General features: G+C 68.5%; 92 protein-coding genes and 1 pseudogene (2 of these 93 only partly in view). 47 read left to right on the forward strand and 46 right to left on the reverse strand.

What is annotated here, in order from left to right; all coding sequences use genetic code 11:
* A protein-coding gene (locus ACZ48X_RS00535) for a hypothetical protein (RefSeq protein WP_336351527.1) crosses the window boundary here: on the forward strand, positions 1-570 show its 3' portion. 36 nt of this gene lie to the left of the window's left edge; 570 of the gene's 606 nt are visible here — the last part of the coding sequence; its start codon lies beyond the left edge, outside the window; the stop codon is at positions 568-570.
* A 138-nt stretch (positions 571-708) separates the two neighbouring features.
* On the opposite strand, the gene ACZ48X_RS00540 is transcribed toward ACZ48X_RS00535, so the two are convergent.
* From ACZ48X_RS00540 to ACZ48X_RS00550, 3 genes are all read right to left on the reverse strand, one after another.
* Positions 709-1,155 carry a universal stress protein gene (locus tag ACZ48X_RS00540; RefSeq protein ID WP_336351526.1) on the reverse strand — a complete coding sequence of 149 codons (447 nt, stop codon included), beginning with the start codon at positions 1,153-1,155 and terminating at the stop codon, positions 709-711.
* A 95-nt stretch (positions 1,156-1,250) separates the two neighbouring features.
* Complete coding sequence (locus tag ACZ48X_RS00545) at positions 1,251-1,682, reverse strand: universal stress protein (RefSeq protein WP_336351525.1); 432 nt, start codon at positions 1,680-1,682, stop codon at positions 1,251-1,253.
* Positions 1,683-1,935: 253 nt separating this feature from the next.
* Entirely contained in the window at positions 1,936-2,283 is a 348-nt protein-coding gene (locus ACZ48X_RS00550; RefSeq protein ID WP_336351524.1) for a DUF7344 domain-containing protein, read from the reverse strand.
* Positions 2,284-2,507: 224 nt separating this feature from the next.
* Between ACZ48X_RS00550 and ACZ48X_RS00555 the strand changes: the two genes are divergently transcribed.
* Positions 2,508-5,531, forward strand: a complete 3,024-nt coding sequence (locus ACZ48X_RS00555; RefSeq protein ID WP_336351523.1) for a bacterio-opsin activator domain-containing protein — start codon at positions 2,508-2,510, stop codon at positions 5,529-5,531.
* Between the two features lie 189 nt (positions 5,532-5,720).
* A complete protein-coding gene (locus ACZ48X_RS00560) occupies positions 5,721-5,912 on the forward strand; it encodes a hypothetical protein (RefSeq protein WP_336351522.1) in 192 nt (63 codons plus the stop codon).
* 386 nt (positions 5,913-6,298) lie between these two features.
* On the opposite strand, the gene ACZ48X_RS00565 is transcribed toward ACZ48X_RS00560, so the two are convergent.
* The gene (locus tag ACZ48X_RS00565; protein WP_227133077.1) at positions 6,299-6,577 is read right to left on the reverse strand and encodes a helix-turn-helix domain-containing protein; all 279 of its coding nucleotides are present in this window, start codon (positions 6,575-6,577) and stop codon (positions 6,299-6,301) included.
* Positions 6,578-6,638: 61 nt separating this feature from the next.
* Between ACZ48X_RS00565 and ACZ48X_RS00570 the strand changes: the two genes are divergently transcribed.
* The gene (locus tag ACZ48X_RS00570; RefSeq protein WP_227133076.1) at positions 6,639-6,818 is read left to right on the forward strand and encodes a DUF7563 family protein; all 180 of its coding nucleotides are present in this window, start codon (positions 6,639-6,641) and stop codon (positions 6,816-6,818) included.
* A 39-nt stretch (positions 6,819-6,857) separates the two neighbouring features.
* Here the strand turns inward: ACZ48X_RS00570 and ACZ48X_RS00575 are convergent, their stop codons facing one another.
* The 4 genes from ACZ48X_RS00575 to ACZ48X_RS00590 all read right to left on the reverse strand — a co-directional run bounded on the left by ACZ48X_RS00575 (position 6,858) and on the right by ACZ48X_RS00590 (position 10,960).
* Positions 6,858-7,334, reverse strand: a complete 477-nt coding sequence (locus tag ACZ48X_RS00575; protein ID WP_336351521.1) for a DUF7344 domain-containing protein — start codon at positions 7,332-7,334, stop codon at positions 6,858-6,860.
* Positions 7,335-8,151: 817 nt separating this feature from the next.
* On the reverse strand, positions 8,152-8,769 hold the full coding sequence (locus ACZ48X_RS00580) for a DUF7344 domain-containing protein (protein ID WP_336351520.1): 618 nt from the start codon (positions 8,767-8,769) through the stop codon (positions 8,152-8,154).
* Between the two features lie 240 nt (positions 8,770-9,009).
* Positions 9,010-9,324: a HalOD1 output domain-containing protein gene (locus tag ACZ48X_RS00585; RefSeq protein ID WP_336351519.1), complete on the reverse strand. Its 315-nt coding sequence runs from the start codon at positions 9,322-9,324 to the stop codon at positions 9,010-9,012.
* Positions 9,325-10,012: 688 nt separating this feature from the next.
* The gene (locus tag ACZ48X_RS00590) at positions 10,013-10,960 is read right to left on the reverse strand and encodes an NAD-dependent epimerase/dehydratase family protein (RefSeq protein ID WP_336351518.1); all 948 of its coding nucleotides are present in this window, start codon (positions 10,958-10,960) and stop codon (positions 10,013-10,015) included.
* Positions 10,961-11,437: 477 nt separating this feature from the next.
* On the opposite strand from ACZ48X_RS00590, the gene ACZ48X_RS00595 reads away from it, so the two are divergent.
* The 11 genes from ACZ48X_RS00595 to ACZ48X_RS00645 all read left to right on the forward strand — a co-directional run bounded on the left by ACZ48X_RS00595 (position 11,438) and on the right by ACZ48X_RS00645 (position 22,480).
* Positions 11,438-11,653: a hypothetical protein gene (locus tag ACZ48X_RS00595; RefSeq protein WP_336351517.1), complete on the forward strand. Its 216-nt coding sequence runs from the start codon at positions 11,438-11,440 to the stop codon at positions 11,651-11,653.
* A gap of 488 nt (positions 11,654-12,141) precedes the next feature.
* A complete protein-coding gene (locus ACZ48X_RS00600) occupies positions 12,142-12,804 on the forward strand; it encodes a DUF7344 domain-containing protein (protein WP_336351516.1) in 663 nt (220 codons plus the stop codon).
* A 366-nt stretch (positions 12,805-13,170) separates the two neighbouring features.
* Positions 13,171-13,755 (forward strand): acyltransferase, encoded by a 585-nt coding sequence (locus ACZ48X_RS00605; RefSeq protein WP_336351515.1) that lies wholly within the window; start codon positions 13,171-13,173, stop codon positions 13,753-13,755.
* Positions 13,752-14,843, forward strand: coding sequence for a DegT/DnrJ/EryC1/StrS family aminotransferase (locus ACZ48X_RS00610; RefSeq protein ID WP_336351514.1), 1,092 nt, complete (start codon positions 13,752-13,754; stop codon positions 14,841-14,843). Before ACZ48X_RS00605 ends, ACZ48X_RS00610 begins: the two co-directional genes overlap by 4 nt.
* Before the next feature lie 5 nt (positions 14,844-14,848).
* Positions 14,849-15,439, forward strand: coding sequence for a metal-dependent hydrolase (locus ACZ48X_RS00615; RefSeq protein ID WP_336351513.1), 591 nt, complete (start codon positions 14,849-14,851; stop codon positions 15,437-15,439).
* Positions 15,440-15,655: 216 nt separating this feature from the next.
* On the forward strand, positions 15,656-16,387 hold the full coding sequence (locus ACZ48X_RS00620) for a polysaccharide deacetylase family protein (RefSeq protein ID WP_336351512.1): 732 nt from the start codon (positions 15,656-15,658) through the stop codon (positions 16,385-16,387).
* Positions 16,387-17,514, forward strand: a complete 1,128-nt coding sequence (locus ACZ48X_RS00625) for a glycosyltransferase family 2 protein (RefSeq protein ID WP_336351511.1) — start codon at positions 16,387-16,389, stop codon at positions 17,512-17,514. Before ACZ48X_RS00620 ends, ACZ48X_RS00625 begins: the two co-directional genes overlap by 1 nt.
* Positions 17,511-18,635 carry an ATP-grasp domain-containing protein gene (locus tag ACZ48X_RS00630; protein ID WP_336351510.1) on the forward strand — a complete coding sequence of 375 codons (1,125 nt, stop codon included), beginning with the start codon at positions 17,511-17,513 and terminating at the stop codon, positions 18,633-18,635. Before ACZ48X_RS00625 ends, ACZ48X_RS00630 begins: the two co-directional genes overlap by 4 nt.
* 34 nt (positions 18,636-18,669) lie before the next feature.
* A complete protein-coding gene (locus ACZ48X_RS00635; protein WP_336351509.1) occupies positions 18,670-19,353 on the forward strand; it encodes an HAD family hydrolase in 684 nt (227 codons plus the stop codon).
* 637 nt (positions 19,354-19,990) lie between these two features.
* Positions 19,991-20,353 (forward strand): SHOCT domain-containing protein, encoded by a 363-nt coding sequence (locus ACZ48X_RS00640; RefSeq protein WP_336351508.1) that lies wholly within the window; start codon positions 19,991-19,993, stop codon positions 20,351-20,353.
* A 135-nt stretch (positions 20,354-20,488) separates the two neighbouring features.
* Entirely contained in the window at positions 20,489-22,480 is a 1,992-nt protein-coding gene (locus ACZ48X_RS00645) for a copper-translocating P-type ATPase (protein ID WP_336351507.1), read from the forward strand.
* 191 nt (positions 22,481-22,671) lie between these two features.
* Here ACZ48X_RS00645 and ACZ48X_RS00650 read toward each other — a convergent pair whose 3' ends face one another.
* On the reverse strand, positions 22,672-24,720 hold the full coding sequence (locus ACZ48X_RS00650; RefSeq protein WP_336351506.1) for a VWA domain-containing protein: 2,049 nt from the start codon (positions 24,718-24,720) through the stop codon (positions 22,672-22,674).
* Positions 24,721-25,150: 430 nt separating this feature from the next.
* Here ACZ48X_RS00650 and ACZ48X_RS00655 point away from each other — a divergent pair, with 430 nt between their 5' ends.
* Together ACZ48X_RS00655 and ACZ48X_RS00660 are read left to right on the forward strand one after the other, a co-directional pair.
* Positions 25,151-26,674: a lipopolysaccharide biosynthesis protein gene (locus ACZ48X_RS00655; RefSeq protein WP_336351505.1), complete on the forward strand. Its 1,524-nt coding sequence runs from the start codon at positions 25,151-25,153 to the stop codon at positions 26,672-26,674.
* A gap of 96 nt (positions 26,675-26,770) precedes the next feature.
* Positions 26,771-27,865, forward strand: coding sequence for a GNAT family N-acetyltransferase (locus ACZ48X_RS00660; RefSeq protein ID WP_336351504.1), 1,095 nt, complete (start codon positions 26,771-26,773; stop codon positions 27,863-27,865).
* 133 nt (positions 27,866-27,998) lie between these two features.
* Here ACZ48X_RS00660 and ACZ48X_RS00665 read toward each other — a convergent pair whose 3' ends face one another.
* The 3 genes from ACZ48X_RS00665 to ACZ48X_RS00675 form a co-directional block, all read right to left on the reverse strand.
* Positions 27,999-29,030: a glycosyltransferase family 2 protein gene (locus ACZ48X_RS00665; RefSeq protein ID WP_336351503.1), complete on the reverse strand. Its 1,032-nt coding sequence runs from the start codon at positions 29,028-29,030 to the stop codon at positions 27,999-28,001.
* Positions 29,027-30,406 carry a right-handed parallel beta-helix repeat-containing protein gene (locus tag ACZ48X_RS00670; RefSeq protein WP_336351502.1) on the reverse strand — a complete coding sequence of 460 codons (1,380 nt, stop codon included), beginning with the start codon at positions 30,404-30,406 and terminating at the stop codon, positions 29,027-29,029. Before ACZ48X_RS00670 ends, ACZ48X_RS00665 begins: the two co-directional genes overlap by 4 nt.
* Before the next feature lie 385 nt (positions 30,407-30,791).
* Positions 30,792-33,143 carry a hypothetical protein gene (locus ACZ48X_RS00675; RefSeq protein ID WP_336351501.1) on the reverse strand — a complete coding sequence of 784 codons (2,352 nt, stop codon included), beginning with the start codon at positions 33,141-33,143 and terminating at the stop codon, positions 30,792-30,794.
* A 490-nt stretch (positions 33,144-33,633) separates the two neighbouring features.
* On the opposite strand from ACZ48X_RS00675, the gene ACZ48X_RS00680 reads away from it, so the two are divergent.
* Together ACZ48X_RS00680 and ACZ48X_RS00685 are read left to right on the forward strand one after the other, a co-directional pair.
* A complete protein-coding gene (locus ACZ48X_RS00680; protein ID WP_336351500.1) occupies positions 33,634-34,923 on the forward strand; it encodes a DegT/DnrJ/EryC1/StrS family aminotransferase in 1,290 nt (429 codons plus the stop codon).
* Positions 34,924-35,011: 88 nt separating this feature from the next.
* Positions 35,012-36,439: a carboxylate--amine ligase gene (locus tag ACZ48X_RS00685; protein ID WP_336351499.1), complete on the forward strand. Its 1,428-nt coding sequence runs from the start codon at positions 35,012-35,014 to the stop codon at positions 36,437-36,439.
* 204 nt (positions 36,440-36,643) lie between these two features.
* Here ACZ48X_RS00685 and ACZ48X_RS00690 read toward each other — a convergent pair whose 3' ends face one another.
* Positions 36,644-37,270, reverse strand: a complete 627-nt coding sequence (locus ACZ48X_RS00690) for a hypothetical protein (RefSeq protein ID WP_336351498.1) — start codon at positions 37,268-37,270, stop codon at positions 36,644-36,646.
* A 191-nt stretch (positions 37,271-37,461) separates the two neighbouring features.
* Positions 37,462-38,382 carry a polysaccharide deacetylase family protein gene (locus tag ACZ48X_RS00695; RefSeq protein WP_336351497.1) on the reverse strand — a complete coding sequence of 307 codons (921 nt, stop codon included), beginning with the start codon at positions 38,380-38,382 and terminating at the stop codon, positions 37,462-37,464.
* A 385-nt stretch (positions 38,383-38,767) separates the two neighbouring features.
* Here ACZ48X_RS00695 and ACZ48X_RS00700 point away from each other — a divergent pair, with 385 nt between their 5' ends.
* Genes ACZ48X_RS00700 through ACZ48X_RS00715 form a run of 4 tightly spaced genes read left to right on the forward strand, consistent with a single transcriptional unit; the run spans position 38,768 to position 42,702 of the window.
* A complete protein-coding gene (locus tag ACZ48X_RS00700) occupies positions 38,768-39,745 on the forward strand; it encodes a Gfo/Idh/MocA family protein (RefSeq protein ID WP_336351496.1) in 978 nt (325 codons plus the stop codon).
* Complete coding sequence (locus ACZ48X_RS00705; RefSeq protein WP_336351495.1) at positions 39,742-41,127, forward strand: nucleotide sugar dehydrogenase; 1,386 nt, start codon at positions 39,742-39,744, stop codon at positions 41,125-41,127. Before ACZ48X_RS00700 ends, ACZ48X_RS00705 begins: the two co-directional genes overlap by 4 nt.
* The gene (locus ACZ48X_RS00710; protein WP_336351494.1) at positions 41,124-42,461 is read left to right on the forward strand and encodes a DUF354 domain-containing protein; all 1,338 of its coding nucleotides are present in this window, start codon (positions 41,124-41,126) and stop codon (positions 42,459-42,461) included. The genes ACZ48X_RS00705 and ACZ48X_RS00710 overlap by 4 nt, the downstream gene beginning before the upstream one ends.
* Positions 42,454-42,702 carry a hypothetical protein gene (locus ACZ48X_RS00715; RefSeq protein WP_336351493.1) on the forward strand — a complete coding sequence of 83 codons (249 nt, stop codon included), beginning with the start codon at positions 42,454-42,456 and terminating at the stop codon, positions 42,700-42,702. The genes ACZ48X_RS00710 and ACZ48X_RS00715 overlap by 8 nt, the downstream gene beginning before the upstream one ends.
* A gap of 480 nt (positions 42,703-43,182) precedes the next feature.
* Here the strand turns inward: ACZ48X_RS00715 and ACZ48X_RS00720 are convergent, their stop codons facing one another.
* Positions 43,183-43,389 carry a cold-shock protein gene (locus ACZ48X_RS00720; RefSeq protein WP_227133045.1) on the reverse strand — a complete coding sequence of 69 codons (207 nt, stop codon included), beginning with the start codon at positions 43,387-43,389 and terminating at the stop codon, positions 43,183-43,185.
* A 200-nt stretch (positions 43,390-43,589) separates the two neighbouring features.
* Positions 43,590-44,897 (reverse strand): sulfatase, encoded by a 1,308-nt coding sequence (locus tag ACZ48X_RS00725; protein ID WP_336351492.1) that lies wholly within the window; start codon positions 44,895-44,897, stop codon positions 43,590-43,592.
* A 251-nt stretch (positions 44,898-45,148) separates the two neighbouring features.
* Between ACZ48X_RS00725 and ACZ48X_RS00730 the strand changes: the two genes are divergently transcribed.
* The 3 genes from ACZ48X_RS00730 (at position 45,149) to ACZ48X_RS00740 (ending at position 49,435) form a co-directional block, all read left to right on the forward strand.
* Positions 45,149-46,201 (forward strand): glycosyltransferase, encoded by a 1,053-nt coding sequence (locus ACZ48X_RS00730; RefSeq protein WP_336351491.1) that lies wholly within the window; start codon positions 45,149-45,151, stop codon positions 46,199-46,201.
* Between the two features lie 238 nt (positions 46,202-46,439).
* Positions 46,440-48,419 carry a hypothetical protein gene (locus tag ACZ48X_RS00735; RefSeq protein WP_336351490.1) on the forward strand — a complete coding sequence of 660 codons (1,980 nt, stop codon included), beginning with the start codon at positions 46,440-46,442 and terminating at the stop codon, positions 48,417-48,419.
* The gene (locus tag ACZ48X_RS00740) at positions 48,416-49,435 is read left to right on the forward strand and encodes a DUF1616 domain-containing protein (protein ID WP_336351489.1); all 1,020 of its coding nucleotides are present in this window, start codon (positions 48,416-48,418) and stop codon (positions 49,433-49,435) included. Before ACZ48X_RS00735 ends, ACZ48X_RS00740 begins: the two co-directional genes overlap by 4 nt.
* 140 nt (positions 49,436-49,575) lie before the next feature.
* On the opposite strand, the gene ACZ48X_RS00745 is transcribed toward ACZ48X_RS00740, so the two are convergent.
* The 5 genes from ACZ48X_RS00745 to ACZ48X_RS00765 all read right to left on the reverse strand — a co-directional run bounded on the left by ACZ48X_RS00745 (position 49,576) and on the right by ACZ48X_RS00765 (position 54,843).
* The gene (locus tag ACZ48X_RS00745) at positions 49,576-49,971 is read right to left on the reverse strand and encodes a RidA family protein (RefSeq protein WP_336351488.1); all 396 of its coding nucleotides are present in this window, start codon (positions 49,969-49,971) and stop codon (positions 49,576-49,578) included.
* A 147-nt stretch (positions 49,972-50,118) separates the two neighbouring features.
* Positions 50,119-51,396 (reverse strand): outer membrane protein assembly factor BamB family protein, encoded by a 1,278-nt coding sequence (locus ACZ48X_RS00750; protein WP_336351487.1) that lies wholly within the window; start codon positions 51,394-51,396, stop codon positions 50,119-50,121.
* Between the two features lie 148 nt (positions 51,397-51,544).
* A complete protein-coding gene (gene glmS / locus ACZ48X_RS00755; protein WP_336351486.1) occupies positions 51,545-53,356 on the reverse strand; it encodes a glutamine--fructose-6-phosphate transaminase (isomerizing) in 1,812 nt (603 codons plus the stop codon).
* Between the two features lie 400 nt (positions 53,357-53,756).
* Entirely contained in the window at positions 53,757-53,966 is a 210-nt protein-coding gene (locus ACZ48X_RS00760; RefSeq protein WP_227133037.1) for a hypothetical protein, read from the reverse strand.
* A 466-nt stretch (positions 53,967-54,432) separates the two neighbouring features.
* A complete protein-coding gene (locus ACZ48X_RS00765; RefSeq protein WP_336351485.1) occupies positions 54,433-54,843 on the reverse strand; it encodes a DUF5658 family protein in 411 nt (136 codons plus the stop codon).
* Between the two features lie 143 nt (positions 54,844-54,986).
* On the opposite strand from ACZ48X_RS00765, the gene ACZ48X_RS00770 reads away from it, so the two are divergent.
* Together ACZ48X_RS00770 and ACZ48X_RS00775 are read left to right on the forward strand one after the other, a co-directional pair.
* Positions 54,987-56,579 carry a cobyric acid synthase gene (locus ACZ48X_RS00770; RefSeq protein ID WP_336351664.1) on the forward strand — a complete coding sequence of 531 codons (1,593 nt, stop codon included), beginning with the start codon at positions 54,987-54,989 and terminating at the stop codon, positions 56,577-56,579.
* A gap of 112 nt (positions 56,580-56,691) precedes the next feature.
* A complete protein-coding gene (locus tag ACZ48X_RS00775; RefSeq protein ID WP_336351484.1) occupies positions 56,692-57,486 on the forward strand; it encodes a cytochrome b in 795 nt (264 codons plus the stop codon).
* Positions 57,487-57,524: 38 nt separating this feature from the next.
* On the opposite strand, the gene ACZ48X_RS00780 is transcribed toward ACZ48X_RS00775, so the two are convergent.
* From ACZ48X_RS00780 to ACZ48X_RS00800, 5 genes are all read right to left on the reverse strand, one after another.
* Positions 57,525-58,052, reverse strand: coding sequence for a DUF7970 domain-containing protein (locus tag ACZ48X_RS00780; protein ID WP_336351483.1), 528 nt, complete (start codon positions 58,050-58,052; stop codon positions 57,525-57,527).
* Entirely contained in the window at positions 58,049-58,921 is an 873-nt protein-coding gene (locus ACZ48X_RS00785; RefSeq protein WP_336351482.1) for a ParA family protein, read from the reverse strand. The genes ACZ48X_RS00780 and ACZ48X_RS00785 overlap by 4 nt, the downstream gene beginning before the upstream one ends.
* 1,022 nt (positions 58,922-59,943) lie before the next feature.
* Positions 59,944-60,270 carry a HalOD1 output domain-containing protein gene (locus tag ACZ48X_RS00790; protein WP_336351481.1) on the reverse strand — a complete coding sequence of 109 codons (327 nt, stop codon included), beginning with the start codon at positions 60,268-60,270 and terminating at the stop codon, positions 59,944-59,946.
* Complete coding sequence (locus ACZ48X_RS00795; RefSeq protein ID WP_464379799.1) at positions 60,260-60,646, reverse strand: hypothetical protein; 387 nt, start codon at positions 60,644-60,646, stop codon at positions 60,260-60,262. Before ACZ48X_RS00795 ends, ACZ48X_RS00790 begins: the two co-directional genes overlap by 11 nt.
* Before the next feature lie 123 nt (positions 60,647-60,769).
* Positions 60,770-61,294: a phosphopantetheine adenylyltransferase gene (locus ACZ48X_RS00800; protein WP_336351479.1), complete on the reverse strand. Its 525-nt coding sequence runs from the start codon at positions 61,292-61,294 to the stop codon at positions 60,770-60,772.
* 179 nt (positions 61,295-61,473) lie between these two features.
* Here ACZ48X_RS00800 and ACZ48X_RS00805 point away from each other — a divergent pair, with 179 nt between their 5' ends.
* Positions 61,474-62,547, forward strand: coding sequence for a sodium:phosphate symporter (locus ACZ48X_RS00805; RefSeq protein WP_336351478.1), 1,074 nt, complete (start codon positions 61,474-61,476; stop codon positions 62,545-62,547).
* An 87-nt stretch (positions 62,548-62,634) separates the two neighbouring features.
* Here the strand turns inward: ACZ48X_RS00805 and ACZ48X_RS00810 are convergent, their stop codons facing one another.
* From ACZ48X_RS00810 to ACZ48X_RS00820, 3 genes are all read right to left on the reverse strand, one after another.
* Positions 62,635-65,424 carry a cation-translocating P-type ATPase gene (locus ACZ48X_RS00810; protein WP_336351477.1) on the reverse strand — a complete coding sequence of 930 codons (2,790 nt, stop codon included), beginning with the start codon at positions 65,422-65,424 and terminating at the stop codon, positions 62,635-62,637.
* Positions 65,425-65,572: 148 nt separating this feature from the next.
* Positions 65,573-66,790, reverse strand: coding sequence for a CBS domain-containing protein (locus ACZ48X_RS00815; protein ID WP_336351476.1), 1,218 nt, complete (start codon positions 66,788-66,790; stop codon positions 65,573-65,575).
* A gap of 210 nt (positions 66,791-67,000) precedes the next feature.
* Positions 67,001-67,645, reverse strand: coding sequence for a phosphoribosyltransferase (locus ACZ48X_RS00820; RefSeq protein WP_336351475.1), 645 nt, complete (start codon positions 67,643-67,645; stop codon positions 67,001-67,003).
* A 230-nt stretch (positions 67,646-67,875) separates the two neighbouring features.
* Here ACZ48X_RS00820 and budC point away from each other — a divergent pair, with 230 nt between their 5' ends.
* The 3 genes and pseudogenes from budC to ACZ48X_RS00835 all read left to right on the forward strand — a co-directional run bounded on the left by budC (position 67,876) and on the right by ACZ48X_RS00835 (position 69,763).
* Complete coding sequence (budC, locus tag ACZ48X_RS00825) at positions 67,876-68,607, forward strand: meso-2,3-butanediol dehydrogenase (protein ID WP_336351474.1); 732 nt, start codon at positions 67,876-67,878, stop codon at positions 68,605-68,607.
* A gap of 199 nt (positions 68,608-68,806) precedes the next feature.
* Positions 68,807-69,245: pseudogene (locus tag ACZ48X_RS00830) on the forward strand (DUF2267 domain-containing protein).
* Positions 69,246-69,337: 92 nt separating this feature from the next.
* The gene (locus tag ACZ48X_RS00835) at positions 69,338-69,763 is read left to right on the forward strand and encodes a universal stress protein (RefSeq protein WP_336351472.1); all 426 of its coding nucleotides are present in this window, start codon (positions 69,338-69,340) and stop codon (positions 69,761-69,763) included.
* Between the two features lie 57 nt (positions 69,764-69,820).
* On the opposite strand, the gene ACZ48X_RS00840 is transcribed toward ACZ48X_RS00835, so the two are convergent.
* The 5 genes from ACZ48X_RS00840 to ACZ48X_RS00860 all read right to left on the reverse strand — a co-directional run bounded on the left by ACZ48X_RS00840 (position 69,821) and on the right by ACZ48X_RS00860 (position 84,952).
* The gene (locus ACZ48X_RS00840) at positions 69,821-70,792 is read right to left on the reverse strand and encodes an AAA family ATPase (RefSeq protein ID WP_336351471.1); all 972 of its coding nucleotides are present in this window, start codon (positions 70,790-70,792) and stop codon (positions 69,821-69,823) included.
* Positions 70,793-70,901: 109 nt separating this feature from the next.
* Positions 70,902-76,832: a S8 family serine peptidase gene (locus ACZ48X_RS00845; protein WP_336351470.1), complete on the reverse strand. Its 5,931-nt coding sequence runs from the start codon at positions 76,830-76,832 to the stop codon at positions 70,902-70,904.
* Positions 76,833-77,026: 194 nt separating this feature from the next.
* A complete protein-coding gene (locus tag ACZ48X_RS00850) occupies positions 77,027-82,936 on the reverse strand; it encodes a S8 family serine peptidase (RefSeq protein ID WP_336351469.1) in 5,910 nt (1,969 codons plus the stop codon).
* Between the two features lie 199 nt (positions 82,937-83,135).
* Positions 83,136-84,005 (reverse strand): universal stress protein, encoded by an 870-nt coding sequence (locus ACZ48X_RS00855; protein WP_336351468.1) that lies wholly within the window; start codon positions 84,003-84,005, stop codon positions 83,136-83,138.
* A gap of 137 nt (positions 84,006-84,142) precedes the next feature.
* On the reverse strand, positions 84,143-84,952 hold the full coding sequence (locus ACZ48X_RS00860) for a cytochrome b family protein (protein WP_336351467.1): 810 nt from the start codon (positions 84,950-84,952) through the stop codon (positions 84,143-84,145).
* 205 nt (positions 84,953-85,157) lie between these two features.
* Between ACZ48X_RS00860 and ACZ48X_RS00865 the strand changes: the two genes are divergently transcribed.
* Positions 85,158-85,592, forward strand: coding sequence for a hypothetical protein (locus ACZ48X_RS00865; protein ID WP_336351466.1), 435 nt, complete (start codon positions 85,158-85,160; stop codon positions 85,590-85,592).
* Positions 85,593-85,654: 62 nt separating this feature from the next.
* A complete protein-coding gene (locus tag ACZ48X_RS00870; protein ID WP_336351465.1) occupies positions 85,655-86,863 on the forward strand; it encodes a hypothetical protein in 1,209 nt (402 codons plus the stop codon).
* Between the two features lie 86 nt (positions 86,864-86,949).
* Here ACZ48X_RS00870 and ACZ48X_RS00875 read toward each other — a convergent pair whose 3' ends face one another.
* From ACZ48X_RS00875 to ACZ48X_RS00900, 6 genes are all read right to left on the reverse strand, one after another.
* The gene (locus ACZ48X_RS00875; protein ID WP_336351464.1) at positions 86,950-88,659 is read right to left on the reverse strand and encodes a hypothetical protein; all 1,710 of its coding nucleotides are present in this window, start codon (positions 88,657-88,659) and stop codon (positions 86,950-86,952) included.
* Positions 88,656-89,459, reverse strand: coding sequence for an ABC transporter ATP-binding protein (locus tag ACZ48X_RS00880; protein WP_336351463.1), 804 nt, complete (start codon positions 89,457-89,459; stop codon positions 88,656-88,658). The genes ACZ48X_RS00875 and ACZ48X_RS00880 overlap by 4 nt, the downstream gene beginning before the upstream one ends.
* Before the next feature lie 90 nt (positions 89,460-89,549).
* The gene (locus tag ACZ48X_RS00885) at positions 89,550-90,392 is read right to left on the reverse strand and encodes a DUF726 domain-containing protein (protein WP_336351462.1); all 843 of its coding nucleotides are present in this window, start codon (positions 90,390-90,392) and stop codon (positions 89,550-89,552) included.
* Between the two features lie 300 nt (positions 90,393-90,692).
* The gene (locus ACZ48X_RS00890; protein ID WP_464379800.1) at positions 90,693-91,211 is read right to left on the reverse strand and encodes a P-loop nucleotide/nucleoside kinase family protein; all 519 of its coding nucleotides are present in this window, start codon (positions 91,209-91,211) and stop codon (positions 90,693-90,695) included.
* Between the two features lie 207 nt (positions 91,212-91,418).
* The gene (locus ACZ48X_RS00895; protein ID WP_336351461.1) at positions 91,419-92,066 is read right to left on the reverse strand and encodes a class I SAM-dependent methyltransferase; all 648 of its coding nucleotides are present in this window, start codon (positions 92,064-92,066) and stop codon (positions 91,419-91,421) included.
* Between the two features lie 122 nt (positions 92,067-92,188).
* Positions 92,189-92,482, reverse strand: coding sequence for a PadR family transcriptional regulator (locus ACZ48X_RS00900; protein WP_336351460.1), 294 nt, complete (start codon positions 92,480-92,482; stop codon positions 92,189-92,191).
* A gap of 317 nt (positions 92,483-92,799) precedes the next feature.
* Here ACZ48X_RS00900 and ACZ48X_RS00905 point away from each other — a divergent pair, with 317 nt between their 5' ends.
* From ACZ48X_RS00905 to ACZ48X_RS00940, 8 genes are all read left to right on the forward strand, one after another.
* A complete protein-coding gene (locus ACZ48X_RS00905) occupies positions 92,800-96,351 on the forward strand; it encodes a transglutaminase TgpA family protein (protein ID WP_336351459.1) in 3,552 nt (1,183 codons plus the stop codon).
* Entirely contained in the window at positions 96,348-97,157 is an 810-nt protein-coding gene (locus ACZ48X_RS00910; protein ID WP_336351458.1) for a DUF7269 family protein, read from the forward strand. Before ACZ48X_RS00905 ends, ACZ48X_RS00910 begins: the two co-directional genes overlap by 4 nt.
* Positions 97,154-98,563, forward strand: coding sequence for a DUF58 domain-containing protein (locus ACZ48X_RS00915; RefSeq protein ID WP_336351457.1), 1,410 nt, complete (start codon positions 97,154-97,156; stop codon positions 98,561-98,563). The genes ACZ48X_RS00910 and ACZ48X_RS00915 overlap by 4 nt, the downstream gene beginning before the upstream one ends.
* Positions 98,564-100,132: a hypothetical protein gene (locus tag ACZ48X_RS00920; RefSeq protein ID WP_336351456.1), complete on the forward strand. Its 1,569-nt coding sequence runs from the start codon at positions 98,564-98,566 to the stop codon at positions 100,130-100,132. It begins immediately after the preceding gene.
* A gap of 168 nt (positions 100,133-100,300) precedes the next feature.
* Positions 100,301-100,942, forward strand: a complete 642-nt coding sequence (locus ACZ48X_RS00925; RefSeq protein ID WP_336351455.1) for a DUF7344 domain-containing protein — start codon at positions 100,301-100,303, stop codon at positions 100,940-100,942.
* Positions 100,943-101,039: 97 nt separating this feature from the next.
* Positions 101,040-101,786 carry an ABC transporter ATP-binding protein gene (locus ACZ48X_RS00930; RefSeq protein WP_336351454.1) on the forward strand — a complete coding sequence of 249 codons (747 nt, stop codon included), beginning with the start codon at positions 101,040-101,042 and terminating at the stop codon, positions 101,784-101,786.
* A complete protein-coding gene (locus ACZ48X_RS00935; protein ID WP_336351453.1) occupies positions 101,783-103,216 on the forward strand; it encodes a hypothetical protein in 1,434 nt (477 codons plus the stop codon). The genes ACZ48X_RS00930 and ACZ48X_RS00935 overlap by 4 nt, the downstream gene beginning before the upstream one ends.
* A gap of 93 nt (positions 103,217-103,309) precedes the next feature.
* Entirely contained in the window at positions 103,310-104,548 is a 1,239-nt protein-coding gene (locus tag ACZ48X_RS00940) for an outer membrane protein assembly factor BamB family protein (RefSeq protein ID WP_336351452.1), read from the forward strand.
* A gap of 34 nt (positions 104,549-104,582) precedes the next feature.
* Here ACZ48X_RS00940 and ACZ48X_RS00945 read toward each other — a convergent pair whose 3' ends face one another.
* Positions 104,583-104,807, reverse strand: coding sequence for a hypothetical protein (locus tag ACZ48X_RS00945; RefSeq protein WP_336351451.1), 225 nt, complete (start codon positions 104,805-104,807; stop codon positions 104,583-104,585).
* A 172-nt stretch (positions 104,808-104,979) separates the two neighbouring features.
* Positions 104,980-106,527, reverse strand: a complete 1,548-nt coding sequence (locus tag ACZ48X_RS00950) for an MBL fold metallo-hydrolase (RefSeq protein WP_336351450.1) — start codon at positions 106,525-106,527, stop codon at positions 104,980-104,982.
* Positions 106,528-106,897: 370 nt separating this feature from the next.
* On the opposite strand from ACZ48X_RS00950, the gene ACZ48X_RS00955 reads away from it, so the two are divergent.
* A complete protein-coding gene (locus ACZ48X_RS00955; protein ID WP_336351449.1) occupies positions 106,898-107,350 on the forward strand; it encodes an Hsp20/alpha crystallin family protein in 453 nt (150 codons plus the stop codon).
* A 62-nt stretch (positions 107,351-107,412) separates the two neighbouring features.
* On the forward strand, positions 107,413-108,288 hold the full coding sequence (locus tag ACZ48X_RS00960; RefSeq protein ID WP_336351448.1) for a universal stress protein: 876 nt from the start codon (positions 107,413-107,415) through the stop codon (positions 108,286-108,288).
* Between the two features lie 80 nt (positions 108,289-108,368).
* Here ACZ48X_RS00960 and ACZ48X_RS00965 read toward each other — a convergent pair whose 3' ends face one another.
* Positions 108,369-108,545, reverse strand: coding sequence for a DUF7501 family protein (locus tag ACZ48X_RS00965; protein WP_227133000.1), 177 nt, complete (start codon positions 108,543-108,545; stop codon positions 108,369-108,371).
* Positions 108,546-108,794: 249 nt separating this feature from the next.
* Here ACZ48X_RS00965 and ACZ48X_RS00970 point away from each other — a divergent pair, with 249 nt between their 5' ends.
* Complete coding sequence (locus tag ACZ48X_RS00970) at positions 108,795-109,817, forward strand: BGTF surface domain-containing protein (RefSeq protein WP_336351447.1); 1,023 nt, start codon at positions 108,795-108,797, stop codon at positions 109,815-109,817.
* A 39-nt stretch (positions 109,818-109,856) separates the two neighbouring features.
* On the opposite strand, the gene ACZ48X_RS00975 is transcribed toward ACZ48X_RS00970, so the two are convergent.
* Positions 109,857-110,516 carry a DsbA family oxidoreductase gene (locus ACZ48X_RS00975; RefSeq protein ID WP_336351446.1) on the reverse strand — a complete coding sequence of 220 codons (660 nt, stop codon included), beginning with the start codon at positions 110,514-110,516 and terminating at the stop codon, positions 109,857-109,859.
* A 150-nt stretch (positions 110,517-110,666) separates the two neighbouring features.
* Between ACZ48X_RS00975 and ACZ48X_RS00980 the strand changes: the two genes are divergently transcribed.
* Entirely contained in the window at positions 110,667-112,898 is a 2,232-nt protein-coding gene (locus ACZ48X_RS00980) for a hybrid sensor histidine kinase/response regulator (RefSeq protein WP_336351445.1), read from the forward strand.
* 62 nt (positions 112,899-112,960) lie between these two features.
* Here ACZ48X_RS00980 and ACZ48X_RS00985 read toward each other — a convergent pair whose 3' ends face one another.
* The gene (locus tag ACZ48X_RS00985; protein ID WP_336351444.1) at positions 112,961-113,569 is read right to left on the reverse strand and encodes an ArsR/SmtB family transcription factor; all 609 of its coding nucleotides are present in this window, start codon (positions 113,567-113,569) and stop codon (positions 112,961-112,963) included.
* A 46-nt stretch (positions 113,570-113,615) separates the two neighbouring features.
* Positions 113,616-115,061 carry a S8 family serine peptidase gene (locus tag ACZ48X_RS00990; protein ID WP_336351443.1) on the reverse strand — a complete coding sequence of 482 codons (1,446 nt, stop codon included), beginning with the start codon at positions 115,059-115,061 and terminating at the stop codon, positions 113,616-113,618.
* A gap of 194 nt (positions 115,062-115,255) precedes the next feature.
* Here ACZ48X_RS00990 and ACZ48X_RS00995 point away from each other — a divergent pair, with 194 nt between their 5' ends.
* Positions 115,256-115,343, forward strand: partial view of a universal stress protein gene (locus tag ACZ48X_RS00995; RefSeq protein ID WP_336351442.1) — the beginning only. 311 nt of this gene lie beyond the right edge of the window; 88 of the gene's 399 nt are visible here — the first part of the coding sequence; it begins with the start codon at positions 115,256-115,258; its stop codon lies beyond the right edge, outside the window.

Raw genomic sequence — 115,343 nt, forward strand, 5'->3', positions numbered from 1 at the left:
GGCGACCGCCGCCGTGGAGAGCACGCTTCGCCGACCCGTGGAGGGTCAACGTCCGCGGACAGGGGCGTCTTCCGCCCGGCGTACGGCCCGGTAGATGCCGTACTCGGGTACGTGCTGTTCTACGTCGTTGTCGACCGCGTGACGCCGGCGTTCGTCGACGTCCTGACCGACGCGTCTCTCGGCATCAGTGCAGGGATGGTGACGTTCGGGTTGGCTGCGTTCCTCTGGTTCGTCCTCGCGTTGACCGTCGTCGACCAGGTCGGTCGACAGGTCGCAGCGTTCAGGGGGCGGACGGACGAGAGCGGGCTCTGGGCTCGCATCCCGTCGGAGACGGAAGCGACCGTGGCGTCGCTGGCGGTCGTGATAGGCGGGGCGCTCGCAGCGGCCACGTTCACGGTCGCGATGGCGACGCTCCCCGACGTGGTACGTTCGGTCGCGGCGTTCGACGTGACGGGAGTCGTCGCGCTGGACGTCGTGACGCTCGCGACGTTCTTCGCGTCGTACGCGGCCGCCACCTGGGGCGCCGACAGACTGCTCGTCGGGGGGGTCCGAGTCATCTGGACCGAGTGACGGTCGCGTCGCCTTGAACCGAAGACACGCAGAGAGCCGTCGCGGTGACTACTCGAGTGTGCGCGAGAGCTACGCGCGGTCGATAGAGCAAGTAAGAACGTGAGTGAGTGAGTGAGCGAGCTAGTGAGCGCCCGTCGGTCAGCGAACAACGGTGACCGGGCAGGACGCGCGCTCGACGAGGTTCTTCGCGACGCTCCCGAGGACGCGTTCTGCGCGCTCGCTCTTCCCGGTCGTGCCGACGAAGACGCCGTCAGCGTCCACGTCCGCAGCGTACGAGGCGACCTCGGACGCCGGGTTCCCGTAGAGGAGTTCCGTGTCGACCGAGAGCCCGAGCGCCTCGGCGTCCACCATGGACTCCTCGAGGATGCGCGCGCCGCGGTCCTCGGCGTCGCGGACGGTCGAGACGAGGAGGTCGTCGGCCTCGCTCACGTCCGCGAGTGGTTCGCTCGCAGTGCTCGCGTACACGTCGGGGTCCACGACGTGCACGAGCGTCACGTGGTCGCGGGTTGCGTCGACGAGCGACGCCGCGTATTCGATCGCTCTGTCACCGGCTGCCGACCCGTCGGTCGCGATGAGGAATCGCATACCTGATACAACGTCGGGAGAGGCCATAATGTTGCGCGTGCCTACCAGTCGGTGAGAACGGCCAGCAGTCCACGCGGAAGCCCCGTCGAGCCGGGTCAGGGAGCGCTGTCGACGCGTTCGGTCGCGACGACGACCTCGCAGTCCGCGGCGTCGGCGACGCGGCGGCCGACGCCACCGAGGTGGTTGTCGTGGTCGCCGTGTTCGCCGACGAAGACGAGGTCCGCGCTGACTTCGCGCGCGTACTCGAGGATGACGTCCACGGGAACGCCGTGCTTCACTGCGGTCTCGACGGCGACGCCGCGGTCCTGTGCGGTCTCCGCGACGTCGTCGACGAACCGGTGCCCGCGGTCCTCTGCTTCGATGGTCGACAGCTCGCCGGTACTCAGTCCGGGTTCGGCGTGCACTCGACGGTCGACGACGCAGAGACAGTGGAGGGTGGCGTTGCGCGCGTTCGCTTCTTCGAGTGCGCGGTCGGCGGCGTGCTGCCCGTGCTCGCTCCCGTCGACGGCTAGCAGAACTGTGGACATACCGCCACGTAGGACACTCGCGGACCTAACTGTAACCGACGGTTCGAGTGCACAACGTACCACTACCGCACCGTATTGTTGACCTATCACGATCGCACCGAGTTGTTGACCGATACGTCCGTTCGCTCCTGCGACCGCGTTCGCGACGCTCCGCGGAAGCGCGGAAGTTCGTCGATTTTGCTCCCAGTGGCCTCGTCGACGCGGTTGGTTCCCTCGACGAACCGGCTGGTCGCCGGATGTTCCGAGGCGGCGGTCAGGGCGACAGCGCAGTCGAGTTCCGTACTGGGTCGACGCGGTTCGTCGCCGCGTCGTACTCCACGACACCGGCGTCGTCGAGCCGCGGCAGGTGGTTGTGGTGGAGGACGATCTCGAACTCTCGTCGATGGGCGTCCACGTCGACGGTCGTCGGTGCGGTCGCCAGGACGACCTCGTCGGCGAGTTCCGACAGGTGTATCGGGGTCGTTCTGTCCGCGAGCACCCCGATGACTGCCCGTCGGTCCGAGTCAGAGAGCAGGTAGTGCCGTTCGTCGGGGCCGAGATGTCCGAGGAACGTACCGTTCAGGGCACGGTCACGCGACCATCTGTATGTGTTGTCGGTCATTGTCGTTCAGGCGGGTCGACTCCCCCCATAACCGAGTATTACTACCAGCGTTGCTAAGTCTCGCCTAGAACATTGTAGGGTGTTCGTCGGGCGGTGGTGGGAGAGTGTCGCAAGTTCGTGGTGAGCGTTGCGTACTGGTCGCTGACCAGGTGGTTTCCAGTTGTCCACGGACAGCGGCCTCCGCCGGCGGAGTGTTGAAGTGGGTTCGGGGCGTGACAGGGGGTATGGCGTCCATCACGCCGGCGCTCGCTGAGACGCTCTCGGTCCTCGAGGGGGCTGGGGAACCGCTTTCGACGACCGAGGTCAGTGACGAGCTCGGGGTGGGACGACGAAGCACGTACGACCGACTGGATAGGTTGAGCGATGCCGGGCACGTACGGACGAAGTCAGTCGGGGCAAGCGCCCGAATCTGGTGGACGTCGCGCGCAACGGGGGAGAAGTCGATAGCGACGGGTGTGGACGATACCGCTGCGAGTGCCTCCGCCGGCGATACCGCTGCGAGTGCCTCCGCCGGCGATACGGGGTCGGCGTCGGCCGAGTCGGGGTCGCCGGTTCCCGGTCCGTCGGTCGAAGCGGCGCTGGACGACGCGTCAGTGGGGGTGGTGACGTTCGACCGGGACGGACGCGTCGGGTTCGCGTCCGCGACGTTCCGAGCGCATCTCGGGTTCGAGGACGAGCCGACGCGCGAGCGCCTCGAACGTGTCGCGCTCGTTAGCGAGGGGAACGAACGCGTTCCGGACCCAGTCACAGACGTCTGGACGGAGGTCCGGGACGGACCGCGTCGCGTCCGCGTCGAGGACGAGGGCCGGTGGCTGGCGGTCAGCGTCCGCCCGACCGCGCCGGACAGCCTGGTCGTGACGACCCGGGACGTCACGCGACAGGCCGACTGGGAGTCCGAACTCGCGAACGCGTACGCGGCCGCCGAGGAAGAACTCGCCGCGTTCCGGTCGCGAGCCGTCGACGGGTTCGCGACCGTGGACGCGTCGGGGTACGTCGTGGACGTCGGCGACAGGTTCGCGCGAATCGTCTGCGACGTCGAGGACGAGGAGACCGTGCTCCTCGACCAGCACGTCGACACCGCGTTCGCCGCGACGCCCGACGCGAAGCGCGCTGTGATGGAGTGTCTCGACACCGGAACGGCGGTGAGCGTCGAGGACGCGACCGGGTTCGACGACAGACGGTTCGACCTCGAAGCCGTCCCCATCGACCACGGGGTCGCCGTCCACCTCCGCGACGTCACGGACCGCGTGGTTCGCGAGCGCGAGCTCCGTCGGTACGCGAGCCTCGTCGACGCCCTCGGCGAACCGGTCTACGAGCTCGACGAGTTCGGCGAGTTCACGTTCGTGAACGATGCGGCCGTGGAAGCGTCCGGGTACTCTCGGTCGGAACTCCTCGGGTCGCACGTCTCCATCGGGATGAGTGACGACGCGGTCGCGACCGTCGCCCAGCAGCTCGTCGACGTCCTGGACGCGGACGAACCCAGGCGATTACGCGCCGAGTACGAGGTCCAGCCGAAGGACGGCGAACCGTATCCCGTCGAGAACCGACTCGCGGTGCTCACGGACGACGACGGCCGGATGACCGGGACCGCCGGCGTCGTCCGCGACATCTCCGACCGCTGGGAGCGCGAACGCGAACTCGAGACGTACGAACGCATCGTCGAAACCGTCGAGGACGGCATCTACGTGCTCGACAGCGAGAACCGGTTCACGTTCGTGAACGACGCGTTCGCGTCCCTGGTCGATGCACCCGTGGACGACATCGTCGGTGCGGCGGCCCGAGAGGTGCTCGACGACGCGTTCGTCGAGAAAGCCGAGCGTGCGCTCGCGTCGACCGACGACGGCGACCGGGATGCGGGTCGGTTCCAGGGGACGGTCCGTGCGACGACCGACGAGACGTTCGTCGCCGACGTCCAGGTGTCCGCGTTCGGGTTCGAGGACGGCTGCGGTCGCGTCGGGGTGCTCCGCGACGTCACCGAGCGCGTGAACCGCGAACGGAAGATCGAGAGCCAGCGTGCGCGACTCGAGGCGTTGAACGAGATGAACGCGCTCGTTCGAGACGTCGCGTCCGCGGCCGTCGAGGGGTCGACGCGCGAGGACATCGAGGCGCTCGTCTGCGAGGAGCTCGCCGCTTCGTCGTCGTACTCGTTCGCGTGGATCGGTGGCGTCGAGTCGTACGACGGCACGGTCACGCTCCGGACCGAGGCGGGCGTGGACGGGTACCTGTCCGGGGTGACGATTACGACTGACCCGGCGGACCCGCGGAGTCACGGCCCGGTCGGGCGTGCGTTCCGGGAGCGCGCGGTGCAAGTCGTTCGGGACGCGTCGACCGACGCGCAGTTCGAGCCGTGGCGCGAGCTCGTCGACCGCCACGGGTTCGGGTCCGCGGCAGCGATACCGATCACGTACGAGGACGCGCTCTACGGGGTGTTGAGCGTGCACGCGGACCGCGAGAACGCGTTCACGGGCGAGGAGCGCGCGGTCGTCGAACGGATCGGCGAGTTCGTCGGGCACGCTATCGCTGCGGTGGAGCGCAAGCGCGCGTTGACCAGCGAGGAGGTCGTGGAGCTCGAGTACCGGGTCGAGGGCATCTACGACGAGTTCGCGGTGGACGTCGACCCGGGCGGTCGGATCGCGTTCGAGGAGACGGTTCGAGTGAACGACGACGAACTCCTCGTCTACGGGACGGTGACCGACGATGCGCGGGACGCGCTCGAGGGACTCGTGGACGCGTTCGAGGGGTGGCGGTCGGTGACGATCGTCGACTCGGCGGGCGGCGACGGCGAGTCGCGGTTCGAGTTGCGGACCGGGAACTCGCCGGTGTACATGCAAGCGATGGGGAGCGGTGGGTACATCGAGCGGGCGACGATCGAGGACGGCGAGTCCCGTATCGTCATGCACGTGCCGCCGGAGACGGACGTGCGGGCGGTGACGACCGCGGTCGTCGAGGCGTATCCGGGGGCGGAGCTCGTCTCGAAGCGCCAGTTCTCGCGGCCGATGGAGTCGATGACCGCGTTGCAGCGACAGGTCGAGGAGCTGTTGACCGAACGCCAGCTTGCGGTCCTCGAGGCGGCGTTCTACGGGGGGTTCTTCGAGTGGCCGCGGTCGGTGAGCGGGAAGGAGGTGGCGTCGTCGCTCGGCGTTGCGCCCCCGACGTTCAGCCAGCACATCCGGAAGGCGGAGCGGAAGGTATTCGCACTCCTCCTGGAGAGCGACGGTCGGGTCGACGACGTCGGCGCTCCCGAGTGAGCGCTGCGCCGACGCGATTCGTTTCGTCTGGCCGACAATCTTCCGGCGTCGGTCGTCGCCGGACGGGGTGAGTAGTACGGTCCTTCCGGCTGATCCGGGGCTTGGGATGTTTTCACAGGGAGACCTTACGCTTGCACTTGCTGACGTATGGAACCACTTACTAACGGTGTCGTACGCCAATGGTTACCTATGGTGGAACGACTGACTGAAGACGAGATGCGTCGAATCCAAGCATTCGCTGCGACACCCGCGTACGCGCGCAAGCCCGAGCAGCTCCTCCCGGAAGGCGCCGAACCAGATTCGACGGACGAGGCCGAGGAGAACGAGAAACGTCTCGCGAGCGCGTTCCCGAACGGCGGCCGTCATCGCCGCCCCCGCTGACGCGACTCCCGCTGACTCCCCGGCCTTCTTTCCTCACCCACGTGCCCCCTCTGTGACGTCCATCGACGCCGTATCGAGCGGTCGTTGCCCGTCCCGAAATCCACGCTTCTCGACGAGATAGTTCACCGCGGGCCCCTCGCCGCAGCCCGTCCCACCCCAGGGGCGGAGCGAGAACACCTGTTCAGCGCGTGCGTCCGAATGACGGGCCCATGACCGGGTTCGAGCGGACCGCTGGCGATTGACTGATCGAGAGATGGAATCCCGGAACGCCGGGCTTCGTCGAGCGACTGGCGAGACGTCGTCGCGCACGGAGGGCGTCCTTCGGTCGAGTGACTACTGGACGTGAGACGTCGCCGAGGAAGAGGGACGGGGTCGGTCGCGTACGATCACTCTGCGAGGTTCTGTGACTGCATCTCCTTCCAGATGCGCTCGCCTTTCTCGGTGATCCCGTAGACGCGACCCTTCCGCCGGTTCTCGGGGACGAGGAGCTCGACGAGATCGCGCTCGCCGAGTTCACGGAGTGCACGCGAGACGTGCGTGATCGCGATGTCCTCGTCGTTCGCGATCTGCGAGGGCGTCGCAGGACCCTGATTGAGGCGCCGGAGGACGGTCACGCGGTAGTTCGAGCTGATGACGAACCCGATCGCGTTCCACTCGTCGCTCATCCTACCAACCTCGTAGTGCTCGAATAACAATGCCACAGCACCGAGTGGGTCAAGCTGTACCATGGACGACCTTCGTTCCACTCCGGGACAGCAGGACGGAACGTGCGCGAACTGCGGCCGGCACGTCTCGGCGAGCTACGTGCGGGTCTTCGGCGATAATACCGGGACCCTGCATCGGTGCTCGACGTGCTCGACGGTGAGCGACGTGATGGACGGCCGTGGAAGCGGCCTGGATAGTTAACTGCGCTGTCGACCTGTTTCTGTAACTTCGGTTGATTTTTCATGAGTTGTCCTCGACGGAGGCATCTTCGACGATCGGTCGGCCGCGGTCACGGTCCACGTAGTGCGCCGCCGACAGGACGGCGAACGCGAGGACGACGATGACACCGGCGACCGCTTCGGGCAATACGTCCAGGAGCGGTACGCCCACGGCAACGCCCGCATAGAACGCCGCAGAGACGGCCGCGAGAATCGCGTAGTACCGATGCCAGGGTCGTTCGTCGTCGGACTCGGGCATGTACCGCTCGATCTCGCTCGCTCGGTCCGAGAGCTCGATGAGCCCCGACTCCGAGTCGTACTCGATGAGGTTCGTGGACACGAGCTTCGGAACGTGCGTCTGGTAGACCGAGACGTACACGCGTTTGGATTGCTTGTCGGTGAGTTCCTCGACCGGCGTGTCGTTCTCCCACGCTGCGATCTCGTTCGCGAGATCCATGAGGTCGACCGGGCCGTCGTGCTCGTGGAGGTACGATAGCATGAACCGTCGTCTCGAGTTACTGAGTATCTCGAAGACGGTGTCTTGCGTTAACTCACCTCCTTCGGATTCTGACATCGGTTTTGGATTCACCGGGAGTTGTTCTGCATGCGATTACCTCCTACCACGACGGTTGGACCCTTTGTTAAGTTCCGAATAGTCGAGGTAGGACGCTGGTACTTCAGGGCGGTCGGTACGCACCGCGTCGACGGCCCGGAATCGAGCGCCGTGAGTCCCTCGCCTGCCAGTGGCAGGCTGACCGAACTCCCCCCCGTTCGCGTCGATGTGCGTTTAAGAGCGCGGCTGTTCGGCGTGGGGTGGGTCGTCGAGCGCCCGAACCGGCTCGTGAGCCGATCGTCCACGGTCGATCCGTCCCGGGCGGCGCCGATGGGTGCAGCCGGACGCGGGTGTCGGTATCGTCGTCGGTCACGCACCAGGGGCGGGTCGAGGCCGCCGGTTCTGGCGGGGTCCTGGACGTCGGTCGTCTGTGACTCTCGTCGCGGTATCGCAGCGACGGGGCGAGCCGGTGGCCTCGCGTGTCGTCTCGCCTCGAACCGCCTGACGGCGTTCACTGGCGACCACCACTGGCGTTGTCGAGCTGGTGGCTCGAGGCGGCGTCGTCGGGGTTCGTTCGTCGTGTCGGTGTCTCGTACATGGTTGTCTCTGAGCCACGTCGCGCAACTCTGACGCGGTCGATACCCTGTAGGTGGCGGAGAATGCGTTTAGTTATGCGTCAGTTTGAGTGTAACAGCACGGAATTATTCCGAGTAGAAGACGTGTAACCGTTCGATACGGGCCGTTCAGCGTCTTCGGACGGCGTTCAGGCTACGTGGTCGCGATAGCCGATGACTGCAGCGGCGAGAACGCCACCGAGAAGGACGAAACCGCCGATGGCGATGCCAGTCCCGCCGGCAAGTGCGGCGAAGAGGTACGCGACCACACCAGCCACCGAGAGTATGGCGAACGGCGTCCCGAAGCGAATCGTTTCGTCCTCACTGGATTCAGCTTCGATGTCGAGGTACGGGCGGAGCTGGTCGGCGTTGGGGCCGACCTCGATGGTGCCGCGGTCCTTGTCGAACTCGATGACGCCGGCGTCGGCCATCTTCGGGAGGTGGCACTGGTAGAGCGCGACGTACACGCGCTTTCGTTGCTGCGAGGACAGCGCGTTCACCGGCATGTCGTTCTCGATCGCGGCGACGTGTTCGGCGAGGTCACCGATCCGGATGACGTCGTCGTCGGTGACGGCGAGGTACCCGAGGACTCGTTGCCGGCGTTCGTTCCGGAGGATGTCGAAGACCCGCTCCAGTGGCAGTTCGGCGTCGTCTCCGCCGAGGCCCACCAGCGGTTCGTCGAGTCCCGCTGGAGCGTCGTCCTCACTCGTCCCCCGCCCGCCTGGCTCGACCCCTGAGTCGGTGTTATTGTCGTATGTATCGTTCATGCTCCCCCGCGGTTCGAGTCGGCGAGCGAGGCACCGTATCGGACGTGCTCGCTCTCCCCCGTTGTGCTCGACGGCCCCATACGTCCCCGACGTCGGTGATTAGTTCAGATACTCTCTCGAATTATATAAGATTTTTGTAGCGACCGTGGTAGTACCTCCATATGTCTATTACCCATTTCCAAAGGTATCTGAAGTTACAACGGCTCTGACTTTCGATGGCACGAGACCACAGGACGGGCCTCAGGCGCTTTCGTACTCGGAGTTCGGGGTGACGACGATACGACCGATGTTCGAGACGAACACCTCGCAGTCCTCGAACTCGAAGGAGAGCGAGAGCTCGTGGGCTGGTTCCTGCGCGGAGAACAGTTGTTCGATCGCGTCGCAGTCGACCCATTCCCCGAGCGGTGGTACCTCCGTGACGCTCTGGTCGGTCGCTTCGGCGACGGCGGTCGCCATGCGTGCGGTGATCGACTCCGCCGTCCGCGGGTCGAACTCGACGATCTGTTTGCTCGGTTGCTCGGCGGCGGTGTTCGATTGTAAGTTAGCTTCTGTCATTATTCGTAGTTTTGGACGGCCGTCGACGAGTGCCCCCGCAGCGCCACTGGCCGTCCATTCTTCTCAGATGCCTGCACACCCAGGTATAAATATTCACCGCATCCGAAGTAAAGAAACGTCGATATGGTTTCAACGAGTTTCCCTAGTCTGCGATACGATGTGCTGAATCGGTTCGAATCTGGTATGTTCGCGTCGTGACCTCCCCTACGGTGACCCGTGAACGCCTCGAGGGCCGTCGCCGGTGCGATCGCTGACGACGACTGCCACGTGGAGTGAGCGACAGCGGGAAAACGAAAATACGGGGACTGCTCCCCGTCGAACGTCGAGTGAAACGTCGTCCGTGTGGGGGTGGATGGGGGTCGACTGACTGAGTCCGGGGTGGCAGATGGACGTGGTGGGGGTTCGTCCGTGGAGCGACGTTTCGTCGCCACCCATGAGTCCCTATGCCAGGGCGTACCTTTGTTATATAGCTATTTCGAGAAGCACCAATCGAGTAAGTATTGCAATTTCGACGCCGTGGGACGGATAGGAGCGATGATTCGGGTCGAAGCGATTTCGGTCCGGGCGACCGGTCTATCGAGCAGTTCGGCCGCCACCACGACGACTTCGGGGAAGGCGACTCGAGGTTACTGCAGTGACCAGTCGGTCGAACGACAACAGTAGCAGTCGTTCGAGCGGGCCCGGTCGTTCAATCTGCTGCCAGGGTTCGGCCGACGAGCGACGCGAGTCCGTCGGAGAGCGAGATCGTCGCTTCGAACCCGAGCTCGTCGCGAGCCGTCGTGGTATCGGCGCAACTGTCCTGGATGTCCGCGGGCCGCGGGTCGTCGTGGACGACCGGAACGGATTCCGGCGCCAGGTCGCTGACGAGGCGCGCGAGCTCCACGACACTCGTCGTGGTTCCAGTGCCGACGTTGAACGCGTTGCCGGTCGCCGGCGTCGTTGCGGCGGCCACGAGCGCGCGGACCACGTCGATGACGTGGACGAAGTCACGGGTTTGGCTGCCGTCACCGTGGACGACGAGCGCGTCGCCTGCGCGTGCTCGCGCGATGAACGATGGAACGACGCCATCGCGTTGACCAGGGCCGTAGACGTTGAAGAAGCGGAGTGCGACGGCGTCGCAGTCGTACCAGTCCGCGTACCCGCGGACGTACTGGTCGGCGGCGAGCTTCGAGATGCCGTACGGGCTCCGCGGGGTCGTCGGTTCTGTCTCCGAGATTGGGAGTTGACTGGGGCGGCCGTAGACCGCGGCGCTCGATGCGAGGACGAGGCGTGCATCCTGCGCGGCGGCTCGTTCGAGCAGGTACGCGGTCGCGGTCGTGTTGACGTCCAGGGTCTCCGTCGGTGCGTCGAGCGTCGCTGGAACCGAGGGGATGGCGGCGAGGTGGAAGACGTAGTCGACGGCGTCGGTGAGTTCGTCGACGAGCGCGCGGTCGGTGACGGTGCCGACGGTGAGCGTGGCGTCGTCGTGGACGCTGCGCTCGTTGCCCGTCGAGCAGTCGTCGAGGACGTGGACGTCCGCGTGCGGGGCGAGCAGGTCGACGAGGTGGCTGCCGATGAAGCCGGCGCCGCCGGTAACGAGGATCCGTGCTCCCCGGAGCGGCGAGTCCGCGTCGAGCGTCGGTGTGTCGTGCGTCATTGGGAGTGTGGACGGCGGAATAGTGGTTTGTTATGGGCGTGCTTCTCTCGTCGAAGGGGTGGTTGGTGACGCGGCTGTGATTCCCGACGCCGGTCGTGGTCGTCGCTGACGGGGAGAACGTGGTCCGGGTTCCGTCGCGCGCTTTCGAGCGGTCGACGTCGGGAAGTAACGACCATGTACGACCGCATGGCGATTCCCATAGGAAATTACCATCCGGGTGGCGGTGGCTGCCGTTGGTTCGTGTTTCTTGGTAACACGGCGTTAGGAAGAACCGTCGGCTTCCGACCACCGAACACCACCGAACCACCACGTCGCGCACGCTTCTGGTAACTAACTCGGCAATACTGTTAATGCCAGTAGGACGGTGTTTCCCACCATGCCTGGAAGATGGGTGTTCCAGACGAACCAGAACAGACCGGTTTCTGGGTGGACCGGAACCAAACTGAAACGCGATACTGTCCTCGGTGGTGAGGACGCGTGAACGAATCGGCAACCGAGACCTGGGAACGAGTCTCCTCGAACCCAGATCCCGAAGACGACCTCGGGTACGACCTACAGGCCCTGAGCATCATCACGGTCGGCGACCGCAACGAACAGTGCATGGTCATGCCCAGCGACGCCGACCACCTGGAGAACGACGAGTTCCTCGTCGCCGACCCCGAGCTGGTCTGCGACCTCCACGAGCGCCGCTAGCCAGCGACCGACGATACTTCTGATTACGGCCCAGACGCTACGGGAGTACTTACCAGTAGGCTCAGTAAACCGTCGGTAGGACCATCGAGCCACGATTTTTGCCGACAGGTATGTTACCAATACGGATGGATAGAACCGGTCTAACAAAGACATCATAGCGGGTATAACGCTACTGTCGCGGAACGGAAGCCGCCTACCCGTCGACACTGGAGGGGAATCGACCACGTACCGGGCACAGCAGTCGCCGACGACTGCGCTCGGTATTGGCTGAGACCACCTGCACGATGCCGAGGGTCCCCGCGTTCACGCGCGGTGATCCGTCAACACGTGCGACCGCACCCGCTCTGGCGCCTCGAACTACAGGGGCGTTCGACGAAGTGGGGAGCGGATCCGTCAAACGGAGAGAGACAGACCAATGCAATACAACAAATCGGCCACCATGATAGACGCAGGTTCGACCGGACCTGGGGGGAACGAACGGAGTGCCGATGTCGACTGAATCACAATCGACCAACGTCACCGAGGAGGAGACGTCGGTCACCGAACAGGTGAACGCGAGCGAGCGACTGGAGACCGAGGCGCTCGCCGAGCCCGAGACGGAACTGGAACTCGACCAGGTGTTCGAGATACTGAAGAACCAGCGGCGTCGCTACGTCCTCCAGTACCTGAACGAGGTCGACGATACCGTCTCGATGAGCGACCTCGCGGAGGAGATCGCTGCGCTGGAGAACGGGAAAGAGGTCAGTCAGCTCTCCTCGAGCGAACGCAAGCGCGTGTACGTCGGGCTCTACCAGTGCCACCTCCCGAAGATGGATAGCATGGGCGTCGTCTCGTTCAACAAGCCACGTGGACTCATCGAACGCGGCCCGAACGCGGCGGTGTTCGACGAGTACCTCGAATCCGAGCCCGAGGACGACGGTCCGGCATGGCACCGCATCCACGCGATCACCGCGGGCGCGAGCGCCGTCACGCTCCTCGTCGCGTTGCTCGTGCAGCCGTTCGTCGCCGCACCGCTCGTCGTGCTCGCGGGACTGCTCATCGTCGCCGCGAACGTCGGGTGTTCGGCCGCGCACTACCAGTGGGTGCGAGCGAACGGCGACGAGGACGACGACGGCGTCGGCGTCGCGATCGGCGAGACGTCGTCGGCCTGAATCGGGACCACGAACGTTCGGGCGTCGACCGAGGCGATTTCTGCGAGAGACCGATTGACAATCACTGCATCCTTGTACACGTCCACTGGTCGACGAGTCACGAATCCCGGCTCCCGTCGGCGTTCTTCGTACCGCTATCGGTCCGCGTTCGCGTGCAGGGACCCGACGGGTCCGCCCGGAATCGACTGCGGGGTCGCCCGGCAGTGCGGTCCTGTCGCGCACGAAGGCCGCGCATAACAAAACCGATATCACGACTACCGACTGCCAGAGCGGGGTGGCGTCGGACCCAGCCCCGTGGAGATACATCATGCACGCACGGACAGTACGCAGTACCGGTATCGTCGTCGAACAGCGGGAGGTGTCGCGATGACGGTCGCGGAGCTCGGCGAGAACGTCGTCGTCGAGCCTGGCGCGACCGTCGGCTACGAGTACGCGGAGAACGTCGGCCCGGCCGTCGTCCTCGGGGACGCGAAGATCCGGAAGGGAACGATCGTGTACGCCGACACGGAACTCGGTCGCGGCCTCCAGACGGGACACAACGCGCTCATCCGCGAGCGCTGCATCATCGGCGAGAACGTCCTCGTCGGCACGAACACGGTCCTCGACGGCCTCCTGACCGTCGGGAACGACGTGAGCATCCAGACTGGCGTGTACGTGCCGCCGGAGACGAGCATCGGGGACGACGTGTTCCTCGGGCCGAACGTCGTGATGACGAACGACCCGTACCCGCTCCGGCAGGACGTCCAACTGAAGGGGCCGACCATCGAGGACGGCGTGTCCGTGGGCGCGAACGCGACCATCCTCCCCGGCGTCACCGTCGGGAAGAACGCGTTCGTGGCCGCTGGCGCGGTCGTCACCGAGGACGTCCCGCCGAACACGCTCGCGGTCGGTGTTCCCGCGCAACACCGGCCGCTCCCGAAGGAACTCGCGGCGGAGAACGTCGTGGCATGATCCCGGTTGCGAACCCCGTGTTCGGCGACGCGGAGAAGGAGGCGGTACTCGCGGTGCTGGACTCCGGGATGGTCGCTGACGGTCCCGAGGTCCGGCGGTTCGAGGAGGAGTTCGCGGCGTACTGCGGCGCGAACCACGCGGTCGCGACGTCGAACGGGACGACCGCGCTCGTCGCCGCACTCGTCGGTCTGGGAATCGGTGAGGGCGACGTGGTCGTGACGACGCCGTTCTCGTTCGTCGCGAGCGCGAACGCCATCCGGCTCGTCGGCGCGGAACCGGTGTTCGCGGACGTCGACCCGCGGACGTACAACCTCGACCCCGAGAAGGCGCGTGCCGCGGTCCGCGAGCACGACGCCGACGCCATCCTCGCCGTGCACCTGTACGGGCTTCCCGCTGACGTCGCCGCGCTCCGCGAGATCGCCGACGAGGAGGACGTCCTCCTGCTGGAGGACGCCGCCCAGGCGCACGGTGCGCGCTACGACGGCCAGCACGTCGGGACGTTCGGGGACGCCGCCGCGTTCTCGTTCTACCCGACGAAGAACATGACGACGGGCGAAGGCGGGATGGTCGTCACGAACCGCGAGGACGTCGCCGAGCGCGCGGCGAGCTACGTGAACCACGGTCGCGGCCCCGAGGGCGGGTACTCCCATCGCGACCTCGGGTCGAACCACCGCATGACGAGCATCGGCGCGGCCATCGGGCGCGTCCAACTCGAGCGACTCCCGGAGTGGATCGAGGCGCGACGCGAGAACGCAGCCGCGTTGACCGACGCGCTCTCGTCCGTCCATGGCGTCATGGCGCCCGTGGAACCCGACGGGAGCGAGCACGCGTACCACCAGTACACCGTGCGCTGCACGGACCGGGACGCGGTCGCCGCGCACCTCGAGGACGCGGGCGTCGGCAGCGGCGTGTACTATCCGACGATAATCCCCGAGCTGGAAGCGTACGACGGCTACGACGCGGACGTCCCGGTCGCTCGCGCGGCGAGCGAACAGGTGCTCTCGCTCCCCGTCCACCCCGGCCTCTCACCCGAGGACGTCGACCGGGTGGTGAACGCGCTCCGGTCCGTGGACGTCGAGGCGCGATAGCCCGGATGTGGCCGTGGGAGCACGCCGCCGTCGGCTACGTGTGCTACTCGGCCGCCACCAGACTCCTCGCGGGCGACCCGCCCGAAGGCGACCCCGTGCTCTTCCTCGCCGTCGGCACCCAGTTCCCCGACCTCGTCGACAAACCGCTCTCGTGGGGGCTCGGCGTGTTCCCCACCGGGTACGCCGCCGGTCACTCCGTCCTCGTTCTCCTCGCACTAACAGTTCTCGCGCTCGCCGCCCTCCGCGACGACGGCCGCCAACGGAACGCGGTCCCGTTCCTCGTCGGCGCGTGGACGCACGTCGCCGGCGACGTCGTCTCGCCGCTCAGAGCCGGTGAACCACTCGGCGTCGACCGCGTCCTCTGGCCGGTCGTCGAACGAGAACCGTACCCCGACGATCTCGGCGTCGAACGCGGCCTCGTCTACCTCCGGGAGTACCTCGCCGACCTCGGGACCGCGGACGTCAGCACGGGTCTCGTCCTCGGAATCGCACTCGGGATGGCGTCGGTCGTGCTCTGGCTCGTCGACGGCGCACCGGGCGTTCGAACGGTCGCCACGAGAGTCGAGGCGGTCGCTCGCCAGCTCCGGAGGCGCTGACCCGGATTCGAACGTCGAACTCGGGTACGGTCCCCTTCCTCCACGAGACCGGTCGCGTCGAGAGGTATGCTCGTACTGTCCCGGGCACCCCGCGCGAGTACAAGCCGGTTACCGTTCGCAGCGAGCGCCTGCTGAAGGCGAGAAACCGGCCGCCGGAGCGCCGAACCGAGTATGCGATTCATTACTAATCCCGTCCTGACCCTCCCCGAAGGTAACATGGGAGAAACCTCGAAGCAACTGCAACGAACCGTCGACTTCACGTACGAGTGGTACGGCGAGTTCCTCGACGACGTGAAGGCGGCGGGTTACACCTTCCGGTCGTTCCACGACGACCTGGCGGCGGGCGACGTCGTCCTCAGGCACGACGTGGACCTCTCGGTCGACGACGCGCTGACGATGGCTCGCCTGGAAGCCGACCGGGACGTCACGGCGACCTACTTCGTTCTCCTCTCCTCGGTGCTCTACAACCCGCTCCGGGGGGAGACGCGCGACGCCCTCCGCGAGATACAGTCGCTCGGGCACGAGGTCGCGCTGCACTTCAGCACGCACGAGTACTGGCCCACGGACTCCCCGCCCGCCGACGAGGAGCTCGAGGCGCGCGTCGCCGAGGAACTCGCCATCCTCGAGACGGTCACCGGCGACGACCGCCGGCTCGTCTCCTTCCACAAGCCCCCGCAGTGGACGTTCGCGAGGACCTACGACGGGTTCGCGTCGACGTACGAGGCGCGGTTCTTCGAGGACGTCCAGTACGTTGCGGACTCCCGCCAGCGCTGGCGCGACGACCCGCCAGCGGTCGAGGACTTCGAGGACACCGTCCAGATACTCACGCACCCCGGGCTCTGGAGCGACGCGGACGGGACGTTCGACGAACGCATCGAGCAGGCAGTGACTGCAGCGTGCCAGACCGCGGGACAGACCGCTGGCCGCGAGTTCCTGGGTGGTTGGTGATGTACCGAGACATGACCATCGCCGTCGTCGTCCCGGCGTACAACGAGGAAGGGTTCGTCGGCCGCGTCATCGAGGATCTCCCGGCGTTCGTCGACCGCGCGTACGTCATCGACGACGGGTCGACCGACGACACGTGGGCGGAGATCACGGAGTACGCGGCACGGAAGAACGCCGCGCACGACGGCCGCTACGAGGACCTCGTCGTCCCCATCCAGCACGAGGAGAACCGCGGCGTCGGGGGCGCCATCAAGACCGGGTACCAGCGCGCGCTCGCGGAAGGCGTGGAGGCGACCGCGGTCCTCGGCGGCGACGACCAGATGGATCCCCGCGAACTCGAGAAGTACCTCGACCCCATCGCTGACGGCGTCGCCGGGTACACGAAGGGGAACCGGTTCGTGCGCGCCGGCGACTGGGCGCACATGCCGCGGTTCCGGCTCGTCGGGAACGTCGTCCTCTCGCTCCTGACGAAGGTCGCGAGCGGCTACTGGGGGTCGATGGACTCCCAGAACGGCTACACCGCTATCTCGCTCGACGCCCTGGAGCGCACGGACATCGACGGGATGTACGAGTACTACGGGTACTGTAACAACCTGCTCGCGCGCCTGAACGCCGCCGACGTCGTGGTGGCGGACGTCCGCCGGCAGACCGAGTACGCGTACCAGGACGGCTGGAAGAGCCACATCGACTACAAGGAGTACGTCCCGCGCGTCTCGAAGATGCTCTTCGAGACGTTCCTGTGGCGGATCAACCGCAAGTACCTCGTGAAGAGCTACGACCCGCTCGCGCCGCTGTACGGCGTCGGGATGGCGTCGATGGCCGCGGGCGTCCTCGGGTACCTGAACTCGGTCGTCCGGAAGGACGGCGAGGACGCGGGGTCGTGGTTCCTCGCGACGCTCGTCGGGGCGCTCGCGTTCCTCTACGCGACGCTCCGCGACCTCGAGGACAACGAGGACCTGAACGTCGTCATCGACCCCGAGGCAGACGCGGCCCGCGAACGCGCCGAGGACGGCCTGGCGACCGAATCCCCGCGCGCCGCCGCCGACGGCGGCGAACCGGTGAGCGATGCGGGCGACGGCGACGAGCTAGCTGCCGACGCGAGCGACGACACCGCGGGTGAGACCCGATGACCGGGCGTCGCGACGTCACCGTCCTGATGACCGGCGCGGGCGCACCCGGCGCGTCCGGTATCGTCCGGAGTCTCCGCGCCGCACCCGACCGCGACGTCCGCATCGTCGGCGTGGACGTGAACCCGGACGCGTACGGGTTCGCGCTCGTCGACGAGCACGCCGTCGTCCCGAGAGGCGACGACCCCGAGTACGTCGACCGCATGATCGAACTCGCCGCCGAGGTGGACGCGGACGTCGTCCTCCCGCTCTGCACCGCGGAACTCCAGCCGCTCGCGGAGAACCGCGAGCGCTTCGACGCGACCGTGATGGTGTCCGCGCCCGACCGGCTCGCGGTCGCGAACGACAAGGCCGGCCTCTACGGGTTCCTCGCCGACGAGGGATTCGCGTCCGCGCCCGAGTTCCACCGCACCGAGACGCGCGAGGAGTTCCTCGACGCCGTCGAGGCGCTCGGCTACCCGGACCGGCCGGTGTGCTTCAAGCCGCCTGTCGGGAGCGGGAGTCGCGGGTTCCGCGTCCTCGACGAGGGCGCGAACGACCTGGACGCGTTCCTGAACGAGAAACCGGACGCGGCGACGACGACCCTCGACGACGTCCTCCCCATCCTCGACGCCGGGGACGCGTTCCCCGAGCTCGTCGTGATGGAGTACCTCCCGGGCGAGGAGTACAGCGTCGACGTCCTCGCGACCGGCGACGACGTCCACACCGTCGTCCCGCGCTCGCGAGCCCGCACTCGCGCCGGCATCAGCTTCGAGGGCGTCGTCGAACAGCGCGAGGACCTCATCGAGGAAGCGGCGGGCATCTGTCGCGGCCTCGGCCTGGAGTACAACGTGAACGTCCAGTTCAAGGAGAACCCCGATGGCGTGATGAAGGTCATCGAGATCAACCCGCGCGTCGCCGGCACCATCATCATGTGCGTCGGCGCCGGCGCGAACCTGCCCTACATGGCCGTCCAGCACGCGCTCGGCGAGCACGTGCCCGAACCCGACGTCGCGTGGGGCACCAGGATGGTCCGCTACTGGGACGAGGTGTTCACAGCGCCCGACGGCAGCACGTACCACGTGCATCCCGACGCGTTCGACCGGGAGCGAACCGACCGACTCGACCCCACTCCCAGCCCGTGACCCGAACCGACCGACTCCAGCCCACTCCCAACCCATGACCCAGACCGCCGTCTGCTTCGACCTCGACGACACGCTCTACGATTACCACGAGTACGCCAGGGCCGGCCTCGCGGCCGCCGCCGACCTCGTGCATCGTCGCTCCGGGAAGCGCGTGCACGGCGACCTCCTGTCCGCGTACTTCGACCCGAACGTCGACGCGGGCACGTTCGACGTCCTCCTCGAGTCGTACGACCTCCCGAGCCTCACCGTCGACGACCTCGTCGACGCCTTCCACGACGGCGCACACGCCCCCCTGGACCCGTACCCGGAGACCGAGCGCGTCCTCGACGCGCTCGGCACCGAGCACGCGCTCGGCCTCATCACGGACGGCCGCGGCGGCCAGTCGAAACTCGACCGACTCGGCATCCGCGACCACTTCGATAGCGTCCTCGTCACGCACGACCACGGGCGCTCCAAGCACGAACGCGGCGTCTTCGAGGAGTTCCTCGCCGACCTCGACGTCCACCCCACCAGAGCGACGTACGTCGGCGACGACCCGCGCGTCGACTTCCGCGCCCCCAACGAACTCGGGATGACCACCGTCCGCCTCCGCCGCGGCCGCTACGTCGACCTCGAACCCGAGGACGACGCCGCCGCCCCCGACTACGAGATCGCCACCCTTGACGGCCTCCTGTCGGCCATCCCCACCATGCACGTCGAACGCGGCGTCGTCGAGTAAAGACCGGCTTTCGCCGCCGGTCTCCAATCCATCCAGTCCACCCCGGTCTTGGAAGAGCCTCATTCTCACACGCCAGCGGTCACTGACGAATCGGCGCACGTTCTCAGGCTCCCGAAATCCTCGACGAACGCTGCGAGTACGACGAGCGCGGCGACGATTGTGATAGCGAGCAAGCCGAACTGCCGTCGGTCGTGTCCATCGTCGCGATCGGGTCCCGGTTCACACCGAACCCCGAATATAATCTAGAGAAAGGAGAACACCGTTCAATGCGATTGTGCTTACGATCGCAAGGCTTTCACGGGGTAGAACATTTGGATTTGAGGTCTTTGCCGGGAGTGTCTGCACTGCAACACAGACGGTGTCGGAAGACGCGTCGCGACCGTCCGATTCCGGGTGTTGAGCGGCGGTTCGCATCCACGGGCACGATCGACGAAGTTCGCAAACGCCTAGCTACAAGCACGAAGCGAACCACACTGAGCGTCGAGGGAATGAGTTGCGAGCACTGCGAACAGACCGTCCTGTTCGCACCAGGTGTGATACCCTCTCCGAATCCACTTTCGGTCGCAACCCCTTGCTCGCACCTCACATTGGATTCGTAACCAGAACCGAGGTTAAAGGGGCAGTCGTATTTGACAACATGGACCAACCACTCCAGCAACGATGCGGTGGACGACTCCTCGCAACGGTAGCACTGCTCGTGATGCTCGTAGTCGCTTTCAGCGGGCCAGTAGCCGCACACACTGGCGACGACGGCTTCCACCACCACGACGGATGGATGGGGTCCCACGGCGGGGCCTTCGGGTACCTCTGGATGACCCTCTGGATGGTCGTCCTGATTGGTGTTCCGCTGGGACTCGGGTACCTGTTTCTCACCCGCCGCGACTCCAGCGACGTGAGGACCGACGACGCACTGACCGTCCTCCGGCGTCGCTACGCCAAGGGTGAAATCGACGAGGAAGAGTTCGACGCGCGGCGCCACACCCTGCAGGATGGTGAGTGACCCGTGGCCGACGATCACGCTCATCACGATCCGCATAGCGGCCACGACGAGCGCCACGATGACCACGGCGGCACCCACGGAGACGCGGGGAGTGGCCACGGCGACCACGGCAGCGTGCACACTGGTCACGAACAAATGTTTCGTCGCCGGTTCTTCGTCTCGACGCTGCTCTCCGTCCCAGTTCTCCTCTACAGCGAAACCATCCAGTCGTGGCTCGGCTTCTCCGTCCCCGCGTTCCCCGGTAGCGAATGGCTAAACCCCTTCTTCGCCGTCGTCGTCTTCGCGTACGGTGGCGTCCCGTTCCTCAAGATGGCGGTACCGGAACTGAAAGATAGGGCGCCGGGGATGATGACGCTCATCTCGATGGCGATCAGTGTCGCGTTCATCTACAGTCTGGCAAGCGTCGTCTTCCCCACGTCCTCGGCGTTCTTCTGGGAACTGGTGACGCTCATCGACATCATGCTACTGGGCCACTGGATAGAGATGCGGTCGGTGAGGCGGGCTTCCAGCGCACTTGACGAACTGGCGAAACTCATGCCCGACACCGCGGAGCGCGTCACCGATGACGGCACCGAGACGGTGCCCGTCAGTGACCTCTCAGAGGGAGACGTCCTCCTCGTCCGCCCAGGAGCGAGCGTGCCCGCTGACGGCGTCGTCGAAGAGGGTGACTCGGACGTGAACGAGGCGATGATCACCGGTGAATCCAAACCCGTTTCGAAAGAGCCGGGCGATGACGTCATCGGCGGGACGGTAAACGGCGACGGCAGCCTCCGCGTCCGCATCGACGCAACCGGCGACGAAACGACGCTAGCAGGCATCATGCGACTGGTCGACGAAGCGCAGTCGAGCAAGTCGAGGACGCAGGTGCTCGCCGACCGGGCGGCGGGGTGGCTGTTCTACGTCGCTGTCGGTGCAGCCGTCGTAACTGCTATCGCGTGGACGGTGGCGGTGTCGTTCGACGCAACGGTCATCGAGCGCGTGGTGACGGTGCTGGTCATCGCTTGCCCGCACGCGCTCGGCCTTGCCATCCCGCTGGTGGTCGCCATCAATACCTCGCTTGCGGCGCGCAACGGTATGCTCGTCCGGGACCGCATCGCCATGGAGCAGGCTCGTAACCTCGATGCCATCATCTTCGACAAGACCGGGACGCTCACCGAGGGCGAACACGGTGTCGTCGGCATGAGGACGGTATCTGACGTCAGTCAGGACGATGCGCTCGCGCTCTCGGCGGCCGTCGAGAGCGACTCCGAGCACATGATCGCTCGCGCCATCCGCGAGGAGGCCAGCGAGCGAGGTGTGGACGTCCCGGACGCGAGCGGGTTCGAGGCGATGAAAGGCCGCGGAGTCAGGGGAACTGTGGACGGGCAAGCGGTCTACGTCGGCGGACCGAATCTATTGAATCATATCGATAGTGAGGTGCCCGACGTACTCGCTGATTTCGCTGACGAGGCCGGCGAGAACGCACAGACCGTCGTCTATCTCGTTCGAGACGGCGACCTCGTCGCGGCGTTCGCCATGGCCGACGTCATCCGAGACGAGAGCTACAGCGTCGTCGAGGCCCTGCACGACCTCGACATCGAGGTGGCGATGCTGACCGGCGATTCCGAGGACGTGGCAGCCGCGGTCGCCAACGAGCTGGGCATCGACACCGTCTTTGCGGAGGTATTACCCGAAGACAAGGATACGAAGGTCCAGGAGCTCCAGGACGAGGGGAAACTCGTAGGGATGGTCGGTGACGGCGTCAACGACGCACCCGCGCTGACCCGCGCGGATGTCGGTATCGCCATCGGAAGTGGGACGGACGTGGCCGTCCAGTCGGCCGACGTCATCCTCGTCCAGAACAATCCGATGGACGTGGTACGACTGGTGAAACTGAGCAAGGCCAGCTACCGGAAGATGCAGGAGAACATCGTCTGGGCGGCGGGCTACAACGTCTTTGCACTCCCGCTCGCTGCCGGTGTCCTCGCTCCAATCGGTATCCTACTGTCGCCTGCTGTCGGTGCGCTGTTGATGTCGCTGAGTACGGTCATCGTCGCGATAAACGCGCAACTGTTACGTCGGGTCGACCTCTCCGTACCGAGGGTTGCAGGGGTGCGAGCGTCGGATGCCGCACAGCAGGCTGACTGACGGGGACTAGCCCCTTCTTGGGCACCCAACAGGGAAGTCGCCCTCCCTGACTCCACGCGATTGCGTAGAAACGTGGCGAGGCCTCTCGGTGTTACTCGGGAGAGGGTGGAACCACGTGATTCGACGGCTGCTCGCTGACGGTGATTGACTGGGAAAAGACGAATAGTGCCTACGAAAGGCGGGGAGTCGCGTTAGCGCCGCCGGGAGACGAGGAGTGCGGCGGCGATGAGCGCGACGAGGGCGACGATGATGGAGAACCCGGGCGTGGAGCCGTCTGCGGGGGCGTCATCGTCGTCCCCGGGGTCTGCGGTCGTCGGTTCGGTCGTGGTGGGTTCGCTCGTGGTGGGGGCGGGGTCGACCTGGAGTTGGCCCTGGTCGACGCCTGCGACGGCGAGGTCGTAGGTGCCGGGGTCGTTCGCGACGAACGACATCGGGACCGTGATGGTCTCGCCGGCGGGCACCTCGACGAACTTCGTCTCGACGGTCTGGCCGTCGAGTGAGACGGTCGCGTCGTAGGACTGTGCGCGCGTCCCGTTGTTCGTCACGGTGATGGAGGCGGTGACGAGGTCGCCTTCGGTGACGCTGGTGGCGCCGACGTCGACGCTCCCGACGGAGAGCGCGGGGTCGTCGACGACGAGCGCGAACGTCGACAGCCGACTGGTGCTCGCGACGACGTGCCCGGGGGCACCGTCGACGTTGCGTTGCGTGAGCTGCATCCATTCGCCGCCGTCGGTGTCGTACCGGTAGATCTCGACGTCGTCACCGGACTTCAGGAACTCGAAGGTGACCGACCGGAGGTCGGCGGTCGAGAGCGACGAGGTGACCGAGAGGTACCGGACCGCGCGGGCGTCCGACGCGATAGCGGGCGTACCCTCGGGAGGTGCTTCGATGCGTTCGAGCGTCAGGTCGAACGCGAGGTCGTGCTGGATTTTGACGGCGGTGGGGCGCGAGTCTATCGTGATGGACGTGAGTTCGTTCCCGGTGCCGGCCAGGATCGCGGACGGCGGCAGGTCGATGGTCACGGGAACGCCGGCGTTGGCGTCAGCGACCGTCGCTTGTAACCGGTCGCCGGCGTCGTTCTTGGTGACGTCTATCGACATCGGGTAGGGTTCGCTGACGTGGACGACGTCGACGCGCTGGTTCGAGAGCACCATCTTGTAGTCACCCGCTTGGTCGAAGCGGTGGACGAGCGTGGTGCTCGTCTCCGAGAGGTGACCGACGGTGACGCGCTTCTCGGCGAGCAGTTCGCCGTTCGTCGTCAGGAACAGGTTGTACGTGCCCTCGGCGAGACCCTTGTTGCGGAGCGTGACGTTGAACTCCACGGATTCGCCGACCTCGATCTCGGTGCGGTTCACGGACTGTTCGACGACGTTGATGTTCGGGCCGACCTCGAACTCGTTGTTGCTGTCGCTCCCGGACTTCTCGGGGGCGTTGACAGCCTCGAAGACGTTGGTGGCGACGCGCTCCATCGTCCGATCCGCGTTCGTGTCGATGCTCAGCCAGTCGCCGCCGACGTCGTCCGCGAGCGTCCGGAGTTCGTTGTCGCTGCTGCTGTCGCACGGCGGCGAGTGGACGTCGCACGAGCTGGCGCTCGCGCTCGACGGTGAGACGGAGAGGAACGTGTAGTCCTCGAGCCGGTCGATCGCTTGTTGGCGAGTGGCGGCGTCGCTGTCGTCGTCCTCGTCGGTGATGAGGACGATGACGCGTTCCGCGTCGGACCGGTAGTTCATCTCGGTCGCCTTCAGGATGGCGTCGGACGCGCGTTCGGTGTTCCCGGACGGCGAGAAGATCATCGCGCGCTCGATGGCGTCGAAGTCCGACGTGAACGGTTGTCTCACGGTCGCGGACGAGGTGTACGTGACGAGCCCGAATCGCGCGTCGACGTCGCGTTCGAGGAGCGTCCGCTGGAACGTCTGGAGTTCGTTCGCGAGCTCGTACCGTTCCGTGTTCATGCTGTCGGAGCGGTCCATCACGAACACCACGTCGACCTTCTTCGAGGTGGCTTGCGTTTGCGTGGTGGTGCTCGTGGACGCGACGGTGCTGGTGGTTTCGAGCGCGAGCACGCTGTCGTTCGCGGAGAGCGATTCGTTCGAACCGGCGGCGAACGTGGTCGTTGCCGCGGCGACGGTGGAGGTCGTCACGAGCAAGGCGACGAGAACGACGGCGACGCGTGCGAGCGTCGTGGTTTCCGGGCGTCCGGTTGCGGACGCCCTGATGCTGCGAGTTCGGTCGGGTGACATACGGTTCTACGAGGGAGTCGACGGTACCTTGTAACGGGTAACATACCGGTGTGAACGCGTTCCGAACCCGTCCGTAACAGTAGAGTAGTTGATAGGCGGTGCTGGCTGCCGGTTTCGGCCGGAACGAGGCGGATAGGGAGGGACTGAAGGGGTGGCTAGGCGACCTATAACTATCCCCGAGACAGCGGTTCTGTTCGGTAGAACGCCGTGGCTCGCAGTCGGGCGACCGCGGCAGCTATCAGATGACACAGTCCCGCCGTCACAGACCCATCGGTTCGAGAACCCATCGCTATGGCGCCACCTTCGCTCGTTCGGGGGCGTCCCCTCGCTGTCGTGCACGCTCCGGTTCGGAGACCGGGTGCGTCGGCGTCTGCGAGCGCGTCGCTTCGTGTGATCGCGTCGCACCTGCGCCGGGGAGGACGTCGTAGCGATGGTCGGGTTCGAGAACTTCACCGAGCGACTGCTCTCCATCGTGAGCGCTCGCGTGCTGACGCTCGTCATCACGTTCGTCACCACGCCGATCGTCGTCCGGCTCCTGGACCCCGCGGGGTACGGGAACTACGCGGTGCTGTTGTCGGTGTTCACCATCTGGATCCTCCCGGTGAGTTCGGCGGTGACCGAGGGCGTCCAGAAGTACGTCGGCGAGGACCGCGACGGCGACGCGGCCTGGGGCGCGCGCGTCGTCGGGTTCTACTTCCTCTTCGGGGGTGCGCTCGTCGTGGTGTCGGTCGCGCTCCTGCTCGCGTTCACCGCCCTCGGCGGGGCCGCGTGGCTGTTCGGTGACTCGTTCACGCTGTACTTCTACCTGCTCGCCGCGTTCGTGCTCGTCGCGCAGTTCCGCGCGATCGGCTACCACGCGGTGCTCGGGTTCGGGAACGAGAAGGCGACGGCGACGTTCGACGTCGCGAAGAAGTTCCTGACGATGGCGGTCGGCATCACGCTCGTCGTCACCGCCGGGATGGGGGTCGCGGGGATGCTCGTCGGGCACGTCGTCGCGAACGTCATCATCGCGGTGGCGGCAGCGTTCATCGTCGTCCGGACCGCAGACCTGTCCGCGGTCACGTTCCAGTCGATGCGTGAACTCCCGCTGCGGGAGCTCGTCGCGTTCAATGCCCTGAACGTCGTGCTCGTGTTCCTCGTCTTATCGATGGCGCACGTCGACGTGCTGATGCTGCGGACGTTCGGGTCGCCGGAGTCGACCGGGTTCTACAAGGCGGCGTTGAGTACGAGCGAGTACCTCTGGATCGTCCCGATGGCGCTCCAGACGGTGCTCTTGCATTCGAGTTCGAGCCTGTGGGCGGAGGGCCGGACCGAGGAGTTGTCGCGTATCGCGAGCCGGTTGACGCGCTACACGCTCCTGCTCGTGGTCCTGATGGCGCTCGGGATGGCAGTGCTCGTCGACCGCTTCGTCCCGTTGTACTTCGGTGCGGAGTACGAGGCGTCGATCGTCCCGTTGCTCGTGCTTCTCCCGGGCGTCGTCGGGTTCGCGGCGGCGCGGCCGCTGCAGGCGATCGGGCAGGGGTCGGGGAACCTCCGGACGCTCATCGTCGCGGTCGGTGGCGCCGCCGGCCTGAACTTCGCCCTGAACGCGCTCCTCATCCCGCAGTACGGGATGATGGGGGCGGCGGCGGCGACGAGCGTCGGGTACGGGTCGATGTTCGCGTTCCTCCTGTGGTCCGCGTACCAGCTCGGGTACGACCCGCTCCAGGACGTCCGGCCGGTTCGACTCCTCGCGACGGCGGTCATCTCCGCGCCGGTCGTGTGGGGCGTGAACGAACTCGTAACGAACGACGTGCTCGCGCTCCTCGTCGTCCCGCCGATCGGGTTCGTCGTGTACTTCGTCGCCGCCGTCGGCGTCGGCGCCGTCGGTATCGACGAGGTGCAGTCCATCGCGGACCGCGCACCGAGCCGACTCGCCGCGCCGCTGCGCGCCGCGCTCTCGTGGGTCAGCTGAGACCGACTGTTTCGGTCTCGGACCGGAGCGAAACAGTATCGATTATCGCCGTAATCACGTCATTACCACGGGTGTCTGCGTCGTCGGTCGGGTCGAATGACAGAGATCCGCGCGTTCCGTCGGCGCGACGACCTCGACGCGTTCCTGTCGCTATACGAGCAGGTTTTCGGGCGGGCTCGCGACGCCGCGTGGTTCGACTGGAAGTACGCGTCCGGGCCGACGATGTCCGCACCGACGGTCGTGGTCGCGGTGAGCGACGGGACGGACGGCGCCGCGGCCGGTGACCTCGTCGGTGCACGACCGTTCCTCCCGATGCAGCTCGCGGTCGGCGACCGGCGCGTGATCGCGGTACAGCCGGTGGACGCGATGGTGCACCCGGACGCTCGCCGCCAGGGCGTGTTCACCGCGATGACGGAGTGGGCGCTCGCGGCGTTCGAGACGAGCGAACCCGCGCTGTGCTTCAACTTCCCGAACGAGGCGGCCGCGGCGGGTAATCGACGACTCGGCTGGCGGAAGGTCCAGGAGCGAGCGTCGTTCTATCGGTTCGTCGACCCGGCGCGCGTCGCCGAGTCCGCCGACCTGCGTCCGCTCGCGAAGGCGGCGGCGTCGGCGGTCGCTCCGGCCGTGTCCGGGTACAACGCGATGCGGCGTGCGATGGCGCCGGACGCGGACGCGGTGACGGTGCGTCGGGAACCCTCGGTCCCGGTCGCCGAGCTCGCCGCGCGGTATCGGGCGCGACCGCCGGACGCGATCCACGTGGTTCGAGACGCTGCGTTCTGGGAGCACTGCACGGCGAACCCCGATTGGCGGTACGAGGCGTACCTCGCGGACGACGACGAGAGCGCACTCCTGCTCGGCCGGTCGACGCGACCGGACCGCGCCGTCGCACGAGTGACTGACGTCCTGCCACCGGGCGCGGAGCGTTCGCGGGCGGCGCTCGCCGCGATGCTTCATCGTGCGCTCCAGGACCACGACGACGCGGCGCTGGTCGTCGCACCACCGCTCGCGGGCGCCACCGACCTCCTCGCCGACTTCGGGTTCCTCTGCGACCGCGACCCGCCGCTCAGTTACGTCACAACGCCGACGAACCACTTCGTGCGGACGCTCACGGACGAATGGAGTATCGACGGTGTCGACATCGACGACGCGGAAAACTGGACGCTGACGTTCGTCGAGCGCGACACGACCTGACGGAGTCCTGGTGCGCGAGGCGACCGTCGTGCCGCGAGCCGCGGTGGTCAGTTCGGGAGTAGCAGTTGGCAGTTCGGGAGTAGCGAGAAGGAATACGGACGGGAACAGGAGCCGGGGTCAGGATCGCGGCTCGTCAGTCGAGCTTCGAGCGTGCGTACCCAGCGGGGAGTCGTCCCTCGTCGACGACCTCGATGGCCGAGAGCGGGTACGTCTCGGCGGGCGGTGCGGGGTCGAAGAGGCCGCGGGTCGCGCCGACCGTAGCGAGACTCTTCGTCAGCACGAACTGGACGGCGCCGCGGACGCCGAGTTTCTTCGCGACGATCGCGAACGCGAACGCGGACGCTGCGACCCAGCCGACGACCGCGACCGTGCTGAGTATCGAGAGCACGCCGACCGTGAGCCACGCGAGCAGCGCGAACTTGAACCGCTGGCGCGCGACGAGTTTCGCGAGGACCCTGGGCTTGCGGGCGGCGTACCGGATGGCCTGACCGACGCCGTGATAGTAGCCGGCGCGCCACCGTCGGAACGGCTCCTCGAGCGGGTCGCCGAGCGGGTGAACCGCGGAGACGTCCGGAAGCCGGACGAGCCGGTACCCGGCGGCGGTGAGTCGGTACCCGACGTCGACGTCCTCGTACGACCGCAGGTAGGGCGCGAACCCGCCGACTGCCTCGAGCGCATCGCGCTCGAACAGCATCACGCCCCCGATCTTGTCGACCTCGCGTACCTCCGGGTGCCGGGTCTCGTTCAGGCAGCCTTCCACGCCCGCGACCGCGTGCGTGTCGAGGTACTCCGTCGCGGCGCCGAGCCAGTCCTCGGTGAGTTCCATGTCGCCGTCGACGTGCAGCACGCGGTCGCCGCGGACGACCGCGTCACCGACGTAGCGACCGGCGCCACACGACACCGTGTGTTCCTCGGGGATGCGCAGTATCGTGACCGGGTACTCGCGTGCGATGTCGACCGTGCGGTCCGTCGACGCGGAGTCGACGAGCACGACCTCGAACGGCCCGAGGCCGTCCGCGGCCCTGAAGACCGATTCGAGACACGGACGGATGCGGTCGGCTTCGTTCTTCGCTATCACGACCACCGAGAGTTCGGGGGTCTCGCCGGGCGAGACGAGGTCGTCTGGAATCGCGGTACTGACTGAGTTGGTGGTTTGAGGCGTCATGCTGGGTTGAACGTACCGTCTTGGAGGACGGCGTTGTCGATGTGCCACGAACCGCGTGGCGTGACGATGGTCGTGTTTTGAACGAGGACGTCCGACCGAACGGCGACGATCGGGTTCCGGTCGGTCTCGATGTACGAGTCGACGATACGGCAGCCCTCTGCGTCGGCGAAGTAGATACCGCCGCGGGTGTCCCCTCGCTGTTGGAACGCGCAGTTCCGGAAGACGGTGCCGTCCCGACCGAAGAGGGTGGCGGCGTAGGACCCGGACGCGTCGCCGGTGACGGTGACGTTCTCGAACTCGAGCGGGTCGTAGTCGTCGGCGTCCGGACGGAACGCGTGGATGGCGGGGACCTTGCGCGTGTCGACGTGGACGGCGGTGTTCCGGACGACGCCGCCCTCGTGTGCGCCGTGGGAGACTATCGCGCCGAAGCTCTCCGAGACGCCAGCGCCCATGGTGACCGAGCAGTCCTCGACGAGCTGGCCGCGGCGGTCGCGGAGGCGGATACCGCGCGCGTTCGGCTGGTAGCCGTCCGGGATCGACTCGATGGTGACGTGCACGTCGCGCGCGGTCGACCCGGTCGTCCCGAGTCGCACGTTCGAGATGTTGTTGTTCGTGTACGACCCGCCGACGACGTGCACGGGACCGTTCCCGTTGTTGTCGAGGCCGGGCGTCGAGGCGTAGAGGCCGTTGTCGGTGAACTCGGAGATGTCGCAGTTCTCGAACGTGACCTCGCCGGCGTGCTCGTGGCCGACGTAGATGCCGGTGAGCTGTCGGTCGTCGTCGTGCGACGCCGCGATGTTCTTCACGAGCGCGCTCGCGTCGGGGTTGACGACGTCCAGACGGAAGATCGCGATCTGGCCGTCGCAACTCCCCGAGAAGCGAGCGTTCTGGACCGTGACGTCGCCGTCGGCGATGAATCTGACCTCGCCGCCGGCGCCGTCCGCGGTGAAGTCGACGTCGATGCCGTCGAACAGCACCCCGGAGACGTCCTGGAACCAGAGGTACGGGCGGTCCGTGCAGACGCCGGCGGGCGCGACGAACGTCGCGCGTTCGCTGGACGCGGACGCGATCGCGAAGTCGCTGACGTCCTCGAGCTTCAGTGGGTCGAGGCGGTACGTGCCAGCGGGGAACGACAGGAGCGTGTCCGGTTGCGCGTACATCTCGATGACGTCGTTCACGGGGCGCTTGCCGGTCGGGTCCGCGCCGACGGACTCGGCGTCGATGACGGACCCGTACTCGTCGGCGTGCCTGACGTCGGGTTCGCTGGGTTCGACGTCCGTGGGTTCCTCCGGTGGCTCCCCCTGGGACGGTGCCGCCGTTCCGTTCGAGTCCCCGGGGACGACGCCTGGGTTCCGCTGGTCGTCGTCGGGTGGCATGTCGTAGACTTCGGTTGCGCCGTACCCGAGAAGACCGATGGCACCGACGGCTCCTGCTGCTCTGAGAACGTCTCGACGATTCATTCGGGCCTTCAATCCTGTGCGAGACGCTGGCGGGTCATTGTTATGCATCAGTTAGCCCCCGCTGGTCGAGATGCGGCTATCGGCGACCGTTCGCGTCCGTGACCGCACGAGCCGACCCGGTCGTCGCCGGAGGGAGGGCGTCGTTTCACGGTCCGAGACGCGCTAGCGTCGGTCGTGGAGAGCCGTCGAGTATCGGGGACGTTCACGGACGTAGAGTCGCCATCTTCGCGCTTTGTTATGGCGAACCTACACCGCTTCCGTCACGGGAAATCGACGCCGAAAACGAGGTGGTTGGGGCCGGTCAGTTCGAACGGAAGCCGTCGTACCCGGGGATGATGTCCGAGTACGTCACGCTCGCGCCCTCACCGTAGTAGTTGTCGTAGAACGACATGTTCGTCCAGTCGGAGACGTTCTCCTGGACGATGGTCTGGCCGCCGACGTCCGGGTCGCCGTTCGGGTCCGGCGCGTTGTCGTTGAAGAACCAGTTGTCCGTGATGACGGCCTGGTCCGGGACGTCCCGGATGTCGACCGCGTGGTTCAGGTTCCCGTCCCACTCGCGGTAGACGGTCTCCACGATGTTGTTGTGGATGTCGTAGTCGCCGCCCGCGGGCGAGTGCACGTCGATGTTGTGCATGACCTCCGTCGGCCCGAAGTGGTTGTATCGGAGCGTGTAACTCCCCTCGGCCTCGCTCATCGCGACCGAGTGCCGGTTGTAGTTGAAGTAGTTGTACTCGATGACGGGGTCGGCGTCCTCGACGTGGACGCCGTACCCGAGCCCGTCCTTGTTGTTCTCCACGATGACGTTGTGATGGATGTGGCCGCGCGAGCCGTTCTCGGGGCCGACGCCGTCGTACGTGAACCCGAACACCTTGCAGTTGTCGAGTTCGCCGTCGCCGAACATCTTCACGCCGCTCGTGTCCGACGGCCCACCGGTGTCCGAACCGGGGTGAGCGCCGCGGAGACGGATGCCCGTGAACCGGCCGGTGCCGTGGAGGTAGAACGTGTCGTCGACGTCCTCCTCGGTGTAGAGGAGCGCGCCCGCGGACCCGCTGACGCCGCGGTTCGACGCGAGCGTGACGCCGTCCGGGATGTCGAGACTACTCCAGCCGAGGTCGAGGTTCTCGTCACCGGGGACGAACACGACCTCGCCCGAGCTCGCGGCGGCGAGCGAGTCCTCGAGTTCGGACGCGGTCCGCGCGATGAGGTTCGCGTCGTCGCGCGTCACCGTCCGGCCGTAGCCGTCGCCGCCACCGATGGGTTCGGTGCTCGACGTCGACCCGTCGTCGCTGCCGCCGTCGCTCCCGCCGTCGCTCCCGCCGTCGCTCCCGCCGTCGGCCGGCGGTTCCTCGCCGAGGAGGTCGTACGTCGTCGTGAGCTGGCCGTTCAGGTACAGCGAGAACGTGCCCTCCATCGGACTGAAGTCGAGCGCTTCGCCCTCGTACTCGAGGGTGTCGCCGTAGCCGTTCCCGGTGAGGCCCGTGACCGTCCACGTCCCGTCGCTGTTCTGCGTGACGGAGTCGTTGCTCTCCGCGGAGTTCGTGCCGTTGTCGAGCACTTTCGTTATCTCGCCGGACGTCGTCATCGTGTACTCGACGCTGCCGTCCGTCGGCGTCGTGATCTTCAGCGTCTTCGACGGGACCTCCTGGCCGGTGAGGTCCGGGACGGTGATCTCTTGGCCGTCGAGATAGAGCGTGAAGTCGCCCGTGACGGGCGTGAACTCGACGGCGTCGCCGAGGAACTCGACGGTGTCGCCGTAGCCGTTCCCGGTGAGGCCCGTGACCGTCCACGTCCCGTCGTCGTTCTCCGTGACGGTGTCGTTTTCCTCCGCGGAGTTGTCGCCGTTGTCGAGCACCTTCGTTATCTCACCGGTCGCGGTGAACGTGTACTCGACGCTGCCGTCGCTCGGCGTCGTGATCTCGAGGAGGTGCGGGGTCGGTTCGGTCGTGCTGCCGTCGTCGCTCCCGCCGTCGACGGTGAGTTCGTCGACCGTGACCTCTTCGCCGTTGAGGAACAGCGTGAACGTCCCGGTCTCGGGGAGGAACGAGGAGACGTCGCCGGTGAGGTCGAATGCGTCACCGTAGCCGTTCCCGGTGAGGCCCGTGACCGTCCACGTCCCGTCGTCGTTCTGTGTGATCGAGTCGTTGCTCTCCGCGGAGTTCTTGCCGTTGTCCGTGACCTTCGAGGGTTCGCTCGTGGTCACGAACTCGTACTCGACGCTCCCGTCTGCGGGCGTGACGATCTCGAGCAGGTCGCCGTCGGTCTTCTTCGTCGTGTTGTCGCGATAATCGATGGTTACCTGCACCGAACCGTCCACTTGGAGGCTCGAGAGGGAACCGTTGAAGTCGTACGCGTCACTGTCGCCGGTGACGGTGCCGCTCGCGGAGGCCGCGGCGACCTCGTCGCTGTTCTCGACGCTGTCCTTGGGGGAGATGCCGTCGGTGACGCCGAAACTGTAACTCGCTTCCACGGACGAGTCCGTTCCGGTGAAGGTTATCGTGTTCTTGTACTTGGGGGTTGCTGCGCTTCCACGGATGCTTGCAAGCGTCGTTCCCACCGTCGTGACGCCCGCGAGCTGCATGAGTCGCCGCCTACCGAGTCGTCGGGGGTGTTCGTCGGATTCGGTGCCGTTAACCGCACCATTACGGTCCACCATACCCAGGTATCCACGCCTTACCTACTAAGTCGGTTTTTACGGGTATACCACCGGAATGCGACCGGTACTGACCGCTCGGCGGGATTTGGTTACCAGATGCCAACGGAGATAGCCATTGGGCCGAGTGGGTCGAGAGACGCCAGAAACCCGTTTCTACGCGGAGTAAGAGGTCCTTACCGCCAGTATCGAGGGCTAGAGAAGCCGTGACACGGCCGTCCGCGCGAATCCCGGGGCGCGACGTCTAGCGGGTTGACACGAACCGGACGGGCCGCGGTATGGCCGACCTTCCAGCGAGCAGGACCGCGGCCGCGACCGCCGAACCCGTCGTTAGGACCGCGACCGGCGGCGTCTCTCGCTGACGGACCCGGGTCGATGCAACCAGCAGGCCCGCCACGGGCCAGGGCACGCCAGTCGAGACCGCGACGGAGACGGCGACGACCAGCGGGTACGCGACCCATTACTTAACCCGGAGAGCGGGTTCTATCCGTCGATGCGGACGGACATAGCTCACGACGAACCGTCGAGGGACCACGGCGAGCGGCCCGTCCGCCCGCAACCCGCGAAGCGACCGTTCCACGACCTCCCGGGTGCGCTCACGCGCGTGACCGCGAGCGACGTCGCCGCCGGACTCGCCGCGCACGCGCTCGGACGGGGGCGCACCCAGTTCGTCGACGAGATCCGCGCGTTCCTCGACGCCGACAGCGCCGGGACGTACTCGTCGTACCGGCGGGCCCTCGGCGCGGCGCTCCGCGCGCTCGCCGCGACCGACGCGCGCAAGCGGACGGTCCTCCTGCCCGCGTTCTGCAGTTCGGACTTCGTCGACGCCGTCGACGGCGTCGGCCTGAACGTGCGACGGTACGACGTCGACCCGGAGACGCTCGGTGCGGACGTCGAGTCGCTGCGCGACGCCGTCGACGACGACGTCCTCGCCGTCGTCGCCGTGAACGTCCTCGGCTACGTCTCAGACATGGTCGCGATGCGTTCGATCGCCGACGACGCGGACTGCTTCCTCCTCGAAGCGCTCGGGTACGCCCTCGGCGCGAGCTACGACGACCGGCGACTCGGAACGTACGGGGACGTGAGCGTCCTGAACTTCCAGCAAGGGAAACCCATCCCCGTCGGCGGTGGGATGGCGGTCAGCCGCCACCCCGACGTCGCGTTCACCGACGTCGGCCGGGAGCCGGCGCCACCGAACGTCGCTGCGCTCGCCGGATACGCGCTCGTCCAGGACCCGCGGCGGTACTACGCGTACTCGCGACTCGCCGCGGAGGTCGACAGGAACACCGACGGCCACCACCACGTGACGACGCATCCGGACGCGAAGGACGGCGTCGCGTACGACGCGGACGCCACCTTCCCGACCATGTCGAACTTCCAGTGCGCCGTCGCGCGCCGCGTGTTCGCTCGCAACCGCCAGGAGCGCCGCGAGCGCGCGCGGAACGCCGCAGCGTACGCGACCGCGTTCGCCGACCTTCCACAGGTCCGCGCCATCCGCCCGCTCCCAGGGGTCTCGGACCACCAGTGGGTGCGGTTCGGCCTCCTCGTCGACTCGCACGAACGCCGGAACGAGATCGCGTACACGCTCGACGCACACGGTATCGAGACGTCGCGGCTCTACGACTGGCCGAAGGTCGACGCCGACGCGTTCCCGGGTGCGCGAACGCTCCAGCGACGCATCCTCCCGCTCCCCACGCACCACCTCGTCGACGGCGCGGACCGCGAACGTATCGTCGAACTCGTCGCGCACGTCTGCGAAGCCTACGACGAGAAACTCGACTGACCTGTCGACCCGGCCGACCGCCGCCAAGGACACTCAGCCGCTCGGTAGGACGCTATTTACTACACTCCAGTCTCGCGTTCGTCAGGGTATGCGAAACCAAGTTCGGAGCGGTGGGTCCGTCGTCGTTCCAGCGGTGAACGCGGCGCACGCCGCGACCGTCCTCCGGTCGCTCGGACGACGCGGCGTTCACACCATCGCGATATCGGAGACCGACGACACGCCAGCGTTCTGGTCGCGGTACTGCGACGAACGCGTCCGCGTCCCCGACCCGAAGACCGACGCGGACGGCTATCGAGACGCGCTGCTCGCGCTCGCGCGACGCGACGCCGTCGCGGCGATCGTCCCGATGCGCGAAACCGACCAGTTCGTGCTCTCGAAGTACCGCGACGAGTTCGCGGCGGCGGGCGTCGGGACCGTGTGGCCGACGATGCCCCAGTTGCGCGCGGTCCACGACCGCTTCGAGCTGTTCGCCGCCGCGGAGCGCGCGGGCGTCCCCGTCCCGGAGACGCAGCTCCTCACCGACGTCGAGGACTGGGACCGCGAACGCATCGTGAAAGGTCGGTGGGCGCTGCTCGCGCACGACTACGACGACCGGTTCCCCGTGAACGGGTTCGCGTCGCCAGCGAAGACGATATTCCTGGAGCCCGGCGAGGAGCCGGACGTCGACGCCATCGTCGACGCGATGGGGCACGTCCCGATAGCGCAGGGGTTCGTCGACGGCGTCGAGTACTGCATGCGAGCGCTCTACCACGACGGCCAGCCGGTGGCGACCAGCCAGAAGCGCCTCGTTCGCGGCTACAAGTACTCGCGCGGCCCGAGCATCTACCACGAGGCGGTCGACATCCCGGAACTCGAACGTCTCGGGCTCGCACTCCTGGACGAACTCGACTGGGAGGGCATGGCTTCCGTGGGATTCCTCCGGGATAGCGACGGGACGTTCAAGCTCCTCGAGGTCAACCCGCGGTTCCCGGCGAGCCTCCCGATGGACGTCCACGCGGGCGTCGATTACCCCGGACTGTACTGGGAGCTCTCGACGACCGGCGAGACGTCGACGCCCGTCGATTACCGCCCGGGGACCGCGACCCACCTGCTGCGCGGCGAACTCGTGCACCTGCACAGCGTGCTCACCGAACCGAACCCGCTCGTCGACCGGCCGTCGGCGCTCCGGACTGCCGCGAGCATGGCCGCGTCGTTCGTCACGCACCCGCGCTTCGACCACCTCGACCCGCGCGACCCCGGGCCGTTCCTCCGTGACGTCGTGAACGCCACCAAGTCGGCGACGAAATCGATCCTCGAGAAGGTCACTCGACGAGGGGGCGCGAGGACCGAGACCGGATCAGGACCGAGCGACCGAACGTCCACCGCCGTCTCGAGCGACGACCCTGCGGTGACGCGCTCGACGACCGCTGACAGCGCTACCACCGACCTGGACGACGTAGCGACGGCAGGAACGACGGAGACCACTGAAGAACAAGCCGACCAAACGAACGACGACCCCCGCGCCGCCACCGACTGAAGCCACACCGCCAACCACCACAGTTACGGCTCCAGCCCCGACGCGCCTCCGCCGTCACTCACCGATTTCTCACCGACAACAGTCACCCGCGACCTGGTTCTCACTACCCCAGTCATCGATGACGAACGCTGGGCGAGACGAGGGACGGTACAGCGAAGGAACGAGCGCACGAAGAGAGTGTTCGACGCAGGGGTGGCGTCGCCGTCAGCGACCGCGGCCGTTCCCTCGACCTCGCCCGCGACTAGTTCCCTCGGGGTCGTCCTCCTTGCCGCCGCCGCGTTCCCAGCTGCCGGTGACGATGCTGGCGTCGCACTCGTACGCGGCCTTGTTTACGTCCTCGAGCGCTTCCTCGACGCAGTCCGCGTCGAAGAACGACGGCGCGTCCGAGTTCGTCGCGCAGGCGTGCTCGTTGACCGCCCAGCACGACGGCCTGTCGAATGCTTCGCTCCAGTTCTGCCCCACCGACAGTCGGTTGTACGTGATGACGCCGAGGACCTTCTCGCCATCGTCCACGGCGAGCTTCAGCACCGCGAGGTCGCCGTACTGGCCGGGGACGGTCGTGGCGTTCTCGTGAGTGGCGAGGAGTTCCCGGCACTCGAGCGTGCCGTCATCGTGGCCGACGACGACGTGGACCACGGGCGGGCGCGAGACGGACAGGTCGACCGTCCCGTCCTTCAGGTCGCCCTGGGTCGTTATCACCCAGACCTCGGTGCAGCCCTTGAACTCGATCTGGAGGCCGTTCCAAGCGAGCGCGCTCCCGGAGAACGCGCCGAGTGCGGTCGCGCCGACGATGGAGCCGGCGGTGAGGCCGAGCATTCGACGTCGGTTCATCGATAAGGTTCCATCGTCCGGTGTTTGTTGCATGATGGTCGGTTCTGGGGACGCGGAGTAGACGTATTGTTATGCGATGGGCTTCGGTCGGTGGTCGAGTCCCCTCGATTACTGACCGACGTGATAGGGTGGGCCTACGAGCCGAGAGTAGCCGGGAGGAAGGACGAGTGGGGTGCGAGCCGGAGCGAGAGTCAGGCTATCGTCTGGGTCGGTTCGGACTCGAGGACGCGGTCGGCGACGTCCCGCATCGTCTCGACGACGAGGCCGTCCTCGTCGCGGCGACGGGCGACGTGCGCGACGATCGCTTCCAGGCGGGCGCGGCCGGCGTCGTCGACGACGTTGTTCGGGTGCAGCCAGAGGTGGCAGACGCCGTCGCCGTCGGCGGCGCGGTCGATGGCGTCGGTCGCCTGACGGACGACGGGGTCGGTCCAGACCGACGCGAGCACGTCCCGGGGCGTCCCCTCGAACCCGAACAGGAACAGCGACGGCGGGATGTCGACGAGTCCGTGCTCGTCGACGCGCGGTTCGACGAGCGGCACCCGCCGAGGGTCGAGGACTGCGGCGACTTTTCGTGCGGTGCTTGCGAGCCCGGTCCCGCTGGGAGGCCCTGCGCTCCGATACGACCGGAAGCCGTACTTCGCGAGGCGGTCGCGGTGGTCGACGGCGTTCCGCGGGAACACGAACGATTCGAGCGCGAGCCCCTGGTCGGCGGCGACCGCTATCGCGCGAGCGAGGTCCGCGTCGACGAGTTCCGGCGTGACCTCGGGGTGGTCGAAGGGAACGTGCGCGAACGTGTGCGAGCCGATGTCGTGGTCGACGGCGGCGTTCCGGACGGCGGCGACGAGGTCGGGCGCGAACCGGACGTCGTGACGGGCACCGAGCGCGCCGGTCTCGTGCGCGAACCACCCCGCTGGCGCGTCGAGGTCGGCGTGTCGTGCGTCGCAGTCGTCGAGGAACAGGTGGCCGACGATCGCCCACGTGGCGGGAACGTCGTACTCGTCGAACAGGTCGACGAGCCACGTCCAGGCGTCGCGAGCCGCGTCGATGCGGTCCATCGGCGGGTCGTCGAAGTCCGGGAAGCCCCAGGCGAGTTCCGCGTCGAGCGAGAACACGACCGAGCCCACGTTATCGGGCCCCTCCGGTCGGCTGTCGTGTGGTTGCTCGTGGATACATGGGCGAGTGGAGAGCGCGTGAAGGGTTAGTTACGGTGCGCCTTCGCAACCAGTTACGGGGTCCACGAGCAGACACCGGTCCGTGGACCGGATTCGAGCGACTGCACGGCCGTCAGTACGTGCCTGTCGCTGGCAAGCAGAACATAACAATACGTCTACCAGCGGGAGTTCTCTCCGTGACTTATCGACGCCGAAGAACAGTTCGGAGCCCGCCACCGACCGACGTGCAGGGAGCGTTCACGGTAACAGCGAGTTACCGAGAACGCGAGTGCCGGAGCGACGCCGACGCCGGGCAGTTGGAACGCGCGGGAAGCGAGGGAGAGCGATGAGCGGTCGTCGCGAACGCATCCCCGCAGGCGTCGTCGGCGTGGGGAGCATGGGCCGCCAGCACGCTCGCGTGTACGCGGAACTCCCCGGCGTCGAACTCGTCGGCGTCTACGACGCCAACGAGGCGTGCGCCGAGGAGGTCGCGGACGACTACGAGACCGACGCGATGACGCTCCCCGACTTGCTCGACGCGGCGCGCGTCGTGTCGGTCGCGGTCCCGACCGAGCACCACTACGACGTCGTGAAGACGTGCCTCGAGCACGACGTGCACGTCCTCGTGGAGAAGCCGTTCGTCGAGGAGCGCGAACGCGGCGAGGAGCTCGCGACGCTCGCGCGCCAGCGCGGCCTCGTCCTCCAGGTCGGGTACATCGAGCGGTTCAATCCGGCGACGCGCGTCCTCCAGGACGTCGTCCCTGACCTCGACCTCATCGCGTTCGACGTGCAGCGCCTCGGGCCGCCGATCGACCGCGACATCAAGGACAGCGTCGTCCTCGACCTGATGGTGCACGACCTCGACATCCTCCTGTCGCTCATGGATTGCGACGTCGCGTCCGTCTCGGCGGTCGCGCACGACCCGCAGTACGTCGTCGCACAGCTCGTCTTCGAGGACGGGACGGTCGCGTCGCTCACGGCGAGCCGGCGGACCCGCCAGAAGATACGCGAGCTGTCGGTGACCGCGGAGTCCTGCCGGGTGAACGTCGACTTCATCCGGCAGTCGGTGAACATCCACCGCGAGTCGTTCCCCGAGTACCTGGAGACGAACGGCGACATCCGGTACCGCCACGAGAGCGTCGTCGAGCAGCCGATGGTGGAGAACGGTGAGCCGTTGAAGGCCGAGCTCCAGTCGTTCGTGAACGCCGTCCGCGAAGGCAAGCCAGCGGAGGTGACGCCGGAGGACGCGCTCCGCGTGCAGGCGCTCGCCGAGCGCATCGAAGCGCTGGCGCTCGTGGGACGCAAGGAGGTGACCGCGCGATGACCGGCGAAGGGACGATGCGCGCGGTCGACGCGCCGCGTCGGGCGGCGTACGACCCGTCTGCGTCCGACGCGGAGCTCCGCGAGGCGTTCCTCGCGGGCGAGATCCCCGTCGCCGTCTACGGTCTCGGGAAGATGGGCCTCCCGCTCGCTGCGGTGTACGCCGACGTCTGCGGGAACGTCACGGGCGTCGACGTCGACGAGTCCGTCGTCGAGACCGTCTCGGGCGGCGGCTGTCACGTCGAACGCGAGCCCGGACTCCCGGACCTCGTCGCCGACGTCGTCGACCGCGGCGCGCTCTCGGCGACGAGCGACCCGGTGGCCGCGGCGCGAGCCGCGAGCGTCCACGTCGTCATGGTCCCGACGCTGCTGGACGGTCACGAGCCCGACCTGTCGACGGTCGAAGCGGCGCTCGAGAGCATCGGCGCTGGCCTGTCGCCCGGCGACCTCGTCGTCGTCGAGTGCACGGTCCCGCCGCGCACGACCCGGGACGTCGTCGTTCCGACGCTCGCCCGCATCAGCGGCCTGGAGGTCGGCGAGTTCGGCGCGGCCGCGTGCCCGGAACGCACGTCGAGCGGTCGCGCGCTCGAGGACGTCCGCGGCGCGTACCCGAAGGTCGTCGGTGGCGTCGACGCCGAGAGCACGCGCGTCGCCTCGATCATCTACGGCGAGATCACGAGCAACGACGTCATCGCGACGACCGACGCGGCGACCGCTGAAGCGGTGAAGGTGTTCGAGGGCGTGTACCGCGACGTCAACATCGCGGTCGCGAACCAGCTCGCGCGCTACGCGGAGACCCTGGACGTGGACGTGAACGAAGCCATCGAGGTCGCGAACACGCAACCGTACTGCGACATCCACACGCCCGGGCCGGGCGTCGGCGGGCACTGCATCCCCGTCTACCCGTACTTCCTCGCGGGCGCGTTCCCCGAGGTCGACGCCGGCCTCCTGCACGCCGCCCGCGACGTGAACGATTCGATGCCCGAGCACACGGTCGCGCTCCTCGAAGCGATGCTCGACGCGCACGGCGTCGACGGCGACGCGCCGACGGTCCTCCTGCTCGGGCTCGCGTACCGCGGGAACGTCGCCGAACTCCGATACTCGCCGGGGCCGGTCGTCGCGCGCGAACTCGCCGCCACCGGGGCGCGCGTGCTCGCAGCGGACCCGTTCGTCGACGACTGGACCGAGTTCGAGGGCGTCGAGCGCGTCCCGATGGACCTTCTCGACAGCCAGAACGTGGACGCGGTCGCGGTGCTCGCGGGCCACGACGAGTTCCGCGACCTCGACTGGGCGGCGTTCGACGCACCCGTCATGGACGGTCGCTTCCTCCTCCCGGAGGACGTCGACGCACCAGTGTACACGGTCGGTGGGAGGTGGCCGCGATGACGAGCATCGACGCGGTCACCGTCGACGAGTTCGAGCAGTTCGTCGACGGCGAGCGCGACGCCGAACCGAAGCGCATCCTGTTCAACGTCGGCCACCCGGCGCAGGTCCACCTGTTCCGGAACGCCATCGCGGACCTCGAGGCGATGGGCCACGAGACGCTCGTCGCCTCCCGCCACAAGGAGGTCGCAATCGACCTCCTGGACGCGTACGACATCGAGCACGTCCCGATGACCCACCAGGCGGACTCGTTCCCCGGGCTCGTCTGGGAGATGTTCGTGAACGAGAAGCGGCTCTACCAGCTCGCACGCGAGTTCGAGCCGGACGTCATCGTCAGTCGCCTCGCGCCGCCGCCGGTGCACGTCTCGAAGCTCGTCGGCTGCAAGAACCTCATCGTCTGCGACACGCTACGGGGGTCGATGGCGCTCCGTCGCATCCAGCACGCGATGACGCTGCGCTGGGTGGACCGCATCCTCGTCCCCGACCAGTTCCAGCTCGACATCGACCCCGGGAAGCGCCGGCACCTGCCGTTCCAGGAGCTCGCGTACCTCCACCCGAAGCACTTCACGCCCGACCCGTCGGTCCTGGAGAAGCACGGCATCGACCCCGACGAGCGGTACTTCCTGCTCCGGCTCACGGGCTGGGGCGCGTACCACGACGCCGGCCACAGCGGCCTCTCTCCGGAGGGGATGCGCGAGCTCGTCGAGTTCCTCGAGGACCACGGGACGGTGTATCTCTCCGCGGAGGAGGGCGTCCCGGAGGACCTCCAGCACCTGACGCTGTCGACGCCCCCGGAGGACGTCCATCACGTGATGTACTACGCGGACATGTACCTCGGCGACTCGTGCACGATGTCGGCTGAGGCCGCCATCCTCGGGACGCCCGCCATCCGGACGAACTCCATCGTCGGGACGACCGGCGAGATGATCTACAAGGCCCTGAAGCGGTACGGGCTCCTGCAGTCCATCCGCGACGAACGGAAGGCCATCGAGGCCGCGAAGGACCTCGTCCTCGATCCGCCGGACCGCGCGGAACTCCAGCGGCGCCGCGAGTGGATGCTCGACGAGCAGATGGACGTGAATCGCGTGATGGTCGACGAGATCCTCGCGATAGCGGGGACCTCGCGCGAGGCGAGCCCGCGACCGCTCGAAGCTCGCGACGAGGACGTCGAAGCGGCCGTCGCGACCGTCGGTGTCGACGACGACGTCGACGGTACCGACACCGTCGATGGCGACCCCGACGACGACCTGCGAGCGAACGACGAACCCCACATGGAGGCGACCGACGGCGGCACTGACTTGGTGGACCGCACCGAAACGGAGGGTGACGATGCCTGAGGAACGAACCGAATCCATCTCGGTCGAACTCCCGAAGCACGTCGTCAAAGCGGTCGAATCCCGACTGCCCTACACGCAGTACGAGTCGGTCGACGAGTACGTCGCGGTCGCTATCGAAGCACTCCTCCGCGAGGTCAACGACCCGACCGAGGAGGCGCCCGACGACACGCCCGCGGCCGAGGACGTCGACGTCGACGCCGAAGCCCTCGAAGAGCGATTGAACTCCCTGGGCTACCTCTGAGACGGATATCCGCCGTCCCCCGAGGAACTCGCTCTCGTTCTCCGTCCACCAGCGACCGAACTCGCTCTCGTTCTCCGTTCATCACGCTCTCACAGAAGCTACCGTTCGCGGGCTCGTCCACGGACCGTCAGGAGCGCATTCGAACAGGACGAGCGTCGCGCTGCAGGACGAGCGTCGGACTGCAGGACGAGCGTCGGACTGCAGGACGAGCGTCGCGCTGCAGGACGAGCGTCGGACTGTAGGACGAGCGTCGCGCTGCAGGACGAGCGTCGGACTGCAGGACGAGCGTCGCGCTGCAGGACGAGCGTCGGACTGCAGGACGAGCGTCGCGCTGCAGGACGAGCGTCGGACTGTAGGACGTGCTTCCTGCTGTTCGAGCGAGCGCGCTCGTGCCGTGCGATGACGCCGTCGCTCTGTGGTGGTAGTGCTGTGAGAATGTGGGTCGTCGTCCGTCGCCGCTAGCGACCGACGAGAACTAGTTTACTTGCGGACGAGGTTCGTCGCGCGCGGTCCCTTGGGGGACGATTCGATGTCGAACTCAACTTCCTGACCCTCTTCGAGGTCCGGGCCGCCGACGTCCTCCATGTGGAAGAACACGTCCTCGTCGTCGTCGAGGTCGCCGTCGTCAGTCGAGATGAAACCGTAGCCGCCAGTGTCGTTGAAGAAGTCAACCTTACCGTTTGCCATTGCGAATGTACCCAGCGCCGCTGGAGGGATAACCCTTCCGAGGGTCGGGGTACCACGACCCGTCCACGAGGTTACCGCGTCGCTGTGTTCGCGAACCCGATAGTTGCGGGGGTGAGGGTGCGTCAGAGCGCAGTATCGTGCAGTCCGGAATCTGGACGCTCTCTGCGAGAGAATAGCAGGCGCGTCGTCGTGCGTGCCGGTCAGAAGTCGCCGTTGGCTGCGACGACGCGCGTCCCGGCGTCGAGCCGCGCGGTCTCCGCGACGTGGTCGTCGTACCTGCGGAGGACGCGCTCGAGCCGATGCCGGACCGCCTGGTGGTCGGTGGAGACGTCCGTCGTCTCGTCCGGGTCGGACGCAAGGTCGTAGAGGACGACTCGGTCGTCCGAGCGAACGAGCTTGAAGCGGTCGTCGCGCGCGGCGACGTGCTCCCCGGCTTCGCTCGCGGCGACGACGGGGTCGCCGGAGCGGTCGGGCTCGAACGTGCCCGTGTCCGCGATCTCGGTGAGAACCCGCGGGATCGATGCGAGCGACGTCGGGTCGTCGACGCGTTCGGCGCGGTCGAGCCCGTGCACGAGGTACGGGACGTGCACGTTCTCCTCGTAGAGCTCGCGGTGGTGATGCCCGAAGTTCCCGTGGTCGCCGAACGACTCCCCGTGGTCCGAGTGAACGACCGTGACCGGGTCGGCGTGCGCGAGGTCGCGCTGGAGGGCGTCGAGGAACGCGTCCGCGGCGCGGACGGTGTCGCGATAGCTCCGTTGCGTCGCGCGGATCGCTCGCGGCGGCATCGAGTCCTCGGTGCCGCGCATCGCACCCTGCGAGACCGCGGTACTGTAGTACATCCCGAGCGCCGACTGTTCGACGCGGTGCTCGCGGGTCGTCACGAACGGGAAGTGCGTGTCCATGAGGAACACCCAGAGGAAGAACGGCTCGGGCGCGTCGGCGACCGCCGCGAGCACGTCGTCGTAGAACGACCCCCATTGCGCGAAGAACGACGACCCCGTGAGCATGTCCTTCGCGAGCTCGAACGCCTTCCGGTCGGGGTTCTCGCCGAGGACGCGCGTCGCGACGCGGTCCCGTAACCGCTCGGAGTCCCCGGACGCTTCCGAGAAGTCCACGAAGTGATCGAACCCGCGGTCGAACCCGGAGATCGTGGACGTCCACGGGTTCGGACTGAACCCGATGGTCGTGTACCCGCGGCGCTTGAGGCGCTCGGGGAGCGTCTCGTAGCGCGTGACGTGGTTCTCGATGGCGCCCATGCGTCGCGCCCAGTGCGAGGAGGCGTCGACGGCGTCGAGCGAGTTCGGCGGGCGGTACTCGCCGGTGAACGCGACGGGCATCGACGAGAACGTCTGCGGGCCGGGCGCGATCGCTTGCGTGAACGCGACGCCGTCCGCGGCCATCGCGTCCATCGTCGGCGTGAGCTCTCGGTCGTCGCCGAGGTACCCGCAGTGGTCCGCGCGGAGGCTATCTATCGAGACGAGGACGAGGTTCGGTGGTGACTGTGGCATGAGTTCGTTGCGAGACCCGAGGACTCGGGTTCGTTGCAGTTACTGGGTTCAAGACGTGCCGGTGGCTTTGTTAGGTGGCGGCAACTCCGGGGTGCGCGAGCGTTCGAGGAGCGCTCGGGTCGGCAGGACGACCGTGCCGTCGCCGCGACGGTGCTCTCGTCTGACGTTCTCGACTGAGGCTCGCAGCAGGGAGCGGGTAGGTCGGCCATAACAATCCCTGTACGACTGCTTTATCGACCAACTACACTCTCATGCGCGTACTCACACTCGTGACGAACGACGAAGCCGAGTTCTTCCGGCAGCAGGTCGCGGTCCTCGAAGCCCAGGGCGTCGAGGTCGACGTCCTGCCGGTGCCGGGGAAGCGGGTGACGACGGACCACGCCGACCGGTCCCGTTCCGTGCTCGACTACGTCACGTACTATCCAGCGGTGTTGAAGGCGTCGTTCGGTGATTACGACGTCCTGCACGCGAACTACGGGCTGACGGGGCCCGCGGCGCTCGCGCAACCGAACCTCCCGGTCGTCCTCACGCTCTGGGGGTCGGATATCCTCGGGAAGCCCGCGCCACTCAGTCGGTTCTGCGCGAAGCACGCGGACGCCGTCATCGTGATGACGGACGAGATGGCGGCGGCGACGGGCACGGACTGTCACGTCATCCCGCACGGCATCGACCTGGACGTCTTCAGGCCGTTCTCCGGTGAGGTGGCGCGCGACGTCCTCGGCTGGCGGCAGGACGTCAAGCACGTCCTCTTCCCGTACGCGAAGCAGCGTGCGGTGAAGGATTACCCGCGAGCGGAACGCATCGTCGACGCGGTCCGAGAGCGACTCGTGACGCAACCGCTCGCGGTCGAGGTCGGCGACGGCGTTCGGTCGGTGCGCGCGGACGCGACCGACGGGACCGCGGACTCGACGGGCGACGGTGGACGCGGTGCCGACGGAACCGGCGTCGTCGGTGACGTCGAGCTGCACGCGATACACGGCGTCCCCCACGACCGGATGCCGCTGTACCTGAACGCGGCCGATGCGGTCCTGTTGACCTCGAAGAGCGAAGGGTCGCCGAACGCGATCAAGGAGGCGCTCGCGTGCAACGCACCGGTCGTATCGACGCCGGTCGGGGACGTCCCCGATCTCGTCGACGGCGTCCGGAACGCCGCGGTCGCGAGCACCGACGAGGGCCTCGTCGACGCGCTCGCGACGGTCCTCGAACGCGGCGAGCCCTCCGACGGTCGCCGGAAGATGACAGAACTATCGGCCGAACGGATGGGCGAACGCATCCGAGCGGTCTACGAATCGGTGGCAGAATGAGCGACCGGACGCCCGTAGTCCCGAACGGCTCGAAGCGCCGCTCCGTCATTCCTACCACCGGTATGACGGACATAACGAAGCCTATCTTCACGCAACTGTCTTCGAGAACAGTGTCACCACAACAGTCACACGTCCACGAACACCTCGACCGGGCGACGCGACAGCGTCGCGCTCGTCGAGGCACCCGCATCGATCCGTCGAACGCGTCTTCGACGGCGGTCGGCAGCGAGGCCAAACGATGAGTTACCGGAACGCGTTCGAGAACCGGTTCGAGGACCGCGACGTCGACGTCACGGTCGCGAAACTCGGCCTCGTCGCCGCCGTCCTCCTCCTCGGCCTGCGGTTCTTCGCCGACCAGCCGTTCCTCACCGTCATCCCGGTCGCCATCGGGCTCGCGTGCGGCACGTACCTCGTCACGCACGACCGCGTGATGGACGAGGTCGCGCTCCCGCAGTTCTCCGAGACGGTCGCGGGGTATCTCCCGGCGGTCGTCGTGCTCGCGGTCGCGGCGCTCGTCGCCGCCGTGCGCCTCGTCGGTGAACGCTCCCTGCCCGTCATCTTCCTGACGGGGCTCGTGGGGACGCTCCTGCTCTTCCAGATACTGCTCGTGAAGGCGGAGTCGCTCAGCCCACCGGTCGTGCTCTTCGAGATATTCGTCGCCGCTATCGTGATCCGCACCACCGCGCTGTTCGCGGTGCCCGGGTTCGTCGGCGGCGACATCTGGGTGCACGGCCCCGTCTGGGTCGAGGGCATCGCCGCGACCGGGTCGCTCGAACCGCTCAGTGAGAGCAAGTACCTGCTCGCGCCGCTGTACCACGCGCTCTCGTCGCTCGGTGCGCTCGTCACGGGGTCGCCTCGCGCAGGCATCTACCTGACCGTCGGCCTCGTCGTCCCGCTATCGGCGCTGTTCGTGTACGGTATCGGTGCGATGTTCGTGCCGGCGCGGTGGGCGCTCGTCGCGACCGCCCTGTACGCGTTCGCCGACCAGTTCATCCGCTGGGGCCTCCACGTCATCCCGACGAGTCTCGGACTCGCGTTCTTCATCGCGGTCCTCTACTTCGTCCTGAAGACGTTCTACACGGACGGCGAGGGCTGGGTCGCGGTGGGGGTGTTCGCGTTCAGTCTCGCGATCGTGTTCACGCACCAGGTGTCGACCGCCGTGCTGCTCGTGACGCTCGCGGTCGCGGTCGGCGTCGCCGGCATCCGCGACGCGACGGACGCGTCCGGCTGGCAGCGGAGCACGCTCGTGCTCGGCGCGACGTTCCTCGCGTCGCTGGTCGCGACCGTCGTCTCCTGGACGCTCGCCCCGTGGACTGGCGGCGGCGCTGACACCGCCGGCGAGGGGTTCCTCGTGCGGATGCTCGGCGTCGTCTCGGAGACGTTCGTCGAGGACGCCGGGTTCCTGAACCTCCTGAGCACGAGCGAGCCGGCGGTCCCCGGATCGAGCGGCCCGGAGACCCTCCTCGACACGCTCGTGCCGTACATCGAGCTGTTCGGGTTCGCGCTCCTGCTCGCCGCAGCGGTCGTCGGCGCGCTCGTGATGCTTCGCTGGCGCCAGCGGATGGACGCGACGATCACCGTCCTCGCCGCCGGCGCGCTGATGTTCGTGTTCACGTTCGGATTCAACACGTTCGGCATCACCGTGTTCCTGCCGGGCCGCTGGATCGCGTTCCTGTACGTCCCGCTGTCGCTCGTCGCCGCCGTGGGCCTGTTCCACGTCGTCTCGCACGCGCCGCGCGGGGCGATGGTCGCCATCGTCCTCGTGTTCGCGCTCGGCTACCCGACGTCGATGGTGGTCGCGGAGAAGGCGACGCTCGACGACCCGGTGTTCGACGACCGCTACGCGCGGACGGCGTTCACCGACGCCGAGCTCGCAGCGAGCGACACCATCCCCGGCCTGCTGTCGGCCGGAACGATGGCTGACGTGCAGACCGACCACCCGTACTGGCGGACGTTCCATCCGCTGGAGCCAGCGGAGATGGTGACGCTCACCGTCGACGCTGACGGACCGACCGAGGACGTCCCGATCGTCTATCGGTCGTACCAGGCGACGGGTCCGTCGACGTTCCAGTACGAACTCGGCGAGGAACCGTACCCGAGCACCGACGCCTCGTACACGCAGGCGGAGGTCTGCTCGGACGGCCGGAACTACGTGTACGCGAACGACGAAGTGCTGCTATGCACGGCCCCGAGCGACTCGGAGGTGAGTGACGAATGAGCGACGCCGTCTACTGGCGTTGGTTCACCGACCTCGTGCTCGTCGCGGGCGTCTCCGTGCTCGCGGTGCTCGCGTTCGTCGTCCCGGGCGTCCCGTGGCCCGTAGAGTGGGCGCTCGGGCTCGCCGTGCTCGTGTTCGTTCCCGGGTACGCGGTCGTGTCCGCGGTGTTCCCGGAGCGATCGTCGGTGTTCGACGACGCGGAACCGGCGGCGGCGTCGACGCCGTCGACGGCGGTCGTCGTTGCACTCTCGATCCTCGGGAGCGCGCTCCTGGCCGGAGTCGTCGGCGTGGCGTTCGCGACGCTCGCCACGCTGACGTTCGTCCCGGTCGCTGGCGTTCTCGCCGCGATCACGATCGTCGCGGCGGCGGTGGCGGCGGTGCGTCGTGCATTGCTCGCGCCGTACGTCCGCCGCGCGCCGCTGAGTTCCGGCGCACTCGAGCGAATCTGGAGCGCGCTCCCCGGCTCCCGGAACCAGAACGCGGCGTTCCTCGCAGCGGGGGTCGTGCTCGTCGCGGCCGTCGGCGTGACCGCCGCGTTCCCGCCCGCGAGCGACCCGTTCACGGAGTTCTACGTGCTGAACGAGAACGCCGACGGCGACCTCGTCGCCGAGGACTACCCGAGCGAACTCGTCGCTGGCGACTCGCACACGTTCCACGTCGGCGTCGAGAACCACGAGAACGCGCAGATGCAGTACTCGGTCGTCGTGCTCGCACAGACCGTGGGCGACGACGGCACCGTCACCGAGACCAGACAGCTCGACGCGTTCGAGGTGTCGCTCGCCGCCGGCGAGGACGCCGTGGTCGCGCGCGACGTCGTCCCCGAGCAGCCCGGCGAGAACGTCCGCCTCGTGTTCCTGCTCTACAAGGGCGACGCACCCGCGTCCCCGGGACAGAACTCCGCGGACTTCGCGCTCCAGGTCTGGACCAGCGTCGTCACCGCTGACAACGAAACGGCGACCGAGAGCGCGCGCGTCCAGGGCGCGCCCGCCGCCGTTCGGCCGCTCGTCGCCGCCTGACCACGCCTCGTTCTCCACGCGTTCTCCCGACACGACCCGATTCGCGATAGCGTTCGCCACGCCGGCATCGACCGACGTCCAGTGCCTCCACCATCGGAGGTTTACGTCTCACGTAAACCCCACTGGCTTCCCCGCCGCAGCTACTCCGACGCCCGGACGACCGCTATCGCCTCCATTTCCACGCACATGTCGGGGTCGACGAGCCCCGAGACCTCGACCATCGTCGTCGCCGGCCGGACGTCGTCGAACGCTTCCGAGTGCGCGCGACCGATGGCTTCCCAATCGTCGACGTCCGTGACGAACAGCCGAGTGCGGACGACGTCCGCGAGCGAAGCGTCGAGCTCGGCGAGCGCGCGCTCGACGTTCTCGAGTACCTGGACCGTCTGCGCGTACGGGTCCTCGACACCGACGACCTCGCCGTCCTCGTCCGTCGCCGTCGTCCCAGACACCTCTATCCGGTCCCCGACGCGAACCGCACGCGAGTACCCGACCGCATCCTCCCAGGGCGTTCCAGTCGAGACGCGTTCCCGTTCCATGCCCCGACCACTCGCGGACGACCCAAAGTCGTTCGCCCGAGCGGTCCCCCCGCAGCACGCGGGACCACGGCGCGACGCGTCACGCCACCAGGTACGTTCCCCAGCGCGACGCGTCACGCCACCAGGTACGTTCCCCAGCGCGACGCGTCACGCCACCAGGTACGTTCCCCGGCCCGAGGCGAACGCGTCGTTCCCGACGACGGCGACGACGAGCCCGTCGTCCGCGAGCGCCGGCGCGCTCGCGGTGAGCGACCCGGCGTCGTCGGCGGTCGACGGAATCGATCTCGTCCAGCGTCGCTCGCCGCTCGCCACGTCGATAGCGGCGATAGAGACCGGGGTGCGCGCACCGGATTCGGTGACGTACGCCCTGCGAGGCGTGACTGCTGGGACCGCGCAGGCGTCGGCGGCGACGGGCGTCCGCCAGAGCTCCGCGCCCGTCGCCGGGTCCAGCGCGACGAGCGAGCGCGGGGCGGACGCGGTCGTCGCGACCAGGCGGTCGTCGCCCACGGCCGGCGGCGCAGCGAGGTCGAGCGCTCGCGCCCACTCGCGCGTGCCGTCCAGCGAGAACGCGGTCAGCGTGCCGCTTGCGGAGAGCACGTAGACGCGGTCGGGGCCGACCACGGGCGGCCAACCACTCCGGTCGACGTCCCCTCGCCACTCGACGCTCCCGTCGCGCGCGTCGAGCGCGACGAGCGACGGCGCGTCGTACTCGTGCTTCCGGGTGGCGAACAGGCGGTCGTCGCTCGCCGCGAACGCGTCCACGGTGTACCCGTAGGAGTCGTCGTCGGCGACGTTCTCCACCGCCCAGCGGACGGTCCCGGTCCGGACGTCGAGCCCGTAGAGGTGGTCGCCCGCCTCGAGACAGCAGACGTCGCCGACGAGCGTCGGAAAGGTTCCCGTCTCGAACCGCCAGCATTCCGCGCCGTTCCTGGCGTCGACGGCGACGACCCCGGACTCGCCGGGCAGTATCGCCGCGTCGCCGACCGCTGCGACCGTCGACCCGACCCCGCGTCGAGCCAGCGTCCGAACCCCGCCCGTGGTGACGCCGAGCGTCCCCGTGAACGCCCCCTCGCCGTCGCCGACGACGTCGGACGGGAGCGCCGAGACCAGCGCGAGGACGCCGTGGCTGCCGACCGCGGGCTGCTCGGGGAACTGGCTCCGGCTCGCCGGCGCGAGGCGGTCGACCCTCCCGGTGGCGGTGACGTCGAGGTCCCGGTCGGCGAACGACCGTCGACCGAACCCGCCGCGCGTGGTCGGCCACGGACCCCGGTCGCCGTCGACCGGCGCGTCGCGAGTGTGACGACGGAACCGGGACGGAGAACCAGACAGGCGGTCGAGTGTCTGGCAACCGGCCAGCGAGGAGAGCGAGGCAGCGGCCGCGGCGAGCGCAGCACGCCGCCGGAACGCGGGCGAACTGGAGGGCATCGGTTCCGTGACCGAACGCCATCCGTTTCGGTGTTTCGATGGGTGCGAGGGTGACGTGGAACGATGACGGCCGCGACTACCGGCGTCGGTCGGCGCAGCGTCGCAGAGAAAGGCTCGAAGCGAGGTCGTGAACGCTACGTGACCGCGGTCACTCGACGGTGACGGACTTCGCGAGGTTCCGGGGTTTGTCGATGGGGCGGTCGAGGTCGTCCGCGGCGTGGTACGCGACGAGCTGGAGCTGGACGTTCGCGAGGATGGCGACGAGGTCCGGGTGGGTGGCGGGCACCGTCAGGACCTCGTCGGCGGTGTCGGCGAGCGCGTCGCTCGTGCGCGGGCAGACGCCGACGACCGGGCCGCCGCGGGTCTGGACCTCGCGGACGTTGCTCGCGAGCTTCGCCTCGTTGTTCCCGTTGCAGACCGCGAACACGGGCGTGTGTTCGGTGACGAGCGCAAGCGGGCCGTGCTTGAGTTCGCCCGCCGCGAACCCCTCGGCGTGCTCGTACGTGATCTCCTTGAACTTCAACGCCGCTTCGAGCGCGACGGCGTACGCGCTCCCCCGCCCGATGAAGAAGTGCGAGTCCTCGTGCGCGAACCGGTCAGCTATCTCGGCCGCACGGGACGTGTCGAGCACCGTCTGGACGTGCTCGGGGAGCTCGGCGAGCGCCTCCAGGCGCGCCGCCGAATCCGGGGTCGGCGACCCAGTGACGTCGCGCGTGATGCGTTCGCCGAGGAGGACGAGCGTCGCGACCTGCGACGAGAACGTCTTCGTCGCCGCGACACCGATCTCGGGGCCAGCGCGGATGAACAGGGCGTCGTCGCAGAGGCGCGCGGCGCTCGACCCGACGACGTTCGTCAACGCGAGCGTTCGCGCCCCGCGCTCCTTCGCGATCTCGAGCGCGCCGAGGGTGTCGGCGGTCTCGCCGCTCTGCGTGATACCGACGACGAGCGTGTGCTCGCCGATTGCCGGCGGGTGCGTCGCGTACTCGCTCGCGAGGAACGTCTGCGCGTCCACGTTCCAGTCCGCGAACAAGCTCTCGGCGTACATCCCCGCGTGATAGCTCGTCCCGCACGCGACGAAGTGCACGCGACGAACGTCCGCGAACGACCCGGCCTCGAACTCCTCGAGGACGACGTCGTCGCCGTCCAGGCGACCCTGGATGGTCTGCTGGAGCGACGTCGGCTGCTCGTGGATCTCCTTGAGCATGTAGTGGTCGTACTCGCCTTTCCCGGCGTCCTCGGCCGCCCAGTCGACGGTCTCCACGGGACGGGAGACGTCGAACCCGTCGACGTCCGTGATACGGTAGTCGTCGGCGGTGAGGACCGCGACGTCGCCGTCCTCCAGGTAGACGACGCGGTTCGTGTACTCGAGGAACGCGGGCACGTCGCTCGCGAGGTAGTTCGCGTCGTCGCTGACGCCGAGGACGAGCGGCGACCCGGTGCGGGTCGCGAACACGCTATCGACGTCCTCGTGGATCATCGCGAGCGCGAAGCTGCCTTCGAGTTCGGTGATGGCGGTACGGAACGCGGTCTCGGGGTCGTCGCCGGCGTCGAGGCGTTCCTCGACGAGATGCGGGACGACCTCGGTGTCGGTGTCGCTCCGGAACTCGTGGCCGCGCGCTTCGAGCGCTCGCCGGAGTTCGGTGTGGTTCTCGATGATGCCGTTGTGGACGATCGCGACGCGACCCGAGCAGTCGACGTGCGGGTGCGCGTTCGCGTCCGACGGCTCGCCGTGCGTGCTCCAGCGAGTGTGGCCGATCCCGAGGTCACCCTCGAGGCGGTTCTCAGCGACCGCGGCGCGGAGCGCGGCGACCTGCCCCTCGCGCTTCTGGATCTTGAGGCCGGTGCCGTTCTTCACGGCGATACCGGCCGAGTCGTAGCCGCGGTACTCGAGGTTCTCGAGCGTCGCGACGAGCGACTCGGAGGAGTCCTCGGTCCCGACGCGTGCGGTGATGCCACACATCGGTTCGTTACCTCCCCCGTCCGCCGGCGTGTCGCCGGGCGGACGGACGAGTTGCGAGCGAGCTCGCCGGTTGGTGGCCGAGCGCTCTAATGGAGGACGAGTACGGGGGTTTCGGGGGGTGGAAATCTTTGCTTTGCATTCGTTGTCACGACCTTACTGAATACCAACAGGGAGGGTAGAGACGGGCTTTGTTATGCGTCAGTTGGCGAGGGCAAGGGGAGGTGTCCGGTCGGGTAGTTCAGTTGTACTCGACGGGCGTCGTCACCGCAGCCCCACCCCGTTACCCGCTGGTAGTCACCATTCCCCATGACCGGGTGTTATCAGGTGACTACCACGTGCTCGGAGTAAGGGACCGTGGACTGGCAGAGCGATGACGAGAGGAGCGAGGTCGCCGCGTCGGTCAGCGCCAGTCCGCCAGGTCGACGACGAGCGATTCGTCGGCGACGACGAACGAGTCCTCCTCGAGGATGTCGTCGTCGCTCGGCAAGAAGAGGAGCTGTCCGTACTGTTCCGCGACCACGACCTCGACGTCGAACGGCCGGTAGCCGAGGTCGCGTTCGAGGTCCGGGTCGTCGTCGACGCCCGCCCACGCACGTTCGAGGTCCGTCACGCCACATCCACCCCAGTCACCCACCCCGGGATCATGCTCGCCTCCGTCCTCCACGTGCGTGCCGCAGCCGTTCGAACGGGCCGTTTCTCGTCGGTAACGCCCCCTTACCGCCACCCTGGTGGCGTCGGATGGGGAACGAGACGGTTCGTGACACCATGCACGAGTAGCGATGGACTACATGAATAGACCTTTCCACCACTTTCAGGCCCGTATACGACGGTCGGTTACCACTCGATTACGTGATAGTGACGTTTCGTGACCGGTAATCGGCAACATACCAACGCACCGTTTACCGGGCTGTTACGGCCCGCAGCAGCGGTAAGCTCACCTTATCGGATGGACGGTTCGCGTCATTTCACGTCGTTTCAGTGCGCCGCTCGCCGGTGATTCGCGAGACGGCAGGGCACGCCGAGGTGGAGTGGACTGTCGTCGGCTGGCCGCTGGTGGCGTCGAGCTACGACGCCGGTCACGCGAACAGAGGCGCGTGCTCGATGACGAGGACGACGTTGTTCGTGGCGGCGTACAGTGAGACGAGCGACGGCGTTCCGTACCCGACGAGTCGGACCACGCTCCCGGCGAGCACGGGCCGGTGAGTTCGGTCAGCCAGAACGCGGACGGCGGACTCGGTCACGCCGACGACGACGACGGCGAGGAGGACGGAGATGACGACGACCGACTGGAGGACGCCGTACTCCGCGAACAGCGCTCTCGCGAGTGGATTGCTCTCGACGAGGACGGGCGCGAGCGAGAGCCCGACGACGGTCGACGCCGCATCCAGCGTGGACGTCGTCGCGACGGCGAGGACGCCCTGGAGCGCCGACGGCACCGCTTCCGACCGCCGCGTTGACTCCGGGAGGTCCACGTCGACGTAGGACACGAACCACCATACGGCGCCGAAGACCTTTGTTATCTGAACTGTACCGACGGTACCGTCTCTGTACCGGGGTCGCCGCGTGGAGCGGCAATCTTTTCGACGACGGCGTCGAGTGGTGAGTCGTGACCGAGCAACGGGACGGCTCGATGCGCGAGCGCTGGGACGGTGACGCGACCGATGCGTCGACAGCGGCGACGGTGCTCGTCGCCGGCACCGCGAGCCACGTGGGGAAGAGCACGGTCGTCGCGGGTCTCTGCCGGCTGCTCGCAGATCGTGGCGTCGACGTCGCGCCGTTCAAAGCCCAGAACATGAGCAACAACGCTCGCGTCGCGGTCTCCCCGGACGGCGACTGGGGCGAGGTCGGCGTCAGCCAGCACGTGCAGGCGCGCGCCGCTCGCGTCCCGCCGTCGACCGACCACAATCCCGTCCTCCTCAAACCACGCGGCGATGGCGAGAGCCAGCTCGTCGTCGACGGCGACCCGGTCGGGACGTACGCCGCCGGCGAGTACTACGACGAGCACTGGGAGTTCGTCCGCGACGCAGCAGCCCGAGCGCACGCGCGACTCGCGAGCGAGCACGACGTCGTCGTCGCGGAGGGCGCGGGCAGCATCGCGGAGATCAACCTCCACGACCGCGACCTCGCGAACGTCGAGACCGCGCGGTTCGCGGACGCGCACGTGGTCGTCGTCGGCGACGTGGAACGCGGTGGCGTGTTCGCGAGCCTCTACGGCACGCTCGAACTGATGCCAGAGGACGTCCGCGAGCGCGTCGCCGGCACCGTCGTCTCGAAGTTCCGCGGCGACCAGTCACTCCTCGACCCGGGCGTCGACGAACTCGAAGCCAGAACGGGCGTACCCGTGCTCGGCGTCCTCCCCTACGACGACCCCGGGCTCCCGGAGGAGGACAGCCTCGGGCTACCAGACGAGGACGAGGGAGCCGGGCGACGCGTCGTCGGCGACGACGACGGCGCCGCCGCCGAGCGGACCGTCACGGTCGGCGTCGTCAGGCTCCCGCGCATCTCGAACTTCACCGACTTCGAGCCGTTCGCGCGAACACCGGGCGTTCGCATCACGTACCTCGACCCCGAGCGCGCCGCCGGTCGCGTCGGCGACGTCGACGCGCTCGTCCTCCCCGGCACGAAGAACACCGTCGACGACCTCCACGCGCTCCGCGACGCCGGGTTCGAACGCGCACTCGACGCGTTCGACGGCCCCGTCCTCGGCGTCTGCGGCGGCTACCAGCTCCTCGGCGACCGCATCACGAACGCCGCCGTCGAAGGCACCGGCGACGACGACGTCGTCGACGGCTTCGGCCTCCTCCCCGTCGAGACCGCGTTCTCCACGGACAAGCGCGTCGAAGCCGTCTCCGTCCCCTTCCACGGCGGCGGCTACCTCGACGCCTCGACCGGCAGCGAGGGCAAGCCACCGACGGTCGACGGATACGAGATACACATGGGCGAGACGACCGTCGTCGCCGACGGCGCGGCACCCTCCGTCGACTCCGACCCGCCGCTCGAGCCGACCAGCGTCGCGACCGACCGCGCGGTCGGCACGTACCTCCACGGGCTCTTCGAGAACCGGTGCGTCCGCGACTCGTTCCTCGACGCCGTCTACGCGCACGCCGAGCGAACGCGACCGGACGCCGAGGCTCGCGACACCGACCCGTTCGCCGCCGCCGCCGACCTCGTCTCCGCGCTCGAGGCGCCGTTCGAGGACGCCCGCTGGCACCCTGGTAACTGACCGACACCGAAAGGAACCCATACCTATGCGCGGTGATGTGGCACTTGCTAACAAGGAGTTTGGACTCGAGCGGCGGGACCCGCACCGTCCGCACCCACACTCCGGATCACCGATGAGCCTCCAACGTCCCGACGACACCGACCACCGCGAGTGGCTCCGCGAGAAGCGGCTCACACCCGTCGAACGAGGCTACCTCCTCGTCCTCGTCTACCTCGACCGACGCCTCCGCATCGTCGACTACGTCGAACTGCTCGAGACCCTCTACTACAGGGTCAACATGCAGATGCCCAAGAGCCACACCGAACAGTACAACCTCGACAACAAGTTCTGGTACTGGTACCCGCTCTACGCCCTCGGGTCGTTCTCCGTCATCGCGTACCTCGTCGCCGCGGTATCGGGAGCGCTGCTCGGATTCTACTACGCGCCGGCGACGACCGGCGACCCCTCAGCGGCGTACAACCAGATCGTGTTCATCATGACCGACCTGAACCTCGGGTCCATGCTCCGCTCCGTCCACCGCTGGGCGGCCCAGGTCATGGTCGCCGCGGTGTTCCTGCACATGCTCCGCGTGTACTTCACGGGCGCGTACAAGGAACCCCGCGAACTCAACTGGATCCTCGGCATCGTCCTCATCTCGCTCGTCCTCTGGTTCGGGTACACCGGCTACCTGCTCCCCTGGGACCAGCTCGCGTTCTGGGCCGGCCAGATCGGCGTGGAGTTGTTCCTCTCGGTCCCACTGATCGGCGAGTGGCTCGCCCAGTTGCTCTTCGGTGGCTTCAGTCTCAGTCAGGCCACGCTCCTCCGCATGTACATCATGCACGTCTTCATCATGCCGTTCGTCACCACCACGCTCATCGCCATCCACGTCGGTATCGTCTGGATGCAGGGCATCGCCGAACCACACTGATAGCACGAGAACCCCCTCGTCACGGCCCGCGACCCGGCCTACTTCAGGTACTCGTAGCCCCACTCGCGGAGGACGGCCGCGATGGCTTCCGGGTCCGCGGACGCGACCATCGCCTCGCGGACGTCGAGCTTCTGGAGGTCCTTCTGGCGCATGTCGAGTTCGCCAGCGACCGCTTCGATGATCTCGTCCTCGCGCGTGCTGTACTCCTCGCGGAGGAAGAACTGGTGGACGTTCTCCCGATCCTCCTTGACGCGCGATCGTCGGAGCACCCACGGGATGCCGTCGGCCTCCGCCTTCGTCTGGCCGTCGTCGCGCCCGCGATCGGTAACGTCGGCTTTATCGGCCGTTTCACGACCCGAGTCGTCCGTTCCGGACTGGCCCTCGCCAGAATCGACACCATCCGAATCCGTATAGCGCTCTGTGGTTGATGGATCGGCGTCTTCGGCGGCGTCCGCCGGAACCGCCTCTTCGGCGTCCGACCCCTGGGGGTCAGCCGCCGAATCATCGTCTCCGGACGCCTCCTCGTCGAGGTCCGCGAACGGGTCGTCGCCACTACCTTTCTTCATTCGAACTCACCCTCCACGTGCGCGGCGAGGTCACGATACTGGTCGAGCGTGTCCTTCTCGCGGTCGTACTCTCGACGCAGTCCCTTCTCGCCCTCCTTCCAACCCTCATCGAGCACGCGGAACGCGGTCGCCTGGGACTCCCACATCTCCTGCATGAGACTCGACCGTTCGCCGAACACCGCCGGCACGTCGAACGGCGACGCCTCCAGCTCGGAGAGATGCTCCTTCTGGGTGTTCGTTCCCTTGTACGCGACCGGCACGATACCGAGCACGCCGACGTCGATACCGACCTCGGCTTCCAGTCCCTCGGCGAGGTCGGTGAGCCCGTCGATGGAGAGCGCGCCCTTCCCCGAGAGCTCCACGGGCAGGAGCACGGACCGCGTCGCGAAGATGGCGTTGTACAACGCGTCCCCTTCGGTCGCCTGCGGGTCGCAGATGACGACGTCGTAGTCCTCGGGGACGTCGTTCTCGCGGAGCAGTCGAAGCAGTTGCTCGTTGCGCGGCCACTCGTAGTCGTCGTCGACGTGCATGTCCTCCTCGATCTCCGCGGCCTTCATCATGTTCTGCGTGAGGTTCGCGAGCATGTTGTGCGCGGGGAGAACGTCGACGCCGGCCTCGCCGGTGTCCGTCCGGATGAGGTCGGTGAACTCCCCTTTCGGGCGCCCGATGAGGTGGCGAACGATGTTGTCCGCGCTCCCGTCCGCCCGGTCGTCGGCGACGTCGAAGACGTAACTCAGCGAGCCCTCCTGCGGGTCGAGGTCGATGACGAGGACGCGCTGGCCGCGTTCGGCGTGCGCAGCCGCGAGATTCGCCGCCGTCGTCGTCTTCCCCACCCCACCAGCTTCGCTGTACGTCGTGTACGTGATCATCTGGACTGTACGTACTGACCCATCCGTAATAAAACGCAGTCCATCTACACAATCATCTCACACAAGCAACCCACGTGGTTTGCGTGAACAGCACGACCAAGCAGTCATCGTAGTCATCACCACCAAACAACCACACCAGCCATACATACCAGACATACACACCACGCAGCCACAATTATCAGTGTTACCAATCAAGATTACTGTTCAGTTACACTGTCCAGTGTTACTGCACATGAGTACTGTACAGCGGTCTCATCCAGTTATTCGGTACGGTACTACTGTCCAGGAGGGGCAGCAGGTATCGCCGGTGAGTGCGACTATATGGACCGACTGGTGGGACTGCACAGGGAACCTCGCCAGAACAGACGAATGGAGTGACGAGGTGTGCCTACGGATGATGCGTGCAGTCAGGTCCGACACTGTTGTGACGCGGGAGCTGTACGCGTCGGTCGGTGCAACCGGAGGTACGTGTGGAGGGTAGCCGCGTTGGTGAGTCGGTGGGGGAAGCAACGGGTGAACCGGTACGTGGGTGAGTGTGTGGGCAGGTAGATGGGTAGGTAGCCAGCGGTGGGTAAGTGGGTGGGAAGGAGGGAGGTAAGTGGGTGGGAGGGAGGTGGGTAAGTGGATGTGCAGGGAGGTTTTGTGAGGGGTGTAGGGATACGTCCGGGAACGGTCGGGAGTGAGTTGGTGGTCTCTCGAGCCGTGTGGTGTCGAGCCTGACAGACCGGGTTCGAGGTGGCGAGAGGCTTCGTTGTTCGAGCGGAGTGATCGGCGTTGGGTGCGTGCGGGCGGTGCCTCGATGGGGTCGTCGTCGGGGTAGGTGGTCGCCGCTTCCGTCTGGGCTGGAGCGGCGTGGGTGTGGCAAGATCTGAGTGGGCCCGGGGCGACCGTGGGCAACGCTGCGGGGCGTGGTGGCGTTCGAGACCATCGGCGGGTGGACGCCCACCAACAGACGTCATGAATCAGATAGTGCTATACAGACTGGTGAGGGGCTTGTTAGCAGGACGGGGACTGTCGCCGGGTCAGGAACTGTAGACGAAGATCCAACCGTCGTCGCGGACCGTAATGACGTGTTCGAGGTACTCGAAAGAGACGATTCCTTGCACCAGTCGGTCGACGCCGGACGTCTCCCGGCCGAAGAACGTCCGTTCGACGGCGTCGACGTCCACGGCGTCGTACAGCGGTGGGAGGTCCCAGAAGTCGTCGGTGTCGACCTCGGGGAGCGACGTGACGACGTCCACGACCTTCGTCCCGAGCTCGTCGTCCTGGTCGGGGTCGTAGAGGGTCTGCACGACGAGACGCATGTCGTCGGTATCCCCGAGAGGGCCCGGGGAGTGGTCAATGGGCATCGTCGTCCACCTCCGGGTTGTACTGCTCGTGGACGGATTCGGCGCGGTCGAACGACCTGCCTGACCCCTGGATGTGCGATTCGACGTGCGTCGTGTCCTGACCGGGTTCGAGTGATCGTTCGTCCTTGTCGTACGGCAGGATGCCGAGTGCGCTGAGTTTCGGCACGTGGGAGAGTGCCGCTGCGGCGTCGACGAGGTCGACCGGTTGGTTATAGGCGAGAAGCGAGAGGTACCGGCGTCTGAAGTGATCTAAGCCCTCGAATGTCTCGTCGAGGTTCAAGAAGACGGGGAGCGTCGCACCACCGGAGCCTGTCACGCTCCCTTCGGATGCTACGGCGAGACCACCTTCCGAGAGATTGTCGGTGTCCTCTTCCATGAGTGGTATAGCGGAGAGTCCCGGGAACCAGTAGTGCTTGTGATAACAAGCTTGTCTTGCGAGAGTGATGCCGGAGAGCAAGTCGAGGGAGCGGGAGAGTCCGCCGATCTGGACGCATCGCGTCTACGAGTCGTCGACGAGGCGGCCGTGAACGTCGATCTCGCCGTTCCGGATTCGAGTACTGGAGATCCTGCGTCCGTCCTCGGCGACGACGAACGGCGGTGTGTGTATCTCGAGCGGTCGTTTCCCGTCGGCGATCCGTTGCTTGTTGAGTTCGTACGCGCGACGCTGGGACTTCGATTCGGGCGAGGCGACGAGCGCGTCGACGTCGTCTCGCGTCGCGGCGGGACCGCCGGTGTCCTCGAGTCGCAGTATATCGTAGGAGGCGGTGTAGGCGCCCGCGATGCGTTCCAGTTCGGTGTCGAGCGCGTCGCGTCTCGCGTCGAACGACCCGAGGAGTTCGACGTGGGAAGGGTCGCTCCGCGTTCGTTCGGCGAGCTCGGTCGACGTGAGGCCGACGATGACGTGTCCGTCACCGGAGCCGACGTGACTGGCCGTCTGGAACGCCTCGTGGAGGAGCGCGCGATGCCCGTTGTGGATGGGCGTGAAGGTGCCGCCGAGGACCGTGATTCGTTCGTCGCCGTCCATACGGGATGCAGGCGTTCGATCGCCGTATGCGTAGGGGTTCGCGGGTGGCGTCGGCGTTCCCGGGTGGCGTCAGCGTTCGCGAGTGGCGTCAGCGTTCGCGGGTGGCGTTGGCGTTCGCGGGCGGTGAGCCACGACGGTCCAGGGGGAACGCTTTCGGCGCACGCCGTCGTCTGTCCGGCGTGTTGGACGGACTCGCGTCCTCGTGGCGACAGGTCGCCGGCGTCCCCGTAGTCGTCCTCTCGTTCCTGTTCGCGGTGGGGTTGCTCGGCGCGGGGACCGAGGCGGCGGCGCCGCTGTTGCGCGAGGCGTTCGTCCGGTACGTCGTCGGTGATGCGGGCGCGCTCGGGTTCGGCTGGTTGGGCGCGTACGTGCTGACGAACGGGTCGGTCGTCGCCGCGGTCGCGCTCTCGCTGTCGACCGCGGGCCTCCTCGGTCCGTCGCAGGTGTTCCTGATGGTCGCGGGGACGCGCCTCGGTGGCGCGGCGATCGTCGTGGTCGTCGGGGCGTTGGATTACTTCCAGAAGGAGCGATACAGCCTGCAGCAGTCCGTGAGTCTGGGGTCGCTGACGTTCCTCCTCACGCACTCGGTGTACGTTCCGGCGACGGTCGTCGGGTACGTCGCGCTCCCGGTCGTCCGCGGGGAGTTCGCTCCCGGGACGGGCGCGGTCGACGGCGGGTTCGGTCTCTCGAACCCGTTCTCGCCGATGACGTCCGCGTTCGTGGACGCGGTCGGGCCCGGAGTGGCGGTGGTGGTGGCGGTCGGCGCGCTGTTCGGGAGCCTGACGCTGTTCGACCGGTTGTTGTCGGGCGTGGACGTGGCAACGCTCCGCGAGCTGGTGTTCGATCGCTTCGAGCGGACGTGGGTCTCGTTCGCCATCGGACTCGTCGTGACGAGTGCGACGACGAGCGTGGCGTTCTCGCTCGGCGTCATCGTCCCGCTGTACAACCGCGGGTACGTGAAGCGAGAGGGGTTGCTACCGTACGTGCTCGGTGCGAACGTCGGGACGCTCTTCGATACGCTCGTCGCGGCGTTCGTCCTGGATTCGCCGGTCGCGGTCGTCGTCGTTCTGACGCTGGCGGTGGCCGCGTTGCTCGCCACGCTCGTCGCGCTCCTCGCGATGGAGCGGTACGCCAACGTGGTCGTGGGCGTCGACGACCTGCTGCTCGAGGACCGACGGGTGTTCCTCGCGTTCCTCGCGTCGCTCGCCGTGGCGCCGTTCGTGTTCCTGTCGCTTGGGCTCGCGTTCGGGTGAGCGACGTCGGCGATTCGGACGCTCGTGGAGAGAGACCTCCCGGAGAACGAGGTCGTCGCGGAGAGACACGTGGACGGCCCGGAGGGGTCAGGCGGCGAGCGTGCGTTCGACGAGCGTCTCGGTCGCGACTGCGAGGGCGACGAACGCGATGAATGCACCGCCGATCCACGTCCAATGTTCGAGGGTCGGTGCGATGACGGAGAAGAACTCGCGGAGTGGCGTGTAGAGGACGGCGAGCTGGAGGGCGAGCGAGAGGGCGACTGCGGCGACGAGCCACGGGTTCGAGAGCGGGGAGAGGTCGTAGCGCGAGCGGATGAGGTGGATGCGGACCATCTCGATGGTGACGAGGAGCGTGAACAGGAGCGTCTGTGCGACGACGAGGTCGCGCGTCACGTCGAGCGCGTAGAAGAACAGCGCGAGCCCGGTGACGGTCATGATGGCGCCGATGGTAGCGATCGAGAGGAGCATCCGCCGGTCGATGACGGGGTCGTCCTCGCCCCGTGGGGCCCGGTCCATGATGTCGTCGGCTTTCGGGTCGGTGCCGAGCGCGAGTGCGGGGAACCCGTCGGTGACGAGATTGATCCAGAGGAGCATGACTGGCGTGAGGACGAGCGCTTCGGTGTTCCCGGCGAACAGCGACGGGTAGAGGGCGCTCCCGACGAGGACGCCGACGAAGACGACGAGGACCTCGCCGGCGTTCGCGGACAGCAGGTAGTTCACGAACTTCCGGATGTTGTCGAAGATGCCTCGTCCTTCGGCGATGGCGTCGCGGATGGTCGCGAAGTTGTCGTCCTGGAGGATCATGTCGCTCGCCTCCTTCGTGACGTCGGTGCCGCGTTCGCCCATCGCGATGCCGACGTCGGCGTTCCTGACGCCGGGGGCGTCGTTGACGCCGTCGCCGGTCATCGCGACGCGATGGCCGTTCGCCTGCAGGGCTTCGAGGATGCGGACCTTGTGCTCGGGGGCGACGCGTGCGAACACCTCGACTTCCTCGACGGCGTCCTGGAGTTCCGCGTCGGTCAGCTTCTCGACTTCGGGGCCGGTCATCGCGCCCGTCGGGTCGAACCCGACCTGTGCGCCGATGGCTTTCGCGGTCTCGACGTTGTCGCCGGTCGCCATGACGACGCGGATGCCGGCGTCGCGACAGTCGGCGACGGCCTGCGGGACCTCGTCGCGCGGCGGGTCGAGCATCCCCTGGAGGCCGAGGAACACCATGTCGTCCTCGAGCGCGTCCTCGTCGGCGTCCGGGTCGGTGACGCGTTTGCGCGCGAACCCGATGACGCGGAGGGCGTCGCTCGCGAACGATTCGGTGCGTTCGAGGACGCGGTCGCGGTCGGCGTCGGTGAGCGCGCGTTCCTCGCCGTCGACGAGCACGCGGTCGCAGCGGTCGAGGACGGTCCCGGGCGCGCCCTTCATGTACGCGGTGTAGGCGTCGTCGCCGTCTCCGGCCCGGGAGTCGGTGGCCTCGACGGTGTCGGCGGCTCCGACCCGGGAGTCGGTGGCCTCGACGACGACGGTCATGCGTTTGCGGTCCGAGGAGAACGGAACCTCGCGGACGCGTTCGGCGGCCTGCTCGACGCCGGCTTTGCGCGCGGAGACGAGGAGTGCGACCTCGGTCGGGTCGCCGAAGTACTCGCGGTCCTCGGTGTCGGGCGCCGGTTCGGCGTTGTTGCAGAGCGCGCCACACCGCAGGACGGGTTCGAGCATCGCGGGGTCGACGGCTTCGCCGTCGCGCTGGAACTCGCCGTCGGTCTCGAGACCGGCGCCGGTGACGTCGAAGACGTCGTCGCCGAACGCGACCCGCTGCACGGTCATCTGGCTCTCGGTGAGCGTCCCGGTCTTGTCCGTGAGGATGGTGTCGATGCTCCCGAGGCTCTCGACGACGGGGAGCCGGCGGACGAGCGCGTTCCGCTCGACCATCTTCTGCGAGCCGAGCGCGAGCGTGAGCGTGACGACCGCGGGGAGGCCTTCGGGGACGGCGGCGACGGCGAGCGTGATGGCGGTCAGGAGGATGCTGATGGCGTCGGTCGCCGTGAACAGGAACTGGACGAGAACGACGAGCGAGATGAGCCCAATCACGCCGATACCGATGCGCCGCCCGAGTTCGTCGACCTCGCCCTGGAACGGCGTGTCGCCGTCCTCGGCCGCCTGCATCTGCGTCGCGATGGCGCCGACCTCGGTGTCCATGCCGGTGCCGACGACGACCGCGCGCGCCCGACCCTTCACCGCGTTCGTGTTCATGTACACCATGTTCCGTCGTTCGGCGAGCGGCGTCCCGTCGTCGACGGGGGCCGCGTCCTTCTCGACGTTCGCACTCTCGCCCGTCAGGGCGGCTTCGGCGGTCTCGAGGTTCGTGACGTCGACGAGTCGCGCGTCCGCGGGGACGGCGTCGCCCTGTTCGAGGACGACGACGTCGCCGGGGACGACCGCGGTGGCGTCGATCTCGCGTTTCTCGCCGTCCCGGAGGACGGTCGCCGCGGGCGAGGAGAGTTCGCGGAGTCGCTGCATCGAGCGTTCGGCGCGGTAGTCCTGCACGAACCCGAAGACGCCGTTCGCGAAGAGGATGACGAGGATGAGCGCGGCGTCGACGACGTTCGCGTCCTCGCCGGGGAGGAGGCCGACGGCGAGCGAGAGCACCGCGGCGAGGACGAGGAGGTAGATGAGGACGTCCTGGAACTGCGAGACGAATATCTCGAACGGCGAAACGTCGTTCTCGCCGCGGATCGCGTTCGGGCCGTACTCCTCGAGCCGGCGGTCGGCCTCTTCGCTCGACAACCCGTCGGCGCTCGCGTCCAGTTCGTCGAGGACGCCCTCGACGGGGCGAGCGTGCCACGCCGTCGGCGCGCCCGACCGTTCGACGGGCGTCGCCGAACTCATCTGTCGGCGTTCCACGCCACGGGCGGTCGACTCCTCCTGTCGCGTTCGAGACCGCGAGCCGAGACGGGTGCGAGCGCGTTCATGGTAACGTCCTCGAACGCCTCGCTCTTAGAGGTACGTCCTGGATTCCGCCAAGGAGTGGCTTTCCTCACTCCTCGAGCATCCACCCGAAGCGCTTCTCCCAGAACTCCTCGCTCGGCGGTTTCTTCGACCGACCGTACGTCTTGTCGTCCCGGATCTGTCGTTCGAGGACGTCCCGGGCCTCGTTCAGCGCGTGGGTGGCGCCGTAGCCTTCGCCGGACGCGATGAACAGCCCGTCGTCGGTGTAGAGGCGGATGCGCGCGAGCAACAACGGCGTCCCGCGGTGGGTCTCGTCGTGCTCGTGCAGGTGGATCTTCGCGTCGAGGACGCTCGTGCCGCCGTCCATCGCGTCGAACTTGTCGATCATCGCGACGACGTCGTCGTACTGGACGTCGTCGAGGAGGTCGGTGCCGTACACCTGAACCGCGCGAGAGCCGCCGGCCTCCCACGTGAGCGCGTCCAGGACGTCCGTCTTCGTGACGATACCGTACGGGTCGCCGTTCTCCGTGACGACGAGCGACGACCCGTCCACGTCGAACATCTCCGCGACGGCGACGTCGAGCGTCTCGTCCGGGTGGATGGTCCTGACGGGGGACACCATCACGTCGCGGACCGGGAGGTCGAGGACGCGAGCGCGCTCGCCGTCGCGAGCGCCGAACCCGCCGCCTCTGGACCGACCGGCGCTCACCGCTATCTGGCCACCGGTCGCGTCGGTGCCGCCGGCGTTCCCGCCCTGACTACGGGTCTCCGCGCGCGTCGTCACGTCGACGACGTCGTAGAGACTCAGGATGCCGACCGCGTCGTCGCCGTCGACGACCGGGAGGTGCGTGAACCCGTGCTCGCGGAGGACGGAAAGCGCCCGTCCGAACGTGGCGTCGGGGCCGACCGTGACCATGTCACTGGTCGCAGCCTCCCGAACGGTCGCGGCGTCGAGGAACGGTTCGACGGCGTCCAGGACGTCGTCGACGGTGACGACGCCCGCGAGGTCGTCGCCCTCGAAGACCGGGAGGAGTCGCGAGTCCGCGTCGATCATGAGGCGGGCGACCTTCCGGACGTCCTCGTCCGGCGCGAGCCGGGGGACGTGCCAGACGAGCGACCCGACCTTCTCGTCGGGCGGGTGATGCGAACTCGCGAGCTGGCGTCGGGTGACGACGCCCTCGAAGGCGTCGTCGCGGACGACGACGCCCTTCACTGCGGGGTCCTCGAATACCCCGACGAGCCGGGAAACCTCGTCGTCGGGTGCAAGTTCTACGAAGTCGGTTGAGATGATGTCAGCGATGTCCATGGGCTTTTGTCCGTTACCGCGGGCGTTCGTGAACGATACCTCGGTCCGCGTGACCACACCTAGCGGTAGGGGCGAGACGTACAAGAAATCGCTCGTCGTTCCCGCGCTGTGAGAGCGTGCGAAGGTCGTCGGTGGGGCCGACGGAACCCTCCTGACTGGCGGGGTTCGACGCGAGACCCGTCGGGTGACGCCACCCCCGCCGTGGACTCGTCAGTCGTGGTCGTCGAGGTACGCGAGCGCTTCCTCGTCCGAGACCTGCGTGAAGCGCTCGTAGAACTGGCCGACGCCCTGGAAGTGGCGTGGTTCCGCGAGGCAGACGACGTCGTCGGCGTGCTCGCGGAGAGCGCTCGCGGTGTCGGGTGGAGCGACGGGGACCGCGAGGACGACGTGGGCGGCGTCGCCGTTCCGGAGTTGCTGGAGGCACGCGCGGACCGTGGACCCGGTGGCGACGCCGTCGTCGACGAGGACGACGCGCTTCCCGGCGACGTCCGGTTCGAGGTCGCCCGCGCGGTACCGTCGCGCCTTCTCGCGGGCGGCGTCGACCTGCCGGTCGCGTTCGCGCTCGAAGTACGCCTCGTCGACGCGACCGTCCCGGAACGCCGCCTCGTTCCGCCAGACGCTCCCGTCGCTCGCGACCGCGCCGATGGCGTACTCGGGGTTCCCGGGCGCGCCGAGTTTCTTCGCGACGACGACGTCGAGCGGCGCGTCGAGCGCGTCCGCGACGGCGCGACCGAGCGGGAGCCCGCCGCGCGGAATCGCGAGGACGAGGTCCGCCTCGACGCCGCGGTCGCGGAGTGCCGCGGCGAGCCGTTCGCCGGCGTCGGTTCGGTCGCGGAATGGAGGAATCCCGTCCATACGCGTCACTTCGGTAGACGATACCTTGGAACATGGGGTCGGCCTCTACGGGGACCACCGTCGGGTTCCGGACACGACCAGCACAACCCACGACCAGCACAACCTTCGAGGCGTCGGGCACGCGCTGGGGGAGACGATGGACTGCGGCCATGACGGCACGAGTCAAGTCCTGCGAGTATCGGGGCAGTCACTATGCCGCCACCGACCGTATACTCGCGTGGAGAGACCCCATGCAACTCGAAGGGAAGACGGCGATCGTCACCGGCGGTTCGTCAGGTATCGGATACGCGATCGCGTCGGCGTACGTCGACGAAGGCGCGAACGTCGTCGTCGCGAACCGGAACGTGGACGACGGGGAGGCCGCAGCGAACGAACTCGGGTGTACGTTCGTTCGGACGGACGTCAGCGACTACGAGCAGGTCTCCGCGCTCGTTGACGTGACCGTGGAGGAGTTCGGCGCGCTCGACGTGATCGTGAACAACGCGGGCGTCGGGAGCGAGTCGTCCGTCGGCGACATGACGCTCGAGGAGTGGCATCGCGTCGTCGACGTCGACCTGAGCGGCGTGATGTACGGGACCAAGGCGGCGCTCCCGCACCTCCTGGAGTCCGAGGGGTTCGTCGTCAACGTGGCGTCCATCTACGGGCTCGTCGGCGGGCGAGGCGCGGCGGCGTACTCCGCGGCCAAGGGCGGCGTGGTGAACTTCACGCAGCAGGTCGCGGTCGACTACGCCGAGGCCGGCCTGAACGTGAACAGCATCTGTCCGGGGTTCGTGGAGACGCCGATGACGTCGGAACTCCTCGAGTCCGACAGGTTCTACGAGATACTGCTCGACGAGACCCCGATGAATCGACCGGCACAACCCGAGGAGATCGCGCCGCTCGCAGTGTTCCTCGCATCGGAGGGCGCGACGTACGTCACGGGAGCGAACATCCCCGTCGACGGCGGGTGGACCGCACACTGACGGGAAGCGTCGACTCCTGGTCGCAACGACGCCACCAGTCGGTCGGCGAGTCGCATTACCTCGGAACAGCCGCTATGTGGCGCGCGGTCGAACGTCGACAGACGTCGCCGCCCAGCGCTGGCGGCCCGTGAACGTTCCAGTCGAGCGGTCGTCGCCCGTGGCGCGCCGGAGCCGGACCGACCGACATTCAGTGATATCCATGAACTTCGACGAATTCACCGGCGAAGTACAGCATCGACTCGAGCTTCCGGGGACCGGCGAGACGGTTCGCGCGATACGCGCGACGCTCATCGACGCTCGGTGCTCGCATCCCGAAGGACGCCGCCGAGGACCTCGCGGCGTCCCTCCCGATGGAGATAGACTGGTATCTCGCGGGCGCACCCGAGGAGCACGGCCAGCGGTTCGACTGGTCGACGTTCGTCGCGCGCGTCGCCGAGATAGAGCGCGGCGACGGGACGGACGCGGCGTACCACGCCCGACTGATCGTCGACCTCGTCCACGACCTCGTGCCCGAATCCGACTTCCAGCAGCTCCGCGACCAGCTCCCCGAGAGCGAGGACGACGAGAACTGGCGGGAGCTGTTCGAGGTCGTCGACGGCGGCGGCTGGCACGAGACCAGCGGCGCCGAAGCGACGTGACGACCGACGGTTACCGACCAGTCACCGACGCGTGATTCTCGGCGCGCGGAATCCAGCGGCCGAGTTATCCAACGGCCTGTCGTAGTGGACCTATGAGTACCATACTCCTTGCGACCGACGGGAGCGAGTACGCTCGCGAAGCGGCGACGGAAGCGATCGAGCTCGCGGCCGCGGGCGGACACGACCTCCACGTCCTCTGCGTGGTCGACGAGCGGAAGTTCGACGAACCGGCGCTGAGTTCCGGCGAGCTCGCGACGATCTACGCGGAGGATCACGCCGACGTCAGCGTCCGCGAGGTCATGCGGATGGCGGACGCGAGCGACGTCGCGGTCGACGGCGACACGCGACGTGGCACGCCACACGAGGTCATCCTCGAGTACGCCGACGAGGTGGATGCAACGGTCGTCGTCGTCGGCGAGCACGGCGACCACGACGAGCACTTCTCGGGCGTCGGTCGGACCGTCGACGAGCTGTCGGAGCGCGAGGTCCGCGTCGTCAAGGCGTCGCCCGCGGAGTGACCGTCGCCAGCCGAGCGGTCGTCGCCCCGCGAGCGCCGCCAGGGAACGTCCGGCGCGTCAGCGGCCGGTGACGTTCGGGACGTCGACGCTCTGGAGCGCGCTGTCGACGACGTCGGCCTTCGTGACGCCCTGGATGTTCGCCTCGGGCGTGAGGACGATGCGGTGGCGCATCACGGGATCGGCGACGAACTTCACGTCGTCCGGCGTGACGTAGTCCCGGCCGGCGATGACGGCGCGAGCGCGCGCCGCCTCGAAGAACCGCTGGATGCCGCGCGGCGACACGCCGATCTCGGCGCGGTCGTCGACGCGAGTGGCGCGCGCGACGTCGACGAGGTACTCGCGGACGTTCCCCTCGACGTGCACGCGCTCGGGGACTTCCTGGAGCGCGCGGACCTGTGACTTGTCGACCGCCGCGTCGATCGTCGGCATCTGCGTGAAGCGGTTCGCGCGCCGGTCGATGAGTTCGAGCTCGCCGTCGCGGTCGGGGTACCCCATCGCGGTCTTGATCACGAACCGGTCGCGTTGCGCTTCCGGCAGCTCGAACGTCCCCTCCTGCTCGACGGGGTTCTGGGTCGCGATGACGAAGAACGGGTCCGGGAGCTCCCGTGTCTCCCCGTCGACGCTCACCTGCTTCTCGTCCATCGCCTCCAGGAGCGCCGCCTGGGTCTTCGGCGGTGCGCGATTGATCTCGTCGGCGAGGACGACGTTCGCGAATATCGGCCCTTCGTTGAACTGGAACTCCTGGGTGTGCTCGTTGTAGACGTGCGACCCGGTGATGTCGCTCGGGAGGAGGTCCGGCGTGAACTGCACGCGATTGAACGACAGCCCGAGCGCGTGCGCGGTCCCTTGCGCGGTGAGCGTCTTCCCGGTTCCCGGGACGTCCTCGAGGAGGACGTGCCCGCGAGCGAGCACCCCCGTGAGGACGGTTTCGAGGAACGCACGGTCCGTGATGACGGCCGCTGCGATTCGGTCGATGACGTCACCGGCGTACGCGGCCGCGTCGGGGACCGACATGTCGTCCGTTGGCATCGTGTACGTATCGGCGGTAGTCGCGTTAAAACGCTTTGGCGAGGACCGACCGCGTCCGACGCGTCGTCTCCGCGAATCCACGGAAGCGCGGAAGCGGGTTCGGCGCGGGCTAGTCGCGAGAACGCGCGATTGCAGCGGTACCCGCGAGGAGTGCAACGAGCGCGAGCAGGACGCCGAATCCGGGCGTGGAGCCGCTTCCGGAGCCGTCACTGCTGGTGCCGTCATCCGCCGTGCCCGTGCTCGGAGTTGACTCGTCCGTCGATGCGGCCGCGGTCGTGCTCGGATCCTCGCCCGCAGCCGTCGTGGTCGAGGGCTGCGTCGTCGTGGTGTCCTCACCGTCGCCGCCATCGCCATCATCGCCGCCGTCGCCGCCGTCGTCGGCGCCACTCACCGACACGAACCCGGCGCGCCGGCCGTCGACGGACACCCGGAACGTCCCGGTCTCCTCGAACGTGTGCGTCATCGTCACCGTCCGCTCGGAACCGCCCGTGATGGTCACGGACTTCTCGGAGACCTCGGTACCGGAGACCGAGAGCGTCACGGCTTCGGTCTTCGTCGCCGTGTGCTCGTTCTCGTACGTCGCCGTGACGGTCACGGATTCGCCGACCGCGACGTCGGAGGCGGAGACGGTCGCGCTCTTCAGGACGACGCGCGGGTCGTCCCCGCCGGCGCCGCCACCACCGCCACCACCGCCGCCACCGCCGCCGCCACTGGCGTTCTGGACGACGACCTCGCGAGCGGTGACGTCCTCGTTCCCGGACGCGTCCGTGACCGTCAGGAGGACCGAGTAGTTCCCGGCGGACTCGAACCGATGCGTCGGTGCCGCCCCGGTCGCGTCGGGCTGACCGTCGCCGTCGAAGTCCCACTCGTAGGAGTCGATGCGGTGATTGTCCGACGTATCCGTCGCGTCGAACGCGAACGCATCACCGGGCGCCCCCGACGTGCTGTTCACGTCGAAATCAGCCGACGGAAGCGTCTCGTCGACGACCGTGAGCGTCGCGTTCGCCGTCGCCGCGTTCCCGGACGGGTCGACCGCCCGAATCGAGAGCGTCCGCGTCCCCACCCACGTCGCGTTCACGACCGGGTTCGAGACGTTCGCCTCGTACGCGCCGTCACCGTCGAGGTCGTACTCGACGGTCGCGACCTCGTGCACGTCCTCGTACGTGAGCGTGCCCGGCGACACCGTCTCGCCGTACTCGACGGTATCGTTCTCGAACCCGAGCGAGACGTTCGGCGCCTGCGTATCGGTCACGTTCACTTCGACGTGCTCGACGTCCACGTTCCCGTGGGCGTCCTCGACGACGAGATAGTAGTTGGGGTCGCCCGGCGAGTCGAACGTCACGTTGACGACCTGCCCGACCGCGCCGTCGTGGTCAGCAGTCTCAGGGTCGGTATTCACCGGGTCCTCCGGGTGGTTCCCCGGGTACCACGTGTACGACTCGATGACCGTGTTGTCGGTGGACCCGGAGGCATTCAGGACGACGGTCTCGCCGACCTCGTACGCCCCCTCGGTACCCGTGACGGACGCGTTCGGGGGGATCGTGTCGTTCACCATCACGGTCTGCGTGACGGTGCCGACGTTCCCGGCGTCGTCGACGACCGCGAGCGTGACGGTCGTCTCGCCGTACGTCTCGAAGACGTGCGTCGTCGTCGCGGTCGTCGAATTCGCCTCGAAGACGCCGTCGTCGTCGACGTCCCAGCGGTACTCGCTGATGGCTACGTTGTCGGTGGTGTTCGATGCGTCGAGGGTCGCGGACCGGTTCGCGTTCAGGACGCCCTGCGGCGAGAACGTCGCCGCGGGCGGGAGGTCGTCACCGACCTCGACGGTCCGGTTCGCGGTCGCTCGGTTCCCGGCCGTGTCGACGACCGTGACCGAGACGTTCTCCGGGCCGAACTCGTCGAAGACGACCGTGACGGTCGCGTTCGTCGTGTTCACCGTGGTCCCGTCCTCGAACGACCACGCGTAGTGGTCGATAGCGCCGTTGTCCGTGCTCGGCCCCGCCGAGAGCGTGTCGTTCGCGGACACGTTCACGATACCGGGGTCCGCGATGGCGGCGGTCGGCGCCGCGTCGTCGACGACCGCGAACTCGCTCGCGGTCGCCGTGTCCGCGTTCTCCTGTCGGTCCACCACGGTGACCGACGGGGTCACGTTCCCGGCGTGGAGGTACGTGTGCGTGTACGTCGAGTCGTTCGTGACGGCTTCGAACGCGCCATCGGCGTCGGCGTCCCAGCGGTACTCGACGACGCCAGTGTTATCTGTCGAGTTCCCGGCGGCGAGTTCGACGGGCGTCCCGTTGACCGTGATGGGACTCGTCGCGTTCGTCGTCACGTCCGCGACCGGTGCCACGGTGTCGACCACGTGCACGGTCCGGGTCACAGTCGCGGACTGTCCGGCGGTGTCGGTCGCGGTCAGCGACACCGTGTACGCGCCATACGAGTCGAACGTGACGTTCGTCGACGGCCCGCTCGCGGTCTCGCCGTTCACCGCCCACTCGTAGGCGTCGATACCGAAGTTGTCGGTGCTGTTCGTCGCGAGCAGCTCGACGGACTCGTCCTTCGGGAGGCGGTCGACCGAGTAGCTCCCGTTCACGGACACCCGCGGCGTCGGCGGCAGGTCGGTGACGCGCACGCCGTCGAACGACGTCGTCCGCATCTCGTATCCGAGCGTGTTCCGCGCGAACACCGCGACGTCGACCGAACCCTCGTAGGGACCGACGTTCGTCGTGGCGCGGTACCGGTCGGTGCCGGGCACGCGCTCGGCGTCGAGCGCCGTCCACTTCCCGCCGCCGTCCCACGAGGGAACGGTCGTCGCGTTCGCCGTGCTGACGAGGACGACGACCTCGCTGACGGTCGAACTACCGGGGTCGGTGACGGTCGCTTCGACCGTGAGGTTCCCGTTCGACGCGTAACTCGTCGCGTTCGTGCTCGGGACGTCAACGTCTCGGACCTGCGGCGGCGTGGCGTCGCCGTCGTCGTGGAGTCGCCCCGTGACGTTCGTGACGACCCGGGTCGAGACGTTCTGGTGTCCCTTCTCGGCGGTCATGTAGAACCGGAACGAGTCGTCATCCTCGTACTCGCAGCCGACGTTGACGTTCCCGTACGGTTCGTCGAAGCACTTCTCGCCGTCGACGTAGATGCGGATGCGTTCCTCGCCGAGACTACTGTAACGGTTGAGCAGCGGGTCCTCGTTCGACTGCGCGAGGAGTTTCACGATGAACGAATCCTCGTCGATGTGATCGAACCCGTAGAACCCCGTGTGTGGGTGGTCGAGCGGCCGGAGCATGACGTTCCGTATCTCGTCGAGGTCGGGGCGGTCGTAGAACTGCGTGGTGGTCGCCCACTTCGCGTCACCCTCGCCGCCGTCCCAGATGCTCATGCCGGCGTCCACGAAGGAGTCCGAGTAGTAGATGGTCTGGTGAACGCGATCACCGACCTCCCCACCGGCTCGCATCGCGCCGAACGTGTCGTTCTCGAACCGCGGTTCGAAGTACGCGATGAGCGGTTCACCTGGCTTGGTTCGCGTGTACGTCGCGTTGACGGAGTCGAGGTCGTCGCGGTCGACGGTGATGGTCCGCGGACCCGTGACGTCCTGGATGCGGTACGCGAGCGAGTAGAACCGGGGTGCATCGAACGTCTCTTCGGTGGCCGCGGTCTCGTTCGCGGGCACGAACGCGCCGCGGACCTCGACCGTCGACGCGCCCTCGGTCGCGACGTAGACCGTCCGGTTCTCGGTCCAGTAATCTTTCTCCGATATCTCGCGGTCCCACCCGCCAGCGTCGAACTTCAGCCAGAACTGCATGGTTTCGTTGACGAGTGGGCCGGTCTCGTTCTCGACGTCTGACGCGTCGAGCCGAACGGGGTCGGCGGTCCGCTCGTCGAAGTTCACGGTTAGATTGCTGCGCCCTATCTGTACCGTTCGCGTCATCATGATGGGCGTGTACTGCGCGCTCTCCAGGCTCCCCATCGTCGTCACGCGGTACTCTCCGGGGTTGACGACGTCGAACGTGTACGTGTCGTTCCGCATGTAGTCGTCGACGAACGGCTCGTGCTGTTCGGTCTCGTTGTAGTGGACGACGAGTTCGTCGTAGCCGTGGTCGCCCTCGGCACCTCGCGGCGTCTTGTCGACGGTGACGGTCGTCGTTCGCGCGAACCCGAAGACGGCCGTGATGTCGCCGTCGTCGAAGTTCACGCGACCGCCGTAGACGCCGAGCGGGACGGACGCGTTCACGGTGATTGCGACGGTCGTCGATTCACCAGGGTCGAGCGTGAGCGTGGAGACGTTCGTGGACGCTGCGACCGGCGTGCCGTCGAGGCCGGTCGCGTTCGTCGACACGTTCAGCGTGACGGCGTCGTCGCTCGGGTTGGTGACCGCGACGACCTTCGTGTGGTTCCCGCCGGACTGGAGCGTCCCGAAGTCGACGACGGGGTCCGAGACGACCGCGTCGGGGTCGACGGCGTCGGTGGCGTTCACGCGTCCCGCGCCCTGGTCGTAGGGCGTCTCGGCGTCGATGGGGTCGGCGGTCGAGGTGACTGCCGCTTTGAGTCGCTGGGGCCCCCAGTCGGGGTGTTCGTCCTTGACGAGCGCGACGACGCCGGAGACGACGGGCGCTGCCATGCTGGTCCCGCTCTTGGTGACGTAGTCGTCGGTGTTCCCGGCCTGGGAGGACGCGGTACTGACGACGTCGCTCCCGGGTGCGACGACGTCGGGTTTCAGGAAGTAGCCTCTCGGCGTGGGGCCGCGCGAGGAGAACGAAGAGAGGTCACCGTTCTTGTCGGTGGAGCCGACGGTGATGGCGTCCTCGGCGATACCCGGCGACCCGATGGTGTACCGGTCGTAGTCGTTGCCGGCGGAGATGACGACCGCGGTGCCGTTCGAGACGGCGTACTCGACGGCGGCCGTATACGGGTCGTTGGAGCGGACCTCGGTGGCGTCGCCGCCGAGGCTCATGCTGATGACGTCGGCGTCGCGGTCGGCGGCCCACTGCATCGCCTTGATGATGTCGGAGGTGTAGCCGCGACCGTCGGCGCCGAGGACGCGGCCGTTGAGGAGGGTGGCGTTCGGCGCGATTCCGGTGTAGGCGCCGTTGCTGGCGTCGCCGTCACCGGCGACGATGCCGGCGACGTGCGTGCCGTGCCCCTGCAGGTCCGCGGTGGTGTTCTCGTCCGTGAAGTCCTTCTCGGCGACGACCTGGTCGATGTCGGGGTGCGTGGCGTCGATACCCGTGTCGAGCACGGCGACGGTGACGCCGCTCCCGTTCACGTCGTAGTCACTGCGTGCGCTCTCGGCGTTCACGATGCTCGCCGCGTCGTCCAACTGGACCTGGTACTGGACGTCGAGGTGGACGGATTCGACGCGGTCGGTCGCCCGGAGTGCCGCGGCGGCGTCACTGGCGGCGCCCTTCTGGATGCGGCCGGCCTGCGCGCCGATGCTCTCGAGGGTCTGGTCGACGGACATCGCGCCGACGGTGCTCGCGACGCCGACGCCAGCGTCGTCGCCCGTGGCCTGCCGGCCGGTCGCGGCTTCGACGATGACGGGAAGCGCGTCGGTTTCGGCGTCGGTGAGGTTCTGCGAGATGAGGAGGTCGACGTTGAACAGCTGGCGGTCGAACGTCGAGAAGTCGGTCGAGGCCGGGTAGACGTACGTGCCGCTCCCGGTTCGGAGCGTCCGCATGTCGGTCTCGGCGTCGACGTAGTACTCGCGCGTCCCGTTACGCTCGGTGACGTGGACGGTCTGGCCGGTGACGAGCGTGACCTCGTAGCGCTCGGTGACCGATCCGTTCGGTCCCGCTGGGTCGTCCGGCGTGGGCGTCGGTGCGCGGTCCGTGAGCGCTCGCGGGTGCACGGACGGTTTGCGCTCCACAGTGGCGCTCGGACCGAGGCTGTCGACGGTGTTCGCAGCGGGCGGCCGGTCGTCGTCGGTGAGGCCGCTGCCTGCCGTCGGTTGGGTGACGGGCTGGGCGGCGGCGAACGGTGCGATTGTCCCGGTGACCGCGAGCGCGGTCACGAGGACGACGAGGAGTCGTCGTGGCGTCGAGTCCATCAGTAATGTCAAGCCCCCAATTGGCCAGAAAGTAAGTATGCATACATAAAACGGTTTCGTTCAGGGGTTAAAATTTGGATATTAATAGCGGGCGGGTCATCGGCGGAAGAGACCCCCCTCAGAGGCTCGATATCGAGAACCCAGTTCCTGCTTCGGTACCGACGGGGAGTGCGTGGTCGCGTCGAGCGGTCGCGTCAGTCCCGTCGGTGCGCTACAGCAGCGAGCGACGCGAGGACCGCGAGGACGACGGAGACAACGCCAAACCCGGGCGTGGGGCCGCTTCCGGACCCGTCGGCTGCGGTCGTCGTGCTCGCGGTGGGATCGTCCGTCGATGCGACCGTGGTCGTGGTCGATACCGCGTCCGTCGTGGTCGGTGACTGCGTCGTGGTGGTTCCACCGTCACCGCCGTCCCCACCGTCACCACCGTCACCGCCGTCCCCACCGTCGTCAGCGCCGCTCACCGACACGAACCCGGCGCGTCGGCCGTCGACCGACACCCGGAACGTCCCGGTCTCCTCGAACGTGTACGTCATCGTCACCGTGCGCTCCGAGCGCCCGGTGATGGACACCGACTTCTCCGCGACCTCGCTCCCGGACACCGTCAGCGTCACCGCCTCCGTCTTCGTCGCCGTGTGCTCGTTCTCGTACGTCGCCGTGACGGTCACGGATTCGCCGACCGCGACGTCGGACGAGGAGACCGTGGCACTCTTCAGGACGACGCGCGGGTCGTCCCCACCAGCGCCGCCGCCACCGCCACCGCCACCACCGCCACCGCCGCTCTTCGCGGAGACGTTGACGGAGACGGTCGCAGTGTTCTCGTTCCCAGCAGGATCGATTGCCGTCATCTCGACGTCGTACTCGCCCGCCGACTCGAACGCGTGCGACACCGCCATCCCGGTGTCGTCGACGGTACCGTCACCGTCGAAGTCCCACTCCACCGTCTCGACCGCGTCGTTGTCCGTCGACGACGACGCGTCGAACGAGATCGCCTGGCCGACCGTCGGCGTCGCGTTCGAGACGGAGACCGCGGGCGTCGGCGGCGTCTCGTCGACGACCGTGAGCGTCGCCGTGTCCTCGGCATGGTTGCCCGCCGGGTCGACCGCAATCACCGATATCGTGCGGTCACCGTACCACGTCGCGTCGATCGACGGCATGTCCCACGTGGCGCCGTACCACCGCTGGTAGGAACCGTCCGCGTCGTAGTCGTACAGCAGGTAGTCGACCTCGTCGTTGTCGGTCGCGTTCACCGTCGCGAACTCGACGGTCGCACCGTGCTCGACCTCGGTCCGGTTCAGCGTCACGTTCAACGTCGGCGGTTCGGGGTCTTCGACGTCGAAGTAGACGAACTCGTACTCGGCGTTCCCGTGCACGTCCTCGACGACGAGGTACGCGTAATCCTGACCGTAGTCGGTGAACCGCATCGTCGCGTTCCGGCCGTCGTACTGCGTGCCGTTGGGGTGATACCACGTGTACGACTCGACGCGCGTATTGTCGGTCGCGGTCGACGTGAAGCGAATCGGTTCCCCGGGGAGGACCTCGGTCCGGTTCGCGGACGCGGACACGACGGGTTCCTGGTCGTCCACGACGGGATACGACTGTTCGACGCTCTCGGCGTTCCCGCGCTCGTCGACGACGGTCAGGTTCACCGTCGCCGTCTCGATGGTGTCGAACGTCCACTCGAGCGTGTCGTCTGTGGTGTTCACCTCGGCGACGCCGTCGTCGTCGACGTCCCAGCGGTACTCGGCGATGCCGTAGTTGTCCGTCGAGTCGGACGCGTACAGCCGCTCGGTCGTGTTCACCGTCAGCTCGTCGTCGTAGTGCCCGATGTCGAACGCGGCCGTCGGCGGGATCTCGTCGGTGACGTTCACGTCGACGGACGCCGTCGACGCGTTCCCGGCGGTGTCGTAGACGGTGACCGTGACGGTGCGGTTCCCGAGCGAGTCGTACGTCTTCGTCACCGTCGGCGACCCGGTGGTGCGGTTGTCGTCGTCGTCGAGCGTCCACTCGTAGCGGTCGATCGCGCCGTCGTCGCTGCTGGCGCTCGCGTTCAGTTCGAGCGGACGCGAGACGTTCACCGACGTCCGGTTCGCGGCGACGTTCGCGGTCGGTGGCGTCCGGTCGCTGACGGTGACGGTCGCGGCGGTCGCCGTGTCCACGTTCTCCCCGTGGTCGACGACGTACACCGTCGGGTCGTGCGTGCCCGCGACGAGGAACGTGTGCTCGTAGGTCGGCGTCTGCGTGATGGCGTCGATGCTCTCGTCGTCGTTGACGTCCCAGTGGTACGCGGTGACGCCGACGTCGTCGGTGGACGCGCTCGCGTCGAACCGTATCGTCGTCCCGTTCACGGTCAGGTCCGTGGAGCCGTTCCGCGACACCGCCGCGGTCGGCGGTTCCGTGTCGACGACCGTGACCGTCCGTTCGACGGTCGTCGTCTGGCTCGCGTTGTCGGTCACGGAGAGCGTCACGGTCGTCTCGCCGACCGACGTGAACGTCGCGTTCGCGGTCGGGCCGCTGTCGGTGCGACCCTGGACGTCCCACTCGTAGCTCGCGATGTCGAAGTTGTCGGTGGAGTTCAGTGCACTGAACTGGATCGGGTCGTCGTAGGGGACGGCGAGCCCGGGGCCTTTCGCGGTCCGGTTCGCGTCCACCTGGACGCGCGGCGGGAGGTCGGCGAGGTGCGCGGCGTCGAACGTCGTGACGCGCGTCTCGTACCCGACGGTGTTCCGGGCGAACACGGCGACGTCGAGCGTCCCGGTCGCGGTCCCGAGCGACGCGTCGCCCTCGTACCAGTACTGGGTCCCGGAGACGCGCTCGACGTCGAGCGCCGTCCAGTTCCCGCCGCCGTTCCACGACGGCGGCCCGGTCGTGTCGCCGGTCGCGACGAAGATACGGACCTCCTCGACGGCGCTCGTGTCGAACTCGGTGACTGCGGCGCGGACGGTGAGGTTCCCGTTCGGCGCGGTGTTCGTCGCGTTCATTCCGACGAGGTCGACGTCAGCGACGTCGGGCGCGGTCCCGTCGCCGTTCTCGACGTAGGTCGCGGAGACGTTCGTGACGGTGCGCGTCGACAGCTTCGTCGCGTCGTTCCGGCCGACCATCCGGATGCCGTAGTCGTCGCCGTCACTGATGGAGACGTACTCGTCGACGAACCCGGACGTGGTCTCGTCGTGGACGACCTGGCCGTCGACGGTCACCGTGTACTGGTCCTCGGTGTCGTCGGTGTACGCGGTCCGAGTGCCCTCGCGCGCGCTCTGGGCGGTGAGCGAGATGGACATCCCGTACCCGGCGGTGCTGACGAGCGGGTCGCCGATGAACGGATGCGCGAGCGGGTCGCGGTCGACCGTCTGCCCAGCCTTCAACGGCGTCCAGACGTCCTCGTTCCGCTCGACGTCCCACCCGAGGAAGGGGCCGCCGAGGGAGAGTTTCCCCTTCTCGAACGACGACGTGTAGTAGATGGTCTGGTGCGTTCGGTCGCCGACGTTCCCCCCGAAGTAGTCGCTGAGGAGGTAGTCGGAGCCGGCTTCGGTCCGTAGGTGTGCGACGACCAGCTGTCCGGGCTTCGTTCGGCGGTACGTGACGTCCATCGCCCCGAGCGTGGCGTCGTCGACGACGACGGTGTCGTTCTCCGTGACGTCCTCGACGATGCCACCGACCGCGTACCAGGCGGGGACGTCGAGGTCGCTCGCGGTGTACCGCGTCTCGTCGACGGGCGCGAGCGCCGCCATCAGGGAGACGTCGGGCGCGCTGACGTTGGAGACGTACGCTCGCCGCGAGGCGTTCCCGACCGAGGACCGTCCGAGCGTGAAGTCGGAGCCGACGGTCGGTACGCGGTACCTGGCGGAGACGCTCTCGGCGTGGAGCGGCCCAGTGCGGTTCGTGACGTCGGAGACGTCCATCGTGACGGGGACGGCGTCGCTCTCGTTGAGGACGACGACGGTGTTCGCGTCCGTGACGTTCACCGTCTTCGTGAGGAAGACGGCCGTCCCGTTCGCGGTCTCGCCGTCGGTCGCGACCAGGTACTCGCCCGGCTCCGCGATACCGTACGACAGCGCCGCGCTGGAACTACCGTTGAACTCGTCGACTTCGAACGTCCCGCCGGACCGTGATTCGTTGTACTGCAGGACGACGGTGTCGTTGTCGACGGAACCACCGGCGAGCGCTTCCTTCCGGATGGTGAGGTTCGCGACGCGGACGTACCCGAAGACGGCGGTGTACTCGCCGTCGTCGAAGCTGACGCGACCGGCGTACGTCCCGATGGGGACGGCGCCGTCGACGGTGACGTTGACGTGCGCGGACTCGCCGGCGTCGAGCGTGAGCGTGGAGACGTTCGTCCACGCGGGCACGGGCGAGTCGCTGAGGTTCGTCGCGCTCGTCGAGAGGTTCAGCGTCACGGAGTCGTTCTGGACGTTCGTGACGGTGATGGTCTTCGAGTGGTTCCCGGCGGTGCCGATGGTCCCGAAGTCGACGACAGGTTCGGAGACGACGACGCCGGGATCGACGGCGTCGGTGGCGTTCACGCGCCCGGCGCCCTCGTCGTACGGCGTCTCGGCGTCGATGGGGTCGGCGGTCGAGGTGACTGCCGCTTTGAGTCGCTGGGGCCCCCAGTCGGGGTGTTCGTCCTTGACGAGCGCGACGACGCCCGCGACGACGGGCGTCGCCATGCTCGTCCCGCTCTTCGTGACGTAGTCGTCCGTGTAGCCCGCCTCAGTGGACGCCGCGCTGACGACGTTGCTCCCGGGGGCGACGAGCGTCGGCTTGAGGTACTCGCCCTGCGGGGTGGGGCCGCGCGAGGAGAACGAAGAGAGGTCGCCAGTCTTGTCGGTGGAGCCGACGGTGATGGCGTCCTCGGCGATACCCGGTGACCCGATGGTGTAGCGGCTGCCGCTGTTCCCGGCGGCGATGACGACCGCGGCGCCGTTCGAGACCGCGTACTCGACGGCGGCCGTGTACGGGTCGTTCTCGCGGACCACGGAGGCGCGGCCACCGAGGCTCATGCTGATGACGTCGGCGTCGTTGTCCGCGGCCCACTCCATCCCGGCGATGATACCGGACGTCGAGCCGTACCCGTACTCGCCGAGGACGCGGCCGTTGAGGAGGGTGGCGTTCGGCGCGATACCCGTGTACGTGCCGTTGCTGGCGTTCCCGTTCCCGGCGACGATGCCGGCGACGTGCGTGCCGTGCCCCTGCAGGTCGGCCGTGGTGCCTTCGCCGGTGAAGTCCTTCGCATCGGCGACCTGGTCGATGTCGGGGTGCGTGGCGTCGATACCCGTGTCGAGGACGGCGATGGTCACGCCGCTCCCGTTCACGTCGTAGTCACCGCGTGCGCTCTCGGCGTTCACGATGCTCGCCGCGTCGTCCATCTGGACGCGGTACTTCACGTCCAGGTGGACGGACTCGACGCGCGGGCTGCGACGGAGCTGTCGCGTCGCCCGCCGAGCGTCTGCCTTCGCGACGACACCGGCCTGCGCGCCGATGGTCTCGAGCGTCTCCGTCGCCTGGATCGCGGCGACGTCGCTCGCGACGCTGATACCGGCTTCCTGGCCGACCGGTTGCCGGCCGCGCGTCGACTCGACGATCACCGGAATCGAGTCGGCCTCGGCGTCGGTGAGGTTCTGCGAGATGAGGAGGTCGACGTTGAACAGCTGGCGGTCGAACGTCGAGAAGTCCACGGACGTCGGGTAGACGTACGTTCCACGGTCGGTACGGAGCGTCCGCATGTCGACTGGCGCGTCCGTGACGTACTGGCGCGTCCCGTTACGCTCGGTGACGCGGACGGTCTGGCCGGTGACGAGCGTCACGCTCGTCGCGTTCGTGCCGTTCGTCGCGTTCCCCTCGCCCGGGGTCGCGAGCGTCGGGGTCGGCGTCGGTGCGCTGTCGGTGAGCGCGGTCGGCGCGTCGGTTCCGCCGCTGGAACCGGGGCCGTTCGCGTCTGTCGTGTCGTCGATGCCGGTTCGCTGGTCGGTGGCCAGCGTCCCGTCGGCGTCGTCGACACCAGCCGAGGGTGCCCCCGGTGCCGCGACGACCGACGGTGCGATCATGCCAGTGACTGCGAGGAGTGCGACGAGAACGACCCCGCAGCGTCGTAGTGAGGAAGACCAGGCCATTGTCGGAAAGGTAATCGAGCTAACGATATTAACCCACAATTAAAATTGTTTCGTTGTATTGAACCGGGAATTAGTCAGACGGTGGGAGACCACGGCGAACGACGGAATCGAGTGCGGAGAACGAAGCGTAGACCGGCTTCAGGTGCGCTGACGACCGACGCCGCGAGCCGAAACCGTGAACAGACGCCGGAACCCGCCGTCAGTCGTCGCCGCGGACGGTGAGGACGGGAACGGGCGCGGACCGCACCGTCTTCTCCGCGACGCTCCCGAGGAGGACGCGATTCATGCCGGTCCGGCCGGTGGTCCCCATCACGACGGCGTCGACGGCGTGGTCGTCGACGTAGGACGCGATAGCGTCCGCGGGGACGCCCTCGAGGACCTCGGTTCGGACGTCCGATATCCCGCGTTCGGTGGCGTCGCTCTCGACGTCGCGCACGAGGTCCTGGGCGTCGACGCGAGCGCGCTCCGTGACGAGTTGCGCGCGGACGTCCGGCCCGAGACCGCCGGTGTCGACGACCGAGAGCACGTCGACGCCCGCGTCGAGCGTGGCGGCCAGCGAGAGCGCGTGCTCGCTCGCGCGACGCGACGCCGCACTCCCGTCGACCGGAACGAGCAGGCGGTCGTAGGGGAACGCGAGCTCCTCGTCGTCGACGGTTCGCGCGGTCAGAACGGGTGCTGGCGACAGCCGGACGACCTTCTCGGTGACGCTCCCGAGGAGATACCGCTTGATGCCCGTTCGGGCGTGCGTCGGCATCGCGACGAGGTCGTGCTCGTAGCGCTCGGCGTAATCGACGATGGTTCGCGCGGGCGTCCCCTGGACGACGTCCGTGTGCGGGTCGAGACCGAGGGATTCGAGGACGCCTTCGGCGTCCGCGAGCGCTTGCTCGCCTTCCGTCTCGAGCGCGTCGACGACGTCGCCGTCGACGAGCGTGACGCTGTCGCGGTTCGTGTCCGCGACCGCGAGCAACGTCACCTCGGCGTCGAGCGCGGTCGCGAGCTCGCCGACGTGGTAGAGGAATCGCGTGTCGCTTGTCTCCGCGGTCACCGGCAGGAGGACGTTCTGATACATACGTGGCACTTCGACCGCACGCCCGAAAGGCCTTACTACGATTCCGCCACAGGAACCGACGTCCGGCCGAACTCGGGTGGTCGCAGCCGGCCGACAGCCCGCCTACTTCGGTGGTTGCAGTCGGCCGACGAACCGTCTCACTTCGGTGGCCGCAGTCGGTAGTACCGGCGGTTCAGGTCGTACATGTAGCCCTCCTGCATCGACCGGAGGACGGCGTACGCGATGACGCCGGCGATCGGTGGGAGGAGGAACGAGAGGTCGAGGAGGAGCTGCGGGTCGACGAGTCCGCTGACGATGTTCTTCAGGGAGTAGACGCTGATGGTGAACGCGAACGTCACGCCGGCGACGCCGACGGCCGCCCAGAACGGTTGTTCGACGGGGCGGCGAGCGCTCCCCTTGTTGAGGAACGGGACGATGGTGATGGCGCCGACGACGACGAGGTTCGCGACCACGCCGTACGTGCGGTCGGCCATCAGTTTCGCGCCCTCCGCGGCGGTCTCCCCGCCGAGGATGGAGAGTTCGGGGTTCAGCGGGCCGAGCTTCAGGAGGCCGAACGACCAGTAGAGGTACCAGTCCGGCAGGATGACCGCTGGCGTCTTGTTGCCGTTCGCGGGCGGCCCGATGTGCGGCGGGAGCGTCGCGGCGAGGAACAGTATCATCCCGACGAAGAAGCTCGTCAGGGCGAGGTTCCTGATGGTCTCGTGGGGCCACGCGGGGAACCCGAGTACGTCGCGTTCGACGTAGTCGGACTCCTGGCGGAGGTCCTGGTCCTCGCGTCTGGCGCGCTCGAAGTACTCGTACGTGAGTCGGGAGAGTCCCTGCGTTCGCGTCTTCCGTTCGGTCCACGTCGGCGTCTCGCCGTCGGGCGCGACGACGCCGGTGCCGTCGGCCCTGACCGCGTGGTCGTCGCTCTGGTCGGCGTCGTCGCTGTCGTCGGTGGCTGTCATGGTGGAGGGCGGCACGCGAAACTGGGGGATTCGATAGGAAAGGTGGCGGTGACCGATTGCAGTTCACCTCATTCAGGCCGACCTTTCATGAGGGCGGACTGTTCAGTTCGAGAACTGGGTCTGGCGCGCGTCGGCGCGCCAAGTGGGAGGCTGCAGTTCGGTGACGAGCAGGAAGCACTTATGCGTCGCGCCACGGGTAGGAGGCGTGCGGCGACGTTCAGTTCTGCGAGCGACGGCGACGGCGGGCGTCCTCGGGGTCGCTGGCTGTGCGGCGATGAGCGGTGAGGACGACGCGACGCCGGTGACGGTCCAGGCGGTCGACGTCCTGAACCGCCGGTCTGCGGCCGCGACGGCGGAGTTCGTCGCCGATCGCGGCGAAGAGGTCGCGGTTCGTCGCACCGTCGAACTCGCGGGCTCGGAGAACGCGTCGCGGCCGCCGGGCGTCGAGATAGCGGCGTTCGCGGACGACCCGGGAGTCTACCGGTTCCGGCTCGACGTCCGCGACGGCGAGACGCTCAAGACGACGCCGAGCGGGCTCAACGTGACCGCTGACGGCGCTGACTGCGTCCGCGTCGTGTTCGTGCTGAACCTCGACGACCGGTTGACCGCGTACGCCCGGTCGCCCTGCGCGAGCGAGTAAGTTCGACTGGGTCGGGCGTTCCAGGCACCAGCGATTTGGGGATGGTGGTCGAAGCGGGGACGATGACTGTGGCGCTGGTGTCGCGGTGGGCGCGCCGGTACGTCGCGGTGGCGGTCGTCGCGCTGGTCGCGGCGCACGCCGCGATGCTCGCGAGCGCGCCGTCACGAGCGGTGGTGACGCTCGCGCTCTACGGGTTCGTGCTCCACGTGGTGTTCGGGAAGGCGTACTCGCTGGTGCCGACGTACTTCGACCGCGACCTCGCCGCGCCGCGAGCGATGGTCGTCCAGCTTCCGCTGACGGCGGTCGGCGTGGCGGGGATGGTAGCGGCCGCGTCGCTCGATGCGGTGCCTCGCGTCGTCGGCACGGCCGGTGCGCTCGCGTGGACCGGCGGCGTGGCGGTGTTCGTCGCGGCGATCGCGTGGACGGTTCGCTCGAATCCGACGGGCGTCGAGACCGCGACCGGCGACGGGAAAGCCCACCTCGCGGGCCTCGACCGCGCGGCGAACGCGTTCGTGCCGGTCGCGGTCCTGTACCTGCTCGCGGGCTCGTACGCCACCGCGGTCGCGTGGGACGCCGCACCGACCATCGGCCTGCTCGCGAGCGTCGCACCGGTGTTCGACGGGTATCCGCCGCGTGCGACGCACCTCCTCGGTGCGGGGACCGCGACCCTCCTGGTGCTCGCGCTCGGCGCGCGCCTCTGGCCGCGGTTCCTCGTCGTCGACCCACCCAGGGACGCGTTCGTGCTCGCGCTCGCGACGGGCGCGCTCGGCCCGGTCGTGCTCGCGGCGACCGTCCCCGCTGGCGAGTTCCTCGTCGCGGGCGCGCTCCTCGAAGCGACCGCGATAGTCGCGTACGCGGTCGCCTACGGCTGGTGCTTCCGGCGGTCGGCACGTCGACGGATAGCGTTCTGGAGCGTGCTCCTCGGCGCGGTCGCGGGCGTCGTCGCGGTTGCGCTCGGGGCGTGGTTCGCGGTCGTCGACCTCGACGGCGCGCTCGTCGTCGCGCACCGCCGCGTCACGCTCCTCGGGTTCCTCGGCCTCACCGTGGTCGGCGCCACGTTCCAGTTCTATCCGCCGACCGTCGGCCGGTGGCGGTACTGCACCGAGCGCACCGCGAGCGTCGCCGTCGGTGCACTGGCAGTGGGTGTCGCGCTCCAGGCGGTCGGTGCTGGCTCGAGCCTCGGCGGTCTGGCGGCGCTGGGAGCAGTCGTCGGACTCGCGGGCGCACTCGGGTACGGGTACCTGCTCGCCGCGGCGTTCGCGACGCGCTGAACGACGTCGATGCGAGGAACGAGAGCGGACGCGAGGAGAAGACGGCTGCGGTGAGAAGGCGACTGCGGTTGCAGGGCGGGTGCGAGTCAGTCGAGCGTGACTCTGTCGAACCGGCGGATGGCGTACCACGCCGACGCGAACGGTGCAATGGCGAGCGGGACGAGGGCGGCGCGCGCGGCGAGTCCGACGGTGTCGGCGGTCACGGACCACCCGAACGGGAGCAGCCAGCTGGCGATGGCGGCGACGAACGGTTCGACCGCGGGCTCGTAGACGATGCCGGCGGCGGCGACGACGAGCACGAGGAACAGCGAGTACGCGAGGAACGCGAGGAGGCTCGGGACGACGGCTTTCGTCGAGCGCGTGATGTTCACGGCCTCGTAGCGCGGGAACAGCATCCCGATGCCGACGGCGAACAGGCTGCCGACGAGGACGCTCGCGGGCGTTCCGAGGGCGACGGCGGCGAGCACGTCGGCCTCCAGTGGGACGGCGAGTGCGAGTGCGACGACGAGCGCGGTCCCGACCGGGATGGTGACGATGGCGCCGGCGAGGACGTGCGCACCGATGAACTGGCGGCCGCCGACCCGGGAGAGGACGGTCGCGGGGAGCGCGGACCCCTGGTCGCCGAGTGGGTTGAGGGTGAAGACGACCGCGCCGGCCCACGCGACGAACAGGAGCGCGCCCGCTGGCGCGAACGCGGGGACCTCGCCGGTCTGGACGATGTCGGCGAGGAACCCGATCGCGAACAGGAGCGGGTACGCGACGTACAGCAACTTGAGGGGGGCGCGTGCGGCGCGCTTCCACGCGAGGACGGTGACGGCGGCGGTACCGCGGCCGACGACGCCGCCGAGTGCGTCCTCGACGCGGAGGAGGAGGCCGTCGTCGTGCCGGTCGGTGTTCGGGTCGACGTCGACGTCGTCGTCCTCGGTGCCGGCGAGGACGGGGTCGGCGAACCAGTGGCGGTCGGCGACGCGCGTCGTGACGAGGACGCTCGCGGCGGCGAACGCGGGGACGAGTGCGAGCGCGAGCGCGGCGCGGAGCGGGCTCGCGGCGACGGGACTGCCGAGGAGGAGGAGGTCGGCGAACCACGCGGTCGGCGCCTGCTGCATCGGCTCGAAGATGGTGACGACGACGTTCCCGAGGACGTCCGAGAGGATGAGCGCCATGTACGCGACGAACACGAGCACGATGAGCGGGCCCTTGTGGCGTGCGACGAACGGGATGCGCGTGACGACGTGCCTGATAGCGAGCCCGAGCGGGTACGCGAACGAGACGGCCGTTGCGCTCGCGGCGACGGCGGCCAGCGGTGCGGTCGCGAGCAGCGTGTACGTGCCGGCGCCGACGCTGTACCCGACGGCGAGCACGGAGAACAGGGGGAGGGCGTACGCGAGTGCGAGCACGAACTCGGAGACGAGGACGCCGAGAACGGCCTCCCGGGTGGGGACGACCGAGAGCACGCCGACGTCGTTCTCGAGGGTGCCTCGCGTCCCGACGGTTCGGACGACGATGATAACGGCGAAGAACAGCCACATGATGGCGAACGCGCCGCGGCCGACCTCGAGCATCGAGTACTCGAAGGGGAGGGCGCCGCCGAGGCCGACCTCGCGACCGAAGAAGTACGCGCCGTAGCCGCCCGCGCCGCCGAACACGACCAGGAGGACGGCGTACGCGAGTATCTGAGACGTCCGGTCGATGGACTTGCGGACGACCCGGCGGAGGTCGACGCGGCCGAGGGTGAGGCCGTGCCGGAGGGTGCGCATCCCGCTGTTTGAGCCCGTGGACTCGGTGGGCGTGCTCACGCCATCACCTCGTCCTCCGGTTCGACGGGTTCGTCGTCGTGGTCGTCGGTGATGCGGAGGAACGCGTCCTCGAGCGTGCTCTCGACGGTGGATTCGGCGCGGTGCTTGAGTTCGTCCGGGGAGCCTTCGGCGACGAGTTCGCCGTCGTGGAGGACGGCGACGCGGTCGGCGAGTTCGTCGACGACGCTGAGGATGTGCGTGGAGAGGAAGATGGTGACGTCGCGGTCGGCGAGTTCAGCGATGAGGTCCTTGACGGTGCGTGCGGCGCGCGGGTCGAGGCCGCTCGTGGGTTCGTCGAGGAAGATGACGTCGGGATCGTGGATGATGGCCTGGACGAGCCCGAGTTTCTGACGCATCCCCTTCGAGTAGCCTTCGACGCGCCGGTCGGCGGCGTCGGCGAGCCCGAACCGCTCCAGGTACTCGTCGATCTCGGCGTCGGCCTGCGAGCGCGGGATGTCGTGGAGAGAGGCGACGTACCGGAGGTTCTCGCGCGCGGTGAGTTCCTCGAAGACGGGCGGGCTCTCGGGGAGGTACCCGATGTGGTCGATGACGGCGTCGCGGTCGGTGATGGGTGACCCGGCGACGAACGCCTCGCCGGAGGTGGGTCGCGTGAGCGTCGTGAGCATCCGCATCGTCGTCGTCTTCCCGGACCCGTTCGGGCCGAGGAACCCGTAGACGACGCCGGCGGGGATGGCGAGGTCGAGGTCGGTGACGGCGTCGACGTCGCCGAATCGTTTCGTGAGGCCGCGCGTCTCGATGGCGAGCGAGCGGTCGGGGGCGTCGTGGGGACCTGGTGACATGCCCCGGACTACGACGGCGAGGTTCTTAAAAGATGACGAACAGTTTCCGGGCTGGAAGCTACTGCGTCCTGCCGCCGCCGGGTGGTTTCGTCACCAGTTCTGGACGACGACGTCCATGCAGCCGCCGTCTTCCTTCAGTTCGGGGTACGAGTAGTGGTCGGGGACGACGTCGGTGACGTCGAGTTCGGTCATGTTCGCGGGCGGGGTGCCGTCGACGCCGGATTCGCCGACGGCGGTGTTGAGTTCGCCGAGCGAGTACGCCCATTCGAGGACGCTGTCGTCGGTCTTGTAGCAGTTGAGGACGGATTCGGCGGCGTACTCGAGGCCGGGGCCGTACTCGCCGTCGACCGCGCAGGCTTCGTTGTCGGCGGCGCCGCCGACGAGGACGAGGTCGTCGACGACGTCGGGGTAGCCCCACGCGCGGAGGTTCTTCATCGCGGAGGCGACGACCTGCGCGCCGAGGGAGTGCGCGACGAGCTTGACGGGGCGGCCGTCGTTGGCCTGCCAGTCGAGCAGGAAGTTCGCGAGTTTCGGGCCGTTCTGGGCGGCGATCTCCTGGGCTTCGTACCAGCCCTGGTCGACGCCACCGCCTTTGTCGGCGTCCCACGTGTAGACGGCGGTTGTCTCTTCGGCGCTCTGTTCGGCGAGCGCTCGACCCATGGTGTAGCCGCCGTCGATGTCGTCGTCGTCGCTGTCGTCGCTGTTCCAGCCGTGGACGAACAGGTGGAGTTCGTCGCCGTCGTCGTACTTCGCCCAGTCGCCGCGGTAGTCGTAGCTGTACGTGCCTTCGACGAGTTCGACGCTGCCGTACCACGTGATGTCGAAGTGGTCGCGGGTCGAGACGCCCGGGAAGTCCTGTGGGGCGTCGAGCGTGTCGTTGCCGTCGCCGCCGGCGCTGGCGACGCCGGTGCCGGCGACTGCGAGTGCTCCCATCGATGCGGTGCGCGTTAACATGGTGCGTCGGCGCATACCAAGACCATCGGTAATGGCTATCGGATAAGTGGTTTGGAACCGCGGTGAACGCGCCTACCGTTCATCGCGCGCCGGAGGACAGGCCCGACCACCGGAGTACTCGGCGGACAGAGGACGAGAAGGAGGACGAGAGCCCCGCAATCGCGCGAGCGTGACGGTGCGGAACGGAAGGACGAGGCGGGCTACTGGATGGTCGAGTCGAATGGTATCACGGTGACGTCACCACCGCTCGGGTGACCCGGGGGAGACCGAACGGTACCCTCACGTGATGGTCGGGTCGGTCGCCTGCGCGCGGTCGATCGCGCGACGAACCTGCTCGCACGTCTCGTCGAGGCTCCCGGAGTTGTCGACCACGACGTGGTCGGTCTGGATGGGGTCGAACTTGTCGCGGTAGTGCTCGTAGATGGAGACGTCGGCGTCGCTCGCGTCCCCCTCGCGTTGGCGGATGCGTCGCTTGACGACGGCGTCGTCGGCTTCGACCTTCAGGACGACCGTTTCGACGCCGTGCTCGCGGGCGACGGCGTACGCGGGCGTCCGGAAGTCGCGTTCGCGGAACGTGCCGTCGAGGACGACGTGCTGGTCGTCGTCGAGAACGGCGTCAGCGCGCTCGACGACGGTTCGGTAGACGGTGTCGGTCTCCGCGTCGCTGTACTGGGGGTCCTCGAAGAGGTCCTTCCGGACGACGTCGGTACGGATGCGGACGGCGCCGAGGCGGTCGACGACCTCGCCGGCGACCGTGGTCTTCCCGGCCCCGGGGAGGCCACAGACTAGAACGAACATGGTGTCGGTGTCGGGGATGTTCGCGCTCGTGCGTCGGTCTGACCGGTCTGCGAGTGTGCCCGTGGCGCCCGTTCCGGAGTCATCTGACAGCGGACAGTCGCCGCTTGGTCACAATAAAGGTGTAGAATCGTTCGCGCTCGACGGCCAGTTTAGGACACGTTCGTGTATATTCGAGTCGAGTGGTCGGGTCCAGTGACGTCGTTCGCGTCAGTCGGTGGCAACGGCGACGCCGCGGACGAGCGGCGCGACCGGGGGGACGCCGTCGTGTCGTTCGACGGTGACGACGTCGAGACCGGGATGTGCGCGATAGGCGCCTTCCAGGTCGCGGTCGAGGTGGCAGCCCGCGGCGAGTCGCGTCCACACGGGGTCTATCGTGGTCTGGATGCGGCCCTGGAGGCCGTCGGCGGCGACGTGCTCGAAGAACCGGAACTGGCCGCCGGGCCGGAGGACGCGCGCGACCTCGTCCAGGGCGGCGTCGAGGTCCGGGATGGTGCAGCCGACGAGCGCGGACAGGACGACGTCGAAGCTGTCGTCGGGGTACGGGAGGGATTCGCCGACGGCGCAGGCGACGGTCGCGTCGAGTCCGTGCTCGTCGGCGGACTTGCGAGCGCGCGAGAGCATGTTCTTGTCTGGGTCGAGGAGGTGGACGTCGAGGGTGTCGCCGTTCCGGCGGGCGGCGTCGCGGGCGGCGACGAGGAACGGGACGGTCGCGCCGGTGCCGGCGCCGAGGTCGAGGACGCGGCCGGTGAGCCCGTTCGTGAGGTACCGCCGGTGTGGGGCGAGCACGGTCGCCTCCGCCAGTGCGGTCGCCGGGTCGTATATCGCGGCGAAGAAGGGGTTGTCGTGGGCCGCCATGAGTCCAGGTTCGTGCCATGGCGACATGAACGCGGTGCTTCTGCGAGCGCTGGTGCTGTCGTACTGGTGTTCGAAAAGTCAATCAAGTGCGGAGGGGACCGGGCTGGGACCGTTGGGCGGCGTCAGGCGGAGGCCGATTCGGTCTGTTCGACGTACTGGTCCTCCCAGTCGCGGCGGTCCTCGAGTTCGCGGCGGCCGCGTCGGGTGAGCGTGTAGTAGTTCGTGCGGCGGTCGAGTTCGCCCTTCTCGACGAGGCCCTTGTCGACGAGGGTGTCGAGGTTCGGGTAGAGCCGACCGTGGTGGATCTCCGATTCGTAGTACTTCTCGAGTTCTTCCTTGATCGCGAGGCCGTGTGGTTCGTCGAGGCCGGCGATGGTGTACAGCAGGTCCCTCTGGAATCCGGTCAGGTCGTGCATGTGGTAGTTTCTGGGGTCCAGTTGGTTTGAGTGTTTTGACCTGTCGCCGCCAGTTGGCCATGGTAATCAGCAATCTTTACCGGGTATACCCTTCTTATCAAAGGCCTGTTACGGTTGCGTTCGGGTTGTCCGTGGAACGCACCGACTCCGCGTTCTTGTTATCTGGATGTCACCACGGTTTCAGTGAACGACGGCCCGGACCGCAACGGGCGGGATGCGACGCGACGAGTCCGACACCACCGGCCCAGCCCAAGGGCTTATGCGCGCCCGTCCGATACGTCACACAAGTACTACGTCGGGCGATTGGGGAACCCACAATGACAGGGACGAGCGCGGACGCTGACGGCGCTGGACGACGAGTCGGACAGGTCGTCGTGGTCGTCGGGTGCGCACTGGCGCTCGTCCTCGCCGGCGCCATCGCGCCGTCCGTCGGGTCCCCGTTCGAGGACGGTCCGGCGGTGAACGCGTCGACCTTCGCGAACGGCGACGTTGCGAAGGCGCTTCAGAACGGGAGCGGAGGCTCGACGCCGGAGAACGCGAGCGATGCGGCCAGCGATGCGGCGAGTCAGGGGGCGTCGTCGCCGCCGAACGTCGTCGGCTCCCCGAAGAACTACCAGGTCGGTGGCGCGCAGTCGCTCGCGAACTTCAGTCGCCAGTCCGGCGGCATCCAGTTCGTCGTGCAGGCGCCGTCGAACTCGTACTATCGCGTCGGCGCGTACCAGTCGTTCGACGGGTTCGGGTGGTCGCGCGACGACGCGCGCACGTCGTTCTCGGGGGCGGTCCCGGGCACGACCCCGCCGGGAGACCGCATCACTGCGCGAGTGACGCTGAACACGTCGGCGTACGCGGTGCCGGTGCCGTGGAAGCCGACGAGCGTCGAGGGGCCGACGCCGCTATCGGTCCGCGACACCGGCGGTATCGTGCCGCGAGAGTCGCTGTCCGCGAACCAGTCGTTCACGGTGACGGCGGTGCGGCCGACGCGCGACGCGTCGGTGCTCTCGGACTCCGGCTACGATTATCCGTCCGCTATCGAACGCACGTACCTGGACGTGGACGACAACGTCTCGGACCGCGTCGTCGACCTCGCGGACGAGGTGACGGCGGACGCGACGAATCCGTACGCGGAGGCGAAGGCCATCGAGGCGTGGTTGGAGGCGAACAAGGACTACTCGTTGAACGCGACGACGGACCCGAGTCGGCCGGTGACGCGCCAGTTCCTCTTCGAGATGGACGCGGGGTACTGTCAGTACTTCGCGTCGAGCATGGCGGTGATGCTCCGGTCGCAGGGCATCCCGGCGCGGTACGTCGTCGGGTACGCGCCGGGGACCGAGATCGGCGAGGAGACGTACGCCGTGACGGGGTCGAAGGCGCACGCGTGGGTGGAGGCGTACTTCGAGGGCGTCGGGTGGGTTCGGTTCGATCCGACGCCGGCGGCGGGACGCGAGGCGGCGGATTCCGCGGTCGCGAACGAGTCCGCGGTCCGGGAGTCGTTCGCCGAGTCGGAGCTGAGCGAGTCGGTGAACGCGTCCTCGTTCGAGCCGTCGGGGAACGGATCGACTGCAGGCGGATCGGGCGGGAACGGAACGGACGGTGGGTCGACGAACGGCACCGATGGCTCGGATGGTGACGGGAGCGGTGGTGACGGTGACGGGTCGGGCGACGGGTCGCCCTCGGAGACGGATGGCCCGCGGTCGGTGAACGTCTCGCTGAATCGGTCCGCTGCGCCGGGTATCGACGTGACGGTGACGGTGACCCGGGACGGTGAGCCGGTGTCGTTCGCGACGGTGTTCTTCAACGGCGAGTACGTCGGGACGACGGATTACGACGGCGAGGTCGTCGGGACGGTGCCGTACGCGCGGAACCTGACGGTGCGCGTCGAGAACGTGAACGAATCGGTGCGCGCGGCGAGTGGCGGGGCGGCGACAGGAGCGAGGGACTCGGTCCCGGGACCGCCCAGCGGCGGGCGGGCGCAGTCGGTGCGGTTCGACGTGGATGCGGTTTCAGCGAGCGCGTTCGCGAGCGGTGTCGCCGGGAGCGACGTGGCGAGTTCGGCGAGGAGACCGGGTGACGACCCCGGGACGCCGGACAACGATACGGCGACGCGCGAGTTCTCGCTGTCGGCGGACATGACGTTCGCGTTGGCGGACGAACCGACGCTGGGGGCGACGGTGTGGATGCAGGTGAGTATCGAGGGACGGCCGGTGGCGGACGCGACGGTGCGTCGCGACGGCGAGCGCGTCGGGGTGACCAACGAGTCGGGGTGGGTGCGGCTCTCGTTGCCGGCGGACGCGAGCGAGGTGACGGTGGCGGCCGAGCGCGGCGCGGTGTCGGATTCGGCGGTCGTGGAGCTGGTGACGACGGCGTCGGTGACCGCTGCCGGCAGTGCGGTTCCGGGCGGTGACCTGCGCGTGACGGCGATCTACGACGGCGCGGCGCTGGGGAACGCGACGGTCCGCCTGGACGGCGAGCGCGTCGCGCGGACGGACGCGGCGGGGATGGCGACCGTGGCGGTGCCGACGGACGCGTCCGGGACGGTGACGGTCCGCGTGGAGCGCGGCGTCGTCTCGGGGGCGGCGACGAAGGACGTGGTGACGAACGCGACGCTGTCGTTCGAGGACCCGCTGTCGCCGGGCGAGGACGTCGTTGCGGCGGTGCGGGCGGCCGAGGAGTCGGTCGCGGGGGCGACGGTGCGCGTCGACGGGCGCGCGATGGGGGAGACGGACCGGTCGGGGCTCGTCGAACTGTCGGTGCCGGCGAACGCGACGGGGAACGTGACGGTGTCGGCGACCCTGGGGTCGCTGTCGACGACCGAGGACGTGGACCTGTTCGAGCCGAACGTGTCGACGACGCCCGCGTACCTGGTGGCGCTCCCGGGGACGCCGATGTCTGTGAACGTGACGGACGCTGGGGCGCCGGTGGCGGACGCGACGGTTCGCGTGGTCCGTGGCGCGAACGCGACGCTCGCGGACGCCGAGGGCGCGAACGCGACGACGACCGGCGCGGACGGGCGGGCGGAGGTGCGGCTCCCGATGGGGAACGCGGCGACGGTGCTGGCGTCGACGATGGGTGCGTCGGGAGCGGCGCGCCTCGACTGGTTGTTCCTGAACGCGTTCGGCGTGCTCGCGGTTGGCGTGCTCGCGGTCGTGGTCGTCGTCGGGTCGGTCTTCGAGCGGAGTCGCGCGGCGCGGGCGGTGCGTGCACTACGGCGGTACGCGAGCGCGGCGGTGGCTGCGGCGATGAACGCGCTGTTCGCGATAGCGGACCGCGTGGACGCGTTCGTCGCGTGGTTGCCGTCGCTCCCGGCGGTCGTTCGGGACGCAGTGGAGCGGCTGGTGGCGTCGCCGGCGCGGGCGCTCGCTGCGGCGTGGCGTCGCGTCGTCGCGTGGGTGACGGGCGTGCTCGCAGCGGTCGTCGCGGCGCTCCGCGGGTTGCGCGGTGACGCGACGCGGGATTCGGTCGGGTCGCCGGGTGCGGGCGGGGTGTCGAGAACTGGAGGAGCCGACGGGTCGACGCCGCGGTCGCTCGTCGAGGCGTGGCTGGTGCTGGTGTCGCTCGTGTCGCCGTCGCGGCTCAGCAAGCGAACGCCAGCGGAGATCGGTCGGTTGGCGCTGGAGCGTGGGCTGCCCGACGAGCCGGTGCGGACGTTGACGGACGCGTACGAGCGAGCGGTGTACGGGCCGTCGGGCGCGAGCGACGAGGACGTCGAGCGGGCGCGGTCGGCGGCCGAATCGCTCGAGTCGACGGCTGGCGTGGACGGCGGTGCTGTCGGCGACGCTGCTGTCGACGGCGACGGGACCGCCGGCGGGGATGGCACTGGTGGGGAGGATGCGGCCGATGACGGGTTCGGCGACGAGGGGGTGGGGGCGTGAGCCTCCGCAGTCCGTCGGTCCGCGAGGTCGTCGGCGCGGTCGGCGCGGTCGCGTTCGCGGTTGCGCTGGTGGCGGCGTTCGCGCCCGACCTCCTCCCGGCGTCGGTGACGGCTGCCGCGAACGAGGTCGAGTCGGCGGTCGAACCGTGGGTCGTCGTCCTCGTGTTGTCGCTCGTGGTGTTCGCGTACGCCGTCTATCGGTTCTGGCGGTCGGACGACGGGACCGTCGAGCGGCTGGTTCGCGACGACGACGATGCGACGGCCGACCTGGACGCGGTGACGGTGGACTTCGACCCGGAGCGGCCCGGGCGGGCGTTCGACTACGCGGTGGCGCGAACGGTCGCGCAACTGGAGGCGGACCCGAACGCGGACGCGTGGGAGGCCGACCGGGTCCGCGAGGACCTGGAGACCGCGGCGGTCGCGGTACGCGCTGCTCGTGGCGTCGCGCCGAACGCGGCGCGCGCCGAGGTGGAGTCGGGGACGTGGACCGACGACCGCGTCGCGGCGTCGTTCCTCGGTGGCCCGGAGGCGCCGGGGGTGTCGCTGTGGCGGCGGGTGTACGCGTGGCTGTATCCGGCGCGTGCGTTCCGCCGGCGCGTCGAGCGCGTCGTCGACGTCATCGAGCGGCAGGCGGAGGGTTCGGCGGTCGACGAGGCCGACCGGACGGACGAGGGCTCGGACCGTGGCGAGTCGCGGGCGGCGAGTGACGGCGACAACGAAGGGGGACGCGACGGAAGCAACGAGCGCGACGGCGACCGGGGTCGCGACGGCGCTCGTTCGACGGACGGGTCGGAGGTGGCGTCGTGAGCGAGAGTCGCCACGAGCCGCGGTGGCGGACGGCGGTGGCGCCGGCGGCGCTCCTGGTCGCGGTGGCGTTGTGGACGGGCGACCGCGTGCTGTTCGTCGCGGCGGCGCTCCCGCTCGGGTACCTGGCGTACGGGGCGCTGTCGTCGGTCCCGGACGTCTCGCGGGCGGTACGCGTCGAGCGGTCGCTGTCGTCGGACACGCCGTTCCCCGGCGAGCACGTGACGGTGACGGTCGCGGTGACGAACGAGAGCGACCGCGCGCTCCCGGACCTGAGGCTCGTGGACGACGTCCCCGGTGGCGTCGAGGCGGTGTCCGGGAGTCCGGAAGCGGTGTTCGGGTTGCGTCCGGGGGAGACCCACGAGGTGACGTACGAGCTGGTCGCGCAGCGGGGCGCGCACGAGTTCGGCGACGTGTCGCTTCGAGCCCGGAGCCTGAGCGCCGCGGCGGTGTCGAGCGCGGACGTGACGCCGTCTGGTGATTCGGGGATGTTCTGTCGCGTGCACGTCGAGGACGCGCCGGTTCGGGACCAGACGATGCAGTTCGTCGGGTCCATCCCGACGCAGACGGGTGGGGCGGGTATCGAGTTCCATTCGACGCGGAACTACCGGCGCGGCGACCCGATGAACCGCATCGACTGGCGGCGGCTCGCGAAGACCGGCGAGCTGACGACCATCGACTACCGCGTGCAGGAGGCCGCCAGGGTGATGGTCGTGGTGGACGCCCGCGAGTCGGTCGCGGTGTCCTGCGGGCCGGAGTACCCGAGTTCGCGCGAACTGTCGTCGTACGCGGCGGAGCTCCTCACTGGCGTGTTGCTCGACGAGGGCCACGAGGTCGGTATCGGCGTGTTCGGGCTCTCGTTGCCTGGGACGCGCGGCGCCGGGTCGCCGTCGGTCCTGGAGCCGTCGGGCGGGGATTCGTTCCGCGCGCACGTGTCGGCGGTGTGTTCGGCGGTCGCGGAGGGCGACCCGTCGGTCGCTGCGGCCGCGGCGTCGACTCGCGGGGGCGGGAGCGACCGACGGTCGTCGCCGAGCGAGTCGCCGGCTGCGGACGACGGGCGGGCGTCGGTGGCGGCGTCGGCGTCCCCGGACGGCGGGGTCGACGACGCGGACGCGGCGACGCGACGGCTGCGCGCGTACCTCGACCGCCACACGCAGGTGCTGTTCGTGACGCCGGCGCTCGACGAGTTCCCGGTGACGGTGGCGGAGACGCTCGCGGGGCACGGGCACGCGGTGACCGTGGTGTCGCCGGACGTGACGGACGGGGAGACGCTCGGTGGACGCGTGACGCGGGTGACGCGGACGGAGCGCGTGCGTCGCCTCCGGGAGACCGGCGCGCACGTCGTGGACTGGTCGCTCTCGGATCCGCTGCCGTTGGCGCTCGCACCGGCGTTCAGGGAGGTGCGGTAGATGGCGGGCGACGACCGCATGCCGAGTTCGGTCGCCGGGGCGGCGGGGTCGGGGCGTCGGCTGGTGACGGAGGCGGTGGCGGCGACGGCGGTGAGCGGCGCGGTCGTGCTCGGGACGACGGCGAGCGTCGTGCTGGCGGTCGGGTGGGCGCTCGGCGTCCTCGAGCTGGCGGTCGTCGGGCTGGCTGCGGGGGCGTCGCTCGCGGTGGCGTCGACGCTCTGTAACAGGGATTCGCCGCTGTGGATGGCGGCGGGGAGCGTCGGCGTCGCGGTCGGCGTCGTCGCGACGGCGTACGCGCTCTCGCGCCCGCTATCGGACCCGAGCGTGCCGTTGACCGTGGGGCCCGCCGTCTTCGCGGTCGGCGCGCTCGTCGCTGGTCTGGGGGCGACCGCGGCGATACCGGGGTCGCTCGGTGACGGGCAGTGGGCGCGGACGGTCGCGCAGGCCGCGGCGGCGACGGGCCTCCCGGGCGTGGTCGTCGTCGTCGCGGCCGTCGGCGCGGTCGGTGGTGGCGGCGAAGCGGTGGACGCGGTCGGGTCGGCGCTCGGGGAGGGCACGACGGCGCTCCTCGCGCCGCAGGGGCCGAACGCGAACGTCGGCGGGTTCCTCGCGCTCGCGGGCTCGGCGGCGCTCTCGGTCGCGGTGGCGCTCCGGACGCTCCCGGTCGTGAACCTCGTCGGGAGAGCGCAACGGGGTGCGGTCGCGCGGCGCGTCGGTCGTGCGCGCTCGTGGCTCGTTCGCGGTGGCGTCACCGCGCTGTTCCTCGCGGTGGTACTGACGGCGTGGCCGGCGGACGCGCTCCACGACGTGCTCGCGGACGTTGGCGTCGAGGGCGTGCTCGCCGCGGTCGTCGACGTCCCGTTCCTGCGTCGGGCGCTCGCGGTCCTGGCGCTGGGTGCGCTCTCGGCGTCGGCGGTCGCGGTCGGTGTGCGTCGCGTCGCGAACGTCGACGGCCGGGGCGTCCTCCGGCTCCTGGCGACGACGACGCCCGGCGGTGCCGTCCTGCTCGCGGTCGGCGTCCTCCGACCGGAGCTGGTGCTGTCCCGGCTTCGAATCGGGCCGATATCGGGGATGGTCGACGCCGGCGTCGAGATGCTGGGCGTGGAGGCGCTGGCGCTCGCGGTCCTCATCGCGCTCGTGCTGGGGACGACGACGGCGTTGAGTGCGTTGACGACGGCGGCCGGGTTCGGGTTCATCCCGAATCGGACGGCCGCGCCGAGCGTCGCCGCCGGTGGCGTGCTCCTCGTCGCGATCGCGGCGGGCGTCTGGGACGGCGAGTACGCGCTCGCGACGTTCGCGGCGGTCGTCGCCTCGATGGTCGTGTGGGACGTCGGGAACTACGGCGTCGACGTGACGGCGGAGTTGGACGGGACGACGTCGCGCGTCGTGGAGGTCCTGCACGCCGCGGGGAGTGCGACCGTCGGCGCTCTCCTGGTAGGCGGGGCGTTCGTCGCGCTGTGGGCGTCGAGCCGGCTCGCCGCCGGTGGCGGTATCGACGGCCCTGGCCTCCTGGGATTGGCGTTACTGGTGGTCGCGACGCTCGGGCTGATGAGCACGCTCCGCGGGTGACCGCCAGCACCGACGAGAAGGAATCCATTTACTAACGTTTTATTACCTATTGATACGTTCGACGTACGTTCAGAATATACCTGTATCAGCCACGTAATAAACACCCGTACTGCTAAACGCGAACAGTTGTGGTAGTAGTAGCCTAGCATGGTGTAGAGGAAGGTAACCGTGGCAACACAGCTGGAAGCGTCGACGAGGGGAACAGAGCCGGAGCCGGCACCACGCCTGAGTCCGAACGACATCCACAACGTCCTCCGGAACGAACGTCGCACGCTCGCGCTGGAGGAGCTACGGAGCGGCAACGCGCCCGTAACGTTGCGTTCGCTGAGCGAGACGATCGCGGAAGCCGAGACCGGCGAGTCGCCGCCGCCACGAGGCGCGCGAGACAGCGTGTACGCGTCGCTCCACCAGACGCACCTCCCGATGCTCGAACGACACGACATCGTCGAGTACGAGCGACAGGGCAAGGAGATACGGCTCGCAGAGCGCGCTCGCGACCTCGACCCGTACCTGAACGTGACGACCGCACGCGGCGGATCCTGGCAGTTCCGGTACATGGTCATCGGCGTCGTCGGCATCGCGACCGTCGGCCTCGCCGCCGCGAACGCGCCGTTACTGTCGGTCGTCGCCGGACCGATCTGGGCGACGGCGTTCCTCGCGCTCTTCGCCGCCGAGATCGTGCTCCAGTACGGCCAGCAGGAGCTCGGTCGACGCTCGAAGCAACGCGTCGTCCCGAACTGGCTCCCATCGTTCGCCAACCGGACGTCGGGTCGCGACGACCGCGAGAACGCCGCGCCGGCCGACGACTGAGGGGCCGCCCGAACGCTTTCCTCTTCTCCAGTCCGCACCGTCCCGGGTCCCTGCCCAACAACGATAAGAGCGCACCGCCCCACCTTCCGGCCAGTAGATGGTCGCCATCAGTACGTCGAACCTCAGGAAGACCTACGGTGACGTCACCGCGCTCGCGGACCTCTCGCTGTCGATCGACGAAGGCGAACTGTTCGGCGCGCTCGGCCCGAACGGCGCCGGGAAGACGACGACGATAAAGATACTCACCGGGCAGCTCCAGCCCGATAGCGGGACGGCGTCCGTCCTCGGCCACGACCCCGTCGCCGACCCCGTGGAGACGCGCCGCCACATCGGCATCCTCCCCGAGCAGGAGTCCCCGCCCTCGTTCCTCACGCCACGCGAGTACTTCGACTTCGTCGGGACGGTGCGGGCGATTCCGGACGACGTCGTCGACGAGCGCGTCGACGCGTGGACCGAGCGGTTGTCGTTCGCGGAGAAGCTCGACACGGTCTCGACGGACCTGTCTCGCGGCCAACAGCAGAAGGTGATGATCACGCAGGCGTTCCTCCACGAGCCCGAGGTGGTGTTCATCGACGAGCCGCTCGCGAACCTCGACCCGATCGTCCAGGAGCGCGTGAAGGACTTCCTCGTCGCGTACCGGGACGCGGGGAACACGATATTCATCTCGACGCATCACATCGAGGTCGCCGAGGAGGTGTGTAGTCGCGTGGGTATCGTCTCCGGCGGGGAGCTCATCGCGGAGCGCCGGCCGAGCGAGCTCGGCGCGAACGAGTCGTTGCTCGACACGTTCCTGGAGAACGTCGGCTCGTCGACTCCAGAGATCGAGGGCCTCGCGGGGCGATGACGCGGTCGCTGAACCGGCGGTTGTTCGTCGGGATGCTCCGCGAGGAGTGGCGGATGCACGCGAACCTCTTCGGTGGGGCGCGGTTCGCGGCGTTCCCGCTGTTCGTGCTGGCGCTCGGCGCGGGCGCCGTGTGGTTGCTGACGACGACGGCGGTCGCGACCGTCGGCACCCTGATTCTCGGCGTGCACGCGCTCGTGTTCGCGTTCGGGCTCCAGACGGGGACGACCGCGTTCCTCGGGCGGGACGCAGCCCGGAACCTGCTGGGAGACATGACGCTCCTGGTGTTCACGGCGCGGACGCTCCCGGTGTCCCAGCGTCGCCTGCTCGCGGTGTTCCTCCTGAAGGACGCGGTGTACTACTCGGGGCTGTTCATGCTCCCGATGGCGCTCTCGTTCGCGCCCGCGGTCGCCGCCGGCCAGCTCGCCGCGAGCGAGGTCGCGCTCCTCTGGGGGACCGCGACGACGACGTTCCTCCTCGGTGTGGCGGTGACGTTCGCGGGCATCTCGCTCGCGACGCGCGGCGTGTCCGGGCGCGTCGTCGCGCTCGCACTCGGCGTCGGGCTCGCCGCCGCGGTCGTCGCGGGCGTCGACCTCGTCGGGTACACGCCGTACGGCATCTACCGGGGCGCGACCGTCGTCGAGACGACGCTCGTCCTCGCCGCCATCCCGCTGCTCGCGGTGCTCGGTATCGCGGTGTACGACCCGAACTACTCGACGCCCGCGCGGACGGCGGGGGACGCGTACGGTCGCTGGCGCGACCGCTTGCCGTTCCGCGACGACGCCGTCACCGCGAAGACGCTCATCGACGTCTCCCGCTCGTCGGGCGGCCTGTTCAAGGTCGTGTTCTCGGGGAGCATCCTCCTCGCCGTCGGCGTCTTCCTCCTGGAGTTGGCGGGCGAGATCGCGTCCGTGGACCCGGCGCCGGGGGTCACGCTCGGCGCCATCCTCGGGTTGTCGGCGTTCACGACGTACAACTGGTTGACGCAGTTCGACGACCTCGACGAGTACCGGCTGTACCCGCTGGACGTCGGGGACGTCCTGACGGCGAAGCGCCGCGCGTTCCTGCTCGTGAGCGTGCCGACGGGCGTCGGGTTCTACGCGCTCGCGGTCGCGTGGCAGTCGCCGACGGTCTGGGACGCGCTCGCGGGCCTGGTCGTCCACGTCGGCCTCCAGGTGTACCTGTTCGGGGTGACGGTCTACCTCGCGGGGTTCTCGCCGAACGAGTTCCTGTTCGACACGGTGCTGTTCGCGGCGTTCACGCTCGCGGTCGCGGGGCCCGTGGTGCCGATCGTCGTCGCCGGGTTCGTCGTCAGCGCGGGGACGCCGGCGGTCCTCGCCGGCATCGCGGTCGGCGGCGTCGTGCTCGCGCTCGCTGGCGGCGTGCTGGTTCGGCGCGCGACGCCGAAGTGGGAGCGCGCGACGCGGACGTAGTCGCGGTCGGCTGATTCGGCCTGGGGGAACGACCCGTCGCGGAAGGTGTCGAACAGAAGATACTTACTGGGGTGCGTGCTGGCTCCGGACGACATGGAGCTTTCGCGTCGTCGACTCGTCGCGGCCGCGGGTGCGACCGCGGTCGGTGGCGTCGTCGTCGGGAACGCGCTCTGGGACAGTGACGTGCTCTGCCCGGAGCCGACCGCACCCACGTGGGACACCACAGGGACCGACGCGGCGGGGTCGGGGTTCCCGCACGGCTACTGGGGGCCGCCGGTCGTCGACGACGACGCGGTGTACGTGACCAGGGGGTACGGCATCGTCGCCGGCGGGTCCGGGAGCGTCGCGCGCGTCGACCGCGAGACGGCCGCGGTCGAGTGGGTCGTCGAGCGCGAGCCCGCCGGCGTCGGGATGCCCGCGGTCGCCGACGACGTCGTCTACCAACCGACGGGTCGGAACGAACTGCTCGCGCTCGCGGCGAGCGACGGCGACGTGCGCTGGCGCGTGGACGCAGACGGCTACGACTACGACTCCGGGGAGAGCTTCGCACTGGACCAGCCCGTCCCCACCGACGTCGGCGTCGTCGTGCAGGCGTTCGAGGGCGCGACCGCGTCCGGGTTCGACGGCGAGCACGCGGTCGCCGGCGTCGACGCGACGGACGGGACCGTGCGGTGGACGCACTCGCTGCCGGCGCGCGCTCGCGTCGTCGGCGTCGGCGACGGCGACGTCGTTGCGGTGAGCGAGGACGGGAGCGTCGGCCGACTGGACGGCCGCACCGGCGACGCGGAGTGGCGGCTGTCGCTCGCCGCCGGCGTCACCGACGCTGCCCGAACGGTCGACGACGGCGTCGTGACGGTGCTCCTCGACGGGCACGTCCTCGGCGGTATCGACGCCGAGGCCGGTGAACTCGCCTGGCGCGAGCGCATCGCCCCGGAGCGGGTCGAGGGACTGGACGAGGACGACCCGTCGGTCCGGAGCGTCGCCGTCGCGGACGACCTGGCGCTGGCCGCGACCGCAGGCGGCGACGTCGTCGCCGTCGACCGCGGGTCAGGCGAGGAGCGATTCCGGTACGACGCCGGCGCGCCCGTGCTCGCCGCCGACGCGAACGCGACCGGCGGCGTCGCCGGTGCGCTCGACGCCCGCGGGTTCGCGCACGTCCTCGACCTCGCCGACGGCGCGCGGACGGCGCGACTCGCGACCGCCGAGGAGAACTACGGCGACACCTGCGGGCACCGAGTACGCGAGGACTTCCTCCCGCGATGGTTCCTGACGCTCCGCGACGGGAGCGCGTACGTCGCCAGTCACGGCGTGCGGCGGTACGACCTCCCGTGACCGACCCCTGGAGCCGGTCGTGACCACCCTGGGTTTACGTCTCGTGTAAACCCCTCGTGGCGAACGCGTTTCTCCGACGCTCGCGCTCCGGTCGCCGGCGTGGCTCGGCGAGCAGGAGACGTTCGCCGGCGACGAGCGCGAACGCGCGCTCGCCGCGCTGGACGCCCTGGAACGCGACGCGTTCGAGGAGTAACCGGCTGGCAACGTCTAGCTGTCGCTCGGGGGTGTCAAGCTGCTGCCGGCGGACGCGGGCAGGCACCCGCGCCGGCCGGCGAGCATGGCATCGATGGAAGTGATGGTTTGCTTCGCACGCTCTCGCGTGGCGCCACCGACGGCTACGAGCAGGGATACCTTGGTGGTGCGTGACGGTGCAACGTTTGCCAGTCGACGGCCGGAGGAGGGCTGGCGCCCCCTCGCGAAGGGGGTGGCGGTCAGTCGTCGTCGACGAAGACGTGGACGTCGTCCGCGTCGTCGACGTCGACGCCCTCGGGGAGCACGAGGACCGTACGGTCGCCGAACTCCTCGACGGTCACCGGGACGCGGTCGTCGAGGACGCCGCGAGCGGCGAGCAGCGCCTCTATCTCCTCGAGTCGCGCGAGCACCGTCGACAGGTCCTCGCGTTCGGCCGCGTCGACCGCCGACGTCGCATCACCGGACGACGCCGACCCGAAGCGCTCCGCGAGTCGCGTGACGTCGATGCCTTCGGCGTGCAGGAGCACGTCGTCCGCTTCGACCGCTGGCAGCGACGCGTCGACGGCCGCCGCGTCGTCCGCGAGCGACGTGCCGCCGGTCGTCTCCGTGTTCCCGTACACGTACTGTTCGGCGCGCTCGCTCACCCACGGCGGCGCCTGCCACTCGCCGTCCGCGTACAGCGTCTGCTCGATGGCGTCCTGGTTCGCCCACACGAACGCCGCGTACTTGTCCTTGTACGCGTCGAGCGCCGGCCCGTTCTCGTGCCCGACCACGACGTGTAGCGGGTCGTAGCCCTCGACGACGTCGTCGACGACCGCCTCCGTCGGGTGCGCGCGCACCTCGAACGCGTCCGTCGTGCACGCCGCACCCGTGACCGGCTCGAGCGCACCGGTCGTCGCCTGGACGAGCGCAGCGTCCGCGTCCCCCTCGATAGCGTGGAACAGGCGTTTCGCGCCACCGTCGACCGGCGTCTCCGGGGCCGCGATCGTGACCGCACCCGAGTCGAGTACCGCCGCCGGCTGCGCGTACTCCGGCGTCAGTTCGACGCGCTCGGCCGGGAGCGACAGCGCGTCGTAGAGCTTCGCGGGCTGACCGACGAGCCGGATCGGGACGTCGAGCGAGAACCGGCTCGCGGCCGCGGCGAGCAAGCGCGCGAGGTGGACGCCGGTGAGGCTGCCCGCGGTCAGGAGCGTCGTGTCGTCGTCGAGAGCGCGAGCGAGCGTCGTCTCGAGGGTGTCGTGGAGTCGGCGTTCGTAGTCGTCGGCGGTCGCGACGTTCACGACCATCGCCTCGACGTCCACGGGCAGCGAGTCCGGGAGCGCCGGATACCCCGCGGTCTGCGTCCGCGTGAAGTCGCCGGTGACGAGGAGGTGTCTGGCGACGCCGTCGTCGCGGAACTGGACGACGAACCCCGCCGCACCCGGGGCGTGACCCGCCGGTATCGGGTGCACGCGGACGGCGTCGTCGCCGAGGAGCGTCCGCCAGCCCGTCACGGGTTCGAGCGCGTCGAGTGCCGCCGAGACGTCCCCCGTCGCCCTGTCGTTTCGTTCGTTCTCACTCAGCGAATCCTCGAGAACCGCCGCGGTCGGTGCCGACGCGAGCACCGGTGCACCGTCGACGACGTTCTCGCCGAGAGACCGGAAATGGTCGAGGTGAGCGTGGGTGACGAGCACGCCAGCCAGGTGTTCGTCGTCACCCATCAGCGCCGAAACGTCCACCCCATGCCCCGAGTCCACGAGTACGCACGCGGTCTGCTCGTCGAGCACGCCCTCGAACTTCAGGAGCACAGACTCGTTTCCGGTCCGATGGTTCGCGCGTTGAAATCGGACCTCCATGGTTTCGACCTTGAAAGCGAAGGCAATAGAGTTAACCCAAAGCGATGGTGATGCCTCGAAACCCTTCCGAGGGGCGATTACCGAACTGGTCATCGGAGCTATCGGCGTCCGTTCACCCAAATACGGGTAACTGGTCGCAACCGACGCGGTCGCGGATCGTCCCCGGAACGCGGTGGTTGTCGTTCGGTGACGCGTTGGTCGTGGATACCGACGGAAGGAAGCGGTTTCATCACACCAATCGATGGCTACACGGGTGGTCGAGCGTGAACCGTCCACGCCGTATTTTTCCACGTGGAACGTACGTCTTGCCGGTGATTCCACCATGAGTTCACAGAACAACCCATTCGAGGAGTTAGAGCGGCTGTTCGAGCGGATGAGTCGACAGTTCGAGGAGGCGTCGCGGTCGTGGCGAGGCGGCGCGCCGTTCGCGTCCTGGGAGGGAGCGGACGAGTCGATGGCGTTGGACCTCGTCGAGCACGACGACGAGTACGTCGTCACGGTCGACCTGCCGGGGTTCGAGCGCGAGGACGTGGACGTTCGCGTGACCGAGAGCACGCTGAAGATTGCGGCCGAGCGCGAGCAGGCGGTCGACGAGGAGGACGGCGAGTTCATCCGGCACGAGCGCGGGCATCGGCGTGCGTCGCGCTCGGTGCGGCTCCCCGACGAGGTGGACGCGAACGCGGTGTCCGCGAAGATGCGGAACGGCGTGCTGACGGTGACGGTTCCGCGCATGGAGGTGGAGGATTCGACGCGTATCGAGATAGAGGAGGCCTGAGCGTCCCCGGGTTCGCTGGCGAATCCTCTTTGTCTCGGGGCGCGAACGTGGAGGAGAGAACCATGGTCGAGTCGATACTACTGGCGGTCGACGAGGACGCGGTCGAGCGGGACGTGGTCGCGCACACGAGAGCACTCGCCGAGCACCTGTCGGCGTCCGTCTACGTCCTGCACGTCGTCGACGTCACGGAGTTGGAGACGGCGCCGGAGAGCGAGGTGGCGCGCGAGGACGCGGCCGAGTTCGTCGCCGATGTCGCGTCGACGTTCGAGGAGGCGGGCGTCCCGGTCGAGACGGCGGTGCGGACGGCGAAGCCGTGGGAAGCGATCGTGGCGTGCGCGACGGACGTCGACGCCGACCTCGTGGTGATGGGGACGCACGGCCGGACGGGGATCGAGCACTTCGAGCTCGGGAGCGTCGCGGAGGCGGTCGTCCGGGATTCGACCGTGCCGGTGTTGACGGTGCCGGTCCACGAGAACGCCACGGTGTCGTTCCCGTACGAGCGCGTGCTCGTCGCGACCGACGGGAGTCCGGAGGCGCTCGCGGCGGCGCGCGTGGCGGTGTCTCTCGCGGCACGATGCGACGCTGACGTGCACGTCCTCTCGGTCGTGGAGACGGCGGCGCTCGGGTTGGACGTTCGGTCGGAGATACTCGAGGCAGAGCAGCGGGGGCCGGCCGCGGACGCCGTGACCGACGTCCACGCGCTCGCGTCGGAGGCGGGGGTGGACGTGACGACGACGGTGACGGCTGGCGTTCCACGGGCGGAGATAGAGGCGTACGTGACGTCGAACGACGTCGACATGGTCGCGATGGGGACGCACGGACGGAGTGGGGTGGCGAAGTACCTCCTGGGGAACGTCGCCGAGCGGACGCTACGGACGTCGACGGTACCGGTGTTGACGGCGGGTGATGTCGACGGTACCGGTGTTGACGGCGGGTGACGGCGAGGCGGGTGGCGGTGAGGCCGAGGCCGGCGGGGACTGAGTCGGGTCGGTCGCGTGCGCTCTCGGGGTCGGTCCTGTCAGGCGCCGCCGAAGTCGTCGGTGAGGTGGAACTTCCAGGCGTCGTGACCGGACTTGCACTCGGGGTTGTCGGCGATGTGGTCGACGAAGGCGGCGCCGGGGTCCTCGAGGGTGTCGTCGCAGAACGGGCAGTTGTACTCCGTGGTCCAGTTGGCGGTGGGCGTTCCGACGGACATGTGATACGGATGGCGCGCATCCCCCTTCAAACCCGCCTAGTAAGTAATAGGAGACCTTGCATGTCCTAATATACCACTCGTATGTCGTTGCCGAGGCAGGTCGCGCGTTCAAAGCCGGATTTGAGGTTACGGGAGTCCTACATGTACGGCACTCGTGGTCTCGAGTGCAATGCGAACCCTGCCCTCCAGCGCACGACCTCGTGCGCGCCGGTACGGTCGCTGTATCGAACGCGAGCGGAGGTGGTCGACGTGAGTCGACACCCCGCCCGCGAAACCATCGCGTTCGCGGTCGCACTGGCGGCCATCGCCGCGCTCGGCGGCGTCGCCGCCGCGAACGTCGCCGCCGGTGCACCGGCCAGCGACGGCATCGGGAGCACCGCCGACGTCGGCGACGACGCGCCGCCGAACGCGACCATCGAGTACGACGGCGACCGACTCGTCGTCGAGCAGACCGGGAGCGCCGCCATCTCGGGGACGACGACGCTCGAGAACGGCTCGCAGGTGACGCTCCGGATCAAGTCCACCGACTCCGAGAACCCGTTCCTCCGGCAGGCGGTCGCGCGCGTCGGCGAGGACGGGTCGTTCGACGCCGAGGTCGACTTCGCGGAGATAGACCGCGGCACCGAGTTCGAGGTGTCCGTGCGGTACAACGGAACCGAGCTCGCCAGCGCGCCCGGTGTCGTCGGAGCGTGCGCGCCGTCGTGTGGGCCCGGTGACGCCGAGTTCGAGCAGAACGTCTACCAGAAGCCCGCCGGCGAACGCGTCGAGATCGTGGTTCGGTTGACCGACCGCGACAGTGCGACGCTCGTGTTCGGGTCCGAAGCGACGAACGTCCGCATCCCCGTCACGTTCACGGACGGGAACGACGACGGGGTCGTGACGCTGGTCCTCGAAACGACCGTCGACAGCGAGTCCGACGCGGGCGTGTCCGCATCGGCGGACGGGGACTCGGTCACGGTTCACCAGGACCTCGACCGCCCGGAGTCGCTGGACCCGGGCGAGTACCCGATGGCGCTCTACCTCGACGGCGCCAGTGCGGGGACCGAGGCGGACGTCGGCACGGTCATCCTCCGGGAGGCGTCCGACGCGCCGCCGACGACGCGCGGCGGGGACGCGGGAACGACCGCGGTCGGCACCATCTACGGGTCGGCGACGACGAGCACGCCCCCCGGTGACGGCAGTGGCGTCTCGGTGACGACGGTCGGTGCGCTCGCGGTCGGTGGCGTGCTGGCGATACTCGGTATCGTCGCGCTCGTCGGCGACTTCGACTGACGGACGTCGGTCCGAGCGCTGCTGGCGCCCGTGGCGCCGTCAGGCGTCGTGGGTGCCTTCGACGAGTCGTTCGATGTGCTCGGGCGGGACGGCGCCGCGTGCGGCGTAGCCGTCGTACGCGAACGTCGGCACGCCCGTGACGCCCGCCTGCTGGGCGGCGCGGAACTGCTCCTCGAGTTCGGCGCGGAGCGCGTCGTCGTCGAGCGCGGCCCGGATCTCGTCGGGGTCGACGCCGGCGTCCGCGGCGAGGTCGACGAGCACGCTCTCGTCGCCGATGTCGCGGCCGTCCTGCCAGAGCGCGTCCAGGAGCGCCTCGTCGAACGCGGGCCACGTCTCGTAGTCGTCGTGGCCTTTCACGTAGTACGACGCGACCTGCGCGTCGAGCGAGTCGACGTCCGTCGCGAGGTCGAGGTCCATCTCGACGTCGTACTTCTCCTGGAGCCGTCGGACGTTCTCCTTCGCTTGCTCGAAGTAGTCGTCGTCCTTCCCGGTGTCGACGGAGTGGTCTATCTCGCCGTCGGGGCCGCGCTGGCCGCTCCGGAGGTCGAACGGCCGCCAGTCGATCTCGAGCGACTCGTCGCGCGTCGCCTGGTACTGGCGGAGGCTCTCCCGACCCAGGTAACAGAACGGGCAGACGTAGTCCGAGTACACGGTCACGACGGTCGAGGCGGGCGCCTCGTCGACGGAGGGGTCTGTCATGCGAGAGCGTTCGCGGCGAGGACTGATAACGACCGGGACGCCGGGGACGACTCGTGCACGACCGGCGGCCGCGGCCGCGACGGCGGGTCGTGCTCGACCGTCGAACCGACCGCGCTAGGCATTTGTGTCCGCAGGTCGTTGTAGCGACGAATGCACGAGGAGTGGAGCGCGACACCGAGAGTGGTGCTCGTGACGGACGCCGCATCGTCGGTGGACGCGTCGGCGTTCGACGCTGTCGGCGCCTCGGTTCGGACGATGGTGGTGACCGAGGGAGGTCTCGGGTCGGTGCCGGCGGACGCGTCGGTCGTCGTGACGCCGTACGAGTTGGCGGGGACCGACGGCGTGGCGGTCGTCGAATCGGTGACCGGCGACGTGCCGGTGGTCGTGTACGCGCGGGACGGCGACGAGCACGTCGCGAGCGAGGCGGTGCGGGCGGGCGCCGACGACTACGTTCCGGTGCCCGAGGACGCGCCCGCGGACCGCGTTCCGGACGAGGTCCGCGACCGCGCACTCGCCGTCGCCGTCACCGACGGTGGCTCGAACGCGGACGACACGGGCGGCGCGGGCGACGCAGGCGCCGCGGGCGACGCGGGTAACGCGCGCAACGCGGGCGACGCTGGCGACGCGGAGGCCGAGTCGGTTCCGTCGACGCCAGGGTCTCTCGAGAGCCGCGAGCGCGCGCTCCAGCAAGCGTACGAGGTGGTCGCGGACGCGGACCGGCCGTTCGGCGAGAAGGTCGAGGACCTCCTCGGTATCGTCCGTGAAGCCGTCGGGACGTCGTACGCGACGTTGTCGTACGTCGACAGCGGCGAGTACACGTTCGAGTACGTGGACGCGCCCGGGAAGGACGACGTCGCGGCCGGGGACACCGTGCCGTTGGAGACGACGAACTGCGACGAGGTGGTGTCGACCCGGGAGACGCTCGTCCTCGAGGACGTCGAGCGGGACGCACCGCACCTCGCCGAGCGCGCGGGGAACGCCGACTGGGGTATCTCGTGTTACCTCGGCGCACCCGTGACGGTCGACGGCGACGCGTACGGGACGTTCTGTTTCTACGACAAGGAGGCGCGCTCGGAGGCGTTCTCGGAGTGGCAGGTGACGTTCGTCGAGCTGTTCAGCGACTGGGTGAGTCACGAGCTGGAGCGCGAGCGGTACGTCGACCGCCTCGCGGCGTTGAACGACCTGCATTCGGTAGTGCGGACGTTGACGGACGCGGTGATGCACCGGTCCGACCGGTTGAAGATCGAGCGGACGGCGGTCGACCGGCTCGCCGACACGGGGTCGTACGCGCTGGCGTGGGTGGACGCGCTCGAAGGCGCGGCGGTCGACGAGCTGCGGACGGTAGCGTTCGCGGACGCGGACGCCGACGGGTCGGTGCTGGCGGCGGACGCCGGACTGGCGTTGCCGGTCGACGGCGCGCACGACCACGAGGAAGGCGTCGACCTGGCTGTGGCGGCCTCCGAGGGGCACGAGGTGCGGACGCGGGACGTCGTCGCTGGTGACGGTCGAGTGGGCGTGCTCGCGGCCCGAGGCCTGGAGCGGTGGGCGGCGGTGCCGGTGGCGTTCGACGACGAGTCCTTCGGCGTGCTGAACGTCGCGACGTACCGCCGCGAGGGGTTCTCGGGACGTGAACTCGCGGTGCTCGGGCAGGTCGGGGAGATACTCGGGCTCGCCATCGCGACCGTCGAACGCGGCGCGGTCGTCGAACAGGAGCGCGAGCGACTGGAGTTCGTGAACCGGTTCATCCGCCACAACCTCCTGAACAGCCTGAACGTCGTCGAAGCTCGCACGGAGATTCTCGACGCGCACGTCGACGACGCCGGGCGGTCGCACCTGGAGACGATACAGGGTCGAACCGCGGACATGGTGGAGCTCATCGAGACGCTGCGAGCGCTCATGCAGGCGTTCGTCGTGGACGAGACCCGGGAGACCGAGCCCGTGGACCTGCGAGCGGTCGTCGAGGCGGAGGTCGAGGGGGCGCGCGAGGCGTTCGCGAACGCCGAGTTCTCGTTGTCGGTGCCCGAGGAGCACGTGACGGTGCACGCGGACCGGTTGCTCGGCGAGGTGTTCGAGAACCTGCTCGCGAACGCCGTCCAGCACAACGACCGGACGTCGCCGTCGGTGTCCGTCGAGATGGTCGCGGACGAGGCGACGGCGACGGTTCGCGTCGCCGACGACGGCCCCGGTATCCCCGAGGCCGTCCTACCGTCGGTGTTCGAGAAGGGCGAGCGCGGGTTCGATAGTCCGGGCACGGGCTTCGGGCTGTACCTCGTCCGCGAGATAGTGGACGCGTACGACGGGAGCGTGTCCGTGCAGAACGACGACGACGGGGCGACGTTCGCGGTGACGCTCCCGCGCGACCCGCCAGGCGACGCCGAGTGAGCGTCGGGCGGGGCGCACGTCGGGTCGCGGACTGCGAGCGAGAGAACTCCGCGCGCTCGCGGTCAGCGGCGTGCGACGACGAGCGCGGCGACGAGGACGAGCGTGCCGAGGAAGAACGCGAGCCCGGGTTCGACGACGTCGAGGAGGAGGTTCGCGAGCGTGCCGTCGGGGGCGACGCCGTCGACGGCGCTCGCGGGTTCCGCGGCGCGGCCGCTGAGTCGCGTGCCGCGCGCGAGCCGTTCCACGCCGAACTGGACGAGGAGGCTGGCGGCGGCGAGGAGGCCGACGCCGCCGACGATCCGCGTCATGGAGCGTTCGACGGCGGGCGCGAACTCCTCGTTCCCGACGAGCACGATCGGGTCGCTCGCGGGGCCGTAGACCGCCATCTCGTTGCCTTTCTCCGAGTAGCGGGTGTCGACGCGTTCGACGAGGTCGGCGTCCTGTAGCTCCGAGAGGTGGTAGTGAACGGTCTGGACGCTCTCGTCGAGGTCGTCGGCGAGCGCGCTCGCGGTCCCCGGTTCGTCGAAGAGCGCGCGGAAGACGCGACGGCGGGTGTCGGCGGCGAGCGCGTCGAGGACGACGTCGGATTCGCCGTCGACGACGTCGAGGACGAGCGGGCGCTCGTCGCTGTCGGCGACCTCCCCCTGGACGCGTTCGATGAGGCTCCCCATGGCTATCTCGACGTTCTGGCGGCGCGAAGTTAACCGTGGTCGTAGCTCAAAGCCGCGCTTGAGTGGTTCGAGCGCCAGCGTAAGCGAAGAGTACCAGGGCGTTCGCGAGAACGGGGAGTGCTGCGGGATCGGTCGATTTCGACGACGAGCGACCGTGCGCGTCGGGTCCGCGGTCCGCTCGGCTCCGGAGCGCGGGGCTGGTGGTTCCGGATTCGGCGGTGGCGTTCCGTGCGTCGGCGAGCGCGGCGGCGACGGCGCGTTCGGGTCGGAGGAGGCCGCCGCCGGTGCGGGCGTCGACGCCCTCGACGCCGACGTCGCGCGCGGTCCCCTCGAGGGAGGATTCGACGGCCGCTGGCGTGGCGTTCGGGCGGACGGCGCGGACGAGCGCGGCGACGCCACCGGCGCGCGCGGCGGCGACCGACGACCCGCGGAAGCCGTCGTCGGCGCGAGCGTCCGCGACGACGTCGACGCCGGGGCGGCCCGCGAGCGTCGGGCCGCTGGAGCTGTACGCCGCGAGTCGCCCCTGGACGGGATTCCACGCGCCGACCGCGAGGACGCCGTCGGCGGTCGCCGGCGCGACGAGGCTCCCGCGGACGGTGGCGTGCTGGAGCGCGTTCGTCGCGCTCGTCACGCGAACGGTCGTCCCGGTGGGTCGGTCGGGACCGCGGACGACGAGGAAGTGCGTACCGGGTTCGACGCGGACGTTCAGGCGCGCGTTCGGCTCCCCGTCCGCGTCGTAGGGGACTGACCGCGCGACGAGTCGCGGTCCGGTCTCGGTGACGCGGTAGAGTTCGAGCGCGTACGACTCACTGGGGCCGGCGTTCGTCCAGGAGAGCCACGCGCGGACGACGCGGTCCTCGCCGCGGAGGTAGTTCCGGACGCCGTCCTCGACGACGAGCGCGCCGTTCCGGACGCGGTCGTACGTCGCGCGGTACGTGCCGCGGGCAGTGTTTCCGGCGGCGGCGACGACGACGACGCCGCGGGCGACCGCTCGCGACGTGACGTTCTCGACGACGGACTCGCCCGTCCCCGGTTTGCCGTGGAACGCCGCGGGGACGACGACGACGTCGACGTCCCGTCGGACCGCCCACGCCATCGCGCGCCCGTACCCGCTCTCGCCGTCGAACCCGGCGAGGTAGAGGCTCGCGTTCGGTGCGACCGCCGCGACCTGGCGCGCCGAGCGCGTGCCGTGGACGTCGCCCGCGTTCGGGCCGACGGTCGTCCCGGAGCCGAACGCGCGAGCGGCGACGACGGCGTCTGCGTACGCGGCCGCGTCGGTGTCGAACCCGGTCGGGTCGAGGACGGCGACGTCGACGCCGTCGCCGGTGACGCCGTCCGCGTGCACCGCGACGACGTCCTCGTCCGGCTGATTCGTGGCGGGTTCGGCGGCGGCCTGCTCGCCGCCCGGGAGTGCGACGGCGACGAGACTCGCGACGAGCGCGAGCACGACGACGGAGACGACGAGAACGGTTCGTGCCGAGACGCTCGACATCGTCGGGGGGTCGACCGCTTCCGGCATACGTCTTCGGGTGCGGGGCGTCGCCCACGTCCGGCATACGTCTTCGGGTGCGGACCGTCAATATTCGGGTGCAGGCCGCCCATATTCGGGTGCAGGCCGCTCATATTCGGGTACGGGCCGCCCATATCGGGGGAACGCATAAGCCACCGGTGGGCGAAGCGACGCGTATGTACCACGTTCTCATTCCGGTCGACCAGAGCGAGGAGCGAGCGACGGCGCAGGCAGAGGCGGTCGCGGACCTGCCAGCGGCGGACA

It is taken from the genome of Halorubellus litoreus (assembly GCF_055378595.1).

Excerpts from the sequence above, each read along its gene's own strand:
- ACZ48X_RS00870 (WP_336351465.1), top strand. The coding sequence starts at position 85,655 with ATGACTGTGGCGCTGGTGTCGCGGTGGGCGCGCCGGTACGTCGCGGTG.
- ACZ48X_RS00930 (WP_336351454.1), top strand. The coding sequence starts at position 101,040 with ATGGTCGCCATCAGTACGTCGAACCTCAGGAAGACCTACGGTGACGTC.
- ACZ48X_RS00720 (WP_227133045.1), bottom strand. The coding sequence starts at position 43,389 with ATGGCAAACGGTAAGGTTGACTTCTTCAACGACACTGGCGGCTACGGT.
- ACZ48X_RS00735 (WP_336351490.1), top strand. The coding sequence starts at position 46,440 with ATGAGTTACCGGAACGCGTTCGAGAACCGGTTCGAGGACCGCGACGTC.
- ACZ48X_RS00885 (WP_336351462.1), bottom strand. The coding sequence starts at position 90,392 with ATGGGAGCACTCGCAGTCGCCGGCACCGGCGTCGCCAGCGCCGGCGGC.
- ACZ48X_RS00960 (WP_336351448.1), top strand. The coding sequence starts at position 107,413 with ATGGTCGAGTCGATACTACTGGCGGTCGACGAGGACGCGGTCGAGCGG.
- ACZ48X_RS00680 (WP_336351500.1), top strand. The coding sequence starts at position 33,634 with ATGCGGACGGACATAGCTCACGACGAACCGTCGAGGGACCACGGCGAG.
- ACZ48X_RS00600 (WP_336351516.1), top strand. The coding sequence starts at position 12,142 with ATGTCGACTGAATCACAATCGACCAACGTCACCGAGGAGGAGACGTCG.
- ACZ48X_RS00980 (WP_336351445.1), top strand. The coding sequence starts at position 110,667 with ATGCACGAGGAGTGGAGCGCGACACCGAGAGTGGTGCTCGTGACGGAC.
- ACZ48X_RS00955 (WP_336351449.1), top strand. The coding sequence starts at position 106,898 with ATGAGTTCACAGAACAACCCATTCGAGGAGTTAGAGCGGCTGTTCGAG.
- ACZ48X_RS00935 (WP_336351453.1), top strand. The coding sequence starts at position 101,783 with ATGACGCGGTCGCTGAACCGGCGGTTGTTCGTCGGGATGCTCCGCGAG.
- ACZ48X_RS00740 (WP_336351489.1), top strand. The coding sequence starts at position 48,416 with ATGAGCGACGCCGTCTACTGGCGTTGGTTCACCGACCTCGTGCTCGTC.
- ACZ48X_RS00565 (WP_227133077.1), bottom strand. The coding sequence starts at position 6,577 with ATGAGCGACGAGTGGAACGCGATCGGGTTCGTCATCAGCTCGAACTAC.
- ACZ48X_RS00940 (WP_336351452.1), top strand. The coding sequence starts at position 103,310 with ATGGAGCTTTCGCGTCGTCGACTCGTCGCGGCCGCGGGTGCGACCGCG.
- ACZ48X_RS00750 (WP_336351487.1), bottom strand. The coding sequence starts at position 51,396 with ATGCCCTCCAGTTCGCCCGCGTTCCGGCGGCGTGCTGCGCTCGCCGCG.
- ACZ48X_RS00550 (WP_336351524.1), bottom strand. The coding sequence starts at position 2,283 with ATGACCGACAACACATACAGATGGTCGCGTGACCGTGCCCTGAACGGT.
- ACZ48X_RS00560 (WP_336351522.1), top strand. The coding sequence starts at position 5,721 with ATGGTGGAACGACTGACTGAAGACGAGATGCGTCGAATCCAAGCATTC.
- ACZ48X_RS00605 (WP_336351515.1), top strand. The coding sequence starts at position 13,171 with ATGACGGTCGCGGAGCTCGGCGAGAACGTCGTCGTCGAGCCTGGCGCG.
- ACZ48X_RS00815 (WP_336351476.1), bottom strand. The coding sequence starts at position 66,790 with ATGGACATCGCTGACATCATCTCAACCGACTTCGTAGAACTTGCACCC.
- ACZ48X_RS00920 (WP_336351456.1), top strand. The coding sequence starts at position 98,564 with ATGGCGGGCGACGACCGCATGCCGAGTTCGGTCGCCGGGGCGGCGGGG.
- ACZ48X_RS00585 (WP_336351519.1), bottom strand. The coding sequence starts at position 9,324 with ATGACAGAAGCTAACTTACAATCGAACACCGCCGCCGAGCAACCGAGC.
- ACZ48X_RS00900 (WP_336351460.1), bottom strand. The coding sequence starts at position 92,482 with ATGCACGACCTGACCGGATTCCAGAGGGACCTGCTGTACACCATCGCC.
- ACZ48X_RS00730 (WP_336351491.1), top strand. The coding sequence starts at position 45,149 with ATGCGCGTACTCACACTCGTGACGAACGACGAAGCCGAGTTCTTCCGG.
- ACZ48X_RS00745 (WP_336351488.1), bottom strand. The coding sequence starts at position 49,971 with ATGGAACGGGAACGCGTCTCGACTGGAACGCCCTGGGAGGATGCGGTC.
- ACZ48X_RS00785 (WP_336351482.1), bottom strand. The coding sequence starts at position 58,921 with ATGATCACGTACACGACGTACAGCGAAGCTGGTGGGGTGGGGAAGACG.
- ACZ48X_RS00855 (WP_336351468.1), bottom strand. The coding sequence starts at position 84,005 with ATGTATCAGAACGTCCTCCTGCCGGTGACCGCGGAGACAAGCGACACG.
- ACZ48X_RS00675 (WP_336351501.1), bottom strand. The coding sequence starts at position 33,143 with ATGGTGGACCGTAATGGTGCGGTTAACGGCACCGAATCCGACGAACAC.
- ACZ48X_RS00660 (WP_336351504.1), top strand. The coding sequence starts at position 26,771 with ATGACAGAGATCCGCGCGTTCCGTCGGCGCGACGACCTCGACGCGTTC.
- ACZ48X_RS00990 (WP_336351443.1), bottom strand. The coding sequence starts at position 115,061 with ATGTCGAGCGTCTCGGCACGAACCGTTCTCGTCGTCTCCGTCGTCGTG.
- ACZ48X_RS00635 (WP_336351509.1), top strand. The coding sequence starts at position 18,670 with ATGACCCAGACCGCCGTCTGCTTCGACCTCGACGACACGCTCTACGAT.
- ACZ48X_RS00630 (WP_336351510.1), top strand. The coding sequence starts at position 17,511 with ATGACCGGGCGTCGCGACGTCACCGTCCTGATGACCGGCGCGGGCGCA.
- ACZ48X_RS00710 (WP_336351494.1), top strand. The coding sequence starts at position 41,124 with ATGACGAGCATCGACGCGGTCACCGTCGACGAGTTCGAGCAGTTCGTC.
- ACZ48X_RS00780 (WP_336351483.1), bottom strand. The coding sequence starts at position 58,052 with ATGAAGAAAGGTAGTGGCGACGACCCGTTCGCGGACCTCGACGAGGAG.
- ACZ48X_RS00845 (WP_336351470.1), bottom strand. The coding sequence starts at position 76,832 with ATGGACTCGACGCCACGACGACTCCTCGTCGTCCTCGTGACCGCGCTC.
- ACZ48X_RS00975 (WP_336351446.1), bottom strand. The coding sequence starts at position 110,516 with ATGACAGACCCCTCCGTCGACGAGGCGCCCGCCTCGACCGTCGTGACC.
- ACZ48X_RS00655 (WP_336351505.1), top strand. The coding sequence starts at position 25,151 with ATGGTCGGGTTCGAGAACTTCACCGAGCGACTGCTCTCCATCGTGAGC.
- ACZ48X_RS00965 (WP_227133000.1), bottom strand. The coding sequence starts at position 108,545 with ATGTCCGTCGGAACGCCCACCGCCAACTGGACCACGGAGTACAACTGC.
- ACZ48X_RS00645 (WP_336351507.1), top strand. The coding sequence starts at position 20,489 with ATGTTTCGTCGCCGGTTCTTCGTCTCGACGCTGCTCTCCGTCCCAGTT.
- ACZ48X_RS00890 (WP_464379800.1), bottom strand. The coding sequence starts at position 91,211 with ATGTTCGTTCTAGTCTGTGGCCTCCCCGGGGCCGGGAAGACCACGGTC.
- ACZ48X_RS00570 (WP_227133076.1), top strand. The coding sequence starts at position 6,639 with ATGGACGACCTTCGTTCCACTCCGGGACAGCAGGACGGAACGTGCGCG.
- ACZ48X_RS00650 (WP_336351506.1), bottom strand. The coding sequence starts at position 24,720 with ATGTCACCCGACCGAACTCGCAGCATCAGGGCGTCCGCAACCGGACGC.
- ACZ48X_RS00615 (WP_336351513.1), top strand. The coding sequence starts at position 14,849 with ATGTGGCCGTGGGAGCACGCCGCCGTCGGCTACGTGTGCTACTCGGCC.
- glmS (WP_336351486.1), bottom strand. The coding sequence starts at position 53,356 with ATGTGTGGCATCACCGCACGCGTCGGGACCGAGGACTCCTCCGAGTCG.
- ACZ48X_RS00690 (WP_336351498.1), bottom strand. The coding sequence starts at position 37,270 with ATGAACCGACGTCGAATGCTCGGCCTCACCGCCGGCTCCATCGTCGGC.
- budC (WP_336351474.1), top strand. The coding sequence starts at position 67,876 with ATGCAACTCGAAGGGAAGACGGCGATCGTCACCGGCGGTTCGTCAGGT.
- ACZ48X_RS00895 (WP_336351461.1), bottom strand. The coding sequence starts at position 92,066 with ATGGCGGCCCACGACAACCCCTTCTTCGCCGCGATATACGACCCGGCG.
- ACZ48X_RS00810 (WP_336351477.1), bottom strand. The coding sequence starts at position 65,424 with ATGAGTTCGGCGACGCCCGTCGAACGGTCGGGCGCGCCGACGGCGTGG.
- ACZ48X_RS00580 (WP_336351520.1), bottom strand. The coding sequence starts at position 8,769 with ATGAACGATACATACGACAATAACACCGACTCAGGGGTCGAGCCAGGC.
- ACZ48X_RS00800 (WP_336351479.1), bottom strand. The coding sequence starts at position 61,294 with ATGGACGGCGACGAACGAATCACGGTCCTCGGCGGCACCTTCACGCCC.
- ACZ48X_RS00670 (WP_336351502.1), bottom strand. The coding sequence starts at position 30,406 with ATGCCACCCGACGACGACCAGCGGAACCCAGGCGTCGTCCCCGGGGAC.
- ACZ48X_RS00625 (WP_336351511.1), top strand. The coding sequence starts at position 16,387 with ATGTACCGAGACATGACCATCGCCGTCGTCGTCCCGGCGTACAACGAG.
- ACZ48X_RS00545 (WP_336351525.1), bottom strand. The coding sequence starts at position 1,682 with ATGTCCACAGTTCTGCTAGCCGTCGACGGGAGCGAGCACGGGCAGCAC.
- ACZ48X_RS00775 (WP_336351484.1), top strand. The coding sequence starts at position 56,692 with ATGAGCCTCCAACGTCCCGACGACACCGACCACCGCGAGTGGCTCCGC.
- ACZ48X_RS00640 (WP_336351508.1), top strand. The coding sequence starts at position 19,991 with ATGGACCAACCACTCCAGCAACGATGCGGTGGACGACTCCTCGCAACG.
- ACZ48X_RS00540 (WP_336351526.1), bottom strand. The coding sequence starts at position 1,155 with ATGCGATTCCTCATCGCGACCGACGGGTCGGCAGCCGGTGACAGAGCG.
- ACZ48X_RS00860 (WP_336351467.1), bottom strand. The coding sequence starts at position 84,952 with ATGACAGCCACCGACGACAGCGACGACGCCGACCAGAGCGACGACCAC.
- ACZ48X_RS00575 (WP_336351521.1), bottom strand. The coding sequence starts at position 7,334 with ATGCTATCGTACCTCCACGAGCACGACGGCCCGGTCGACCTCATGGAT.
- ACZ48X_RS00820 (WP_336351475.1), bottom strand. The coding sequence starts at position 67,645 with ATGGACGGGATTCCTCCATTCCGCGACCGAACCGACGCCGGCGAACGG.
- ACZ48X_RS00555 (WP_336351523.1), top strand. The coding sequence starts at position 2,508 with ATGGCGTCCATCACGCCGGCGCTCGCTGAGACGCTCTCGGTCCTCGAG.
- ACZ48X_RS00880 (WP_336351463.1), bottom strand. The coding sequence starts at position 89,459 with ATGTCACCAGGTCCCCACGACGCCCCCGACCGCTCGCTCGCCATCGAG.
- ACZ48X_RS00835 (WP_336351472.1), top strand. The coding sequence starts at position 69,338 with ATGAGTACCATACTCCTTGCGACCGACGGGAGCGAGTACGCTCGCGAA.
- ACZ48X_RS00705 (WP_336351495.1), top strand. The coding sequence starts at position 39,742 with ATGACCGGCGAAGGGACGATGCGCGCGGTCGACGCGCCGCGTCGGGCG.
- ACZ48X_RS00610 (WP_336351514.1), top strand. The coding sequence starts at position 13,752 with ATGATCCCGGTTGCGAACCCCGTGTTCGGCGACGCGGAGAAGGAGGCG.
- ACZ48X_RS00905 (WP_336351459.1), top strand. The coding sequence starts at position 92,800 with ATGACAGGGACGAGCGCGGACGCTGACGGCGCTGGACGACGAGTCGGA.
- ACZ48X_RS00985 (WP_336351444.1), bottom strand. The coding sequence starts at position 113,569 with ATGGGGAGCCTCATCGAACGCGTCCAGGGGGAGGTCGCCGACAGCGAC.
- ACZ48X_RS00795 (WP_464379799.1), bottom strand. The coding sequence starts at position 60,646 with ATGGAAGAGGACACCGACAATCTCTCGGAAGGTGGTCTCGCCGTAGCA.
- ACZ48X_RS00850 (WP_336351469.1), bottom strand. The coding sequence starts at position 82,936 with ATGGCCTGGTCTTCCTCACTACGACGCTGCGGGGTCGTTCTCGTCGCA.
- ACZ48X_RS00700 (WP_336351496.1), top strand. The coding sequence starts at position 38,768 with ATGAGCGGTCGTCGCGAACGCATCCCCGCAGGCGTCGTCGGCGTGGGG.
- ACZ48X_RS00840 (WP_336351471.1), bottom strand. The coding sequence starts at position 70,792 with ATGCCAACGGACGACATGTCGGTCCCCGACGCGGCCGCGTACGCCGGT.
- ACZ48X_RS00590 (WP_336351518.1), bottom strand. The coding sequence starts at position 10,960 with ATGACGCACGACACACCGACGCTCGACGCGGACTCGCCGCTCCGGGGA.
- ACZ48X_RS00715 (WP_336351493.1), top strand. The coding sequence starts at position 42,454 with ATGCCTGAGGAACGAACCGAATCCATCTCGGTCGAACTCCCGAAGCAC.
- ACZ48X_RS00620 (WP_336351512.1), top strand. The coding sequence starts at position 15,656 with ATGGGAGAAACCTCGAAGCAACTGCAACGAACCGTCGACTTCACGTAC.
- ACZ48X_RS00685 (WP_336351499.1), top strand. The coding sequence starts at position 35,012 with ATGCGAAACCAAGTTCGGAGCGGTGGGTCCGTCGTCGTTCCAGCGGTG.
- ACZ48X_RS00770 (WP_336351664.1), top strand. The coding sequence starts at position 54,987 with ATGCGCGAGCGCTGGGACGGTGACGCGACCGATGCGTCGACAGCGGCG.
- ACZ48X_RS00790 (WP_336351481.1), bottom strand. The coding sequence starts at position 60,270 with ATGCCCATTGACCACTCCCCGGGCCCTCTCGGGGATACCGACGACATG.
- ACZ48X_RS00725 (WP_336351492.1), bottom strand. The coding sequence starts at position 44,897 with ATGCCACAGTCACCACCGAACCTCGTCCTCGTCTCGATAGATAGCCTC.
- ACZ48X_RS00665 (WP_336351503.1), bottom strand. The coding sequence starts at position 29,030 with ATGACGCCTCAAACCACCAACTCAGTCAGTACCGCGATTCCAGACGAC.